The sequence below is a fragment of the Sulfitobacter sp. F26204 genome (assembly GCF_026410305.1).
GTDB lineage: Bacteria > Pseudomonadota > Alphaproteobacteria > Rhodobacterales > Rhodobacteraceae > Sulfitobacter.
This window is the reverse complement of the sequence record NZ_JAPMLQ010000003.1, coordinates 170247-285589: the sequence shown is the minus strand read 5'-3', so window position 1 is coordinate 285589 and position 115343 is coordinate 170247. Positions and strand designations below refer to the sequence as shown.

105 protein-coding genes and 1 pseudogene (2 of these 106 cut by a window edge) are annotated in these 115343 nt (G+C 56.1%); 55 read left to right on the top strand and 51 right to left on the bottom strand.

Translation table 11 applies throughout. The features are described from left to right. A protein-coding gene (locus tag OS190_RS10250; RefSeq protein WP_267158589.1) for a cadherin-like domain-containing protein crosses the window boundary here: on the top strand, window positions 1-4129 show its 3' portion. It extends 2513 nt beyond the left edge of the window; the window shows 4129 of its 6642 coding nt (coding positions 2514-6642); its start codon lies beyond the left edge, outside the window; it ends in the stop codon at window positions 4127-4129. Between the two features lie 387 nt (window positions 4130-4516). Beyond that, window positions 4517-6397, top strand: coding sequence for a Hint domain-containing protein (locus tag OS190_RS10245; protein WP_267158588.1), 1881 nt, complete (start codon window positions 4517-4519; stop codon window positions 6395-6397). A 9-nt stretch (window positions 6398-6406) separates the two neighbouring features. On the opposite strand, the gene OS190_RS10240 is transcribed toward OS190_RS10245, so the two are convergent. Both OS190_RS10240 and OS190_RS10235 read right to left on the bottom strand, forming a co-directional pair. Further along, window positions 6407-7027 carry a nucleotidyltransferase family protein gene (locus OS190_RS10240; RefSeq protein ID WP_267158587.1) on the bottom strand — a complete coding sequence of 207 codons (621 nt, stop codon included), beginning with the start codon at window positions 7025-7027 and terminating at the stop codon, window positions 6407-6409. Between the two features lie 39 nt (window positions 7028-7066). Beyond that, entirely contained in the window at window positions 7067-9484 is a 2418-nt protein-coding gene (locus OS190_RS10235; RefSeq protein WP_267158586.1) for a GcvT family protein, read from the bottom strand. Window positions 9485-9639: 155 nt separating this feature from the next. Here OS190_RS10235 and OS190_RS10230 point away from each other — a divergent pair, with 155 nt between their 5' ends. Then, a complete protein-coding gene (locus OS190_RS10230; RefSeq protein WP_267158585.1) occupies window positions 9640-12063 on the top strand; it encodes a GcvT family protein in 2424 nt (807 codons plus the stop codon). A gap of 59 nt (window positions 12064-12122) precedes the next feature. On the opposite strand, the gene OS190_RS10225 is transcribed toward OS190_RS10230, so the two are convergent. From OS190_RS10225 to OS190_RS10210, 4 genes are all read right to left on the bottom strand, one after another. After that, the gene (locus OS190_RS10225; protein ID WP_267158584.1) at window positions 12123-13451 is read right to left on the bottom strand and encodes an HlyC/CorC family transporter; all 1329 of its coding nucleotides are present in this window, start codon (window positions 13449-13451) and stop codon (window positions 12123-12125) included. 176 nt (window positions 13452-13627) lie between these two features. After that, on the bottom strand, window positions 13628-14623 hold the full coding sequence (locus tag OS190_RS10220; RefSeq protein WP_267158583.1) for a site-specific tyrosine recombinase XerD: 996 nt from the start codon (window positions 14621-14623) through the stop codon (window positions 13628-13630). Between the two features lie 4 nt (window positions 14624-14627). Next, a complete protein-coding gene (locus OS190_RS10215; protein WP_267158582.1) occupies window positions 14628-16187 on the bottom strand; it encodes a hypothetical protein in 1560 nt (519 codons plus the stop codon). Window positions 16188-16190: 3 nt separating this feature from the next. Further along, window positions 16191-16340: a hypothetical protein gene (locus OS190_RS10210; protein ID WP_267158581.1), complete on the bottom strand. Its 150-nt coding sequence runs from the start codon at window positions 16338-16340 to the stop codon at window positions 16191-16193. Window positions 16341-16420: 80 nt separating this feature from the next. On the opposite strand from OS190_RS10210, the gene OS190_RS10205 reads away from it, so the two are divergent. Next, entirely contained in the window at window positions 16421-17017 is a 597-nt protein-coding gene (locus OS190_RS10205; protein ID WP_416237393.1) for a shikimate kinase, read from the top strand. Further along, the gene (gene aroB, locus OS190_RS10200; protein ID WP_267158579.1) at window positions 17010-18122 is read left to right on the top strand and encodes a 3-dehydroquinate synthase; all 1113 of its coding nucleotides are present in this window, start codon (window positions 17010-17012) and stop codon (window positions 18120-18122) included. The genes OS190_RS10205 and aroB overlap by 8 nt, the downstream gene beginning before the upstream one ends. Window positions 18123-18420: 298 nt before the next feature. Here aroB and OS190_RS10195 read toward each other — a convergent pair whose 3' ends face one another. After that, window positions 18421-18933 carry a single-stranded DNA-binding protein gene (locus OS190_RS10195; RefSeq protein ID WP_267158578.1) on the bottom strand — a complete coding sequence of 171 codons (513 nt, stop codon included), beginning with the start codon at window positions 18931-18933 and terminating at the stop codon, window positions 18421-18423. Window positions 18934-19130: 197 nt separating this feature from the next. Between OS190_RS10195 and OS190_RS10190 the strand changes: the two genes are divergently transcribed. Both OS190_RS10190 and OS190_RS10185 read left to right on the top strand, forming a co-directional pair. Next, a complete protein-coding gene (locus tag OS190_RS10190) occupies window positions 19131-19724 on the top strand; it encodes a lytic transglycosylase domain-containing protein (RefSeq protein WP_502212116.1) in 594 nt (197 codons plus the stop codon). Between the two features lie 129 nt (window positions 19725-19853). Further along, entirely contained in the window at window positions 19854-20381 is a 528-nt protein-coding gene (locus OS190_RS10185) for a hypothetical protein (RefSeq protein WP_267158577.1), read from the top strand. Window positions 20382-20442: 61 nt separating this feature from the next. Here the strand turns inward: OS190_RS10185 and OS190_RS10180 are convergent, their stop codons facing one another. The 5 genes from OS190_RS10180 to miaA form a co-directional block, all read right to left on the bottom strand. Beyond that, window positions 20443-22533 carry a dipeptide ABC transporter ATP-binding protein gene (locus OS190_RS10180; protein ID WP_267158576.1) on the bottom strand — a complete coding sequence of 697 codons (2091 nt, stop codon included), beginning with the start codon at window positions 22531-22533 and terminating at the stop codon, window positions 20443-20445. A gap of 93 nt (window positions 22534-22626) precedes the next feature. Further along, entirely contained in the window at window positions 22627-24093 is a 1467-nt protein-coding gene (locus tag OS190_RS10175; RefSeq protein WP_267158575.1) for an ABC transporter permease, read from the bottom strand. A 14-nt stretch (window positions 24094-24107) separates the two neighbouring features. Beyond that, on the bottom strand, window positions 24108-25193 hold the full coding sequence (locus OS190_RS10170) for an ABC transporter permease (RefSeq protein WP_267158574.1): 1086 nt from the start codon (window positions 25191-25193) through the stop codon (window positions 24108-24110). Window positions 25194-25503: 310 nt separating this feature from the next. Continuing rightward, a complete protein-coding gene (locus OS190_RS10165) occupies window positions 25504-26226 on the bottom strand; it encodes a helix-turn-helix transcriptional regulator (protein ID WP_267158573.1) in 723 nt (240 codons plus the stop codon). A 143-nt stretch (window positions 26227-26369) separates the two neighbouring features. After that, window positions 26370-27236, bottom strand: coding sequence for a tRNA (adenosine(37)-N6)-dimethylallyltransferase MiaA (miaA, locus tag OS190_RS10160; RefSeq protein WP_416237392.1), 867 nt, complete (start codon window positions 27234-27236; stop codon window positions 26370-26372). A gap of 114 nt (window positions 27237-27350) precedes the next feature. Here miaA and pyrH point away from each other — a divergent pair, with 114 nt between their 5' ends. The 13 genes from pyrH (at window position 27351) to lpxB (ending at window position 39510) form a co-directional block, all read left to right on the top strand. After that, entirely contained in the window at window positions 27351-28079 is a 729-nt protein-coding gene (pyrH, locus tag OS190_RS10155) for a UMP kinase (RefSeq protein WP_267158571.1), read from the top strand. Window positions 28080-28190: 111 nt separating this feature from the next. Continuing rightward, on the top strand, window positions 28191-28754 hold the full coding sequence (gene frr, locus OS190_RS10150; protein ID WP_267158570.1) for a ribosome recycling factor: 564 nt from the start codon (window positions 28191-28193) through the stop codon (window positions 28752-28754). An 87-nt stretch (window positions 28755-28841) separates the two neighbouring features. Next, a complete protein-coding gene (uppS, locus tag OS190_RS10145) occupies window positions 28842-29600 on the top strand; it encodes an undecaprenyl pyrophosphate synthase (protein ID WP_267158569.1) in 759 nt (252 codons plus the stop codon). A gap of 8 nt (window positions 29601-29608) precedes the next feature. Then, the gene (locus tag OS190_RS10140) at window positions 29609-30403 is read left to right on the top strand and encodes a phosphatidate cytidylyltransferase (protein ID WP_267158568.1); all 795 of its coding nucleotides are present in this window, start codon (window positions 29609-29611) and stop codon (window positions 30401-30403) included. A gap of 3 nt (window positions 30404-30406) precedes the next feature. After that, window positions 30407-31579, top strand: a complete 1173-nt coding sequence (dxr, locus tag OS190_RS10135; protein ID WP_267158567.1) for a 1-deoxy-D-xylulose-5-phosphate reductoisomerase — start codon at window positions 30407-30409, stop codon at window positions 31577-31579. 4 nt (window positions 31580-31583) lie between these two features. Next, window positions 31584-32930, top strand: a complete 1347-nt coding sequence (gene rseP / locus OS190_RS10130) for an RIP metalloprotease RseP (RefSeq protein WP_267158566.1) — start codon at window positions 31584-31586, stop codon at window positions 32928-32930. Window positions 32931-33056: 126 nt separating this feature from the next. Beyond that, window positions 33057-33182 carry a hypothetical protein gene (locus OS190_RS10125; protein ID WP_267158565.1) on the top strand — a complete coding sequence of 42 codons (126 nt, stop codon included), beginning with the start codon at window positions 33057-33059 and terminating at the stop codon, window positions 33180-33182. 141 nt (window positions 33183-33323) lie between these two features. Continuing rightward, window positions 33324-35681, top strand: a complete 2358-nt coding sequence (gene bamA / locus OS190_RS10120) for an outer membrane protein assembly factor BamA (RefSeq protein WP_502212114.1) — start codon at window positions 33324-33326, stop codon at window positions 35679-35681. A 15-nt stretch (window positions 35682-35696) separates the two neighbouring features. After that, complete coding sequence (locus OS190_RS10115) at window positions 35697-36251, top strand: OmpH/Skp family outer membrane protein (RefSeq protein ID WP_267158563.1); 555 nt, start codon at window positions 35697-35699, stop codon at window positions 36249-36251. 70 nt (window positions 36252-36321) lie between these two features. Beyond that, window positions 36322-36786 (top strand): 3-hydroxyacyl-ACP dehydratase FabZ, encoded by a 465-nt coding sequence (gene fabZ, locus OS190_RS10110; RefSeq protein ID WP_267158562.1) that lies wholly within the window; start codon window positions 36322-36324, stop codon window positions 36784-36786. Further along, window positions 36783-37565 (top strand): acyl-ACP--UDP-N-acetylglucosamine O-acyltransferase, encoded by a 783-nt coding sequence (gene lpxA, locus OS190_RS10105; RefSeq protein ID WP_267158561.1) that lies wholly within the window; start codon window positions 36783-36785, stop codon window positions 37563-37565. Before fabZ ends, lpxA begins: the two co-directional genes overlap by 4 nt. After that, window positions 37562-38362 carry an LpxI family protein gene (locus tag OS190_RS10100; RefSeq protein WP_267158560.1) on the top strand — a complete coding sequence of 267 codons (801 nt, stop codon included), beginning with the start codon at window positions 37562-37564 and terminating at the stop codon, window positions 38360-38362. Before lpxA ends, OS190_RS10100 begins: the two co-directional genes overlap by 4 nt. Further along, entirely contained in the window at window positions 38359-39510 is a 1152-nt protein-coding gene (lpxB, locus tag OS190_RS10095; RefSeq protein ID WP_267158559.1) for a lipid-A-disaccharide synthase, read from the top strand. Before OS190_RS10100 ends, lpxB begins: the two co-directional genes overlap by 4 nt. Before the next feature lie 115 nt (window positions 39511-39625). Here the strand turns inward: lpxB and mnmA are convergent, their stop codons facing one another. After that, window positions 39626-40768 carry a tRNA 2-thiouridine(34) synthase MnmA gene (mnmA, locus tag OS190_RS10090; protein WP_267158818.1) on the bottom strand — a complete coding sequence of 381 codons (1143 nt, stop codon included), beginning with the start codon at window positions 40766-40768 and terminating at the stop codon, window positions 39626-39628. Window positions 40769-40894: 126 nt separating this feature from the next. Here mnmA and sciP point away from each other — a divergent pair, with 126 nt between their 5' ends. The 5 genes from sciP to OS190_RS10065 all read left to right on the top strand — a co-directional run bounded on the left by sciP (window position 40895) and on the right by OS190_RS10065 (window position 46501). Further along, window positions 40895-41173 (top strand): CtrA inhibitor SciP, encoded by a 279-nt coding sequence (gene sciP / locus OS190_RS10085; RefSeq protein ID WP_267158817.1) that lies wholly within the window; start codon window positions 40895-40897, stop codon window positions 41171-41173. 96 nt (window positions 41174-41269) lie between these two features. Beyond that, window positions 41270-41977 (top strand): response regulator transcription factor CtrA, encoded by a 708-nt coding sequence (ctrA, locus tag OS190_RS10080; protein WP_267158558.1) that lies wholly within the window; start codon window positions 41270-41272, stop codon window positions 41975-41977. A gap of 89 nt (window positions 41978-42066) precedes the next feature. Then, a complete protein-coding gene (gene ligA / locus OS190_RS10075) occupies window positions 42067-44187 on the top strand; it encodes an NAD-dependent DNA ligase LigA (RefSeq protein WP_267158557.1) in 2121 nt (706 codons plus the stop codon). After that, the gene (recG, locus tag OS190_RS10070; RefSeq protein WP_267158816.1) at window positions 44184-46274 is read left to right on the top strand and encodes an ATP-dependent DNA helicase RecG; all 2091 of its coding nucleotides are present in this window, start codon (window positions 44184-44186) and stop codon (window positions 46272-46274) included. The genes ligA and recG overlap by 4 nt, the downstream gene beginning before the upstream one ends. Window positions 46275-46372: 98 nt before the next feature. Next, window positions 46373-46501, top strand: coding sequence for a hypothetical protein (locus OS190_RS10065; RefSeq protein WP_267158830.1), 129 nt, complete (start codon window positions 46373-46375; stop codon window positions 46499-46501). A gap of 173 nt (window positions 46502-46674) precedes the next feature. On the opposite strand, the gene OS190_RS10060 is transcribed toward OS190_RS10065, so the two are convergent. Beyond that, the gene (locus tag OS190_RS10060) at window positions 46675-47139 is read right to left on the bottom strand and encodes an iron-sulfur cluster assembly scaffold protein (RefSeq protein WP_267158556.1); all 465 of its coding nucleotides are present in this window, start codon (window positions 47137-47139) and stop codon (window positions 46675-46677) included. Between the two features lie 77 nt (window positions 47140-47216). On the opposite strand from OS190_RS10060, the gene hisI reads away from it, so the two are divergent. After that, the gene (hisI, locus tag OS190_RS10055; RefSeq protein ID WP_267158555.1) at window positions 47217-47573 is read left to right on the top strand and encodes a phosphoribosyl-AMP cyclohydrolase; all 357 of its coding nucleotides are present in this window, start codon (window positions 47217-47219) and stop codon (window positions 47571-47573) included. 9 nt (window positions 47574-47582) lie between these two features. Here hisI and gluQRS read toward each other — a convergent pair whose 3' ends face one another. The 4 genes from gluQRS to OS190_RS10035 all read right to left on the bottom strand — a co-directional run bounded on the left by gluQRS (window position 47583) and on the right by OS190_RS10035 (window position 51492). Continuing rightward, window positions 47583-48491 (bottom strand): tRNA glutamyl-Q(34) synthetase GluQRS, encoded by a 909-nt coding sequence (gluQRS, locus tag OS190_RS10050; RefSeq protein WP_267158554.1) that lies wholly within the window; start codon window positions 48489-48491, stop codon window positions 47583-47585. Next, the gene (locus tag OS190_RS10045) at window positions 48488-49096 is read right to left on the bottom strand and encodes a class I SAM-dependent DNA methyltransferase (protein WP_267158553.1); all 609 of its coding nucleotides are present in this window, start codon (window positions 49094-49096) and stop codon (window positions 48488-48490) included. The genes gluQRS and OS190_RS10045 overlap by 4 nt, the downstream gene beginning before the upstream one ends. 9 nt (window positions 49097-49105) lie before the next feature. Continuing rightward, complete coding sequence (gene trmFO, locus OS190_RS10040) at window positions 49106-50458, bottom strand: methylenetetrahydrofolate--tRNA-(uracil(54)-C(5))-methyltransferase (FADH(2)-oxidizing) TrmFO (protein ID WP_267158552.1); 1353 nt, start codon at window positions 50456-50458, stop codon at window positions 49106-49108. A gap of 248 nt (window positions 50459-50706) precedes the next feature. Then, on the bottom strand, window positions 50707-51492 hold the full coding sequence (locus tag OS190_RS10035) for an enoyl-CoA hydratase (RefSeq protein WP_267158551.1): 786 nt from the start codon (window positions 51490-51492) through the stop codon (window positions 50707-50709). A gap of 59 nt (window positions 51493-51551) precedes the next feature. On the opposite strand from OS190_RS10035, the gene OS190_RS10030 reads away from it, so the two are divergent. Further along, entirely contained in the window at window positions 51552-51980 is a 429-nt protein-coding gene (locus tag OS190_RS10030) for a PaaI family thioesterase (RefSeq protein ID WP_267158550.1), read from the top strand. Between the two features lie 67 nt (window positions 51981-52047). Here the strand turns inward: OS190_RS10030 and OS190_RS10025 are convergent, their stop codons facing one another. Beyond that, the gene (locus OS190_RS10025) at window positions 52048-52278 is read right to left on the bottom strand and encodes a DUF1127 domain-containing protein (protein WP_267158549.1); all 231 of its coding nucleotides are present in this window, start codon (window positions 52276-52278) and stop codon (window positions 52048-52050) included. A 107-nt stretch (window positions 52279-52385) separates the two neighbouring features. Between OS190_RS10025 and OS190_RS10020 the strand changes: the two genes are divergently transcribed. The 4 genes from OS190_RS10020 (at window position 52386) to OS190_RS10005 (ending at window position 56080) form a co-directional block, all read left to right on the top strand. Beyond that, the gene (locus tag OS190_RS10020; RefSeq protein WP_267158548.1) at window positions 52386-53816 is read left to right on the top strand and encodes an aminotransferase-like domain-containing protein; all 1431 of its coding nucleotides are present in this window, start codon (window positions 52386-52388) and stop codon (window positions 53814-53816) included. Between the two features lie 156 nt (window positions 53817-53972). After that, window positions 53973-54434 carry a 50S ribosomal protein L13 gene (gene rplM, locus OS190_RS10015; RefSeq protein WP_267158547.1) on the top strand — a complete coding sequence of 154 codons (462 nt, stop codon included), beginning with the start codon at window positions 53973-53975 and terminating at the stop codon, window positions 54432-54434. Window positions 54435-54436: 2 nt separating this feature from the next. Beyond that, window positions 54437-54925 carry a 30S ribosomal protein S9 gene (gene rpsI, locus OS190_RS10010; RefSeq protein WP_267158546.1) on the top strand — a complete coding sequence of 163 codons (489 nt, stop codon included), beginning with the start codon at window positions 54437-54439 and terminating at the stop codon, window positions 54923-54925. Between the two features lie 177 nt (window positions 54926-55102). Continuing rightward, entirely contained in the window at window positions 55103-56080 is a 978-nt protein-coding gene (locus OS190_RS10005) for an LLM class flavin-dependent oxidoreductase (RefSeq protein WP_267158545.1), read from the top strand. Between the two features lie 176 nt (window positions 56081-56256). Here OS190_RS10005 and OS190_RS10000 read toward each other — a convergent pair whose 3' ends face one another. The 9 genes from OS190_RS10000 to guaA form a co-directional block, all read right to left on the bottom strand. Further along, window positions 56257-56874 (bottom strand): TetR/AcrR family transcriptional regulator, encoded by a 618-nt coding sequence (locus OS190_RS10000; RefSeq protein ID WP_267158544.1) that lies wholly within the window; start codon window positions 56872-56874, stop codon window positions 56257-56259. Beyond that, window positions 56867-57736, bottom strand: a complete 870-nt coding sequence (gene ppk2 / locus OS190_RS09995) for a polyphosphate kinase 2 (RefSeq protein ID WP_267158543.1) — start codon at window positions 57734-57736, stop codon at window positions 56867-56869. Before ppk2 ends, OS190_RS10000 begins: the two co-directional genes overlap by 8 nt. Before the next feature lie 47 nt (window positions 57737-57783). Further along, window positions 57784-58755, bottom strand: a complete 972-nt coding sequence (locus tag OS190_RS09990; protein ID WP_267158542.1) for an alpha/beta fold hydrolase — start codon at window positions 58753-58755, stop codon at window positions 57784-57786. Window position 58756: 1 nt separating this feature from the next. After that, a complete protein-coding gene (metA, locus tag OS190_RS09985) occupies window positions 58757-59677 on the bottom strand; it encodes a homoserine O-acetyltransferase MetA (RefSeq protein ID WP_267158541.1) in 921 nt (306 codons plus the stop codon). 90 nt (window positions 59678-59767) lie between these two features. After that, on the bottom strand, window positions 59768-60622 hold the full coding sequence (locus OS190_RS09980; RefSeq protein ID WP_267158540.1) for an ATPase: 855 nt from the start codon (window positions 60620-60622) through the stop codon (window positions 59768-59770). Window positions 60623-60653: 31 nt separating this feature from the next. Further along, the gene (locus OS190_RS09975) at window positions 60654-61568 is read right to left on the bottom strand and encodes a DMT family transporter (protein ID WP_267158539.1); all 915 of its coding nucleotides are present in this window, start codon (window positions 61566-61568) and stop codon (window positions 60654-60656) included. Between the two features lie 40 nt (window positions 61569-61608). After that, entirely contained in the window at window positions 61609-62472 is an 864-nt protein-coding gene (locus OS190_RS09970; protein WP_267158538.1) for a DMT family transporter, read from the bottom strand. Then, window positions 62469-62747 carry a putative quinol monooxygenase gene (locus tag OS190_RS09965; protein ID WP_267158537.1) on the bottom strand — a complete coding sequence of 93 codons (279 nt, stop codon included), beginning with the start codon at window positions 62745-62747 and terminating at the stop codon, window positions 62469-62471. Before OS190_RS09965 ends, OS190_RS09970 begins: the two co-directional genes overlap by 4 nt. After that, entirely contained in the window at window positions 62738-64312 is a 1575-nt protein-coding gene (gene guaA / locus OS190_RS09960; protein ID WP_267158536.1) for a glutamine-hydrolyzing GMP synthase, read from the bottom strand. The genes OS190_RS09965 and guaA overlap by 10 nt, the downstream gene beginning before the upstream one ends. A 249-nt stretch (window positions 64313-64561) precedes the next feature. Between guaA and OS190_RS09955 the strand changes: the two genes are divergently transcribed. Then, the gene (locus OS190_RS09955) at window positions 64562-66094 is read left to right on the top strand and encodes a trimethylamine methyltransferase family protein (protein WP_267158535.1); all 1533 of its coding nucleotides are present in this window, start codon (window positions 64562-64564) and stop codon (window positions 66092-66094) included. 12 nt (window positions 66095-66106) lie between these two features. On the opposite strand, the gene OS190_RS09950 is transcribed toward OS190_RS09955, so the two are convergent. After that, on the bottom strand, window positions 66107-66400 hold the full coding sequence (locus OS190_RS09950) for a DUF6477 family protein (protein ID WP_267158534.1): 294 nt from the start codon (window positions 66398-66400) through the stop codon (window positions 66107-66109). Between the two features lie 278 nt (window positions 66401-66678). Here OS190_RS09950 and OS190_RS09945 point away from each other — a divergent pair, with 278 nt between their 5' ends. Both OS190_RS09945 and lipA read left to right on the top strand, forming a co-directional pair. Beyond that, window positions 66679-67785, top strand: coding sequence for a DUF6456 domain-containing protein (locus OS190_RS09945; RefSeq protein ID WP_267158533.1), 1107 nt, complete (start codon window positions 66679-66681; stop codon window positions 67783-67785). A gap of 97 nt (window positions 67786-67882) precedes the next feature. Next, entirely contained in the window at window positions 67883-68836 is a 954-nt protein-coding gene (gene lipA / locus OS190_RS09940; RefSeq protein ID WP_267158532.1) for a lipoyl synthase, read from the top strand. Between the two features lie 9 nt (window positions 68837-68845). Here lipA and OS190_RS09935 read toward each other — a convergent pair whose 3' ends face one another. The 4 genes from OS190_RS09935 to hpt form a co-directional block, all read right to left on the bottom strand. After that, the gene (locus OS190_RS09935; RefSeq protein ID WP_267158531.1) at window positions 68846-69736 is read right to left on the bottom strand and encodes a cytochrome c; all 891 of its coding nucleotides are present in this window, start codon (window positions 69734-69736) and stop codon (window positions 68846-68848) included. Window positions 69737-69739: 3 nt separating this feature from the next. Further along, a complete protein-coding gene (locus OS190_RS09930) occupies window positions 69740-70210 on the bottom strand; it encodes a c-type cytochrome (RefSeq protein WP_267158530.1) in 471 nt (156 codons plus the stop codon). A 101-nt stretch (window positions 70211-70311) separates the two neighbouring features. Next, window positions 70312-70485, bottom strand: coding sequence for a hypothetical protein (locus tag OS190_RS09925; RefSeq protein ID WP_267158529.1), 174 nt, complete (start codon window positions 70483-70485; stop codon window positions 70312-70314). Then, window positions 70482-71018, bottom strand: a complete 537-nt coding sequence (hpt, locus tag OS190_RS09920; protein ID WP_267158528.1) for a hypoxanthine phosphoribosyltransferase — start codon at window positions 71016-71018, stop codon at window positions 70482-70484. Before hpt ends, OS190_RS09925 begins: the two co-directional genes overlap by 4 nt. Window positions 71019-71098: 80 nt before the next feature. Between hpt and OS190_RS09915 the strand changes: the two genes are divergently transcribed. Further along, complete coding sequence (locus OS190_RS09915; RefSeq protein ID WP_267158527.1) at window positions 71099-71551, top strand: type II toxin-antitoxin system RatA family toxin; 453 nt, start codon at window positions 71099-71101, stop codon at window positions 71549-71551. After that, window positions 71548-72822, top strand: a complete 1275-nt coding sequence (locus OS190_RS09910) for an MmgE/PrpD family protein (protein ID WP_267158526.1) — start codon at window positions 71548-71550, stop codon at window positions 72820-72822. Before OS190_RS09915 ends, OS190_RS09910 begins: the two co-directional genes overlap by 4 nt. Window positions 72823-72894: 72 nt before the next feature. On the opposite strand, the gene OS190_RS09905 is transcribed toward OS190_RS09910, so the two are convergent. The 3 genes and pseudogenes from OS190_RS09905 to ispF all read right to left on the bottom strand — a co-directional run. Next, complete coding sequence (locus OS190_RS09905) at window positions 72895-73371, bottom strand: CinA family protein (RefSeq protein WP_267158525.1); 477 nt, start codon at window positions 73369-73371, stop codon at window positions 72895-72897. Beyond that, window positions 73372-73863, bottom strand: coding sequence for a phosphatidylglycerophosphatase A family protein (locus OS190_RS09900; protein WP_267158524.1), 492 nt, complete (start codon window positions 73861-73863; stop codon window positions 73372-73374). It lies immediately after the preceding gene. Then, a pseudogene (ispF, locus tag OS190_RS09895) lies at window positions 73860-74345 on the bottom strand (2-C-methyl-D-erythritol 2,4-cyclodiphosphate synthase); the annotation flags it as partial. The pseudogene ispF and the gene OS190_RS09900, both read right to left, overlap by 4 nt. Window positions 74346-74517: 172 nt before the next feature. Here ispF and dusB point away from each other — a divergent pair. The 5 genes from dusB (at window position 74518) to ntrX (ending at window position 81745) form a co-directional block, all read left to right on the top strand. Then, window positions 74518-75504: a tRNA dihydrouridine synthase DusB gene (dusB, locus tag OS190_RS09890; RefSeq protein WP_267158523.1), complete on the top strand. Its 987-nt coding sequence runs from the start codon at window positions 74518-74520 to the stop codon at window positions 75502-75504. Then, complete coding sequence (locus tag OS190_RS09885) at window positions 75501-76601, top strand: two-component system sensor histidine kinase NtrB (protein WP_267158522.1); 1101 nt, start codon at window positions 75501-75503, stop codon at window positions 76599-76601. The genes dusB and OS190_RS09885 overlap by 4 nt, the downstream gene beginning before the upstream one ends. Before the next feature lie 3 nt (window positions 76602-76604). Beyond that, window positions 76605-77978 (top strand): response regulator, encoded by a 1374-nt coding sequence (locus tag OS190_RS09880; RefSeq protein WP_267158521.1) that lies wholly within the window; start codon window positions 76605-76607, stop codon window positions 77976-77978. A 112-nt stretch (window positions 77979-78090) separates the two neighbouring features. Beyond that, window positions 78091-80340 (top strand): sensor histidine kinase NtrY-like, encoded by a 2250-nt coding sequence (locus OS190_RS09875; protein WP_416237390.1) that lies wholly within the window; start codon window positions 78091-78093, stop codon window positions 80338-80340. Further along, window positions 80333-81745, top strand: coding sequence for a nitrogen assimilation response regulator NtrX (gene ntrX / locus OS190_RS09870; protein WP_267158520.1), 1413 nt, complete (start codon window positions 80333-80335; stop codon window positions 81743-81745). The genes OS190_RS09875 and ntrX overlap by 8 nt, the downstream gene beginning before the upstream one ends. A 106-nt stretch (window positions 81746-81851) precedes the next feature. Here ntrX and OS190_RS09865 read toward each other — a convergent pair whose 3' ends face one another. Then, window positions 81852-82325, bottom strand: coding sequence for a hypothetical protein (locus OS190_RS09865; protein WP_267158519.1), 474 nt, complete (start codon window positions 82323-82325; stop codon window positions 81852-81854). 157 nt (window positions 82326-82482) lie between these two features. On the opposite strand from OS190_RS09865, the gene trkA reads away from it, so the two are divergent. From trkA to hflX, 4 genes are all read left to right on the top strand, one after another. Further along, the gene (gene trkA, locus OS190_RS09860) at window positions 82483-83859 is read left to right on the top strand and encodes a Trk system potassium transporter TrkA (RefSeq protein ID WP_267158518.1); all 1377 of its coding nucleotides are present in this window, start codon (window positions 82483-82485) and stop codon (window positions 83857-83859) included. Window positions 83860-83892: 33 nt separating this feature from the next. Then, window positions 83893-85413: a TrkH family potassium uptake protein gene (locus tag OS190_RS09855; protein ID WP_267158814.1), complete on the top strand. Its 1521-nt coding sequence runs from the start codon at window positions 83893-83895 to the stop codon at window positions 85411-85413. 168 nt (window positions 85414-85581) lie between these two features. Next, on the top strand, window positions 85582-85821 hold the full coding sequence (gene hfq, locus OS190_RS09850; RefSeq protein ID WP_267158813.1) for an RNA chaperone Hfq: 240 nt from the start codon (window positions 85582-85584) through the stop codon (window positions 85819-85821). Further along, on the top strand, window positions 85818-87116 hold the full coding sequence (hflX, locus tag OS190_RS09845; protein ID WP_267158517.1) for a GTPase HflX: 1299 nt from the start codon (window positions 85818-85820) through the stop codon (window positions 87114-87116). The genes hfq and hflX overlap by 4 nt, the downstream gene beginning before the upstream one ends. 13 nt (window positions 87117-87129) lie before the next feature. On the opposite strand, the gene OS190_RS09840 is transcribed toward hflX, so the two are convergent. Both OS190_RS09840 and OS190_RS09835 read right to left on the bottom strand, forming a co-directional pair. Further along, window positions 87130-87693 (bottom strand): pseudouridine synthase, encoded by a 564-nt coding sequence (locus OS190_RS09840; protein WP_267158516.1) that lies wholly within the window; start codon window positions 87691-87693, stop codon window positions 87130-87132. Then, entirely contained in the window at window positions 87693-90158 is a 2466-nt protein-coding gene (locus OS190_RS09835) for a penicillin acylase family protein (RefSeq protein ID WP_267158515.1), read from the bottom strand. The genes OS190_RS09840 and OS190_RS09835 overlap by 1 nt, the downstream gene beginning before the upstream one ends. Before the next feature lie 108 nt (window positions 90159-90266). Between OS190_RS09835 and OS190_RS09830 the strand changes: the two genes are divergently transcribed. Then, window positions 90267-91139: an NAD(P)-dependent oxidoreductase gene (locus OS190_RS09830; protein WP_267158514.1), complete on the top strand. Its 873-nt coding sequence runs from the start codon at window positions 90267-90269 to the stop codon at window positions 91137-91139. A gap of 171 nt (window positions 91140-91310) precedes the next feature. Here the strand turns inward: OS190_RS09830 and OS190_RS09825 are convergent, their stop codons facing one another. Together OS190_RS09825 and hemB are read right to left on the bottom strand one after the other, a co-directional pair. After that, window positions 91311-91877, bottom strand: a complete 567-nt coding sequence (locus OS190_RS09825) for a lipid-binding SYLF domain-containing protein (RefSeq protein ID WP_267158513.1) — start codon at window positions 91875-91877, stop codon at window positions 91311-91313. Window positions 91878-92190: 313 nt separating this feature from the next. After that, a complete protein-coding gene (hemB, locus tag OS190_RS09820) occupies window positions 92191-93189 on the bottom strand; it encodes a porphobilinogen synthase (protein WP_267158512.1) in 999 nt (332 codons plus the stop codon). Window positions 93190-93307: 118 nt separating this feature from the next. Here hemB and OS190_RS09815 point away from each other — a divergent pair, with 118 nt between their 5' ends. After that, on the top strand, window positions 93308-93835 hold the full coding sequence (locus OS190_RS09815) for a component of SufBCD complex (protein ID WP_267158812.1): 528 nt from the start codon (window positions 93308-93310) through the stop codon (window positions 93833-93835). A gap of 31 nt (window positions 93836-93866) precedes the next feature. Then, complete coding sequence (gene mfd, locus OS190_RS09810; protein ID WP_267158511.1) at window positions 93867-97373, top strand: transcription-repair coupling factor; 3507 nt, start codon at window positions 93867-93869, stop codon at window positions 97371-97373. 8 nt (window positions 97374-97381) lie between these two features. Here mfd and OS190_RS09805 read toward each other — a convergent pair whose 3' ends face one another. The 4 genes from OS190_RS09805 to OS190_RS09790 form a co-directional block, all read right to left on the bottom strand. After that, window positions 97382-98608 carry a multidrug effflux MFS transporter gene (locus OS190_RS09805; RefSeq protein ID WP_267158811.1) on the bottom strand — a complete coding sequence of 409 codons (1227 nt, stop codon included), beginning with the start codon at window positions 98606-98608 and terminating at the stop codon, window positions 97382-97384. 119 nt (window positions 98609-98727) lie between these two features. Further along, on the bottom strand, window positions 98728-99159 hold the full coding sequence (locus OS190_RS09800) for an FAD synthase family protein (RefSeq protein ID WP_267158510.1): 432 nt from the start codon (window positions 99157-99159) through the stop codon (window positions 98728-98730). A 346-nt stretch (window positions 99160-99505) separates the two neighbouring features. Beyond that, entirely contained in the window at window positions 99506-100147 is a 642-nt protein-coding gene (locus tag OS190_RS09795) for a DsbA family oxidoreductase (protein WP_267158509.1), read from the bottom strand. After that, entirely contained in the window at window positions 100144-101643 is a 1500-nt protein-coding gene (locus OS190_RS09790) for a class I adenylate-forming enzyme family protein (protein ID WP_267158508.1), read from the bottom strand. Before OS190_RS09790 ends, OS190_RS09795 begins: the two co-directional genes overlap by 4 nt. Before the next feature lie 64 nt (window positions 101644-101707). Here OS190_RS09790 and OS190_RS09785 point away from each other — a divergent pair, with 64 nt between their 5' ends. After that, complete coding sequence (locus OS190_RS09785) at window positions 101708-102331, top strand: helix-turn-helix domain-containing protein (RefSeq protein ID WP_267158507.1); 624 nt, start codon at window positions 101708-101710, stop codon at window positions 102329-102331. Between the two features lie 144 nt (window positions 102332-102475). Here the strand turns inward: OS190_RS09785 and OS190_RS09780 are convergent, their stop codons facing one another. Beyond that, window positions 102476-104290, bottom strand: coding sequence for an extracellular solute-binding protein (locus tag OS190_RS09780; protein ID WP_416237389.1), 1815 nt, complete (start codon window positions 104288-104290; stop codon window positions 102476-102478). Between the two features lie 292 nt (window positions 104291-104582). Between OS190_RS09780 and OS190_RS09775 the strand changes: the two genes are divergently transcribed. After that, on the top strand, window positions 104583-105368 hold the full coding sequence (locus OS190_RS09775; protein ID WP_323370668.1) for a 3-hydroxybutyrate dehydrogenase: 786 nt from the start codon (window positions 104583-104585) through the stop codon (window positions 105366-105368). Between the two features lie 6 nt (window positions 105369-105374). Further along, window positions 105375-106433 carry a patatin-like phospholipase family protein gene (locus OS190_RS09770; protein WP_267158506.1) on the top strand — a complete coding sequence of 353 codons (1059 nt, stop codon included), beginning with the start codon at window positions 105375-105377 and terminating at the stop codon, window positions 106431-106433. A 2-nt stretch (window positions 106434-106435) separates the two neighbouring features. Here OS190_RS09770 and OS190_RS09765 read toward each other — a convergent pair whose 3' ends face one another. The 4 genes from OS190_RS09765 to OS190_RS09750 form a co-directional block, all read right to left on the bottom strand. Then, entirely contained in the window at window positions 106436-107221 is a 786-nt protein-coding gene (locus OS190_RS09765) for a DUF502 domain-containing protein (protein WP_267158505.1), read from the bottom strand. Between the two features lie 107 nt (window positions 107222-107328). Beyond that, window positions 107329-108249, bottom strand: coding sequence for a pseudouridine-5'-phosphate glycosidase (locus OS190_RS09760; protein WP_267158504.1), 921 nt, complete (start codon window positions 108247-108249; stop codon window positions 107329-107331). Continuing rightward, the gene (locus OS190_RS09755; protein WP_267158503.1) at window positions 108246-109130 is read right to left on the bottom strand and encodes a PfkB family carbohydrate kinase; all 885 of its coding nucleotides are present in this window, start codon (window positions 109128-109130) and stop codon (window positions 108246-108248) included. Before OS190_RS09755 ends, OS190_RS09760 begins: the two co-directional genes overlap by 4 nt. A 49-nt stretch (window positions 109131-109179) precedes the next feature. Continuing rightward, on the bottom strand, window positions 109180-109992 hold the full coding sequence (locus OS190_RS09750) for a DUF4198 domain-containing protein (protein WP_267158502.1): 813 nt from the start codon (window positions 109990-109992) through the stop codon (window positions 109180-109182). Between OS190_RS09750 and OS190_RS09745 the strand changes: the two genes are divergently transcribed. Further along, the gene (locus OS190_RS09745) at window positions 109991-111181 is read left to right on the top strand and encodes a HupE/UreJ family protein (protein ID WP_267158501.1); all 1191 of its coding nucleotides are present in this window, start codon (window positions 109991-109993) and stop codon (window positions 111179-111181) included. The two genes, OS190_RS09750 and OS190_RS09745, sit on opposite strands and share 2 nt — an antisense overlap. 19 nt (window positions 111182-111200) lie before the next feature. Here the strand turns inward: OS190_RS09745 and OS190_RS09740 are convergent, their stop codons facing one another. Continuing rightward, entirely contained in the window at window positions 111201-111821 is a 621-nt protein-coding gene (locus OS190_RS09740) for a thiamine phosphate synthase (RefSeq protein WP_267158500.1), read from the bottom strand. 110 nt (window positions 111822-111931) lie between these two features. Between OS190_RS09740 and OS190_RS09735 the strand changes: the two genes are divergently transcribed. The 3 genes from OS190_RS09735 to OS190_RS09725 all read left to right on the top strand — a co-directional run. Then, entirely contained in the window at window positions 111932-112693 is a 762-nt protein-coding gene (locus OS190_RS09735) for an RNA methyltransferase (protein ID WP_267158499.1), read from the top strand. Window positions 112694-112925: 232 nt separating this feature from the next. Continuing rightward, window positions 112926-114089 (top strand): heme A synthase, encoded by a 1164-nt coding sequence (gene ctaA, locus OS190_RS09730; protein ID WP_267158498.1) that lies wholly within the window; start codon window positions 112926-112928, stop codon window positions 114087-114089. After that, on the top strand, window positions 114076-115343 hold the 5' portion of the coding sequence (locus tag OS190_RS09725; protein ID WP_267158497.1) for a carboxypeptidase M32. The gene runs 208 nt beyond the window's last position; only the first 1268 of its 1476 coding nucleotides appear in the window; its start codon is at window positions 114076-114078; its stop codon lies off the right edge, out of view. The genes ctaA and OS190_RS09725 overlap by 14 nt, the downstream gene beginning before the upstream one ends.

The window sequence follows — 115343 nt, the reverse complement described above, 5'->3', positions numbered from 1 at the left end:
TGACGAAGACACCACAGCCTTCAATACGCCGGTGACCGTTGATCTGCTGGCGAATGATACGGATCCTGAAGGTGACCCGCTGACGGTAACTTCCGCAACAGTACCCGCAGAGCAGGGCACCGTTTCCGCACCGGTTGATGGCACAGTTGTATTTACACCAGCCCCCGGTTTCGAGGGTGAGGCCGTTATCAGCTACAGCATCAGTGACGGTGAAGGTGGAACAGACAGTGCCGTGCATGTGATCACGGTGGGCGATAATTCGGCACCTGTTGCGGTGGACGACGAAGCCACCACGCCGGAAGATACGCCTGTCACCATCGATCTGATCGGCAATGACGAGGACGAAAATGGCGATCCGCTGACACTGGTTGAGGCGACGGTACCGGAAGAACAAGGCACGTTGGTCGACAATGGCGACGGTACCGTGACCTTTACACCGGCACCCGACTTTAACGGTCCGGCAACGATCAGCTACACTGTAACCGACCCCTATGGTGCCACCGACGGTGGCGAAGCCACTGTCGACGTGTTGCCGGTCAATGACGCCCCCGTGGCCGAAGATGACACTGATGTCACCGATTTCAACACAGCGGTGACGGTTGATCTGCTCGCGAATGACTTCGATGTGGATGGCGACGACCTGCTTGTAACCTCGGTCACTGTACCTGCCGAACAGGGCACGGTTGTTGACAACGGCGACGGCACCGCGACCTTCACGCCAGCAGATGGCTTTACTGGCGAGGCAACCCTCAGCTATTCCATCCGTGATGTGGAAGGTCTGACTGACTCGGCCGAGCACGTCATCATTGTCAATTCCGAAGGTGACATGGCACCGACGGCCAACCCTGACACGGCTGAAACACCCGAGGACACGCCGGTCACCATCGACGTTCTGGACAACGACACCGATCCGCAGGACGATCCGCTGACCATCCGCGAGGCATCTGTTCCAGAAGAGCAGGGCACCGTTGAAATCGTGGACAACGAACTGGTGTTTACGCCTGCCGAAGACTTCAACGGGCCGGTCGACATTACCTATATCGTCGAAGATCCCGACGGCAACGCCGACGAAGGAACGGTCAGAGTTGACGTAACGCCCGTGAACGACGCCCCGATTGCGGTGGATGATGTTGCGACCACGGAAGAAGACACACCAGTTGTGCTTGACCTGGTCGACAACGACAGTGATCCGGATGGCGATCCGCTGACGGTGACCGCAGTTTCCGTGCCAGAAGAACAGGGCACCGTGGTCAACAATGGCGACGGCACCGCGACCTTCACACCGGCACAGGACTTTGTCGGTGAGGCGACAGTGACCTACACCATTCAGGACCCTGACGGTGCAGAAGACACGGCGGTACACGTTGTTGACGTAACCCCGATCAATGACGCACCTGTTGCGATGGATGATGCGGATGTGACCGATGAGGACACGCCGATCACTGTTGATCTGCTGGCCAATGATACTGATGTGGACGGCGACGATCTGCGCGTTACTGAAGCAACCGTACCCGAAGAACAGGGTACGCTGGTCGACAATGGCGATGGTACGGTCACCTTCACACCGGCTCCGAACTTCAACGGGACTGCGACGATCAGCTACACCATCTCTGATGGCAATGGTGGCGAAGATTCCGCCGTGCATGTGATCGAAGTCGATCCCGAAATCGAACCGCCGGTTGCCAATGACGACGAAGCGACTACAGCCGAGGACACGCCTGTTGTCATCGATCTGCGTGGCAATGATAGCGATCCGGACAACACATTGGATGAACTGACCATCAGTGATCTTACCGTGGACCCAGAGCAAGGGACGGTGGTCGATAATGGTGATGGGACGGTAACCTTTACGCCGGCACCGGATTTCAATGGTGAGGCAACGATCACCTACACATTGACAGACCCCGACGGGGCCTCTGATGATGCGGTGGCGACAGTCACTGTGACACCGGTGAATGATGCGCCTGTTGCTGTCGACGATGTTGAGGGCACGCCCTATAACACACCGGCAGAGAACATTCCGGTTCTGGCCAACGACACCGATGTGGACGAAGACCCGCTCCGTGTGGTCGAAGCGACAAGCCCGAATGGCGACGTTGTGATAAACCCCGATGGCACGCTGACCTTCACGCCGACCGATGGTTTCACCGGCCCAGCCGAGATCACCTATACGATCTCTGACCGGCCTGCAGGCGATCCCGAAGGTCTGACCGATGAAGGTACGTTGATCGTAAATGTGGCAGAGCCAGGTGAGCGTGACGGAATCGTTGACGGCACCGATGGCGATGACCTGATCGATACAGATTATGCTGGCGATCCCGACGGTGACTTTGTCGATAACGAAGATGCAATCATTCCGGGACAAGCTCCCAATGATGACATCATCCGCGCCGGCGACGGCAATGATACGGTCGAAGCAGGCCTTGGCGATGACAGCGTCACCGGAGGCGCAGGGGATGACAGCATCCTCGGCGAAGACGGCAGCGACACGGTTGACGGCGGCGACGGCGATGACGTTATCGACACCGGCAACGGAGATCTGGCACCGGATCAGGGTTATCCCGATGCGCCGACAGATAGTCTTGGTTTTGAGGGCGACGCAGATCCTGAAAACGACCGCGACTCTGTAAATGGTGGTGACGGCAACGATACCATCAGAACCGGCGACGACCGTGACACCATCTCGGGCGGCAATGGTAACGATGTGATCGACGGTGGCATCGATGACGACATTATTGACGGTGACGACGGTGATGACCGCATCGTCGGTGGCGAAGGCAACGACACGATCAACGGCGGCGACGGCAACGATACGATCTATGCCGGCAATGATCCCGATGGCGTCGGCGATTTGCTCGACATCGAAGACGAATTGACACCGGGTTCACCCTTTTCACCTGATCGCAACCCCGACAACGGGCGTGATGTGGTCAATGGTGGTGCGGGCGACGATCTGATCTTTGGTGCGGATGACCGCGACAGCCTTGTCGGCGGCTCTGGTAATGACACCATCGACGGTGAAATCGATGACGACACCATTCAGGGTGGCTCTGGCGATGATTCACTGCTGGGTGGTCAAGGCAATGACACCATCGACGGCGGCACTGGCGACGACTTCCTTGATGGTGGTGTTGGCGACGACACCCTGCGCGGAAACCGCAACGACGATACCATTTTTGGTGGCGACGGTGACGACGTGCTCGACGGTGGCGGCGAGGATGACCTTCTCGACGGCGGCGACGGCGATGACAACCTCCAAGGTGGTCAGGGCGACGACACCCTGCGCGGTGGCGACGGCGATGACACCATGACAGGTGGTGCAGGCCAAGATGTCTTTGAAGACGTTGGTCCTGGTGACGATATCGACGGCGGTTCTGGCCCTGTTGACTTTGACACGCTCGACCTGCGCGGTTCTGCCCCAGAGGGTGGTCGTCTTGAGGTGACATATACTTCGCCAGACCGGGAAGACGGTTTCGTCAACTACTTTGACGAAGACGGGAATGATGCAGGCCAGCTGGTGTTCGAGGAAATCGAGAACGTCATTCCCTGTTTCACCCCCGGAACCAAGATCGCAACCCCGAAAGGCGAGCGTCTGGTCGAAACGCTGAAGGTGGGCGACCGTGTGATCACCCGTGACAACGGCATTCAGGAAATCCGCTGGGTTGGTGCCCGCGATATGTCCGGTGCCGAACTGGAAAAGGCATCGCATCTCAAGCCGGTGCTGATCCGTCAGGGGGCCTTGGGCAACGATCTGCCCGAGCGTGACATGATGGTTTCACCCAATCACCGTGTTCTGGTGGCCAACGACAAGACGGCGCTCTACTTTGAAGAGCGTGAAGTTCTGGTCGCGGCAAAGCACCTGACAGGTCTGGAAGGCGTGGACATCGTGGATGTGTCACATACGACCTACATCCACGTCATGTTCGACCAGCATGAGGTGATCCTGTCTGATGGGTCTTGGACAGAAAGCTTCCAGCCTGGTGACATGTCACTGGCAGGTATCGGCAACGCCCAGCGTCAGGAAATTCTGGAACTCTTCCCGGAACTGGCAACGCAGGAAGGTATCGACAACTACGCCTCTGCCCGCCGGTCTCTGAAGAAGCATGAGGCGAAACTAATCACCAAATAAGCGACAGGGGCTGTCGCTCAAGTAACATGGCGCGCGGATCATTCCGCGCGTCTGAAATATGCAGCCGTTTTGTCAGGGAGGTATCACCCCGGGCAGACAACCAAGGCGGGGCAGGAAACTGCCCCGCCTTTTTGTGCGTCTCTTAGGATTTGGTTCTGTAGTGCTGCCAGATCGCCATCACGGGATTTGCGCCTTCGGATTATTTGTTGCCAGACGAGAAACAATCGAGCCGAGACATGCTCATTTGTTCATGAGTCCTGCAAGATGCGGATTTTCCGGCGACTTTCCCCCTGTCGTCCGACTGGCATATGCCTAGAATGTGTTTACGCGCATAGCTCTACTGGGAAGAGTCTATGATCAACGCAAGATCAAAGGGGGGCTGCTGCCATGGCCATTATCAACGGAACGTCGAATGACGATACGCTGCAAGGCACGTTTGAAGACGACCAGATTTCGGCCGGTGCCGGTAATGACCTTGTCTCAGGCGAGGGGGCCGATGATGTCATTGATGGTGGCAGCGGCAATGACACCTTGTTTGGTGATGCCGGTGTAGGCACAGCGCCGGGCAACAATGCCTCTCCGGTCACGCTGAACTACGCAAGCCGGACGTCGGATACCGGAAATGATGCCAATGTCGGCGACAGTGCAATCTACCGCGATGTTGCTACCCTGGAAGACGGTAGTTCTATCTGGGGCAGGCTGGTTCTGATCGAAACCTCGAATGACGACATGCCCATCGACCTTACAGGTGGGGACGGTTTTGAAATCCTGCTCAATGGCGGGCGTGGTGCCAGCAGGGGATATGTCGGCGAAACCGCACGTTTCCGGCTTGAGTTCTTTGATCCGGTGACCGGCGATCCGGTGGCGCTGAATTCCATCGCGACCTTTAATGATCTGGATCGAAATCGACCGGGTGACCAGGAATCTGTCACTGTCGATGCTGACAGCTTTACTGCTTTTGCGACTTCCGACGATACATCCCTGAGCGTCATGCAAGGGGGGGGCGTCGTAAATGCGGCTGGTACAGAAGCCAATGATCCCAGCGACCAGGATGCCTGGTTTTCGGCACAGTTCGAAAACCGCGAATTCATTGAATTCGAACTTGAAACACGGTCCACCCAATCTGGGTTTACTCTGTCGGGCGATTTGATTGATGACGCTGTTGTCACGCCGATTGAAGCCGGAAACGATACGATCGTCGGTGGTTCCGGCCAGGATCTGATGTTTGGTCAGGGGGGCGATGACGTGCTGATTGGCGCCAGTGGCGATGATACGCTCGACGGCGGCGAAGGCGACGACACGCTTCTTGGTGGTACAGATCAGGATCTGATCACCGGAGGGGCAGGGAGCGACAGCATCAACGGTGGCGACGGAGATGATCGCATCTTTGCCGGGGACGGTGAGGATACGATTGTTTCAGGCGAGGGATCAGATCATGCCGAAGGCGGGCTGAACAGCGACTTGTTCCTCTTTGATGGACAGGGCAGCCACGAGATTCTAGGCGGCGAGGATCCCGACGACAGTGATATTGACCGAATTGATCTGACTGGCATCGACCGATCGACCTACAGACTTATCCGTGGTGAGCCTGAAGCGGGACGGATCGAATTTCTGGACGATGGTGGCAACGTCATCGGACTTACCAATTATGCTGAAATCGAAGAAGTGATCATTTGTTTTACGCCCGGCACAATGATCGCCACCAAGCGTGGTGAAAAGCCGGTGCAGCAGCTCAAAGTCGGTGACAAGGTTTTTACACGGGACAACGGCCCGCAAGAACTGCGCTGGATCGGTCGGCGCAACCTAAATCGTCAGGAATTGACGCATATGCCGCAGTATTTTCCGGTGTTGATCCGTGCAGGTGCCCTAGGGAACGGGGCACCCCAGCGTGATATGATGGTCAGCCCCAACCACCGGATCTTGATCACTTCGGAATTGGCCGAAATGATGTTCGGCGAAAATGAAGTACTGGTGGCAGCCAAACATCTGATCAGCCTTGAGGGCGTTGAAACCGCGCCGGTCAGTAAGGTCAGCTATATCCATATGATGTTTGACGCACATGAGGTGGTTCTGGCCGATGGCACATGGGCGGAAAGCTTCCTGCCCGGACAGCAGGCGATGGCGGGAATCAAGGCGGATCAAAAAAAGGAAATATTGGACCTGTTTCCAGAACTGGTCGACATGAGAGGCCTGCGCAATTTCGAAGCGGCACGTCGTTTGCTCAAGGCACATGAAGCGCATTTGCTGATGTTGGAAACGAACGGCTAAGGCAACGTGTTATCGCTTATTCTTGTGGCGATCCCTTCGCCACGCTTTCCAGTCTTCAGGCGTGTCGAGATCCCGGCGGGCACGGTCCCCCTCAAGGGGGATCAAAGCGATCCGCCCCTCTGCATGTCTCAGGATGTCCTGACCGCCACGGTCTCCGCATAAATTGGCAAACGCCGGAAACAGGCTGTGATGAAACACAATCGGATGTCCCGGCGCGCCCTGCAGTGTTGCACCGCGCCAGACCAATGTATCATTGCCCAGATCAACGGCATCAGCGATCTTTTCCAGATCTTCGGCGGTTACATCCGGTAAATCCCCCAACAGCAACATGGCACAGGTCGTCTGGGCGGGCAGGGCAGCAAAAGCACTGCGCAAGCTGGCCCCCATACCTTCGGCCGCGTCCTGGACGGGTACGGGTTGCAGCGCCAGATCGTCGATCACGTCATAACGGGCATGTGGCACCGCCGGCAGGGTGACGAGCACCGGCCCCAGCGTCACCGCCTTCGCCTTCAGCGCCTGCCGGCGCAGCAATGGCATACCGTCAATATCCTCTAACAGCTTGTCGCGCCCCCGCATCCGCGAGGAAGCGCCTGCAGCCAGTATGATGATAGGCAAGCTGTGTTTGGTCATCTTTGCATTTTACCCGACTGAAACCTAAAAGGCAGCCTGTTAACCGCGCATGCGGGTGCCATCGGGGTCGAACAAGGGCATTGTAATCAATTTAGCGGTGCGCATTTTTCCCAGAATTTCGATTTCAACCTGCAATCCTTCATGAGCCTGTTCACGCGGTACAAACCCCAAGGCAATCGATTGACGCTGAAAATGGGAATAGCCGCCTGAGGTACAGAATCCTACCACAGACCCATTCAACCAGATCGGTTCATACCCATGAACATCGGCGTCCTCGGCATTAACCCTGAAAGCGACCAATTGCCGGGCCGGGGGAGTGACGCGCTCTGCTTCGGCCGGGCCACGGCCAATGAAATCCGTGTTTTTCTTGAAGTTGATAAAGCGATCCAGCCCGGTTTCGGCTGCTGTATAATCCGGCGAAAACTCTGCCATCCAGGAGCCGAAGAATTTGTCGAGGCGCAGCGACATCATCGCACGCATGCCAAAGGGTGTCATGTCATACGGCTTTCCCGCATCGCGTAGACAATGCCACAGGCTGCGTTGATCCATCGGGTCACAATAGATTTCAAAACCGAGATCACCAGTATAGCTGACACGCTGCAGGATGCAGGCGGTTTGGCCAAGGATGGCCTCGCGGACGTCAAGAAAGCGCAGGTCAGAGATGTCTTGGCGCGTGCAGGCTTGCAGGACATCGCGGGCTTTCGGCCCCGCAATCTGAAAGCCGGTGCGGCGATCAGAGATGTTTTCGACATCAACATCATCTTCCAGGTGATTGACAAACCATCGATAATGAAAGGCCTGAGAGCCATAGGATGCGGTCAGCTGAAACAGTTCCTCACTCAGACAGGAGATGGTGAAATCTCCAATCAGTTTGCCCTTTTCCGACAACATGGGCGAAAGCGACAATCGCCCCTGTTGCGGCACACGACCCGCCATGATCCGATCAAGCCAGCCACGTGCTTTCGGGCCTGTGACAAGGTATTTGCCAAAATTCTGCAGTTCGTTGATGCCCACTCCATGTCGTACTGCATTGACTTCGCGTGCTGTGGCACCAAAGGCGTCGGAACGCCGGAATGAGGGCGTTTCAAAGGTAGGTTCACCCGTGGCAGCGAAATAATTCGGGACTTCGAGCCCGAATTGCTGGCCCCAGACCGCACCGAGGTCACTGAAAATATCATACATGGCCGTGGTGCGGTGGGGACGTGCGGCAGGCAGTTCTTCGTTGGGATAGGACACCGAGAACCGTTTTTGATAGTTCTCGATGACTTTGGGCAAGGTATAGCCGGGCGTGATCCAGTCACCAAAGCGGGCCACGTCCATGGCCATCACATCACGTTCCGGTTCTCCCTCAATCATCCATTGCGCCAAAGTCAGCCCGACACCGCCACCCTGGCTAAATCCCGCCATGACGCCGCAGGCCGACCAATAGTTTCGCATGCCGGGCACCGGTCCAACCAGCGGATTGCCGTCCGGCGCAAAGGTAAACGGTCCGTGGATCACGTTTTTTACACCGGCGCGTTCGAGGTCGGGAAATCGTTTGTAGGCAAAATTGACGCTGTCCTCGATCTTGTCAAAGTCATCGGCAAGCAGGTCCTGACCAAACGACCATGGGGTGCCGTCCACTGACCAGGGGCGGCATTTCTGTTCGTAGAACCCGATGCACAGGCCTTTGCCTTCCTGACGCAGATAGCTTTCGCCGGCGGGGTCCATCACATGAGGATGTTCGTGTCCCTCCGCCAGCATCTCGGCAATCAAAGGGACGTCTTCGGTGACGAGATATTGATGTTCCATCGGATGCAACGGGAAATAGATCCCAGCCATTGCGCCCACTTCCCGTGCCCAAAGACCACCGGCATTGACAATATGTTCCGCGTGAATGTTGCCCTTTTCGGTGACAACATCCCATGTGCCATCGGTACGTTGGTTGGTTTCTTGAACCATGCAATGGGTCTGGATCGTCGCACCACCCATCTTTGCGGCACGGGCATAGGCGTGGGTCGTGCCCGAAGGGTCCAGATGCCCGTCCAACGGATCATAAAGACCGCCGATGATACCCTCGATATTGGTGACGGGGGCAATTTTTCTGATTTCATCAGGGCTGACGATTTCCGTATCCAGCCCCATGAACCGGTGTTTGGCGCGTTCTGCTAAAAGCATGTCAAACCTGTCCTGGTTGTCAGCCAGGGTCACACCACCCACATGATGCAATCCACAGGACATGCCCGTGATGTCCTCCAATTCCTTGTAAAGACGAATGGTATAGCCCTGCAGGGCCGCCATGTTCGTGTCTCCGTTCAAGGTATGAAACCCGCCTGCGGCATGCCAGGTCGAGCCTGAGGTGAGTTCGGAACGTTCGACCAGCATCACATCCGACCAGCCCAGTTTGGTCAGGTGGTACAGAACGGATGCGCCGACGACACCGCCTCCAATGATACAGACGCGGGTTGAAGTTTGCATGGGGGTTCTCCAGGTTTGCCTGGCTCAAACCTGAAAGCTGGTGATTGCAGTCGCATGTAGTTTTCCGACAGAATATGTCGTGAACCGGCAATCGGTGGAAAATGGCTGAGGTCAAATGACATCATAGCCAAAACCCATTGTCAGGACCAAACCCCATGCGCACCCACGCCCAAGCAGTTGTGATCGGAGGCGGCGTTATCGGCTGTTCGATCTTGTACCACCTGACCAAACTGGGCTGGTCCGACGTGGTCTTGCTGGAACGGGATGAATTGACCAGCGGTTCAACATGGCATGCAGCAGCAAATATTCACGGGCTGCATGATAATAACAATATTACCCGTATTCAGAATTATACGATGGATCTGTATAACGCCTTAGAGGCAGAGACCGGCCAATCCTGTGGGGTCTTCCAGCCCGGGTCACTTTATCTGGCACAAACAGAGGCGCGTGAACACCAGTTACGCCTGCAGGCGGCCAAGGCCAAATACTACGACATGCCGTTTCGCGAGGTCAGCCGTGCAGAGGCGGAAGAGTTGCATCCGCTGGTCAATTATGACGGAATCCGCTGCATCATGTTCGAGGAAAATGGTGGAAACGTCGATCCTTCGGGCGTGACCAATGCCTATGCAGCAGGCGCACGCCAGAACGGGGCGGAGATTATCCGCTTCTGTCCGGTCACAGGGACGGAACAGCAGGCGGATGGCAGTTGGATCGTACGCACGCACAAGGGCGATATTGCAACCCGCTGGATTGTGAATGCAGCCGGGCTTTGGGGCCGTGAGGTGGCGGCTCTGGCGGGCTTGAAATTGCCATTACAACCGACCGAGCATCAGTATTTTGTAACTGAAACCATCGCAGAGATAGAAGGGCTGGAGCGGCGCCTGCCGTCGGTCGCTGACCGGGATGGCGAATATTACCTGCGTCAGGAGGGCAAGGGGCTTCTGGTAGGGGCATATGAAAAGAACCTCAGGTTCTGGGCGGAAGATGGCACGCCGCAGGGGTTCGGGCACGAGTTGTTCGCGGATGACCTGGAACGGATCGAGGACAACATGCTGCGTGCGATTGAGCGCGTACCGGCAGTGGGAACAGCAGGCATCAAACGCGTGATCAATGGTCCTATGATCTGGTCTCCCGACAGCAATGTACTATTCGGTCCGGCACCGGAGTTGTCCAACTATTTCTGTTGCAACGGAATTATTCCTGGGTTTTCCCAGTCTGGTGGCATGGGCTTGCTGGCAGCGGATTGGATCGTCACCGGAGAGAGCCGCTATGACATGTTCGCCTGGGACTTGGCACGGTTCGGCGATTGGGCGGATGCGGCCTTTACAAAGGCCAGGGTGGGCGACCAATATGCCAACCGTTTCAAGATCCATTTCCCGAATGAGGAACGCAGTGCGGGCAGGCCGATGCGCAAACGTCCCGCATATGATGCCCAGCGCAGTCTGGGAGCCGTCTTTGGGCTGAACTATGGTTGGGAGCATCCGCTGTATTACAGTCAGGAGGTCGGGACAGAGGATGTGACCGAAGGATTCACGCGTCAAGGCTGGTGGGAACAGGTGGGCCGCGAGTGTCGGATGCTGCGCGAAAAAGCGGGCATTATCGACATTTCAAATTTTGCGAAATACCGATGTGCCGGGGCGGGGGCCGAGATGTGGCTGAATACGCTTTTCGCCAACAACATGCCCAAAACTGTGGGGCGTTCATGTCTGACGCCCTTGATCGGTGTCCGCGGCGGGATTGCAGGGGATTTCACTGTAACCCGTAGCGGAGAAGAAGAGTTCTGGATCATCGGATCGGGGATGGCGGAACGCTATCACCAAAGATTCTTCAAACAACTGCCTCTTCCCGAGGGAACAACCTTTGAAAGCCAAACAGAGGCGATGTGCGGTTTCAACATTGCAGGTCCAAGATCGCGCGAGATGTTGCAGCGCATGACAAATACCTCATTGGCAACGGCGGATTTCGGATTCATGCGCTCGGCATGGGTGGAAATTGCCGGCGTGCACTGTTTGGCCTTGAGGGTGAGCTTTACCGGTGATCTGGGCTGGGAATTGCATTGTGCCGTTGATGATCAAATGCGGCTTTTCTCAGCGCTGATCGCCGAAGGGGCGACGATGGGGGCTGGTCCTGTTGGATCACGGGCGCTGATGTCGTTGCGCATAGAAAAAGGATACGGATCATGGAGCCGCGAATATTCACCGGAATATTGGCCACAAGAGGTCGGTCTCGAACGACTGTGCAAAATGGAAAAGGATTTTCTGAACAAATCGGCTTTGGCCGGCACAATGGCGAAACCTGCGCGCGAACATCTGGTTATGCTGGCGCTGGATGGAGCGCAAACCGAAGCATCAAACGCCGATGCAACGGGTGGCGAGCCAATATTCAAGGCGGGTTCCGGGGTCGGGCGTGTGACGTCGGGGGCCTATGGTTATTCTGTTGGTAAGTCTCTGGCTCTGGCATTCGTGAGGGACGTCGGGGCCGGTGATGTTGTTGACGTGATGCTGCTGGGGCGCCCACACCGTGCCGTAGTGCTCGATGCGCCCCCGTTCGACCCAGAGGGGCGTCGCCTGCGCGTCTGACGATCTTTGGCCGCGGTCAGACCTATGAAATACAAAGCCTAAACAAAAATTGGACAAATTCACAGTGGCCTGATTTTGAGCTGCGTGATCCTGTTGCCATCGCGTGAAGTCACCTCGAACCGGAAACCATGAAAGCTGAAAACCTGGCCCGCAATCGGGATCATCTGTGCTTCGTGAATGACCAGACCGGCCAGTGTATTCGCTTCGTCATCGGGCAGGGACCAATCGGTCGCGCGGTTCAGATCCCGGATCGTCATCGCGCCGTCGACGTAATAATGCCCGTCTTCCCCCGGCGCGAGCTGATGATCGGCGTCAGGGTCAAATTCATCCGTGATTTCGCCGACGATCTCTTCGAGAATGTCCTCAAGCGTGATCAACCCTTGCAATGATCCATATTCATCGACGACAAGCGCAAAATGCGTGCGTCTGCGCAGAAATTGGCGCATCTGTTCGTCCAGTGTCGATGTTTCAGGTACAAAATAGGGTTTCATTGCGACTGAAGAGACATCGAACTTCTTGAGCGCAGAGGCATCGCCTTCAGGGCCGCCAATGAGCTTGTACATCGCCCGCAACAGGTCCTTGGCGTGGATCACGCCGATGATGTTCTCCGGATCATCCCGAAAGACTGGCAGGCGAGTGTGGTTGGACTGCAAACACTGGTCAAGGATATCAGAGGGGTTCGCGTCAGCATCGATCATTTCAATACCGGAACGATGCAACATGATCTCTTCGACGGCACGTTCGCCAAGATCAAGCGCTCCCAGAATTCGGTCGCGGTCTTCCTTTTCGACGACGCCTTCGGAATGGCCCAATTGCAGCGCCCCGACGATTTCCTCGCGCACGGCAAGAATGTTGCTGTCGGGATCGACAGTCACGCCCAATACCCGGAGAATCCCGCGCACGAACAGGCGCACGGCCGCAACCACCGGAGAAAAAATCCGCACAACAATCGAAATCGGTGCCGAGACAAGGGCCGCGGCCCGTTCTGCATTGGTAATGGCGTAGGTTTTGGGAAGGACTTCGGCAAAGATCAACACGAGAAATGTCATTACCAATGTCGCAAGAGGGACACCGTTTTCGCCAAATAGGCCCAGAAACAATGTCGTGGCAAGAGAAGTGGCCAGAATGTTCACCAGGTTGTTGCCCAGCAAGACCGACCCGATCAACCGTTCATTGTCTTCGGTGATCCGCAGAGCGCGGGTTGCGCCCTTGGATCCCTTGTCAGCCTGCGTGCGCAGTTTGCCACGGGACGCGGCCGTCAATGCGGTCTCTGATCCTGAGAAAAAACCGGAAAGGATTAGAAGAAGCAGGATAAGGCCAGCGCTGAGCCAGAGAGAGCTGTCAGCCAGCGCGGGGGCGCTTTCGATCAGCGCGGGGGTAGGTTCCATTTAGTTCAAAATCCATGTGATAGTATCAGTGTTGGTTATGGGCGCCCAAAGCGGGGCGTTCAAGGGGCAGGTTGGTGCCAAGCATGCCAGCTTGGCAATAGACACACAACGCTGCGTCCGGTTCAGGTGTCATGGCCCAATAGGCAGGGTGGAGGCTTGCTTGCGCCGGTCATGCATCAACTGTCCTGATCCGTTGGCATTTTCCCTTTGGGCGTGGTTGTGTCACGCATTCTGTCTTTGCCGCGCTGCGCAAGCGGATGGCGCTCCAGCACAAGTTCAGAAAGCCGTTCTTCCAGGACATGGGTGTAGATTTCAGTCGTTGCAACATCCGCATGACCCAGCATTGTCTGGATCGCACGCAAATCCGCCCCATTGGCCAGAAGATGAGTCGCAAAAGCATGACGCAGGGTGTGCGGCGTAACCTTTGCGGGGTCCACGCCTGCTGCGACAGAAAAATCCTTGATCAAAAGGTAAAACCGATGCCGCGTAAGAAAGCCCGATTTGCCCCGTGAAGGGAACAGAAAGCGGGAAACAGGTTTGCGCTGTACACGGGCCTCTTCGTCCATGACATCCCGCATCTCAAGCCATTCAGCCAAGGCCACCCGCGCCGGAGGCGATAGTGGTACCATACGTTCCTTGCCACCCTTGCCGGTGATCAACAACAGGCGTGGATCGCCGCGTGTGGCGGAAATGGGCAGTCCAACCAATTCCGTGACCCGCATCCCTGTGGCATAGAGAAGTTCCATCAAACATACATTGCGCAGACGTTCGCGGGCATTGCGCCCTGAGCCACGCGCCGCGTCAAGCAGCCTGTCGACCTCATCCACGGTCAGTATTTTTGGCAGACGCTTATCCTGTCCGGGACCGGAAATCTGGATCGCAGGGTTTTCCGGACGCAGACCTTCTTCAAAGGCGAAACGATACAGTTGTTTGATCGCGGACAATCGCCGGGCGCGTGTCGATTTGGCCAGACCTTGCGCATCGCAATAAACCAGATAACTTTCTACATCCGAACGGCTGGCTGTAGCAAAATCAAGTGAATTTCGCGCGAGAAACGCATCAAAATCCTTGAGGTCGCGCCCATAGGCCAATTGGGTGTTGGTTGCGGCGCCCAGTTCGGCGGATTGTGCTTCTAGGAAGGTTGAAATCCAGTGAAATGTTTCGCTTTGCATGTGGCTATCGCTCCAACAACAGGATCTGGAGAGCCGCACGGCGTGCGGTATCTTCCAATCCCAAAGCGCGCAGAGTAGCGAGCGCCGCTGTCAGGGCCTTGTCGTTACCTCTCGTGCCTTTGTGTAACAGGATGAGCACCTCCAGAATGCTTTCGCCCAGACGCCTCTGTTTGACCATTGCGACCAGATCAGCACGGGGGGGCGCTCCCGTAAATGCGTCGTAGATCGCTCCCTGTACGATGTCTGCCGGTCGTCCCTCAGACAATTCACCCGACGCGATCTGGCTCGCCAGATCAGTGTTGCCAAACTCTGCTGCCGCGACCTCGTAACCAGGTGATAACAACAGGACTGTCCGTGCAATCGCGGCCGCGCCTCCTGTAAGGTTCAATCCGGCAAGGCGGTCTGCAAACAATGCCGAGAAGGGGATCTCAAGCTCTGAGCTGCGCATTTCCTGCCAGAGTTCAGGCAAGGTCTTGCTAACGGCTTCGGCGCTGCCGGTATCCAGCGCGGTTTCGAACCGTTGCATGGCCTGAACGCGGTCCCAAATGCCGCCCGAGGCCGCCGCTTTGCGTTCTGAATAGAGGCCAAGCAATTGGTTGTCCGGCAGGGCACCGGCACGGGTCAACCGTTCGGCGGCTTCCAGTTGGGCCTTCCATCCCGCAACATCGCGCAGATCGGCAACAGCATAGGCACGCGGCAGACTGTTGGTCGGGATGCGTTCGCCGATGGATTCAAACAACCGGAAGGTCAGCGGGTCCATGTTGCGGGGCAAAGGCAAGGGCGGGAGGTTTTCATAAGCTTCCGGATCGAGGAAACGCGCCATCAACGCGATCTTTTCCTTTGGCATCAAACCCAGCGCCTGTGCAGAACCGAGCGTCAATGCAGCATCTTCCCAACGGCGTGCACGGGCGTTGCAAAAAATGCGTGTACCATAATCCTGGGTGAGATGGGGTGCTTTGGCGAGCGTATCGCAGGCGCGATCTTCGGTGCCGACCAGCAGACTGTTTTGCATCCACAGGTCGAAATGTGCCGAGGATACTGAAACGCCGGCCTGTTCGATCAACGACAAGGCCGGGTCAATGGCACCACTTTTCATCAATGCTTTGACGCGCGCCAGGGCAAGCGTGTCTCCTGCGGCCGCGAAATTGCTCGGGGCACCGGCCTCGGCCAAAAGCACCGTATAGAGCAAGGATTGCGCAGCAGGCAGATGCAGATCCGGCAGACTGGCAATTCTTGCCGTCAATTTGGTGATGTCGCTGCCCAGCCATAGATCGCTTGGCAGTCCTGTGATCCGCGCAGGCACCAATCCGATTTCACGCGGACCGCCCTGGCCAAGGGGATGAACCGCGACGACTGGTGCAACGGCGCTTTGCGTTACGGGGGGTTCTTCCACTTTGGGCTGCAACTTTGCCGCCGGGCGTGCGACCTCCGAGGTGCTTTGTGTGCCGAGCCAGTCAATGACCGATAGCGGCCCCTGCGTTTGCGCCCCTGGAGGCGTGGCTGCAATCAGGCAAATCAACCCAAGGCTCGCCCCATATTGCGCAGGCCTAAGTGATCTTCGCACCACCTAATCAGTCCCCAAAGTGACGGGTTGACGTGTTTCAACCTGTGCGGGAGCAAACTCCGCTCCGAAAAAAGGTCCGAGATAGGCAAAGCCAATAAGCGCAACGAACCCCACTAGAATGAGGAAAATCAACAGCTTGATTAGTTTACCCATATCATCCGCCTATTATTATGCGTTCTTGTTGTGCAATCTATATATGGCCTTTTTGGCAAGATCACGTCATTCAGATAAAAATGAGCGGAATTGAGCAAAGCATGGCCGATGACGGTAGGGAAACAACTGGTTACAACCTGAAAAAGACCGTTGTGATGGTGGGTATGATGGGGGCGGGGAAGACCGCCGTCGGGCGTGCCGTGGCTGCGAAGCTGAAAGTCCCGTTTCTGGACAGTGACGCCGAGATTGAAACCGCCGCAAACCTCAGCGTTCCCGAGATATTTGCCCGTGATGGAGAGACCTTCTTTCGCAAACGCGAGACCGAAGTCATTGCACGATTGATGAAAACTGCGCAGGGTATTCTGTCGATTGGCGGGGGGGCCTTTCTGGCGCAGGCCAACCGCGATGTGATCAGGTCACAGGGCGTGTCTGTCTGGTTGAACGCCGATCTTGAATTGTTATGGAACCGCGTACGACATAAAGATACGCGGCCGCTGTTGCGTACCAAGGATCCCAAGGCAACGCTCATTGCACTTTATGAAAACCGGGTCCCGTTTTATGAACAGGCCGATATTGCGGTGGACTGCGATCCATCGCTCAGCATTGACGCAATGGCGGATCGGGTGATTGCCGCATTGGCCAGCCGACGCGACGTAATGGAGACAGTGAATGATTGAAACTGTTCGGGTTGACCTTCCAGGCCGTGCCTATGACGTGGTGATCGGTGCAGATTTACTGGCGCAGGCCGGCAGCCTTGTTTCGCCATTGCTGCAACGACCCCGGGTGACGGTGATCACGGATGAAAGTGTCGCTGCCCTGCACCTAAAGGCCTTGCGCGACGGCTTGGCACGCGCTGGCATCACGATGCAATCCCTAAGCCTGCCACCCGGCGAAGCCACGAAAAGCTGGTCGCAGGTGGAACATTGCGTGGACTGGTTGCTCGACCAACAGGTTGAACGCGGCGATGTTGTTGTGGCCTTTGGTGGCGGTGTTATCGGGGATCTGGTGGGATTTGCCGCGGCGATCCTGCGGCGCGGAGTCCGTTTCGTGCAGATACCAACTTCGTTACTTGCCCAGGTTGACAGTTCTGTTGGTGGCAAGACCGGTATCAATGCCCGACAGGGCAAGAACCTGATCGGCGCATTTCATCAACCCAGCCTCGTGTTGGCCGATGTTTCGGTTCTGGGCACCCTGACACCGCGAGATTTTCTGGCTGGCTATGGCGAAGTTGTGAAATATGGCCTGCTGGGCGATTCCGCGTTTTTTGATTGGCTCGAGGTACAGGGCGGGGCCCTTGTCGCGGGCGACATGGCAACGCGTATCGCAGCGGTTCGCCGCTCGGTTGAAATGAAGGCCGAAATTGTCATGCGCGACGAGACAGAGCAGGGGGACCGCGCGCTGTTGAATCTTGGCCATACCTTTGGTCACGCGCTAGAGACTGCGACAGGTTATTCCGACCGCCTTTTGCACGGGGAAGGTGTTGCGATCGGATGTGCTTTGGCGTTTGAATTGTCTGCACGCCTGGGGCTTTGTTCTCAGGAAGACCCAAGCCGCGTGCGTGCGCATCTCAAAGCCATGGGAATGAAGACGGATGTTGCTGATATTGCTGGTGATTTACCTGCGGCGCAAGGGCTTCTTGATCTGATGGGGCAGGATAAAAAGGTTGTCGCCGGGCAGTTGAATTTCATCCTCGCGCGCGGGATTGGTCAAGCCTTTGTAACCGACGACGTGCCGCGCGATGTAGTTCTGACCCTGTTAAAGGATGCTCTGCAGGGTCGATAACGCGCACCGCTCGACAAGATCAACCAGTCCCATTCGCCGCGATTTCATGTCGAAGCAAACCCCGTCACAGCGCGGAAGCCGTCATCCCGTGTCACTGACCTGTCAGCCGCATCGGTAATAGGCCCCCAATTCCAATGGCCGCCTGGATCGCGGTTTCGATCACCAGAGGGCCAAGGCCGCGTCCGGGATATGACATATTCACGGTGGCGCCAGAAGGCTGTCCATGTGCAAATGCATCGCAAAGGATGAGCGCCAGCCTCGTCTTTTTGCGTGACGTGGCGGACCACGCCTGCAATCGTCAGAACGGGATTTCATCATCCAGATCACGGGACGATCCACCACCGCCTTGTCCGCCGCCGTCGTAGCCACCAGAATCGCGGCCGGAATCGTAGCCACCGCCGCCGTAGTCACCGCCACCTGAAGCACCGCCGCCGCCATAATTGCCGCCACCACCGCCATCGCGACCGTCAAGCATTGTCAGCGTGCCGCCAAACCCTTGCAGCACCACTTCTGTCGAATATCTGTCCTGACCAGACTGATCCTGCCATTTGCGGGTCTGCAACTGGCCTTCGACATATACCTTTGAGCCTTTTTTCAAATATTGTTCGGCGATGCGCACCAGCCCCTCGTTAAAGATCGCAACTGAATGCCATTCGGTCTTTTCCCGCCGCTCGCCGGTGTTTTTGTCTTTCCAGGTTTCGGAAGTCGCTATCCGCAAGTTGCAGACCTTGCCACCGTTCTGGAAAGACCGCACTTCCGGGTCACGACCCAAATTGCCGATTAGGATCACCTTGTTTACCGAGCCAGCCATATTTTCCCCCGTCAGATGTTGGCGGCCACGACCGAATCCGGTCCGCAGCATGTTTCGTGGTGTTATAGCTTGACTGAAACTCGGTTAACACAAGGTTTCGGCGAAATTTGCGGTAATCGACCTTGCAATCTAATGCTGGCAGCAATCGCTATATCTGGTATAAGCTGCGCAAAGAAACGGGCAGGGGTGTCTTGAACATGCGGAAATTGGGTATCATGGCGATCATTGCATCGCTTGGTATGGCATGGGCGAACATGCCCGTTCAGGCGGAGGTACTCTCTTCGAAAAGTCGGAAATCAATTTTCAAATCGCAGTCCAGATTGCTGGATAATCGCGCAGCCAAACAATATTCCGCCTCCATTCGGCTGCAACCGCCAACAGTCACGACACCAACCAAATGGGACTCACCCAAGTATCGGGGCGGATACAAAGGCCAGTTTCTTAGCATGGCCAAGGCTGCCGCCCAGCGCCACGGCGTTCCCGTTGATCTGTTTCTGCGGCTTGTTCAACAAGAAAGCAACTGGAACCCCTCTGCGGTTTCACATGCCGGTGCCATCGGCCTGGCCCAATTGATGCCGGGAACGGCGCGGCTGCTCCGCGTCGATCCGAAAGACCCCAAACAGAACCTGGAAGGTGGCGCACGTTACCTATCGCAGCAATATCGCACCTTTGGCACCTGGAAACTGGCATTGGCGGCCTATAACGCGGGTCCAGGCGCGGTGAGAAAACATAGGGGCGTACCCCCCTATCAGGAAACCCGAAACTATGTCCGGATCATTGCGGGACAATAGCTCTGCAACCCCTGGATCTCGGGCACCATCGCATTTTTCTTGGAACCTAAAGTACGTCAACGGTGTTCTACCTTCGAGCCGCAAATGAGGAATGCCCTCTCGTCGGTGAATGAAGAAGGAATACAAGACATGTTGACGATGATGAAAAAATTGACCCTTGCGACATCTGTGAGCCTCATTGCGCTGACCGGCGCTGCAATGGCTGCCGAGGCTACGGACGGCGCTTCCGAGATCACGGTTTCAGCTTCTTATGATTCCGCTCAGGACAGCAACGCTGCCGAACTGTTCCCCGGCATCACGGATGACATCAAGCTGGCGATTGCCAAACTTGTGCCCTCAAGCGACAACGCCGCTGATCCGATAATCCGTGTCGACATCCGCAAGGTTGCCCTGAATGGCGACACCATCCTGCCGGACTCGGCCGAGTTCAACGAGTTGGAAGGCGTTGTTGCGATCGAGACCAATACAGGTGAGGGAGGCAAATCCTTCCCGATCAAGATTGTCGCGGTCACCGACATGAACGCTGTGCCAGAAGGCTATGTCGGAATTGCGCCGTCCCTTGACGATTTTTATCAGGCGATGGTGGACGGCTTTGCGATGAACGTGGCCAAGCAATATGGCGCTCTCAACGATGCAGGTGCCAAGATTTCCGACTGACACCAGCAGTCCTATCAAATGAACAAATCAGGCGCGTCTCCGCAAAGGGACGCGCCTATGTTCATTCAGCGGCCACACCGATTTCGATCACCGGTTCCATCTCGGCCAGTTTCGCCTCGGATAGGTGACACTTGAGTTGATGCCCGTCAGCAACCATGCGTATCGGTGGCACTTCTTTTTCACACAGCCCGCCGGGCACTTCGGACTTCCATCTGCAGCGTGTCTGAAAGGGACATCCCGATGGCGGGTTCATGGCTGACGGGATGTCGCCTTCCAGCACGATGTGCTTCTTCTTGACCCGTGTATCGGCAATCGGCACCGCCGACAGCAGGGCCTCGGTATAGGGGTGATAGGGGGGGGAAAACACCTGATCCGTGCTTCCAAGCTCGACCACATGCCCCAGATACATCACCATCACGCGGTCGCTCAGGTATCGTACGATGCTCAAGTCATGACTGATGAACAACAGGGTGGTTTTTTGCTCGCGCTGAATTTCCATCAAAAGATCTGTAACCGCCGCCTGAACGGAAACATCCAAGGCCGAGACGGGTTCATCCGCCACCACTATCCGGGCATCTCCTGCAAAGGCACGTGCAATACCAACGCGCTGTTTCTGGCCTCCGGACAGTTGGCGTGGCATGCGCGAGGCAAATTCGCGCGGCAGTTTCACCAGATCCAGCAGCTCCAGCATACGCTTCTTGCGTTCACTTTCGTTTCTGCCGACTTTGAAAATTTCCAGAGCCCGGATAATCTGCCGCCCTACGGTCATTGAGGGATTCAGCGTGTCAAAGGGGTTCTGAAACACCATCTGAACATCCGCAACGTTTTTGGTTGTACGCTCTTCGATTGCGACATTGCCGATGTTTTCGCCATCCAGCAGGATTTGCCCCTCTGTTGCCGTTTCGAGGCCCATCAAAACTTTGGCAAAGGTGGATTTGCCGCAACCCGATTCCCCCACGATGGCCAAGGTTTCGCTTTCGCGCGCTTCAAAGGTCAGTTCCTCATTTGCCTTGACCACCTTGGTGCTTGCCCCGCCAAACATCGCATTGGCCGCAACCTCGTAGTACTTCTTGAGCTTGTCGATCTTGAGCACAACATCGCCGACTTCGCCCTTGGTCTTGACGTCAGCCAGATCAAGGGGTGCATCCCAATCGATTTCGTCGAACTTCAGGCATCGTGAATGATGACGGTCATTACCCTTGATCGCGGCCATCGGGATGTCCGTCAGATCACAGCGTCCCTTTTCAAAATAATCGCAGCGCGGGCCAAAGTTGCAACCCGGCGGGCGCTCGTGTGGCAGGGGGAAATTACCCGGTATCGCGATCAAGGGGCGCGCGTTCTTGTCCGCGCCGGGCAGGGGGATCGAGCGGAACAGCGCCTGTGTATAGGGATGGCGCATTTCGTCAAATACATCCTCGATCGATCCGCGTTCCACCGCTTCGCCGGAATACATCACGCAGATCCGGTCGCAGGTTTCCAGTACAAGACCAAGGTTGTGGCTGATAAACAGCATCGACGTACCGTATTTTTTGCCCAGGTCCTTGACCAGCTCAACGACGGCGGCCTCTACCGTGACGTCCAGGGCGGTTGTCGGCTCATCCAGTATCAACAGCGACGGCTCGGACATCAGTGCCATCGCGATCACGATACGTTGCTGCTGCCCCCCCGAAAGCTGATGTGGAAAAGCATTCAGAATACGCTTCGGATCCGGCAGTTTGACATCGGTCACCACTTGCAGCGCACGGTCATAGGCTTCTTTTTCACCCATCCCCGCATGGATCATCGGCACTTCCATCAATTGCTTGCCGATCTTCATTGCAGGGTTCAACGACGCCATGGGCTCCTGATAGATCATCGCAATCTCAGAACCGCGAATGTCGCGCAAGGCCTCGTCCGACATCTCCCCCATGTCACGTCCCTTGAACTTGATCGACCCGCCGACAACACGCCCATTCTTGCCAAGGTCCTGCATCACACCCAGCGCAACCGTGGATTTACCGCAACCGGATTCACCAACCAGCCCCAGGGCCTCGCCTGGCATCACAGAGGCCGAAAAATCCATCACTGCAGGAATTTCCCTGAGCCGCGTGAAAAACGAAATCGAAAGTTTGTCAATTTCCAGGATCGGCCCGTCATATGCTTCTTTGACCATCGTCTTCTCCCTTTCGGCCAGATCGCGACCAATCGCGTTTCATCTTGCCAATAAACTCCGGGGTCCGGGGCAGCGCCCCGGCATACCCCGCCATCAGTCGCGCAGCGATTCCTCGCGCAGGCCATCGGCCAGCAAATTCAATCCCAGAACGAGACTGAGCAATGCCAGGGCCGGTGCAATCGCCGCATGCGGATACAGCGCCAGCAAACGCCGCCCTGCATTGATCGTCGATCCCCAGTCCGGCGATTCCGATTCCAGGCCCAGACCAAAGAAACCCAATGTACCCAGAAGGATCGTGGTATAGCCGATGCGCAGGCAGAAATCGACAATCAAGGGCCCTCGGGCGTTGGGCAGAATTTCCCACAACATGATGTACCAGGGCCCTTCGCCCCGTGTCTGTGCCGCCGCCACATAGTCACGGGTCTTGATGTCAAGCGCGAGGCCGCGCACGATCCGGAATACCGTGGGGGCATTGACAAATACCACAGAGACAAAAACCACCAGAATGCCGCCATCGATGTCAAAACCGTCAAGCGTCACAGGCAGTCCCGGTATGCGATATGTATCGGTCTGCACAATGGCGCCATCGGTCGAAACCAGAGACAGATACAACCAACCGAGAAAACCCAACACCACGATCAGGAGCGGCGTTCGAAACGATGGCTGGGTATAATAGCGAGAGTTCAGCAGGATCGCGAAAAAGATCAAGGGAAAGGCGAACAGGAATACTGCCATATAGTTCGGAATACCCGTCAATACGATCTCCGGTGTCACCAGCAGATAGAACAGGAGGATGACGGGAAACGCGAGGATCAGATTGGCCAGAAAAGACAGCACTGTGTCGAGACGCCCGCCATAATAACCAGCAGGCAAGCCCAGGGTTATGCCAACCATGAAGGCAAAGAGCGTGGCCAAAGGCGCAATCTGCACCACGACCCATGATCCCTTGATGAGCCGAGAAAACACATCGCGCGCCAGGTTGTCCCCCCCCAGAAGGAACCATTGAAAATCGCTCTCCTCTGCGCCTCGCAGGGGGGTGCCGGGCAGTTTGTTTTTCATTCCCGAGGTTTGGCTCAGGCTGTCATGGGTGACCAGCATGTCAAACACCCCCCCCATAATGCCCGTGTATACCCAGAACATCACGATGCCGAAACCGATCATCCCGACGGTGCTGTCGAACAGCTTTCCATACAGCCCCAGCTTACGCTTGTAGAGGATCGAAAGTGCAAAGGTCAGGATCAGGGCAATCCAGACCGGCAGGAATTGCCGAGACATCCCGCCGATAATCCCGGCACTGGTCCCCATCAGGACGCCACCGATAAGGTAGATCAGAACAACGGCAACCGTCGCATAGAACAGATAACCGGTGATCATATTGATAAACCCCGTCGCGCCACTGTCCGCAGCCATCGTGCCGTCGGAACTGACGGCGCGTGAATCTGCTGTTGGTACCATCGAGGCCAGAATGGAAACAACGATCGAGAGGATCAGAAGCCCGATCAAAAGTAGAAAAATAAGGTTGAGCCCCGAAAGCGAGCCCGTCCATGTCAAAGGTTCCATGTGCGTGCCCTCCTTCAAGAGATACGAATACGGGGGTTAAGGTAAACGTAACCGATGTCAGAGATCAGTTGCGTCACCAACACCACCGCGACGGAAACAACCGAAACCGCCAGTAGCAATTCAATATCGTTGTTGCCCGCCGCTTCGACCAAAAGCCATCCGAAACCTTTGTAATTAAACAGGGTTTCAACAATCACGACACCATTCAACAGCCAGGGGATTTGCAGCATGATGACCGTAAACGGTGCAATCAGCGCATTGCGCAAAGCGTGTTTGAGTACAATATCGGAAAACTTGACGCCTTTCAGGCGCGCGGTTCGAATATATTGCGCGGTCATCACCTCGGCCATCGAGGCACGGGTCATTCGCGCAATATAGCCCATGCCATACAACGAAATCGTGAGTACCGGCAAAAAGAAGTTCCAGAAGGTGGCATCCTTCATCGCGGAAGTGGCAGACCCCAGGAACAGGGTCTTGCTGTCGATCAACCCCCATTCGGCCAGGAGCGGTGACAGGCCGAATTTCGACGAAGCCAGTACCGCGATAAAGATTACGCCCGAGACATATTCGGGCGTTGCCGTGGTCGCAATCGAGAAGGTGGAAAGCGACCGGTCCAGTTTCGATCCCTCGCGCATCCCGGCCAGGACACCGACAATCAACGCCGAAGGCACCATTAACAACAACACGCAGAACATCAATTTACCGGTCAGGGCCAACCTGGTGATTACCGTCGGCCCGACTTCGTCCTTGAACCGCGTGGAAAACCCCCAGTCGCCCTGGATCACACCACACCGGACGGGACGTTGATCTTCGGGTGTTCCTTCGCCAAAACAACGGCCAAAAACCGTGCCGTCTTCTTTTTCCGTCACCCAACCGGGCATGACGCCAAGCCATTGGCCGAATTTTACCGGCAAAGGTTGCAGATAGCCGCGATCACCCAGATAGGAGGTGACCGCTTCGTCGCTCATGCGAAAATTGCCTTGGGTTTTGGCGAGTTTTTCAAGATTTGGATAGAGATTGGTCAGCCAGAAGACGATGAACGTCAGGCAGAGCGCCGTCAGCAGCATCACGCCCAGACGACGTAAGATAAAAATTCCCATTTAGCGCCCCTGTTGGTGGCTTGGCAGGGTTTACCCCGCCGGTTTTGTCTGACCATCGGTCAATTGTTGTTCAAAAAGGCACGAAAGACCTCTTTGGTGGATCAAAGGTTGGTGTTTGTTGTCCTCATTTACAAATGTGTGGCGGCACCTTTGCTGGCGCTCATTGGTACAACATCTGTGATCCCCTGCGCCCATGAGGCACAAGTTGCAGGGAAAGGTCAATGTCTGCAACCGTCCGATCACGTCAAATTTGCGACATCTCACCCGCTCAAAAACGACATGACCAATACGGTGGCATTATCGTGGGGCCTCAGGCACTGCTGCGCAGTTTACTCGGGGGGAGGCCGGTATGTTGTTGAATGAAACGGGTAAAATAAGCCGCTGAACCAAATCCAAGATGCTCTGCAATCTGTCGGGCGGGATAACCGGTCTCTGCCAGCAGCAGTCGCGCCTCATGCAGGACGCGTTCGGTCAGCAACTCGGCAGCAGTTTTGCCTGTTGCCGCCTTGACCGCGCGTGTCAGATGAGTGGGGGTGACGTCAAGCGATGCGGCATACTGCGCCATTGGTGCGCCTGTGCGGTAGCGTTGTGAAACCTGCGTCAGGAACGCAGCACTCAACCGCTGGGCGGCGTTCCGTTTGGCGGGTGCGTGGCCCTCTTCCATGATCTGGCGCCGCAGCCAGACAGAAATCAACGCGGCGTGACCTTCCAACGCGTCATGACGCAGGGGACGGGTACCCTGGTCTTCGCGCAAGGCGGTTTCATAGAGATTGGTCAGCTCTGATTGAGCGTGTACTTCACGAATGCGGAGGTGGCGGGGAATTTCAGGCAGACGCATAGGCGTACCGACAGGTATACAGACCACATGCCCAAGACACTGGCGACCAAGTTCAATTGCATAGAGCGATTCCGCAGGGATGAACATGACATTATGGGCACCGACACCGCGCCGCATGCCATCCAGCAACACAAGGCCCTGCCCACGGGTAATCCAGAACAGCAAATGGAAATCATGATCATGTGCCAATTGCATGCGCCAATCCGCAGTATGCGTAAACTGCGCAAGGGTTCGAAAGTGAATTTCGGTCTGGTTGGTTCGCATGAATTTATTGTATAAACACAATTTCGGTCGCGTAAATGCCGGAAATTACCCCTTCTTTGTGGAAAAAAGATAATTCACCCAATTGAGATTTTTTCCCAGTCCGACATCTTGCTGCGCATCCAGGTCCGCTGGCGCTTGGCGAATTGGCGGGTTGCGATCACGGCTTTCTCGATGGCGTCGTCCAATGTCATATCTCCGTTCAGATGTGCCATCAACTCGGGCACGCCAATGGCGCGATGCGCGGGCAGGGACGGGTCGTAGCTTGGATATACCTTTTCGACCTCGGTCAGGGCACCCTGATCAACCATCAGGCCAAAACGCTTTGCAATCCGTGCGTTCAACCAGTCTTTTTGCACATCGAATACGATTGGGTGACAGGCACCGCGTGGTAAAACCGGTGGTCCGGTGTTGTCCTGCCAGGTGGCCAGACCTTTTCCAGTAGCGGTCAAGACCTCCCATGCTCGCTGCACTCTGGCACGGTTTTGCGTGTCAATCCGGTTGCAGGTCGCAGTATCCAGAGCTTCAAGCATTTCCTCGATTGTCAGGCAGTCTGCCTGCTGACGTATGAGCGGCGGTATGGCAGGTATTTCGGCCAAACCCTGCGTGAGCGCGGTAAAATACAAACCTGTCCCACCTGTCACGATGGCACGTTCCCCCCGCGCAAGGATATTCCTGACCTCGCGCAACCAATGACCTGTCGAATAATCCTCCCTTGCGCCGATATGCCCATAAAGGGCGTGTGGTGCTGCAGCTTCTTCCGCAACCGAAGGTCGGGCGGTGATCACACGCCAGCAGTCATAGACCTGGCTTGCGTCAGCATTCACAATCACGCCGCCCTGACGCGTCGCGATTTCAAGGGCCAAAGCCGATTTCCCACTGGCAGTCGGCCCAGCAATCAACACGGGTTTTTCCCTGGGCACCTGAGCCAGGATGCTATTCATAGAGGCGGATATTTGCATTTCTTTACCCACCTCATGTTAGGCGCATTGAACATGTCTTCCATTTGGGACATTTTGCCCCAAATTGAAACACCCCGTCCTGAAAGGTGCTCCTCCATGCCCTCCGATTCTACTGATGTGACCTATGACCGTGTGATGCTCAAGATATCAGGGGAGGCGCTGATGGGAGATCAGGGGTTTGGCCTGCATCCGCCCACGGTGGAACGTATCGCACGCGAAGTCCAAAGTGTGCATGAAATGGGCGTCGAGATCTGCATGGTCATTGGCGGCGGCAATATTTTCCGTGGCTTGCAAGGCAGCGCACAGGGGATGGAGCGTACAACTGCGGATTATATGGGCATGTTGGCCACAGTGATGAATGCCCTGGCCATGCAATCCTCGCTTGAGGGATTGGGGATCCATACACGGGTGATTTCAGCGATTACGATGAATGAAGTTGCCGAACCCTATATTCGCCGTCGCGCCGTGCGCCACCTTGAGAAAAAGCGTGTCTGCATTTTTGCCGCAGGGACGGGTAATCCCTATTTCACCACGGATACGGCTGCGACGCTGCGGGCAAACGAAATGTCCTGTCGCGCAATCTTCAAAGGTACCAAGGTTGACGGCGTCTACGACAAAGACCCGGCCAAATTCGCGGATGCAAAACGCTATGACACGGTAACCTATGATGATGTATTGCAAAAGCGGCTGGGTGTGATGGATGCCTCGGCCATTGCCCTGGCGCGGGACAATAACCTGCCCATCATCGTGTTCTCCTTGGATGAACCGGGTGGATTCCGCGGTATTCTGTCGGGCAAGGGAACCTATACGCGGGTTCAGGATTAATCGATCACCCCTTTCAAAGGCATCTGGTGTTTCCCGCATCGGATGCTCTATACAATTGATCAAGCCTAAATACCGCGTTGATAGACGCATAAGACCACAGGGACAGACCAAATGTCAGACGATTTTATGCTCGATACAGATGACCTTGAACGGCGCATGAAAGGGGCAATCTCTTCATTGCGCACCGAATTTGCGTCGCTGCGAACGGGGCGGGCTTCGGCGTCGATGCTGGAGCCGGTGATGGTGGACGCCTATGGCTCCATGACACCGATCAACCAGGTCGGGACGGTAAACGTGCCCGAACCGCGTATGGTTACGATCAATGTCTGGGACAAGGGGTTGGTCGGCAAGGTTGAAAAAGCGATCCGAGAAAGCGGACTTGGTATCAACCCGCAGCTGAACGGAACAATCATCATGCTGCCGATCCCGGAACTGAACGAAGAACGCCGCACGCAGTTGACCAAGGTGGCGGGAAGCTATGCTGAAAACGCCCGTGTCTCGATGCGCAATATCCGGCGCGATGGGATGGACCAGATCAAAAAGGCCAAGGCCGATGGCATGTCAGAGGATGACCAGAAATTCTGGGAAAACGAGATGCAGGATCTGACCGACAAATTCATCAAGTTGGTCGATGAACAGCTTGAAACCAAACAAGCCGAGATTATGCAGGTTTAAGCAGTTTCCTGAGGCCTTCCTTCCGAGGGTTTCACTGCTTGAAGGGCATGGTGCCGCCCCGGATGGAAACCAAGGAACAAGTTGTCGATGGCGAAATCTGCTAAAGAAACCGGATCAGACGACGCCACTTCCGACAAGGTCGAAGGCTGCCCGCGCCACGTAGCGATCATCATGGACGGCAATGGCCGTTGGGCGACCCAACGGGGGCGACCACGCCTTTTTGGACATCATGCAGGTGCGAAACGGGTGCGGGAAATTGTTGAATCCTGCCCTGATTTCGGGGTCAAGTATTTGACTATATTCGCTTTTTCAACGGAGAATTGGAAACGTACCCAAGTCGAGGTTGCCGGATTGATGAGCCTTTTCCGCCGCTACATCACCAAGGAAACCCGGCATTTGCAAGAACGCGGTGTCCGTGTGCGTTTCATCGGCGACCGGGTGCGTCTGGATAGCAAGCTGACCAAGCTGATGAACGAACTGGAAGAAGCAACCGCCGACAACAGCAAGGTGAACCTCACAATTGCGATCAACTACGGGGGCCGTGACGAGGTGGCCCGTGCCACCCAGCGTTTGGCACAGGATGTGGCGGCTGGTAAGCTCGACCCTGAGAGCGTGGATGAAGAAACCCTTCCAAGATACCTGGATACATACGTTTTGCCAGATCCGGACCTTGTAATCCGCACCAGCGGCGAAGCCCGAATATCGAATTTCTTGCTGTGGCAGTCGGCCTATGCGGAATATGAGTTTATCGACACGCTCTGGCCGGATTTCACGCGGGCAGAGTTTGGCGAATTATGTGCGTCCTACGGCAATCGTGATCGCCGTTTCGGCGGCGTCAAGAGATGAGCTTTGAAATGAAAAATACCGCGCAAAACTGGTCCGATCTCAAAGCACGCGTGGGGGCAGGTGCCGTGATGGTCGCTGTCGGTCTTGTCAGTATCGCATTGGGCGGACATGTGTTTCACCTGCTGGTGTCTTTAATTTGCGCGATCATGGTTTGGGAATTGGTCGGCATGCTGCGACCCGGTGTCAAACATGAGCAATTGCAACTGGGTGCATTGACGGGCGTTGCAGTGTTCGCGGCGATTTATTTGCCCGTGATTGTGGCGTTGGTCCTGTTGTTGGTGCCGGTGCTTGTCGGCCAGTCCCTGCTGACCAACAATCGCCGGATCTACGCGGCATTTACCTTGGTTATCCTGCTTACGGGTTACAGCCTGATGCAGGTCCGTGACGATCTGGGCTTTGGCTGGATGCTATGGTTGGTGTTGGTTGTGGTTGCAACCGACGTCGCAGGCTATTTTGCCGGCCGAATGATTGGCGGGCCAAAGCTCTGGCCGGCGGTATCGCCCAAGAAAACATGGTCCGGCACAGTTGCCGGATGGATCGGGGCCGCGATTGTCGGGCTGCTTTTTTCAATCAATACAGGCATCTGGTTGCAACTGGTCTGCGTCTCGATTGTTCTGTCGATGGCATCGCAGATCGGCGACATTGCCGAATCCGCCCTCAAGCGAAAAATGGGTGTGAAAGACAGTTCCAGCCTGATTCCTGGCCATGGCGGCCTGATGGATCGTTTTGACGGCATGCTTGGTGCAGCCGTGCTATTGCTGGTCATCGGGCAGCTTGTCGGTTTTCCACCGGGCCTCAACTGATCCATGCGACGGGTCAGCATTTTGGGGGCGACGGGCTCCATTGGGCAGAACACGATTGATTTGATTGCACGTGCAGCCGGGGAATATGACGTGGTCGCCTTGACGGGGGCTGGCAATATTGCACAGCTCGCACAGGATGCCATTGCATTGCGCGCCGATATTGCTGTTACCGCACATGATCATCTGTTGGATGACCTGCGCGATGCCTTGCAGGGGTCTGGCATTGACGCGGGCGCAGGCAAGGCCGCAATCATTGAAGCTGCGTCACGCCCTGCTGACTGGATCATGTCGGCGATTGTCGGCGCAGCAGGTCTGGCACCGGGGCTGGCCGCGCTGGAACAGGGCACCACTCTGGCGCTGGCAAACAAGGAATCGCTGGTCTGTGCGGGTAGGCTGGTGCTGGAAACCGCAGGTCGGCATGGCACGAAAATTCTCCCGGTTGATTCAGAACATTCGGCCATTTATCAAGCGTTGATCGGTGAGGATCTGAAGGCGGTCGAGCGCATCATCATCACGGCAAGCGGCGGTGCCTTTCGGGATTGGCCCGTCGACAAACTATGCGAAGCAACATTGGATCAGGCCTCGAACCACCCCAATTGGGATATGGGCCAGCGGATAACGATCGACAGTGCATCCATGTTTAACAAAGCCATGGAAGTAATAGAAACTCATGAGTTTTTTGATGTTTCGCCCGAACAGATCGAGGTTCTGGTTCATCCACAATCCATGATTCATGCACTGGTCGGATTTAACGATGGCGCGCTCATGGCCCATGTCGGTCCCCCTGATATGCGTCATGCGATCGGATTTGCGTTGCACCATCCCGAACGCCGCCAATTGCCGGTCGAACGGCTTGACCTTGCCGCGATTGGCAGCCTTGAGTTTCGCGCCCCGAACGAAGGGCGCTGGCCCGCCCTGCGTCTTGCGCGTGAGACCATGCAGGCGGGTGGCATGATGGGGGCTGTGTTCAATGCAGCCAAGGAAACGGCATTGGACGGATTTATCGCCGGTCGGATCAATTTTCCCCAGATGGCAGAGGTGGTTGAGGACGTTCTGGCCAGAATTGCAGCTTCGGATGGTCATATTGCTGCCACCATGACCCTTGATAACGTGCTGCAAATAGACCATTTGGCACGTCAGGCGGCACAAGACGCCATTCATAAAAGAGCAGGGTAGAGTTTTGGATATTGTTGGGCTGATACCGCAATTTGGCGGTTTGATCTGGACGTTGCTGGCCTTTGTCATCGCGCTTTCGGTGATCGTGGCAGTTCACGAATATGGCCACTATATCGTAGGCCGTTGGTGCGGGATCAAGGCGGATGTGTTTTCGCTGGGGTTCGGCCCGGTTTTGTGGTCGGGCACCGACAAACGCGGCACTGTTTGGCAAATCGCAGCTCTGCCGTTTGGCGGCTATGTCAAATTTGCAGGGGATGCGAATGCCGCTTCTGGCAAGGATGAAGAAGCGATGGCAGCCGTGGCTGATGACCCGGAGGCGGCGCGGCATACGATGCATGGTGCGCCACTCTGGGCGCGCACGTTAACCGTTGCGGCGGGTCCTGCATTCAATTTCGCAATGTCGATCATGATCTTTGTCGCGGTTAGTTTTTCGGTTGGCGTTCCACGGGCACCGCTGACGGTTGGTGAATTGCGAGACCTGCCACAAGGGGGCGCGGAACTACAGGTAGGCGATGAAATCGTGACCGTTCAGGGCAGTGTAATTCCAGAGGAAAATCCGGCCTACGCCGATTTCATAGAGGCTTTGCCCAAAGAACCGCTGATTACCTATGGTGTTCGACGCGATGGTGTCGAAATGTCAGTCGATGGCCCATACTTACTGCCGCCGGTGGTGTTGCAGGTGGTCCCGCAATCCGCTGCGATTGATGCGGGATTGCAACCGGGCGATGTGATAACCGGGATCGACGGCAAGGATGTCTTTGCCTTTGCTGAACTGAAATCTGCCGTCGAAAGCTCTGATGGTGCTCCGCTTTCGTTGCGCGTTTGGCGCGATGGTGAAACCCTTGATTTCACCATGACGCCAAAACAGGTTGATGAACCGCAGGCAGATGGATCGTTCAAGCGGGCTCTGCGCATTGGCATTGCGGGGGGCATGGCCTTTGAAGCGGCCACCGAAAGACCGGATCTGACCGATGCTATTGGTGGCGGGGTTGCGAATACATGGCGTATTATTACCGGTTCCCTATCGGGTCTGCGCGAAATGATTGTGGGCAACATAAGTACCTGTAACCTCAGCGGGCCGGTGGGCATCGCCCAAACCTCAGGGGCGATGGCAAGTCAAGGAGCACAATCATTCATCTATTTCATCGCGGTGCTCAGCACGGCTGTGGGCCTGTTGAACCTGTTCCCTGTGCCAGCACTGGATGGAGGCCACCTGACATTTTACGCCTATGAGGCGGTCACCGGCAAACCACCAAGCGACAAGGCACTGAAGGTTTTGATGACGATTGGTCTGGCGATGGTGCTGTCGCTGATGGTGTTTGCGTTGGGCAACGATCTTTTTTGCCCTTGAGGATCAAGACCCAAGAAAATTCGCAAAAATGGGGGTGACTTTGCAAATGCCCCCATTTTGCCACATTTCGTCCAAATCATGCCCCAATCAGCGGATAGGTTGACTCCAACCCAAAGGATTGACCTCATGCAAACCATTCAAAGTTCTTATCGCGGCCTCAGCCTTTTGATGGATCTCAACTGGGATCGCGTGCTTTATATCTTTACGATTGCTCTTGCCCTGGCCGCTGGGGCGTTTATCGGGGCTCTCTAAGCCTCTCCTTACCCACATGATGATGTTTTTGCGCTGAATTGCACTGCTTTATGTAGTGCTTTTTGCCTGTGAGGGTTTTGACAAAGCCGCATCGCTAACGTACTCAGGGGCATAATGAAGTCTATTGAGTGGGTTGAAACCATGAGACCGAGCACGTGGGGCAAAGCGCCTTTCAAACAGGCCAGAAAAACGTCAATTGCCAAACTTGCACAAAGTGCGTCGGTTTGCGCATTGTTATCAGTGGGTTGGGTGGCTATGCCCATGCCTGTACAAGCCCAGCAATACCAGTTCAATTCGGTCCAGATCAACGGCAACGACCGGATTGGTGATGCTGCGGTTTTGCGCCGCGCTGGAATCAGCCGTGGCCAACCGGTTTCGGGTGGTCAATTGAACGATGCCTATCAAAACCTGCAGAATTCCGGTTTGTTCGAGAGCGTCGAGATTGAACCACGCGGAAACACGCTGGTTATCTCAGTTGTCGAACTGCCTACTTTGAACCGTGTGCGGTTCGAAGGGAACAAGCGGATCAAGGACGAGGTGCTGGAACAACTTATCGGTTCCACCGAACGTAGGGTTTTCAACCCGGCGCAGGCAAAATCCGATGCTGCCGCCATCGCCGAGGCCTATAGCTCGGAAGGGCGTATCGCAGCGCGTGTTCAACCCCGTATTATCCGGCGCGACCAAAACCGCGTCGATCTGGTCTTTGAAATCTTTGAAGGCAATAACGTTGAAATCGAACGGTTGAGCTTTGTCGGCAACCGCAAATATTCCGACCGCCGCCTGCGGCGGGTTCTGGGCACCAAACAGGCGGGAATCTTTCGCCGACTGGTCAAGCGCGATACCTTTCGTGAAGCACAGGTCGAAGTCGACAAACAATTGTTGCGCGATTTTTATCTTTCGCGTGGGTATGTCGATATGCGCACCACCGCCGTCAATGGCGAGTTGACAGAGGAACGGGACGGCTTTTTCGTTTCTTATAATGTGACCGAGGGACAACAATTCAAGTTCGGCGAGGTTTCGGTCGTGTCCGAGATGAACGGCGTCGATCCCGAAACCTACCGAAAAATTGTGAAAATCCGCCCCGGTGTGGTCTATTCCCCCACGCTTGTAGAGGCAGATATTGCACGGCTTGAACGCCAGGCGATCCGTGATGGCGTTGATTTCATGCGCGTTGAGCCGCAGATAAACCGCAATGATCGTGATCTGACTCTGGATGTAACCTATGTCATCAGCCGCGGACCGCGCGTGTTTGTAGAACGCATTGATATTGAGGGGAATACAACAACGCTTGATCGCGTCATCCGCCGGCAGTTCGACAGTGTCGAGGGTGATCCCTTCAATCCACGCGAAATTCGTCAGGCGGCAGAACGTATTCGCGCGTTGAACTATTTTGAAACCGCCGAAGTTAACGCGCGGCAAGGGTCAAGTGGTGAACAGGTTGTCGTCGATGTTGATGTTGTCGAAAAACCCACGGGTTCCTTGAACTTTGGCGGGTCGTTTTCCAACAACGATGGCATTGGGGTCGCGGTCAGCTTTGCCGAAGAGAACTTTCTGGGGCGTGGCCAAAAGCTTTCGCTGTCGATCTCAACTGCCGAAGACGCCACACGTTATGGCATCAATTTCGTCGAACCTGCGCTGTTGGGACGCGATTTGGCCTTTGGTCTGAACATCGACTATGCTGAAACCAATTCCACCTATGCAAGCTACGACACTGAACGGTTGATTTTCCAACCTTCGCTGTCCTTTCCTGTCAGCGAAAACGGGCGTTTGTCGCTGCGCTATACTGCAGAGCAGATTGAGCTTCTGGAACGTGACCCTTCGGAAAACGGTCTGACGATCGGTGGTGACATCGCAGCGGGTGCGCAAGTTTCGTCGTCGATCGGGTATGAATATACCTATGACACGCGGCGCAGCGGGCTGGACCCGAATGCGGGTGTGTTGTTTCAGTTCAGTCAGGATTTTGCCGGCCTCGGTGGTGACAGCAAATTCATCAAGACCGTGGCCAAGGTCGTTGGTGAAAAGCGTGTCTTCAACGAAGACGTGACCCTGCGGGCAACGCTCGAAGGGGGGGCATTGGCTTGGCAGGAGGGCACCAACCGAGTGGTTGACCGGTTCTTGCTTAGCCCGTCGATTATTCGCGGTTTCGAACCCGGTGGCATTGGTCCACGCGATGTAAGCGGGACGACAAATGATCCACTTGGGGGCAACCTATATGTCGCCGCCCGTTTCGAAGCGGAATTCCCCTTGGGGCTGCCCGAAGAATACGGCATTTCCGGCGGCGTTTTCTATGACGTAGCCAATCTTTGGAATTTGGATGACGTCAATCCGAATGGCGGCACGATCCTGGGCGAAACCGGGTCTTTCCGTCATGTGGTCGGGGTTTCCCTTTTCTGGACAACACCGGTTGGTCCTTTGCAGTTCAACTTCTCCAAAGCGCTGAAAAGCGAGGATTTTGACGAAGAACAGTCGTTTGAGATCACGCTCCGCACTCAATTTTAAGTGATGCGGAGTGCGGTGCGCCCAATTCTGGTTGCCTTGGCTCTTTTGGGACAAGTGCAGGCGGGCGGCGCGCAGCAGGGCTTGTCCGTCGCTGACCTAAATCGCGGAAGCGTTGTAAGTCCGATCCTCACAATTGATTCTGAACGGTTGTTTCTGGAAAGCGAGTTTGGCCAGCGCGTTGCCGCCGAAGTCGAAGCCAAAGGCACAGCCTTGGCTGCGGAAAACCGCAAGATCGAAGCGGATCTTGAGGCCGAGGAAAAGCAGCTGACAGAGGTGCGTGCCACCATGGATGCGGAAGAGTTCCGAACGCTTGCCAATGAATTTGATGAAAAAGTACAGCAAATCAGGCAGGTACAGGCAACCAAAGGGCGTGCACTGACCACATTGCTGGATCAGGAACGCGAGGTTTTCCTCGGCGCGGCCGGTCCGGTGCTTGAACGTTTGATGCGCGAAACCGATGCCGCAGTGATCCTTGAATTGCGTTCTGTCTTTGTAAGTTCCTCCGCGATCGAGATCACCGACGACGCAATCGCGCGGATAAATGAAACATTGGGCAGCGGCTCTGATTGAGCGCCGCTTGCCCGCATGTCCAGAAATTGATAGCCATCTCGGTACATTTGAAGACACCAAAGGACACCGCATGACCGGTCAAGACCTCCAGCGCGCTGACATCCAGATGATCCAACGGATCCTGCCACATCGTTACCCGTTCCTGCTGGTCGACAAGGTTGATGAGATCAACGGCACGGAATCCGCGGTTGGGTACAAGAATGTCACCATGAACGAACCCCATTTTCAGGGCCATTTTCCGGGCTCGCCGATCATGCCCGGGGTCACTATCGTCGAAGCAATGGCGCAGACCGCTGGCGTGATGGTGGGGGTCGCCCTTGATCAGATGGACAAGGAAATGCTGATCTATTTCATGTCCATCGACAAATGCAAATTCCGCCGCAAGGTAGTGCCCGGTGACGTGCTGCGCATGGATCTCAAGACGCTGCGTGGCAAGGCCGGTGGAAAGATCTGGAAATTCTCAGGTGTGGCAACGGTCGAAGGTGAAATGGCCGCAGAAGCCGAATTCATGGCCATGCTGGATCTGCCGAAATGAGCAACATCCACCCCTCTGCGCTGATCGAAGAAGGGGCGCAGATCGACCCGTCGGTGGTGATAGGGCCCTTTTGTCTGGTCGGACCCGAGGTAGTGTTGAAAGCCGGCGTTGAATTAAAGTCTCATGTGGTGGTCAAGGGACGCACCGAAGTGGGTGAAGACACTGTAATCTTTTCTTTTGCAGTGATTGGTGAGATTCCACAGGATTTGAAGTTCAAGGGAGAGGCAAGCCGCCTCGTGATCGGCAAACGCAACCGCATTCGTGAACATGTCACGATGAACTGCGGTACCGAAGGGGGCGGCGGGCTGACAAAGATTGGCGATGACGGTTTATTCATGGCCGGTTGCCATATCGCGCATGATGCAATCCTGGGAAATCGCGTCATCGTGGTGAATTCGGCTGCTGTCGCCGGTCACTGCATCCTTGAGGATGATGTGATCATTGGTGGACTTGCCGGTATTCACCAGTTTGTGCGTATCGGGCAGGGCGCCATCATCGGGGCAGTCACAATGGTGACAAACGATGTTATTCCTTACGGTCTGGTACAGGCACCGCGAGGTGAACTCGATGGGTTGAACCTTGTCGGTCTGAAACGGCGCGGCGTCGCCCGAGCCGATATTACGGCGCTCAGGGCGGCTTTTCAGATGTTGGCCCAGGGCGACGGCACGTTTCATGATCGCGCCCGCCGGTTAGGGGAGGAAACAGAAAGCGATTATGTCCGCCAGATCGTAGATTTTGTTCAGGCCGACACCGGTCGCCATTTCCTGACGCCGAAATGACGCTGGCGTTGATCGCAGGCCGTGGACGTTTGCCGATTGAGGTGGCGCGATCGCAAGAGGTAGCCCCCGTCATTTGCGCTTACGAGGGCACCGTGCCCGACGGGCTTGAGGTGGATTTGACCTTCCGGCTTGAAACGCTCGGCACGCTTCTGGTTGACCTCGGGGAACGTGGCGTGACGCAGGTTTGTTTTTGCGGCGTGATCGACAGGCCCGACCTTGATCCAAGCAAACTGGATGCTGAAACACTGCCATTGGTGCCCTTGTTTCAAAAGGCTTTGGCAGCCGGGGACAACGGAGCGTTGCAGATTATCAAAGAGATATTCGAACAGACAGGTTTTACAGTAGTGGGCGCGGATGTGCTGCTGCCCGATTTGGTCGCCGAGCAAGGTGTCCTGTCTGAAAAATGGCCCGATGCACAGATGCGCCGTGATGCTGCGCGGGGTGAAGCGGTTCTTGCCGGTTTGGCCCCTTTGGACATCGGTCAGGCCTGTGTGATCGGTCAGGAACAGGTTCTGGGCATTGAAACCATGGGGGGGACAGATCATCTGCTTGCAACACTGCCACCCAAGACCCCCAAGATGAATGCGATCTTGTGCAAGGGACCAAAGATAGGTCAGATCCGTGAGATCGACCTGCCCACGATCGGACCAGATACGATCAAGGCCGCACATGAGGCCGGACTTGTCGGGGTGATCGTGGATGAAGGGGATGTGATTGTCCTTGATGCGACGCGCTGCACCGCTCTTGCCGATGAATATGGACTTGTGCTTTGGTCGCGCCGTGGAGGCACAGAGTGAAGGTATTTATTCTCGCCGGCGAACCTTCGGGAGACAAATTGGGCGGCGCGCTTATGGCGGGGCTAAAAAGCCTGCGGCCTGATGTGCACTTTGAAGGAATAGGCGGTTCAGCCATGGCGGCCGAGGGGCTCAACAGCCGGTTTGACATGTCGGAGTTGAGTGTGATGGGACTGGCCGAGATCCTGCCCAGGTACCGTGCCCTGAAATTGCGGATCAATCAAACCGCGGCGGCCGTTGTCGACATGCAGCCGGATGTATTGATTACGATCGACAGCCCCGATTTTTCGTTGCGCGTTGCGCGTCAGGTAAAGGCGGTAAGCCAGATCAGATGTGTGCACTATGTTGCGCCCACTGTTTGGGCATGGCGCCCTGGTCGGGCTGAAAAGATGGCGCGCTACATAGATCAGGTTTTGGCCCTTTTGCCTTTTGAACCTCCCTATATGGAAGCGGCGGGCATGCGTTGCGACTTTGTTGGTCATCCAGTGGTCGCGGAACCTGTGGCAAGTGCTGCGCAAGCCGCGGCCTTTCGCGCGAAACATGGGCTTGGCGATGCGCCGTTGCTTCTTGTTTTGCCCGGATCACGCCAAAGCGAAGTGTCACGCCTTGGACCGGTGTTTCAACAGGTCGTCGCACGATTACAGGTCGCCCGTCCCGAAATGCGTGTGGTGATCCCCGCTGCGGCACCTGTGGTCAAGGCCGTGCGCATGCTGGTGCGTAACTGGGGTGTGCAGCCTGTGGTGCTGGATCCGTTGTCGAACCAGGGCGTTGATCCGCTTGCTGAAAAACGCGCTGCCTTCCGTGCCGCAGATGTGGCGCTGGCGGTATCAGGCACTGTATCGCTTGAACTGGCGGCCAGTGAAACGCCGATGGTGATCGCTTATGATATGAACTGGCTGAGCCGTCAGGTCATTGGACGGATGGTCAAGGTTGATACGGTGACCTTGGTGAATCTGGTCTCTGAAACCCGCGCGGTGCCGGAATACATCGGCGCAAATTGCAGACCCGGCCCGATCGCCGAAGGGATTCTGCATATTCTGGATGGGCCGGATACGCAATATCAGGCAATGGCGCTTGCGATGAAGCGCCTGGGGCAGGGTGGAGAGGCACCCGGTTTGCGGGCGGCCAGGGCGGTGCTGGAAGGATTGTAACCTCTGATGGGGCTTTGCCACTTTGAGAGGGGGATCTGATCAAAACCCGGTGACGCTGACGCACCGCATCCACGCCCTCCCAGCTTGGTAACCGTTTGCGCCCTCCGGGGCTGGATCAGCCTTTATGAATCCAACCGCCGCCAAAGATGCGGCTACTCTCGGGGTCGTAAAAGACACAGGCCTGGCCCGGCGAAACACCTTGTTCCGGGGTCAGCAATTCGACCTCTGCTGTTGTGTCGCTGATGGGGCGCAAAATGGCATCACGCGGTGGCCGTGTTGAGCGGACCTTGACCGCAATCGGCCATTCGCTGCGTGACATCATCGGCGCATCACCCAACCAGTTGATTTCACGCACGGGTACGGTGCGGGTTGCCAGCATGGATTTTGGTCCTACGACGACTTCCTTGCGGTCGGCATCGAGTTTTACAACATACAATGGATCCGCCAACCCCCCGATGCCAAGGCCACGGCGTTGCCCGATGGTGTAATGTATGATCCCATCATGTCGGGCCAGAACTGTACCGTTGGCATCAACAATATTGCCGGGGCCTTCTGCTTCGGGGCGCAATTTGCGAATGACGGCAGCGTAATCACCGTTCGGGACAAAGCAAATATCCTGACTGTCCGGTTTCATAGCAACACTCAGACCGTATTTTGCAGCTAATGCCCGCGTATCGTCCTTGGAAGGCAGATGACCCAATGGAAAGCGCAAGAAGTCAAGCTGTTCCGCCGTGGTGGAAAACAGAAAATAGCTCTGGTCTCGGCTGGCATCTGCGGCACTGTGTAATTCCGGACCTTCGGTGCCCATTTTGCGTTGGATGTAGTGTCCGGTCGCCATGCAGTCCGCTTCAAGGTCGCGTGCGGTTTCAAGCAGGTCCTTGAACTTGACCCGTTCGTTGCAGCGGATGCAGGGTACAGGCGTCGCCCCGTTCAGATAGCTGTCTGCAAATTCGTCGATAACGGCATCCTGGAAAATATTTTCATAGTCCAGGACATAATGCGGAAAACCCATTTCCTCGGCGACGCGACGCGCATCGTGAATGTCGATCCCTGCGCAACAGGCACCTTTTTTGGCCAAGGCTGCGCCGTGATCGTACAGTTGAAGCGTGACGCCGATGACGTCATAGCCTTCTTCAGACAGCATCGCGGCCACGACCGAACTGTCGACACCACCCGACATTGCCACCACGACCCGAGTGTCGGCGGGGGCCTTGGCAAAGCCAAGAGAATTCAGCGGTGGGGTCTGATCAAGCGGCATCATGCTCTCCGGGAGTTGTTAGGAGGGAATATAGGAAAATCCTAACTACTCACAAGGGGCTGCTTCATGCGGCGTTAAGGGCAATCTGGTCAATCTGCTTTCTGTACGAAGGATTGGATAGTATTGATGTATCTGAAAAAAGTGGATGGCCTGCGGTCTGTGACGCTGGCCGATGGCAGCATCATGAGCCAGGCCGACCTGCCAAGTACTAAAACAAGGCGGTGGGTTGCTTCACGCAAGGCGGCAGTTGTTCGTGGGGTCGTATACGGCCTGCTGAGCCAGGAGGAAGCGCTTGCGCGCTATCAAATCAGCGAAGAAGAATTTCTTGAGTGGGTACGCGCCGTTACAGAACACGGTGAATCCGCATTGAAGGCAACAATGGTACAAAAGTATAGACAACCTTAAGTTGTTTGTTTAGATTTTGCACATCGGTAACGGGTGGTTAACCTTTTATGTTCACGATCCAGTCCAACCGTGATGAAGACGATTTGGAGAAGATGAATGCGTGTACTGCTTGTCGAAGATGACCCAACAACCTCGCGCAGCATTGAGTTGATGCTGACACATGCCAATTTGAACGTCTACGCTACCGATTTGGGGGAAGAAGGGATAGATTTGGCAAAATTGTATGATTATGATCTTATTCTGCTGGATCTCGAACTCCCCGACATGAATGGCCATGAGGTATTGCGGCAACTGCGGTTGAGCCGGATTGAAACGCCGATCCTGATCCTTTCCGGGTCCGACGATACGGAGAACAAGATCAAGGGGTTCGGATTCGGTGCAGACGATTACCTGACGAAACCGTTTCACCGCGAAGAACTGGTGGCCCGAATCCATGCAATCATCAGGCGGTCCAAGGGGCATTCGCAATCTGTTATCGAGACAGGGCAAATCGCCGTCAATCTTGATGCAAAAACGGTGAGTGTCGACAATCAGACCGTGCATTTGACGGGCAAGGAATATCAGATGCTTGAGCTGCTTTCCCTGCGCAAGGGCACAACCCTGACCAAGGAAATGTTTCTTAACCACCTTTACGGGGGCATGGATGAACCCGAACTGAAGATCATCGATGTATTTATTTGCAAGCTACGCAAGAAGCTGAGCATCGCAACAGGCGGCGAAAATTATATCGAAACGGTATGGGGACGTGGCTATGTCCTGCGAGACCCGGAACCCGGCCAGATGAGCTTGGCCGCAACAGCGTGAACATGAGATAACGCCAAATCGCGCTAGACCTGCTTTGCGCTGCAACCTATCTGTTGGTTAAAGAAACCGACAGGGGCAAAGCATCAGCGATGACAGCACAGATTGACGTAGACATTTTGACGGCTGATCAAGCGGCAATTGAACTGGCGCGGCTGGCCGGTATTCTTGCCGGTGCCAATCACGATTATCATTCAGCGGACGACCCCAGGCTTGATGATGCCACCTATGATGCGCTGAAACAACGCAATGCTGCTATCGAAGCTCGGTTCCCCGAATTGAAACGCGCCGACAGCCCGTCCGAGCAGGTGGGTGCCGCCCCGGCAGAAGGTTTTTCCAAGGTCACACATGCAGTGGCGATGCTGTCGTTGTCGAACGCATTTGACGCCGAGGACGTGACCGAATTTGATGCGCGCATTCGAAAGTTTCTGGGCCTTGGGCCGGATGCCCCGCTTGCCTTCACCGCAGAACCTAAGATTGATGGGCTGTCCTTGTCACTGCGTTATGAGAACGGCGCCTTGGTACAGGCTGCGACGCGCGGGGATGGCGCAGTGGGAGAAAATGTCACCGCAAATGCCCGCACGATTGCCGATATTCCCGAAAAAATAACCGATGCGCCCGCCGTTCTTGAGGTCCGTGGTGAAGTGTATATGAGTCATACGGACTTTGAAGCATTGAACAGTCGTCAGTTGGACGCAGGGGCCAAAGCCTTTGCCAATCCGCGCAATGCTGCCGCAGGATCATTGCGTCAATTGGACAGCAGGATTACGCAGGCGCGTCCGCTGAAGTTCTTTGCCTACGCCTGGGGCGCAGTGTCAGCCCCCTTGGCGGATACACAGAAAAACGCGATTGACCGCTTACAGGCCTTTGGCTTTGCCACCAATCCGTTGACAGCTTTGTGCAACGGGCCGGCTGAATTGCTCACACACTATGAAAAAATAGAAACCCAACGTGCCACGCTGGGATATGACATTGACGGTGTGGTGTACAAGGTGAACGATTTGGCATTGCAGGAACGGCTGGGGTTTCGCTCTACCACTCCGCGTTGGGCCATAGCCCATAAATTCGCGGCAGAACTGGCATGGACATGGCTGACAGGCATCGACATTCAGGTGGGCCGTACTGGTGCATTGTCACCGGTCGCACGGTTGCAGCCGGTGACAGTTGGCGGCGTTGTTGTTTCTAACGCAACCCTGCACAACGAAGACTATATCAAGGGTCTTGATAGCAAAGGGGGCGAAATTCGGGGCGGCAAGGACATTCGCATTGGCGATTGGGTCCAAGTCTATCGCGCCGGTGATGTGATCCCCAAGATTGCGGATGTAGATCTTTCCAGGCGCCCAGAGAACGCCAAAGCCTTTGTTTTTCCCGACACCTGTCCCGAATGCGGGTCCGAAGCCCTGCGCGAACCCGGCGATGCGGTGCGCCGATGCACGGGAGGACTGATCTGTCCGGCGCAGGCGGTGGAAAAGCTCAAGCATTTTGTTTCACGAGCTGCCTTTGACATCGAAGGGTTGGGAGCCAGGCAGGTAGAACAGTTCTACACTGACGGATGGATCGCGGAACCGGCGGATATATTTACACTCAAGGAACGTTATTCCCAGGGGCTGCAACAGCTTAAGAACCGCGAAGGCTGGGGTGAGAAATCCGCGACGAACCTGTTTCATAGCATCGATGAAAAGCGGCGGATCCCGCTGGATCGTTTGATATTTGCCCTCGGGATTCGTCACATGGGCGAAGCGGCATCATCCCTCGTGGCCATGCACTATGGCGATTGGTCGACATTTGAAACGGCGATGAAGAAGGCCGCGCCTTTGGAAGGGGCCGCCTGGGAAGACCTGATCGACATTGATGGTGTGGGCAGCGTCATGGCTGGATCACTGGTCAGTGCCTTTGCGCAGGAACGTGAAAGAGCGTCGATCGACCGGTTGATCGCCCAGTTAGAAGTGCAACCTGTCACACGCCCCGACACTTCGGGAAGTCCGGTTGCAGGCAAGGTCGTTGTCTTTACCGGTACATTGGAACAGATGAGCCGCGCCGAAGCCAAAGCCCGCGCAGAGCGTTTGGGGGCCAAAGTTTCCGGATCGGTCAGCGCAAAAACGGATATTCTGGTTGCGGGGCCAGGGGCGGGCTCCAAGGCAAAGAAAGCGGCTGATCTCGGTGTGGAAACCCTCAGTGAGGGCGAATGGCTCAAGCTGATCGGGGCCTCATGAACCAGCGTCCCGAACCTCTTTTTCCATTGTTTGCCGGCCTTGAGACGCTGGATGGGGTAGGCCCGAAAACGGCGCAACATTTTGTTCAATTGGGGGTACAGACCCCACGTGATCTTTTGTTTACGCTGCCCTATGCCGGTATCGACCGAAGCCTGCGCAACAGTGTAAAAGGTGCGCTCTTGCCCGCGACCCTGACCGTCGCTGTCACCATAGGGGCACATAGGCATGCCCGCACCAAGGGGGGCGCATATCGTATTCATGTAGAAGATTCGGAAACGCATTTTCAATTGGTATATTTTCATGCGCGTGGCGATTATCTGGCGCGGCAGCTGCCGGAGGGATCCCGGCGGATCGTTTCTGGCCGGGTAGAGGTTTTTGACGGGATGGCACAGATGGTGCATCCGGATTTTTCCGTTCCGGAAGAAGATCTTCGTTCGATTCCCGCTTTTGAGCCTATCTACCCGCTGACCGACGGCGTCACCCAGAAATTGATGTTCAAGGCCACGCGGGGCGCATTGGCAAAACTGCCTCAATTGGACGAGTGGATAGATTCTTCACAGAAAACCAGCGCCGGATGGCCAGGATTTAATGAGGCGGTCGCCGCCGCTCATGATCCGCGCAGTCAGGAAGATCTGGTTTCGACTGCGCCGGCACGTGAACGATTGGCGTATGACGAATTATATGCCCATCAGATTACATTGGCACTGGCCCGGCAAACAGAACGCCGAAAGCCGGGTCGCAGCACCCGGGGGGACGGCCGACTTCAGGCGCGTGTCATTGCCGCATTGCCCTATACACCAACGGCGGCACAATCACGGGCAATTTCGGAAATTACGTCGGACATGGGCGCAGCTCAGCGGATGAACCGTTTGCTTCAAGGGGATGTAGGGGCTGGAAAAACGCTGGTCGCTTTCATGGCGCTTCTGGCGGCGGTAGAGGCTGGTGGGCAGGGCGTATTGATGGCCCCGACCGAGATTCTCGCGCGTCAACACATGCAGGCCTTGCACCCGATGGCCGAGAAGGCGGGGATTGTTCTTGAAATTCTGACAGGCCGCGACAAGGGCAGCGAACGTCAGGCGAAGCTGGCAGCGCTGTCGGCTGGGAAAATCCAGATTCTTGTCGGGACCCATGCGGTGTTTCAAACGGATGTGCAGTTTTCGGATTTGCGTTTGGCCGTCGTTGATGAACAGCATCGGTTCGGGGTACGCCAACGGCTGGAACTGGGGAAAAAGGGCAACCGACCGGATGTGTTGGTGATGACTGCCACGCCAATTCCCCGGTCTCTGGCCCTGGCGCAATACGGCGACATGGATGTTTCCGTGCTGGATGAAAAACCTCCCGGCCGCCAACCCATCACCACCGCGCTGGTCAGTACGGATCGGTTGGATGAGGTTGTTGGTCGCCTGCGCGCCGCGGTCGCAAAAGGGCGGCAATGTTATTGGGTATGCCCCTTGGTCGAGGAAAGCGAGGTCAGCGACCTCATCGCGGCGCAAGAACGGTTCAAGCAGCTTCGTGCGGCACTGGGTGAAAGGGTTGTTGGACTGGTTCATGGGCAGATGCCGCCGGCGGAAAAAGACGCTGCAATGCAGGCATTTCAGGAGGGCGTGACCCAGGTTCTGGTTGCCACAACCGTTATCGAAGTCGGTGTGGATGTACCCAATGCGACAATCATGGTCATCGAACGGGCCGAAATTTTTGGCCTTGCGCAATTGCACCAGTTGCGTGGACGCGTCGGGCGCGGGCAGGCGGCCTCGACCTGTTTGCTTCTGTATCAGCACCCGATCGGGGAAACGGGCCGTCAGCGGCTTGAGGTTCTGCGCGAGACAGAGGACGGGTTTGTCATTGCCGAAACCGACCTGCGCATGCGTGGCACTGGTGATTTGATCGGGACTGCCCAATCCGGGATCCCGCGTTTCAAGGTTGCAGATCTTGAGAAACAGGCAGCGTTGATGGCGATTGCGCAGTCAGACGCGCGAAAATTACTGCATGATGACCCGAGATTGCAAAGCAGTCGGGGAATGGCAACGCGAATGTTATTATGGCTCATGCGCCAAGACGAAGCGATCCGTTTGATTTCAGTGGGTTAGATGTAATTACCTTCTTTTGTTCACAAATGTTCGTAAAAAGTTCTTTACAAGCGAACGAGGAAGTGAGAACAAAGGGGCAACAAGAACGGGAGATACTGATGACAACGCTCAAGACACTCAGATCCATCGCCACGCGGTCTCAGGATACGATCTTGCAGGATGCCATCGGTGCGGCAGCACTGGTTGTGATGCTTGTTGTTGGTTTGTATCTACCTGCTTTTGTTTGATTTCTGCCTGCGCTCTCATGCCGATTTGCCCTATGCATTCGTCCCAACTGATGCGGTCGACTGACACTGCCTGTCCTTGGTCGACACGGGGTTTCGGCCCCTTGGGTAAATCGGGTCCCACATGAGGAACGCCTTCCTTACGCCGCCATCCTTCGGGATGTGCGGCGTTTTTTTTAGGCCTGGCTGACGCCCGAAGTGCCAGCGGCGGCCTCTTCCATGGCCTCGACGATGGCTTCCATGCTCAACATTATGGAGGCATGGCGGTTTTTAAAAGCAACAGCCGGGGTCAATACGTCAAAACCGTCAAAGGGAGCGTCGGGGACTTTCCCATGCTCTTTCAACATTGCCCGCAACTGGTCGCGCCCGCGTGTGATGACATCCAGAGTGGCACCAGGTGCTGCTTCACCTGCAACCGCAGCCGCTGCCTGCCCCAGAGCGCAGGCTTTGACGTCTTGGCCCAGATCTGTCAGCCGGCCATCAGTAACCTGTACATCCACCGTCACCGTAGATCCACAGAGCGGCGATCGGCGCTTGACCGTCGCATCCGGCGATTCCAGTCGGCCCAGATGCGGAATCTCAGCAGCCAACGCCAGAATGCGCGCAGAATAGAGTTTGATCAGATCGGTCTCGCCAGCCATGGCTATTTCCTTCACCCGTTAATCCCTACATAACCTTCCCGTCCGCAGATGCAAAATTTTTGAAGGAAGATTGCAACATGATTTTTGATCCGACGCAGCTGACATTTAATGAAGCAGGGTTGATCCCTGCCATTGCGCAAGATGCCACCAGTCACGAAGTTTTGATGCTCGCATGGATGAACGCCCAGAGCATCGCACGCACGCTTGAAACAGGTCAGGTTACCTATTGGAGCCGCTCGCGTCGGGCGTTTTGGGTAAAAGGCGAAACCAGCGGCCACGTTCAAGAACTTGTGGAGATGCGGTTTGATTGCGACCAGGATTGTTTGCTGGTGCTGGTGAACCAGACCGGGGCGGCATGCCACACCGGGCGGCGACATTGTTTTTACCGCGCGATCCATAACGGTGAGGTGCAGGAAATTGCAAGGCCAATCTGACTTAAGGTTTTACTTTAAGTTTAAATTGCAATCATCTAATAATGAATAGATTTCTTTTGGTTCCATACCCTCGGCGCGAAACTGTGAAATGGCCCGTGCGTCATCCCTTTTTGCCAGTCTTTTGTTGTTATTGTCCCTGATCAACCGATGATGATGGTAATGTGGTGTTGGCAGGTTCAGTAGCCTTTGCAACACAACATGGATTTTGGTCGCTTCGAACAAATCAGCACCGCGCACCACATGGCTGATCTTCTGGGCGGCGTCATCGACCACCACGGCGAGGTGATATGAAGTGCCCATGTTGCGACGTGCAATGACAATATCACCAACTGAAGAGATGACATCCTGACCCGTGAACGAGATACAGGCTGTTTCCCCCTTCGGACCTGCCCCGGTCTCGATAAAGCTGAAGACCTGTTCATCAACAGGGGTTTGCGGGCTAATCCGCTCCAGTGCCGCCTGGAAATCAAGCCGCAGAACGACATCAGTTCTGGGGCGTGATGAGCTGCGCAGGTTTTTCGCGGATCGACAGGTGCCCGGATAGATCAAGCCGTCCGGTCCCAAGGTTGCAACGCCTTCCTGAGGGGCGGAAAGCACGGCAGAGATGTCGGAACGCCTACAGCTGCAGGGATACAGACAACCAAGAGACCACAGGGAGTCCAAAACCAAATCATAGGCAGCGCGCCGCTCTGACTGGCGCATTACCGGTTGTGGCCAACTCAACCCGAGCCAGGCGAGATCGTCATAGATCTGTGCCTCCCATTCGGGGCGCGCGCGACCTTGATCAATGTCTTCGATCCGCAGCAGAAATTCACCATCTGCAGCAGCCGCCATATCATAGGCGCGTTTTGCCGAATATGCGTGCCCCAGATGCAGTGGCCCGGTTGGGGATGGCGCAAAACGGGTTCTGAAAGTCACGTTTTTTCAAGTATATAGACATTGGAGTTGATCTTGAGCTTAGGGAAGTGATCCCCGTGCTCACGAAAAATCAGACGGGCGGCACCACAGTCGGTCCATTCGGAAATTCGTCCTTCATAGATGGGGTCGTTGAGGGTGTGGTCATTAAAGGAAAAGACCAACCGACCGTCGCGTGGCAATGCCTTCATCAACATATCCAGAACCGAAACAGGGGCCGCACCAGATCCGATCACGCCGATTGCGGCAATCGCACCATAGGTTTTGGCGGTTGAACCGGCGTCACCTTCGATCCGGGTTAAGTTGCGGTAGACATCCTTTGCTGCTGCATGGCGCAACATTTCCTCGGAAATATCCACACCGTCAATAGTGGTGAACCCGGCGAGTCTTAGCGCCAAACCCGACAGGCCAGTGCCACATCCAAAATCAAGAACCGGTGCCGTCAGGTCAGCAGTGACTTTGGCAAGCGCAGCCGCACAGCGCCCTGGGGTTGCATAGCCGTTTTCGGCCACTTCGGCCTCGTAACTTGTGGCCCAGGCATCATAAAGTGCGCGGGTTTCTTCCTCACCGCGTACCGCATAGACTTTGTTCAGAAAATTTTCTGTCATGGGCCAAGTTTAGGCAGGCACAGCGATCCTGTCCAGCCAGGCACGCCAATCCAGCTTGGCCCGGTCTGTATAGGCCTTGTAGCGGTCCTTGCGGCCGCGACGGCCAGATTTCAATCCCTCGACAGGCGGAAACAGTCCGAAATTCACGTTCATCGGTTGAAAGGTTTTTGCTTCTGCGCCACCTGTGATGTGCGTAATGAGTGCGCCCATTGCGGTCGTGTTTGGCGGTGTCGGGGCGCTGCTACCCTGCATTTCCGCAACGGCCATGCGACCTGCCAGCAGCCCCATTGCGGCGCTTTCAACATAGCCTTCTACACCGGTAATCTGGCCGGCAAAACGGATGTTGGGCCGCGAACGCAGGCGCATCTGGTCATCAAGCAGCGTGGGCGAATTGATGAAAGAGTTGCGATGGATCCCCCCAAGGCGCGCAAAAGAGGCATCTTCGAGGCCGGGAATCATCTTGAAAACATTGGTTTGTGCGCCGTATTTCATCTTTGTCTGAAAGCCGACCATATTATACAATGTACCCAGTTTATTATCGCGGCGCAGCTGCACCACGGCATAGGGTTTGACATCGGGTTGGTGCTGATTGGTCAGACCCACAGGTTTCATCGGGCCAAAACGCAACGTTTCCCGGCCTCTTTCCGCCATCACTTCGATCGGCAGGCAGCCGTCAAAATACCCTGCGGTTTCGCCTTCGCGGAACTCAGTTTTATCAGCTGCAAGCAACGCGTCGATAAAAGCCTCATATTGATCCCTGGTCATTGGGCAATTGAGGTAGGCGGTTCTTTCTTCGTCGGTCTCGCCCTTGTCATAGCGCGACTGCATCCATGCGGTATCCATGTTGATGCTGTCGTGGTGCACAATGGGGGCGATGGCGTCAAAAAAAGCCAGGGCTTCGGCACCCGTTTCGGCGGCAATCGCTGTGGCCAGGGCGCCTGAGGTCAACGGACCGGTTGCGATGATCCACTGTCCATCTTCAGGCAGCTCGGTAATTTCACCATGTTCTACCGTTACATTCGGATGCGCCATCAGGCTGTCCGTCACCGATTGGGCGAAGGGCTCGCGGTCTACAGCCAAAGCACCGCCTGCGGGCAGTTTGTGTTTGTCGGCGGTCGCCATGATCAAGCCATCGGCAGCGCGCATTTCCCAATGTAGCAACCCAACAGCATTCTGTTCGGAATCATCTGATCTGAAGGAATTTGAACACACCATTTCACCCAACAGGCCTGTTTGATGGGCGAAAGTGCCGACTTTGGGGCGCATTTCATGTAAGACCACCTTTACGCCAGCGTTTGCAGCCTGCCAGGCCGCTTCAGATCCGGCCATGCCGCCGCCGATGATGTGCAATATTTTATCCATTTGACGGATTTAGGACAGGGGCGGCGCAGGCGCAATGGCCAGTTGTATTACAGATTTCTATCCGGGGGGATTTTGGGGTCGCCGTTGCAGGTATGGCCGATCAGTGAGAGGCTGATCTGGAGGGACCTTCTGCCGGACGGCGACCCAAAAATAATCAAGCGCTTCTGCGCTATGTCATAAACATGCCCCAATTGTGCCCCAATTGATAGCCCTGATTTCGCAACAATGGCTTAACAGTTGCGAAACAATCACTGATCCCAATTCGGCGCACGTTTTTCCAGAAATGCCTGAATGCCTTCGGAGGTATCACTGCGCATCATGTTTTGGACCATGATGTCGCCTGTGTAGTGATAGGCCTCTGCCGTTCCCATTTCGATTTGGGCATAAAATGCGTCTTTGCCGATTTTCACTGCGGCACCGAGTTTGCTGGCCACTAGGTTTGCAAGTGCTGCGGTTTCCTGCTCCAGATCCTCTTGCGGCACGCAGCGGTTTATCAGCCCCAAGTCCACCGCACGCCCGGCCCCGATGAACTCTCCTGTGGTCAACATCTCAAAGGCTTGTTTGCGCGGGATATTCCGGCTGAGGGCGACCATGGGGGTAGAGCAAAACAGGCCAATATTGACACCGTTTACACCAAATCGCGTGCCTTCCGCAGCAACCGCCATGTCACAGGTCGCCACCAATTGGCACCCGGCAGCAGTGGCAATGCCGTGCACCTGGGCAATGACCGGTTGAGGCAGAGAGCGAATGCGCGCCATAACGGTCGCACAGCGATCAAACAGGTCCTTGAAGGCAGCGGCACCACCATCCTCGGACTGCCGCATGGCGGTCATCTGGCGCAGGTCATGTCCAGCACAAAATGCCTTGCCTGCCCCGGACAGGGTAATAACCCGAGTTGCGGGGTCTTTGGCAAAGCTGTCCAATGTGGTTTGCAAGGCTGCCAACATCTCATCCGAAAGAGCATTCAACCGCTCCGGCGCATTCAACGTCAAATGGGCCACGGGGCCACGTTGCGTCACTTCAAGAATTGCCATCTTGCCACCTCTGCAGTTTCTGGGCCAACTCTAGGCCAAGCATACATGGGAGAACAAGTATGGCCGTGGTGATGAGTGCCGAGCAATTGAACACCTTCCTCGTTGAGGTCTTTGAACAGGTCGCAGATGATTTTCACGTCGACGAAGTTTCGGAGGGCAGGGTTGTGATGCGATTGTTGACTTCGGACAAACATTTGCGCCCCGGTGGCACCATCTCCGGTCCTGCGATGTTCGGGCTTGCAGATGTCGCGGCCTATGTCGTGACATTGGCGCATATCGGGCCCAAGGCCCTGGCGGTGACCACAAACTGTTCGATTGATTTCATGCGCAAGCCCGAAGCGGGTGTACCGCTGATCGCCGAAGCGCGTTTGTTAAAGTTGGGTAAGCAACTATCGGTCAGCGACGTCATGTTGTTTTCGGAAGGGATGAATATGCCGGTTGCCCGGGCCAGCCTGACCTATGCAATTCCGCCCAAATCCATGGGATGAAACGAAAAAGGGGCCGGAAAATTTCCGGCCCAGTTCAGAAGAGGTCTGGCGAACGCTACCGGGGAAGCTAGTCCCGCCAGAACACACGGAAAGACTCAGTCTTTGCCTCATCCGGTGTCAGTCCCACATCGCTTAACTGCCAAGGGGCGAGTTGCGACAATGCCAGCCGTGTACGGCGGCGTGTGGCCCATGTTGTCATGCAGACCGCAAATTTGACCGCCAGCTTGGCCACAATCGGTGCACCGGGCTGGGACAGGATGCCGAAAGCATCAGTCGGAATGGGCCTTGCGTGTGTCATGGGAAATCTCCTTGTCTCGATCTTGATGGTTGTATTGACACAATATAGCAAATTGCTACAATCAACTGATACGAAAAATGATACAAAGCCGCTAGGGGAATATTGTAATGGATACAATTTGGGTTCAAAGCGGCTTGCGTGATACCAAACCCAAGTACAAAGCAGTGGTCGCAATGATCCGTGATCAGATTGCAAGTGGCGGATTGACCGTTGGGGAAAAGTTGCCGCCAGTGCGGGATCTTGCCTGGAGATTGCAGATCACACCGGGTACTGTAGCGCGAGCCTATACGGTGTTGACAGACAGCGGTGTGCTTCATGCCGAAGTCGGGCGCGGTACATTTGTTTCAGACCCGACAACTACCGTGGATAGGGAAGCGGGCGAATTGCCGCTGAACCTCATCGAGATTGACACCATCGCCCACGATAGTCACCATGATTACAATGCGGTAAATCTTTTTTCACCCCATTTGCCAAATGGGGGGCAGGTCGAATTGATTCGTCATTTGCTGGCCGAAATCGCCCAGGAACCGCCTTCGGGGCTGATGCATTATCCATCGCGGCGCAGTGCAAGGCCGGCAAGGCTGGCCATGGCGCAATGGCTGAATGGTGCCCCCATCGGCCAATTCGATGAAAATGATGTTGTGCTGTCCCATGGGGGGCAAAACGCCATTCTACTGGTGTTCCAGACCATCTTGCGCGGCAAGCGGCCGGTGGTCTTTGTCGAGGACCTTGCCTATCCCGGATTTCGGCGTGCTGCAGAGTTGTTGCGCGCTGACATTGTACCAATTCCCTGTGACAGGGACGGCATCATTCCCGAGGCGCTGGCCTTTCAGGCCGAACGGCACCCGGAGGCGCAAGTGCTGTGTACCTCACCGGAAGTGCACAGTCCGACCTGCGGTTTCACACCAATGGAGCGGCGCCATGCGCTGGTTGAGGTGGCGCGTCGCGCTGACTTGCAAATTCTGGAAGACGATTGTTACCGTATGGGCCGCGCCGAGGGAGAGGGGTACCGTCAACTGGCACCAGAACGGGGCTGGTATGTAACGTCGCTGTCTAAATCTGTTACGCCTGCCTTGCGGATCGGATGTGCCATTGGTCCCAGAGGCATGTCAGCCGCGCTGCACCGCTCTGCTGAACATGGGTTCTTTGGGCTGGCCACCCCCATACTGGACCTGACGGCGGCTTTGCTGGCGCATCCGAAACTGCCAAGGATCATGGAGGTCTCGCGCCTGGGTGTTGAACGCTATGTCAAGGTTGCGGTGAATACCTTGGGTGGGTATGATTTGTTGTGGCGACGGGATGTGCCATTCTTCTGGCTTCAACTGCCGCAGGGCTGGCGGGCCACAGCCTTTTGTCAGGCAGCAGAAAAACAGGGTGTGCAGATCAGGGCCGCCGAAGAATTCGCCTGTCGCGATGCCCATAGCCCCCATGCGGTGCGCATGGCAGTGAATGGTGGTGTTTCCCTGAACAGTTTTGAAGCCGCAATGCTGCGGCTGCGCAAGTTGCTGGACAATCCGCCCGAAGAAATAGGTGTTTGAAGTGGGGTAATATATTACCTAATTTATAAGACATTGTTTTTCAATGATTAAATAGATGATATGGCGCTTGACGGTGCAGCCTGTGCGTTTATACCCCAGCCATCACGACTGGACAGGGGCTTAGTCTTCCTGTCACACAACAAACAGGACATTCCGATGAAAACCTTCTCAGCAACACCGGCTGACATCGACAAGAAATGGATCATCATTGACGCCGAAGGCGTCGTGCTGGGCCGTCTTGCGTCAATCGTCGCCACCCGCTTGCGTGGCAAGCACAAGCCCTCTTTCACGCCTCACATGGATTGTGGTGACAATGTCATCATCATCAATGCTGAAAAGGTCCAGATGACCGGCAACAAGCGTGACGAGAAATTCTACTGGCACACCGGCCACCCCGGCGGAATCAAGGAGCGCACCAAAGCGCAGATCCTCGATGGCAAGCATCCAGAGCGTATCGTGACCCAAGCGGTCAAGCGCATGCTGCCGGGCAACCGTTTGAGCCGCCAGATCATGACGAACATGCGTGTCTATGCCGGCGCAGAGCACCCGCATGAGGCGCAAAACCCAGAAGTTCTGGACGTCAAAGCCATGAACCCCAAAAACACGCGGAGTGCATGAACATGTCCGATGAAATCAACACACTCGAAGACCTTGCACAGGTGGCCGGCGTTGAGCCGACACCAGAAGTCGAGATGACACCCCGCGAGCCCGTTCGCGATGCGCTGGGTCGTTCCTATGCCACAGGCAAGCGCAAGGATGCGGTGGCCCGCGTCTGGATCAAGCCCGGTTCCGGCAAGGTTGTCGTAAACGGCAAGCCCCAGAATGAATATTTTGCGCGGCCGGTTCTGCAGATGATCCTCGCGCAGCCGTTCGGCATCACCAACACCGAAGGTCAGTTTGACGTCTTCGCCACTGTCAAGGGTGGCGGGTTGTCCGGACAGGCAGGGGCCGTCAAGCATGGGGTGTCCAAAGCGCTGCAGCTTTATGATCCCTCCCTGCGCGGTGCGCTGAAGGCCGCAGGTTTCCTTACCCGCGACAGCCGTGTAGTGGAACGCAAGAAATACGGTAAGGCCAAAGCGCGCAAGAGCTTCCAGTTCTCCAAGCGTTAAGTCTTGTTGTAACCATTTGGTAAAAGGGCCGTACCGGTGGGTGCGGCCCTTTTTATTTCACGCCACCTTGGGTGTGACCGACTGGGGGCTTGCCCCCAGACCCCCAGAGTTTATTTGCAAGATGAATTCAAACCGAAGAACCGAGATTGTCATGGTTTTTCATCCGGGAGTGAGGCGATGAAATATTCTGTTCTTGATCTGGCACCGGTCCCGGAAGGCCATGACGTGGCACAGGCCCTGCGCAATACGACTGACCTGGCGCAGCAGGCCGAGAAAATGGGGTTTCACCGTTACTGGATGGCGGAACATCACAATATGCCCGGGATAGCGAGTGCAGCCACCTCGGTTTTGATTGCCCATGTGGCAGCACATACATCTGTCATGCGGATCGGTGCCGGTGGAATCATGCTGCCCAATCATGCACCCTTGGCGATTGCGGAACAATTCGGCACCCTGGCCGCCCTCTATGGAGACCGGATTGATCTGGGGCTTGGACGCGCCCCTGGTGGTGATGGTGCCGTGTATCAGGCCCTGCGGCGTTCCGGGAGCGATGATTTTCCTGGCGATGTGGCTGAATTGATCGGCTATCTAGGGGACCCGCGTCCAGATGCACCAGTGCGTGCCCTGCCCGGAGAGGGCAGCCATGTGCCAGTCTGGATATTGGGATCGTCGCTTTATGGGGCGCAGCTTGCGGCGCATTTCGGTCTGCCCTATGCATTTGCCTCTCATTTTGCGCCTGATGCATTGGAAACGGCACGCGATCTGTACCGCAACAGATTTACAGCGTCCACGCATCTGAAGAAGCCACATTTCATGTTGGCGGCGCATGTTTTTGCCGCAGATACCGATGCCGAAGGGGCGTATTTACGCAGTTCCATGCAACAGGCCTTTGCCCGGATGCGTACAGGTACACGCGGTAAACTGCCCCGGCCGGTTGAGGATATTGACGCGGTGATCGGCGCAGAACTGCGCGTTTCAGTTGACCAGATGATGCGGGTGTCGGCGACGGGGAGTGCCAAAACCGTTCGGGTGCAGTTGCAAAAACTGATCGCACGGTATCAGCCGGATGAGATCATCCTGACCAGTCAAATTCATGACCATGCGGCACGGGTCAGATCATTGGGCATCGCGGCCGAGATCATGGGCGGACTCTAGGCGCAGATCTGCTCAGCCGGAGGCGCGGTTTTCCTGGTTGGCGGCGATGATGGGGGGGCATTGGACAGGTGGAACTGCAGGAACGGAGGCCGGCCAGAGCGATGCGCGCTTTTGTGACAGCATTTCAACAAAGGCGGAAGAAACCCACAGGTGCATGCAGTTGGCGCGTCCTGTTCTCAATCGTCGGGCTGAACCAGGCCGAGGCCGCGCAGATAGATGCCAATACCGCTTTCGAGCAGGTCTTCAGGCGGGAAGGGGGAGGCGCGACCAGGCGAATTGCGTGCAAAGAGTTCGACAACGCCATGGCTCATCGCCCATATGTGTGCACTGAACATCGAAGCCGGCGGGCGCCGGTCCTCTGGAATGTGCTGGCTGAGATCGGTGGCAGCCTTTTCCAGCACTGCATTGGCGCGGTTGACTTCCATCGCCAATTCCGGTGTCCGGTTGACGGAAATTCCACTTTCGAACATGGCGATATAGTGCCCTGGATATTTGCGGGCGAATGCGAGATAGGCACGGCCTGTCGCCTCAAAAGCCTTTAACGCCGACGGTTGGCCGGATTGGTAGGCATAATCCATCAGATCCGCAAAAATCTCGTACCCTTGTTGCGCCGCCTCGGCAATGAGCGCCTCGCGCCCGTCAAAATGCCGGTAGACAGCCGCAGGGGTTACGCCGGCCTGTTTGGCCGCTTCGGACAGGGTAAAGCCCATCGGGCCGCGCTGCTCGATCAATTGCAAGGCTGCATCGACCAAGGCCTGGCGCAGATTGCCGTGATGGTAGCCTTTCTTAGCCATCCCAGAGGTCCGGTCCGCCGCAGATGTCCCTGTCGATCTTGCCAATTGCACTGATGTCCTTGCGGTCATAGTCGAAAGTATGCAGCACGCTGCGGATCACGTTCAGACGGGCGCGGCGCTTGTCATCGGAACGCACGATGGTCCAGGGCGCATGGATGCTGTGGCTCTGGGCGAGTGTTTCGCTGATGGCGTTGCTATAGGCCTCCCATTTGCCGAGACCTTTGACATCGATGCTGCTGAGTTTCCATTGTTTGAGCGGATCGGATTCGCGCGCCAGCATCCGGCGCAGCTGCTCGGCGCGGCTGACGTTGAGCCAGAATTTGAAAACATGGATGCCATCATCCACCAACATTTGTTCAAAGGGTGACACCTGAGCAAAGAAATGTTTGCGTTGCTGGGGCGTGCAGAAGCCGAAGACATGTTCGACGACCCCGCGGTTGTACCACGAGCGGTCAAACAGAACGATCTCTCCTGCGGATGGTAAGTGGCTGATATATCGTTGAAAATACCATTCGCTCTGTTCCGCATCTGACGGTTTTGGCAGGGCGATGACATGGGCGGAGCGTGGGTTGAGGTTGGCCCGGAACCGGGCGATGGTACCCCCTTTGCCGGCAGCGTCACGTCCTTCGAAAACGCAGGCAATGCGGGTACCGCTGGAATGTGCCCATGACTGCAGCTTTACCAGTTCGATCTGCAGTTTCTCCATTTGCCGTTCGTATACCTTGCGCGCCAGACGCTCGGAATGCGGGTAATTTGAGGTGAGAATGTCGTCCTTATCCGCCCGCTTGATGGCGGCGCGGATTTCCCTGGGTGCATCGTTTTCGAAAAAGGCGCTGATCGCGCCGTCAAATGGCAGGTCCATGGAGTCTCCTGATCAGGTTGTGACATCTATATGGGATGTTAATCCGATTAACGCAAACCCGCACCTATTGCCGCACGATCAATTGCGGCCTCCACTGCCTCGGGGGCACTATGGTGCGGCATATGTCCCTGACCCTTGAGCACGGTCAGATTTCCCTGCGGCAGGTCATTCATCAATACGCTGGCATGGACCTGCATCGGAACGATCGTATCAAGGTCGCCGTGTACCGCTTCAACCGGCATGTTCAGGAGGTGGTATTCTTTTTGCATGTCGACAACCAATGGGCGCAGGCTGTCCACCTGCTGTGCATTGGCACGGATGCTTTCGCGGCGCAGTGTGAGGCCGGTACCGATATGCGCAGCATAGCCTTCGGGGGCTTCCTGCGGTGCAAAGATTGATGCGATGCTGCTGGCCACGACGGATCGCGGCACAAAAGCGGTGACAAGCGGTACGACAAGCGCACCGCCCAGTTTTGATCCGAAAACGGAATATGTCCAGCCCAGTTCACCTGGCCAGGGTTCCGAAACAGCGGAAACCAGCACAAGTGCCGCTGTATCTTCTGGACGGCTGAGCCCCCATGCAAGCGCGACGATACCTCCGAAGGAATGTCCAAGAACAATAGGGTTTTTCACGCCGAGTTGGTCGGCAGCGCCCTGCAACAGGCGCGCCTGTTCTTGTGGAGTCTCGGCTGCATTATGCCATGCCCCGCCGTGGCCCTTGGGGCGCGCGGTCCAGCCCAGACCGGGGCGGTCAAACAGGATCACACGGTAGCGGTCGGACAGCCGCTGCGCAAATCCCAGGGTGAATTCCCTGAGATTGCCGCTGGCTCCGTGGATCAGGATCAGATCGGGACCTGTGCCCATCACCAGGCTGTGCACGGATACGCCATCAACGGTGAGGATTTTGCCAACAGGTGGTGTCGCTGCGCGCGCGCTGGATTCGCGACCTCTGGCGCATATTTGCGTTAGGGCAATCGCAAGCGTGATCCCAATCAGCAGAACAATCACCACGCCCTTCATGTTATGACTGACCGATAGCAGTCAGATCAAATGGGGTGGTCTGGTATATCTCATTGATCCAGTTCCCATAAAGTAGATGCGCATGGCTGCGCCAGCGGTTGGTTGGTGGGCGCGAAGGATCATCTTCGGGATAATAATTGCAAGGCACATTAATCGGCGTGCCTGTGGCAACATCGCGGTCATATTCCTGTTTCAGCGTGTCACTGTCGTATTCGAAATGGTTAAAGACATAGAGAGCCCGATGTACTGGATCCTGGATCAAGCATGGACCGACTTCGTCACTGCCAAGCAGCGTGACAAGTCCGGGCTGCGCATCGACTTCTGCCTGACGAATTTCCGTCCAGCGCGATACCGGCATCACACATTCATCCGAAAACCCCCGCAGGTAAGGTGAAGACGGATCAAGGTTTCGATGTTTGAAACAGCCGAAGGCCTTTTTTTCCAGAATGTTCTTTGCGATGCCGTGGAAATGGTTGATCATCGCCATGCCGCCCCAGCAGACACCAAAGGTGGAATGCACATTGGTCTGGGTCCAGTTCATGACGCGGGTTAATTCCTGCCAATAATTCACCTCTTGAAACGGCATGTGTTCAATCGGTGCACCGGTAATGATCAATCCGTCAAACTTTTCATCCATCACCTCGGAAACGGGGCGGTAGAAACTCTCCATATGTTCAGCCGCAGTATTGCGCGTCTGATGGTCGGACATGCGCAACAATGTCAGTTCGATTTGCAAGGGCGTTGCGCCGATCAATCTGGCAAACTGGTTCTCGGTCTGGATCTTCTTGGGCATCAGATTGAGCAGCGCAATACGCAGCGGCCGGATGTCCTGTCTGGCGGCCACATCTTCGTCCAGCACCATTACACCTTCGCGCGTAAGCACGTCAAAGGCGGGCAGGGTGGAGGGCAGTTTGATGGGCATGGATTTTCGTCTTTCGTTAGGAGTGGGTTAGATAATGCCAGTGGCAATAGCTGCCAAGGGCGCCGGATTCAAGAAAGCGGCAGGCAGGGGTCATAGATCAAGGCGTGCCGCGATCAGATTGGTAAAATCCGCCTCTGAGTGCAGCGCGCTGATCTGGTCAGGTGTGATGGTGATGCCCCATTCTGACATCGCTTCGTATCGGGGCTGTCGATGCGCCAGGGCTTGGGCATAGGTCCAGCGCACAAAGGTATCAGGATCAACGTCATCCTCTGTGCAGTTGTTTTCGTTGAGGTATTCATGCCAGACTTGCAACAGGAACGCGGGTTGATAGGCCATCGGCTTGGGCGCACGATCAAAGCGGCGGATCAATTCCTGGGTATGGGCCTCATTGCCTTTGATCCAGACCAATAGGCATTCCTCAGCGAGGGTGGTTAACAAAGGATCTTCGGGGTTGTCTGCATCGACCCATTCACAAATCGACCCACCTGTATCGCAAATGAAGTGGTCATAGCCGTAAATCGCCTGTGCGCGGTTTGCGAAATGGGTTGTGTCGTTCAAGGCTGCAATCTCGGCTATGCGAAAGGCCTCCTGACGGCGGGCATATTCAGCCATTGCCATGCCCCCCTTTGCCGGATCACCGGGTTTGCCCAACCATGTGGCCACGGGCGACAGGTTTTCAAATGTGATGTTGGACGCAATGTAGATGCTGTCAGTCAGCAGCAACTCGCGCAGGAATGGCACTTTCATTGCTTCGGATTTTGCGTTGTCCACAATGGCTTCGCCAAGGTAGCGAGTGCCGATCCGATAATCTATCGAGTAGTGAAACCAGTTCCCGGAATCGCGCAGCAGTCCGGACAAATGAGTTTTCCCAAGGCCGGACATGCCAAAAACCAGCACTTTGCGGCGGGGCGCATTGCGCCATTCAGAAGCAGAAGAATACAGCATTGATCAAGGTCCGCACATCAGGGATTTCCCCCTATCTAACCTGCCCGGGGATCAGGCGCCAGATGCGCCCGTCCAGCACCAGCAGACCGAGGGCAAGCAGCGCAAATCCGCCATAGGCCGCGGTGCGCAGAGTTTCTTGCAAGAGGACAGCGCCCAGCACAATCGCAAAGGGTGGGATCAACAGTGTAACCAGCATCAGGTTGCCACTCCCTGCCATGGCCAGCACACGGTAATACAACAGATAGGCAAGACCGGTCGCGACCAGAGAATAATAACCGATCGCCAGCATCGTTTCGCTCTGAAGCCGAAGGGTGAGGGGCCCTTCGACCATCCAGGCCAACGGCAGCATGATCAGAGTTGACCCCGTCACCATTCCCGCGGCCGCCACCTGTGGCGGTTGGCCTCCGAGAAATTTGCGGGCCCAGACGCTGGCAAGCGCATAAGATATTGTACCACCAATAACCGCCAGTTGCGCCAGTGAACGCAGATCGAAATTTCGCAGGTTTTGCAAACCAATCGCTGTAGCGACGCCAGCAAAGCCCAGACAAACGCCGATGGCTTTGGGCCAGGTGACCCGTTCATCGGCAAAGAAAATGGCGGCGACGATGACGCCGAAAATTGCCGTGGCCGCGTTGAGGATGGAGGTCAGGCCGCTTTCGATATGCAATTGTCCCCAGGCCATCAGGCCAAAGGGGATCACGTTGTTGAGCACCCCCATGCCAAGAAAACCGAACCAGACCTTCGGCTCACGCGGCAGGGGCAATCGCATGATCCAAACGATGGTCCATAATGCCAACGCAGCCCAACCAACGCGATGTGCCACAGCGGTCAGCGGACCCACTTCATCCAGTGCGATACGGATCGAAACGAAAGACGCGCCCCAGATTGCGGCAAGCAAAAGCATTTCAGCCCAAGCGCGGGTAGATATGGATTTTTGTATGTTCATGCCACCGAACTAACGATGATGAGCAAACCCACGACCCGTTTCATGCGGATTTGCGTGTCTCGACCCAGATATTAAGGTAATTGCCCGCAAAAATGATCACGGCTCCGACAAAAACCCAGATGTCGATGACCTCGTTATAAAGCAACATTGCAGCGACAGCGACGATAGGCAGACGGGCAAAGTCGATTGGGGCAACCACGGTCGCGGGCGCTATGGTGAGGGCCTTGGTAATGCAGAAATGTGCAAGCAACCCGCAACAGGCCACCAGCGCCAGCCATGGCAGGGCGATCAATGTCGGCAGGGCGATGTCACCATCATACCCGGCTGTAATCACACCGAAGACAAGTTGAAAGAATGTCAGGTAGAACATGATCGCCGTGATCGTTTCCGTCCGTGTTAGACGTTTGGTGAAAACATAGGTCAGTGCAAAGAAGATGGCGCAGGTGGCCGCGGCAGCGATACCGCTATTCATCCCTGCCATATCGGGACGTGCAACAATCAGGATACCGACAAAGCCCATGATCGCTGCGAGGGCACGGATCCGGGTCAGGCGTTCACCCAACAAAAACGGCGACAGGACGATGACCCAGAGCGGCGAAGTGAATTCAAGAGCAAAAACCTGCGCAAGCGGGATCATCGTGACGGCGTAGAACCACAGGTTTTGCCCGGTAAAATGAAAAATGTTGCGAATGAAATGCGTACGCAGCGCGACAGTGGTAATTTGACGGTGGCTGCCAGTGGCAAAGGCCAGCGTCATTACCACAAGCAATCCAAAGGCCGAGCGATACATCATGATTTCGAAGGTGTCGAAACCTGCGCTCAACTCGCGCCCGGCAATGGCCATGGCGGTAAAACTGGACACCGCGCCCAACATCCACAAAGCCGCAACCAAGGTCGTGCTCATGGATAGCCCTTGATTTGGTAGTTACGTTCAATTCCATTGGTTTGCACTGCCCAATCGGACTGCGCTGCGCGGCTTTGATGCAGTTCAAAAGCAGCCTTGTCAGTGAATTCTTCGATGACGTTCCAGATCAAGGGATCATCGGTTGCCGTGACGTCGAACGACACGCAGCCTGCTTCAGCCCGCGTCAGTTGGATATGGCTGTCCAGTGCCGCACGCACGCGGGCGGCTTCGGCTTCGGTTGCACAGCGTAAAACGCCACTCAGCGTCACTCCCATTCGATGGTTCCCGGAGGTTTTGAGGTAATGTCGAGGGTAACGCGGTTAATACCGGGGACTTCGTTGATGATGCGTGTCGCTGTTTCGCCCAGAAATTCATGCGTGAACGGATAATAATCTGCTGTCATGCCATCGACAGAGGTGACAGCCCGCAAGGCGCAAGCAAAGTCATAGGTGCGCCCGTCGCCCATCACGCCAACCGTGCGCACGGGCAGGATGGCAACAAAGGCCTGCCAGATTTCGTCGTACAGCCCGTGCTTGCGGATCTGGTCGATGTAGACGGCATCGGCCTCGCGCAGAATATCGAGCTTCTGACGGGTGATTTCCCCCGGGCAGCGGATGGCAAGGCCGGGTCCGGGAAAGGGATGGCGGCCAATGAAAGACTTGGGCAGGCCGAGTTCGACACCCAAGGCCCTGACCTCGTCCTTGAATAACTCGCGCAGCGGTTCGACAAGTTTCAGGCCCATCTTTTCAGGCAGGCCCCCGACATTATGGTGCGATTTGATCGTCACCGAAGGCCCGCCGGAAAAGCTGACTGATTCGATGACATCGGGATAGAGCGTGCCCTGGGCAAGAAACCTGGCGTCGCCGACTTCGGTTGCATGTTTCTGAAATACGTCGACAAACAGTTTCCCGATGATCTTGCGCTTGGTTTCCGGGTCTGAAACGCCGTCGAGTTCGCCCAGGAACAATTCTTTTTCGTCGGCATGGATCAGGGGCATGTTATAATGGTCGCGGAACATGGTGACGACTTCTTCGGCCTCTCCCTTGCGCAACAAACCGTGATCCACGAAGACGCAGGTAAGCTGATCACCGATCGCTTCATGAATCAGCACCGCCGCGACCGAGGAATCGACTCCGCCGGACAGGCCACAGATCACCTTTTCATCGCCGACCTGTGCGCGAATGGCGGCAATCGCTTCCTCTCGGTAGGCGCTCATCGTCCAGTCGCCTTTAAACCCTGCAAGGCGTACGAAATTCTCGTACAGCTTTGCACCATTGGGCGTGTGGTGCACTTCGGGGTGAAACTGCACAGCATAGAAGTCCCGATCGGTGTCGGCAGTAATCGCAAAGGGCGCATTTGGCGAGGTGCCAAACACCTTGAAGCCGGGGGCGATCTTGCTGACATGGTCACCGTGGCTCATCCAGACCTGTTCGCGATCTGTCGTGAACCAGCCCTGCAGCAGGTCCAGTTTTTCCGCTTCGGGGGTCACAAAGGCGCGACCGAATTCTGCGGTTTTATGTCCGCGTTCGACCTTGCCACCCAGCATTTCCATCATCACCTGTTGGCCGTAGCAGATGCCCAAAACAGGCACATCCAACTCGAAAACCTTTTCCGGCGGGCGTGGCGCACCTTCGGCAAAAACTGACGCGGGTCCACCGGACAGGATCACCGCCTTGGGATTGAAAGCTGCAAGAAATGCCTCATCCACCGCACTGAAGGGATGAATTTCGCAAAAGACATGCAGTTCGCGCAAGCGGCGCGCAATAAGTTGAGTGACCTGGCTGCCAAAGTCGATGATCAGCAGGCGGTCGTGGTCGGTGGGGGCGATTGATATTGTCATGATGACTGATTATGTGGGGTTGGCGCGGGTGGCAAGTGCCCGTTTGGGCTGGCTGGTGAACAAGGTTGCATGGCCAGGCGGTGCGCAGGCATCATCAAAGGATGCAGGCCTGCACTTGCAGGCCGCGCGGCCAATAAAGCGAGCAAGTCAGCTAATGTCGCTTTTCACCCTCACAGGACGGTATCTGCGAAAGGGCGCAGGCGCGAATGCGATAGCCAGAGGTCACATTTTGGGACAAAGGAAAAGACCATGGCGCAGAGACCACGACGTGGCGGCGGCGGCGCTGCAAGACGCGCAGAGCGCAGTGCGGTGTCTTTTGAGACGGCGAAATTCATTGAGCGCAATATCCCCAATTTCGAGGTATTGACCGAAGAAGCTTTGCAAATCATCGAAACCAACGCCGAAATCATCTTGGAAGAGGTCGGTGTCAATTTTCCCGACAATCCTGCGGCGATTGCGCGCTGGCGCGATGCAGGGGCGGATATTGACGGACAGAGGGTACGTATTCCGCGGGGGTTGGCCCGGAAACTATGTGCCACCGCGCCGAAAGAATTTACCCAGCATGCTCGCAATCCCGCCCGGAATGTTGTGGTGGGTGGCAAGAACCTCGTGCTGGCACCGGTTTACGGCCCTCCATTTGTGCGCGATGCAGCCGGCGGGCGGCGCTATGCGACGATGGCGGATTTCAATAAATTCGTGAAATTGGGCTATATGTCCAAGTGGCTGCACCATTCTGGCGGCACCGTATGCGAACCAACCGACATTCCAGTGAACAAGCGTCATCTGGATATGTTGTACGCCCATATGACGCTGAGCGACAAACCCTTCATGGGGTCGGTAACCGAACCCAGCCGAGCGCAAGATTCGGTTGATATGTGCAAGATCCTCTTTGGGGAAGATTTCGTACAGCAGAATACGGTGATGACCTCTCTGATCAACATCAACTCCCCCATGACCTTTGATGATGTAATGATGGGCGCACTGGAAGTTTATGCACAGAACAATCAGGCCTGTATCATTTCCCCCTTTATTGTGGGCGGGGCCATGGCACCGGTATCGGTTGCAGGGACATTGACACAGGTTTTGGCGGAAGGGTTGGCAGGCATCGCCTATTCCCAACTTTGCAATCCCGGTGCTCCGGTCATAATGGGAGCCTTCGTAACTTCGATCGACATGAATTCCGGTGCCCCGACCTTTGGCACGCCAGAAGCAGCACATATTACCTATGGCGCGGGTCAGTTGGCGCGTCGTTTGGGATTGCCCTATCGATCCGCTGGTGCGTTCTGCGGATCGAAATTGCCGGACGCGCAAGCGGCCTATGAATCCTCCAACAGCCTGAACATGGGTTTATTGTCTGGTGTCAACTTCATGTTGCATGCCTGTGGCTGGCTTGAGGGTGGGCTGGTCAGTTCATTCGAAAAGTTTGTGATGGATGCTGATCAGCTGGGAACCTTGCACCACCTGGCCCGGGGGGTTCAAATCGACGAAAACGCCCAGGCAATGGATGCCATCCGCGAAGTCGGGCCGGGCGGTCATTATCTTGGCTGTGCACATACGCAGGAGAACTTCAAATCGGCCTTCTGGAAGTCAGACCTTCTGGATTACAAGCCGTTTGAAACATGGGAAGATGAAGGCGCGCGCGATACCCAGACCTTGGCGAGCATACGTGTCGAAAAGATGTTGGCGGATTATCAAGCCCCGCCGATCGATCCCGCAATCCGCGAAGGCCTTGATGCCTTTGTCGCCCAGAAGAAACTGGCCGAACCGGACAGCTTTATGTGAGGGACAAAGACCTCACGCCGGGGCCTGCGTGGAACGCAACAAGCGGGCCTCGCCAACCATTGCGATCAGTACATCCAGATGTTTGACCAGACTATAGCTCGCATCCGACCCGATCCGCTGCTCCTCTAGGGTCGCTTCGATTTCGATCAGCTTGAGTAGGGCAATGCCGTTTCGCGGCAATGCCCCATATCCCAGAAGCCGGGGCAAATGTGCCGAACGGCGGTACTCCTGTGCGCCAATCCGTGCTGCACGCATCATGAGGCGTGGGCGGTGCAGGGCGTTAAGCATCGTTAATACATCTTGCATGGCAGTGCTCCTTAGCTGTGGATGAAAAGCGGTTACACTTTTCCTTGCCAGCAACATGACACAACCTATTGGGGTGTTGCGTGCCGCCTTACACTACCGTTCGGACCTTTCATAACTGTTTATGATTTAGAAACAATGCTCATAGATGCGCATTATTTTAACGAATGGGTAACAAGTGCAATTTTAGGTTGTGTGGATAACCCCGGGAAAACTTGTTCTGCGCAGTTCAGATTGAAGGAGACATGATGGATCATTTTGTCCAATCAAATGCGTACGGGATGTCGGCTAAATTGCCTCATTGGGTACCGGTCGGGGCACGTCACTACATTGCGCATACTGAAAACGGCGCACCAATTCGTGTTCTTGCGCGGGCTGCCGGGTGCCATGCATCAACAATCCTGCGCCAGATCCGAAAGATCGAACTACGTCGGGACGATCCTTTGGTCGATTCCGTTTTACGCAAACTCGGTGCGGTCAGTACCTGCGCTACCGACCAGAACTCTGATGATACGAATAAGGACGCAACTGGAATGAATGACCTGTCTGATCTTGCCCTTCCTGACGACGCCACATTGGCCCGTGACGCCATGCGGATTCTGCGTCGCTTGTGTGAAACCGGCGCGGTAATGGCTGTTGCCACCGATCTGGACAAGGCCGTAGTCGTTCGTGATACCCCGCAGGGCGGAAGTGCACGTACGGCGGTTGTTGCTGCATCGGTGGCGCAGGCCATGGCCTTGAAAAACTGGATCAGCCCTGCCAATTCCGGCCGCATTATCCGCTATCATATCACGTCTGCCGGGCGCAGCGCACTGAACAGGTTTCTGCACAAGTTTGGCGACAATACGCCGTCATATGGTGGGTGTGCAGAAGCCGCGGAACCGTTTTGTTTCGACAAAACGACCCAATATGGGCCGGATTCGGGGCTGGAGTCCGGACGCGCGCGCTTTGCAATAGGGGAAAGCCCCCTGGCCGCCCTTGCACGGCGACGTGACAAGGAGGGCAAGCCGTTTCTATCGGAGGTTCTGGTGCGTGCCGGCGAACAACTGCGTGAGGATTTCGAACTCGCCCAGATGGACAGCACCATCACGCAAAACTGGGATCATTTCCTGACCGCTGGCACACAGGTCACTGCAAACGGTCATTCACAGGGCACCAGCGGGGCGGCGGCCGCACGTGCACGGGTCAAGGCAGCCCTCGATGAACTGGGGCCGGGACTATCCGATGTCGTTCTGCGGTGTTGTTGTTATCTTGAAGGATTGGAAGCGGCGGAAAAGCGTCTAGGTTGGTCTGCGCGCTCTGGCAAAGTCGTGCTGCGCATCGCGTTGATGCGGCTCAATCGGCACTACAATGCCACCGTGGGGCCGGGGGGACCGATGATCGGCTGAACCGTCATCACGCAGGTGCATGGCGGGAATGTAACGGGCTGGGCTTTTGTTGGCGCATGAATATGTTACATAGAGATCAGCCAACCGGAGCACTGTCATGCGTGATTTGAAAATACCCGAGCAACGCCACCCTGAAAAGGCCGGTAAACCTGACAATGCACAGCCTAAAAAGCCGTCCTGGATTCGGGTCAAGGCACCGGGGGGCACCGGCTATGCCAAAACCGCCAAGATCATGCGCGACAACAAACTGGTGACGGTCTGTGAAGAAGCAGGCTGCCCCAATGTCGGTGAATGCTGGTCCCAGGGTCATGCAACGATGATGATCATGGGAGAAGTGTGCACCCGCGCCTGTACATTCTGCAACATTGCGACGGGCAAGCCACCCGAGGATCTTGATGCGTTTGAACCTGGGCGCGTGGCGGATGCGGTGGCGAAACTGGGCTTGAACCACGTCGTCATAACGTCGGTAGATCGCGACGACATCGCCGATGGCGGGGCCGAACATTTTGCCCAAACCATCCGCGCCATCCGGCATCGCAGCCCCGATACAACCATCGAAATTCTGACGCCGGATTTCATCCGATGTGGTCCTGAAGCGCTCGAATTGGTCGTGGCGGCGCGGCCCGATGTATTCAACCACAATCTGGAAACCGTGCCCGGCCTTTATCCCGAAGTGCGCCCTGGCGCGCGATATTTCCACTCTCTGCGCCTTTTGCAGCGGGTCAAGGAACTGGATCCTTCAATGTTCACGAAATCTGGAATCATGGTTGGTCTGGGCGAAAACCGTCAGGCGGTATTGCAGGTCATGGAAGACATGCGCGCTGCCGACATCGATTTTCTGACCATTGGCCAATATCTGCAACCGACGCCGAAACACCACGCTGTCGACCGATTTGTGCATCCTGATGAATTTGCTGCCTATGAAAAAGCCGCATATGGGAAGGGTTTTCTCATGGTTTCCGCCACACCGTTGACCCGCTCATCCTATCATGCAGGTGATGATTTTGCACGGCTTCGCGCGGCCCGCAACAAGAAACTCGGCGTCGCCTAGGCACCGCAGCTACGGTGCAGCAGGGACCGCTTTCAGATAGGCGGCAATCGCGGCACGATCGCTCTCTGGCAATTGCGCCAGATTGCTGACGACAGCTGCCATCGATCCGCCGACACTGTCATAATCAGGCGTCAATCCGCTTTCGAAATAATAGATCAGGTCTTCTTCGGACCAATCAAGCCCGCCTGAAGTGATATTGGGTATCTCACCCTTACCAGAAGGATTTGGTGCCCCGGCCAGCCATGCCGTGCGGTCCAGACCGCCCAAAGCGTTGCGGGGTGTGTGGCATTCCGCGCAATGGGACAGCGTTTCGACCAAATAGCGCCCGCGCTCCAGTTCGGGCGAAAGCGGCCCGGCCAAAAGGTAATCCGGTTTCATGAACACCAACTTCCAAAGACCCAGTCCCCTGCGAATATTGAAAGGAAACCCGACATCATGACGCTGTGAGGCAGTGTCGGAAGGCGGCAAGGTCTGCATATAGGCAAACAGATCGGCAACGTCCGTTTCATCCATGTGCTGATAGGATGTGTAGGGAAAGGCAGGATAATAATGGCGTCCTTCAGGAGAAACGCCTTTGGTCACGGCGCGCGCAAATTCAGGCAAACTCCAGCCGCCGATACCTTGATCACCGGGTGAAATATTTGGTGCATAAAAGGTGCCAAAGTCGCTGGCAAAAGAATGACCGCCCGCCAGAACCAGCTTGGCGTCGTTGCCTTCGGCATTGGGGGCACTATGGCAGGACGCGCAGCCCGCAGCGGTAAAAATCTGCGCGCCGCGCGTGACATCTGCATCATGTCCCTGTCCGTAAACTGGCAGCAGGGCGGGCGGTGCCGTTAACCACCAAAAGACGGCACCACCGAGCGCGGCGCAGATGGCCGCTAATTTGATCAGGCTCCGCAAGACTTAGTTCTTGGGACCGCGATATGTTTCGTGGCAGGCTTTGCATGCGCCGCCAAGCGAACCCATGCCGGCACCGACAGCCGCCGCATCAGCAGCCCCGACCAGCGCCGTTGCTGCATCGCCCAATGCGCTGAATTTCTCAGCGAACCCGTCCGGATCACTCCAGATTTCTGCCTTGGCACGCGAACCGTCAACAGCACCCTGTTCGGTGCCCTCAATCCACAGTGTCGCACGATCCATGCTGGCCAGAGTGGCAAGATTGGAAGCCGCACCCGAGACCATGGCAGCGTCATATTCCATTTCGCCTTTGGCCACGGCACCCAGGATACCGATGCTATAGCCGATCATCTGCATCTGATGCTGACGCGCTGCAACCGCTGGATTTTCCTTGGCATGTCCATCCGCCAATGCCGCGCTTGCGATGATCGCGGTGCTCATGCCGATGACCAATGTGGCCTTTGTCAAAAAATTCATGTTGTTGTCCTTAAGGGATTGGATTTTGCCAAGTTACCTTGGGTCAGCCTACATCGGCAAGCCAGAAGCAGGAAACATTTTCGTGAACTGGGTAAAGCAAGTCAGAACCGACGCGGAAGTCTTTCGGCCGTGGCCCAGTCCGGCCAGTAACCCAGACGTTCAACCGCATATATGATCGCCGCAAGCGCGATGATCCCGAACACCAGTTTCACGCGTTTGGCCGAGGGGGGCCTGCGCGCCCATCTCGACATCCGCAACAACCAGATCGGGTTCATGTAAAGCGCACCTTGCCGATGAACGGCAGGTTCCGGTTCCGCTGGGCAAAGTCGATACCATAGCCCACGACAAATTCATCAGGAATTTCAAATCCGGTCCAGTCCGCCTTCATATCCACTTCGCGGCGCGTCGGCTTGTCCAGCAGTGCAATGGTTTTCAATCGTGCTGGCTCGCGTGATTTCAGAAGGTTGGTGACGTGATGCAGGGTGTGGCCTGTGTCTACAATGTCTTCGACCAGCAAAACATCGCGCCCTTCGATAGCGCCGCGCAAGTCCTTGAGGATCCGCACTTCCCGGCTACTTTCCATGCCATCGCCATAGCTTGACGCTTCCAGAAAATCGACCTCGATCGGCAGATCCAATTCTCTGACAAGATCCGCGATAAACACGAAACTGCCGCGCAGCAAGCCAACCACAACCAGTTTGTTGGTGCTGTCGAATTCATCGTGAATCTCGCGTGACAATTCCTCGATTCGGGCTGCAATCGACTTGGCCGAAATCATTTCATCAATCACATAGGGTCGATTTGTCATAGGACGCGCCCTTACCATGGCCCTTGATATTGCCCGCATAAACGGTGAAACAGAGCTATCCTGAGCCAGCGCGGAACGCAATGCCAACCCACTCCGAGACCAAAGAGCTGCCCTATACGGCGCAGCAAATGTACGACCTTGTTGCTGATGTGGGGTCATATCCTGAATTCCTGCCTTGGACCGCGGCGGCACGGATCCGCAGCGACGAGGACAAGGGGGATCATCGTGTGATGGAAGCCGACCTTGTGATCAGTTTCAAAGTGTTCCGCGAGAAATTCACAAGCCGCGTCCAGTTGTGGCCCGCACGACGCAAGATTGACACGGAATATCTGGACGGGCCGTTCAAACATATGAAATCAAACTGGGCGTTTGAGGAAAACGGGCCGAACTGCACGGTGCATTTCCACGTCGACTTTGAATTCAAGAATGCGATCCTGCAAGGCATCATCGGTATTGTTTTCAATGAGGCCATGCAACGTGTGGTGCGGGCCTTTGAAGCGCGGGCGAAAACGCTCTATGGTCCGGTATCATGACGATCACCAACCAATTGGTCGACTTCGCCGCGCAGAGGGTGCCCGCAGATGCGGCTGCCATGATGCGGCTCTCCTTGTTTGATTGGGCCGCATGCGGAATTGCAGGTGCACAGGAGTCCGAGTTCGATCGCTTTGTCTCAATACAACTGGCATCCCAACAGGGGGGGCATCTGGTATTGGGCGGGGGCCGAACCAGCGCATCCACAGCAGCCTTGGTGAATGGTGTATTATCTCATGCACTGGATTACGACGATACCCATTTTGACCATATCGGTCACCCGTCAGTGGCGGTTGTGCCTGCGGTGCTGGCACTGTCGGAACAGACTGGTGTCGACCTGGCTGCCTTATGCGACGCGGCGGCGATTGGCGTGGAAGCCTCGATCGCGGTGGGCATATGGCTGGGCCGCGCACATTACCAGATCGGGTATCACCAGACTGCAACAGCCGGTGCATTCGGTGCCACGCTTGGGGCTTGCCGCCTGTTGAACCTCGCTCCACGACAGGTCCGTCATGCACTTGGGCTTTGCGCAAGCATGGCATCAGGGATCAAGGCGCAATTCGGGACCATGGCCAAGCCCCTGAATGCTGGCCTGGCCGCCCGAAGCGGTGTTGAAGCGGCCCTTTGGGCCGAGGCGGGCGTGACGGCGGCGCAAGATGGCCTTGCCGGTCCCTTGGGCTTTGGTCCGACCCACCACGGACAAGGGACAGACATTGGCTTGCCCGTTGCTGACTGGCGCATCAACCGGATCAGTCACAAGTTCCACGCCTGTTGCCACGGGCTACATGCTATGCTCGAAGCCCTGAGAGGGGCGTCGATGCAAATCGACCAAATCGAGGCGATCCAAATCCGCACCCATCCACGTTGGATGTCGGTGTGTAATATTGCCGATCCACAAACCGGCCTGGCAGCCAAGTTCAGCTATGGACAGACCGCGGCAATGGCGCTGACAGGGTATGACACCGCAGCAATCGGCAACTTTACGGATGCGCTGGCCCAAAGCGGGCAGCTCAAATCCTTACGACAGCGCGTCACAGTGAGCGAAGATACCCGACTGAGCGAGACCCAGAGCGAGGTTGCGATCACCTTGACCGATGGCAGGATAAGCCATTTGCGCGCGGATCTCATGGCGCCTATGTCCCTTGCGGAACGTGCGGACAAATTGAAGGGCAAGGCGGCGGCACTGCTGGGTGGCGCAGATGCCGAGGGCCTGTGGCAGGCTGTACAGGGACAAAGCCTCGGTAGATTTACTGATCAACTTGCGAAACCCTGATCCCTGCGTCCTGCAACGTCCAGCAAGGTCAGTTGCCAGGCCCTGCGCTGCTGTTGTGCCCAAGTCAGTGTATCATTCCATTTTGTGTAATGCGTTGCGTAGTAAATTGAGCGCGTGATCGGTCGCGGCTTGGCGTACACCATCCCGCCCCGGTGCGCCAAACTCCTGGGTTTCTGCAATGACGCCCGTTGTCTGTGCAATCGCAAAACACACACGCCCCTCAGGCTTGTGCTCTGATCCGCCGGGTCCAGCGATGCCGGTGATCGACACTGCCAATGCTGCATCCGACCGCTCAAGCGCACCTTGCGCCATTTCCCTGGCGACCTGTATCGAGACTGCGCCATGGGCCGCCAATGTGGCGGGCAGCACCCCCAACATCTGTATTTTGGCCGCGTTGCTATAGGTGATGAAACCGCGATCAAACATGGCAGAGGATCCTGCAAGATCCGTCAAAGCCGCGCCAACCATGCCGCCGGTGCAGCTTTCGGCACAGGTCAGCATTACATTCCTTTGAATCGCAAGCTGAAGGATGTCCCCCACAAGACCCATCTAAAGCACGCCGTGGTAGAGGGCTGCCAGGATCATTACAACAATTGCAGCAAACAGTCCGGCAATCACATCGTCCAGCATCACACCAAGGGATGTATTCATCCGGTCGGCCCAGCCTACCGGCCCCAGTTTGGTGATGTCAAAGAAACGAAACAGTAAAAAAGCCGCAATCCAACCGGGCCACATCGCAAGGATTGAAATCTCCATCTTCCAGGCTGCATAGGAAAGCGGCAAAAGGGCGATCCACTGACCGATGACCTCATCCACGACAATCTCAGACGGGTCATGGTCTGTGCTACCCGCGGTCATCTTGGCCGTTGCCCACCAGCCTTTGAAAAACCCCGCAACGATCGCCAGCACCAACAAAGGTAGGCCCCCCAAAACATGCAGCAACCAGGCCCAGGGCAGGGCGACAAATGACCCCCAGGTGCCTGGCGCAGGCTTGATATAGCCGACACCCATGACGGTACCAATCACCCTCGCCAGGTTCATGGCTTGATCATTGTTGCAGTGGCAAGCGCCGCAATCCCTTCACCACGCCCGGTAAAACCAAGGCGCTCCGAAGTGGTTGCCTTGATCGACACACGGTCCTTGTCCATCCACATGATTGCCGCCATCGCATTGCGCATCGCCTCTGCATGTGGTCCGATTTTGGGATATTCACAGATCAGGGTGCAATCCACATGGGTAAGCGCAAATCCCATGTCCCGGGCCATTTCCACAGCATGACGCAGGAAAACATGGCTTTCTGCGCCTTTCCATTTCGGATCAGATGGCGGAAAATGTTGCCCGATATCTCCGCGAACAAGGGCACCATATATCGCATCCGTGACCGTATGCATGCCCACATCCGCATCCGAATGACCGATAAGTCCCTGATCATGTGGAATGCGTACACCACAAAGCATGACATGATCCCCTGGACCAAAGGCATGTACGTCAAATCCGTTACCGGTGCGGATATCCATGGGTGATCCTTTACAGCTTGTGCTCCTGTCTATGCAAACTGGGCGGCGCGTGCAATCTTCAGCAATGTTCGCCTAAATTTTAGGCAAACGACATTTCCTACCGTCTGTTATTCGCTGGAATGTTGTGGCAAGGGCTTTCAATGGCTAAACAGGCCGCAACTGCACAAGGATTAAGCACTTGAGCGCGATTGCTCTGCCTTTGGGTCTGACACCACCTGTATTACTGGCCCCGATGGCCGGAATCACCGACTTGCCCACCCGTACGCTTGTCGCCGGTTTTGGCGCAGGGCTGGTTGTCTCTGAAATGATTGCAAGCCATGAACTGCTTTGCCGCAGTCCCGGAACACGTGAAAAGGCTGAACTGGGCCTTGGTGTTGCGGGTACTTCGATCCAGATCGCCGGACGCGAGGCGGCACCGATGGCCGAAGCGGCGCGGATGATTGCGGATCAGGGTGCGCGGATCATCGATATCAACATGGGATGTCCGGCCAAAAAGGTGACTCAGGGGGCTTCGGGGTCGGCCTTGATGAAAACTCCCGATCACGCCCTGCGCTTGATCGAAGCAGTGGTAAATGCCGTCGATGTGCCCGTCACGCTCAAGACCCGGCTCGGGTGGGACGACGAAATGCTGAACGCGGCGTTCATTGCCAAACGCGCGGAAGCGGCCGGAATACAAATGATCACGATCCACGGCCGCACCCGATGTCAGTTTTATAAGGGTCATGCAGACTGGCGCGCCATTCGTAGGGTCAAGGACGCAGTGCATATTCCTGTCATAGCCAATGGCGACATCACCTCGACCGCGACGGCGCGTAAGGCCCTGATCCATTCAAGGGCTGATGGGGTGATGGTCGGTCGCGGGGCACAGGGCAAGCCATGGTTGCTGGCCAAGATTGCGCATGAGATTTATGGCACCCCCGCGCCGGTCATTCCGCAAGGCACAGCCTTTGCCGACATGGTGCTTGGCCATTATGATGCCATGCAGCGCTTTTACGGTGCGCCACTCGGTCCGCGAGTCGCGCGCAAGCATCTGGGCTGGTACATGGACACCTGTAATACCCCGGCGGATCTGCGCCGCGCACTCCTGACCTGCAACGAACCGTCGCAAACCCGCGCGCTGATCAGGCAGGCAATGTTCTATACCCCGCAAAGAGCGGCGGCATGAACAGTGACCGACGCATCTGGGCCTCTTTGCCGGTACCTGCGCTTTTGATCTCGCCCGAAGATAGGATCGAAGACATTAACCCTGCCGCTGAGGGGTTTTTCAATGCTTCCGCGAAGGCCGTAACAGGGGTACCTGTCTGGGACATGGTGGCGGTGGATTATCCGTTGGAAGATGCATTTTTGCGGGCGCGCACCGATGAAACTGCATTGTTTGTCAATGATGTCGACGTGGGCAGCGGGCAACGTGCGCCGCAGAAATCAGCGCTGCAGATTGCCCCGATGCAGGGCATGGCCGGACATATGTTGATGATGATTTCACCACGCGAGCTGTCCGGACGAATGACGCAGAACCATTCGGCCAAATCGGCGGCTAAATCCGCCATCGGCATGGCAGAAATGCTGGCACATGAAATCAAGAACCCGCTGGCTGGCATCACGGGCGCGGCACAGCTTTTGTCGATGAACCTGGATGCCGATGAATTGGAACTGACCGATCTGATTGTTGCTGAATCCCGCCGGATTGTGAAACTGTTGGGCACTGTTGAACAATTCGGCAACCTGACAGAGCCACTGCGCGAACCGGTCAATCTGCATGATGTATTGGATCGTGCCCGACGTTCGGCCTTGCTTGGTTTTGGTGCCCAAATGAAAGTCGTGGAGGACTACGATCCTTCACTGCCCAATGCCTTGGCGGACAAGGACCAGTTGCTGCAGGTCATACTGAACCTGCTGAAAAACGCCTCCGAAGCAGCGGGTACAGCGGGGGGCACCATCCGTCTGCGCAGCTATTTTGAACATTCGTTCCGCATGCGCCGTGCTGATGGGTCAGGGCAGTCACTGCCCTTGCAAATCGAGGTGATAGACGACGGCCCCGGTCTCCCAGAGCATATCAAGGGCGATATTTTCGATCCATTTGTGTCGGGGCGCGAAAACGGCACGGGGCTTGGCCTTGCTCTGGTGTCCAAGATCATTTCAGAACATGACGGCTGGATTTCGGTCGATTCCGTTCCGGGCCAGACCGTTTTCAGAATTTCTTTACCCCGAGCCCCCGTCGAAAAAGAAAGCCCGGCAAAACCCAGACAGAAAATGGAGAGTTGAACAATGGATGGCACTGTCCTGGTTGCAGACGATGACCGTACGATCCGTACTGTTTTGACACAGGCACTGACGCGTGCGGGGTGCAAGGTGCATGCGACATCCAGCCTGACTACACTGATGCGCTGGGTGGGTGAAGGGCGGGGCGATGCGGTGATCACGGATGTTGCAATGCCTGACGGCAACGGATTGGAAATGCTGCCCAGGATCGCACAGGATCGTCCCGAACTGCCGGTAATCGTGATCTCTGCGCAGAACACGATCATGACCGCGATCAAGGCCGCCGAAGCCGATGCATTTGATTACCTGCCCAAACCTTTTGACCTGCCCGACCTGATGAAACGCACCGCAAGGGCGCTGGATCGACAGGGCAACGCACCGCGTGCACCGCAGGTGCCCACCGGTGCCGATGGGGATCGCGACGACCTGCCATTGGTGGGGCGTACGCCAGTGATGCAGGCCCTCTATCGTCTGGTTGCGCGGGTAATGAACACCGATCTGCCGGTGTTGATCTGGGGCGAAAACGGCACTGGAAAATCGTTGATCGGCAAGGCGATCCACGACTTTTCGGACCGCCGCAGCTTGCCCTTTGTCACGATCACCGGGGCGGATTTGCAAGACATCGAAGGACCGGCCCGCGTGTTGGCGCGGGTAAGGGGCGGCACCTTGTTGATAGACGAGATTGCCGATATTTCGCTTGATCTTCAGGCGCGGATTGCACGGATGATCGACGCGCCAGGAGAATACAACCCGCGATTTTTGGCAACGAGCCAGTCGGATCTGGCCAAGGAAATGAAAAATGGCAGCCTGCGCCGGGATTTGTACTACCGGCTGTCAGGCGCAACGGTGCTTGCCCCCGCCCTGCGTGATAGGGTGGAGGATATTGAACTGCTGGCGACCCATTTTCTGGGCAAGGATAACCAAACCGGCACCCCGCCCAGGACATTGTCGGAAAGTGCCAGCAGGGTTTTTGCCAATTATTCCTGGCCGGGCAACGTGCGCCAGTTGGAACATGCAATGCGCCAGCTTGCCCTCACCGGTCGAGCGCCGGAAATCAGCCAGGCCGAAGCGGAACAGATATTGGGTGCGCAACCCGCCACCGAACCCGTACATGCACAGGCCAACACAGAACGGCTGGGCGCAAGTGTCGAGCGGCATCTGCGGCGTTACTTTGATCAACACGGCAGCATGTTGCCGCCCCGGGGTCTATATGCACGTATATTGCGTGAAATCGAGCTTCCCTTGATCGAAATCACTTTGGACGCGACTTCTGGCAATCAAGCTAAATGTGCGGATCTCCTGGGCATCAACCGCAATACCTTGCGTAAAAAGATCACTGAACTGGATATAGAGGTGACAAGGGGGCGCAAGATGATGTAAAAGCGCCACATAACCGTGGCCATCCGGTACCAGCCAAGCGCTGAGATCGTTTAGGATCACAGAATATGGCGGTTGGTGCATGCGGGTACCACATCATCGATGAGGAGAGCGGGTGGCAACCCGGTCACATAAATTCAGCTTGGAACGCTTGGGCCGTTTGCGGCGCATGAAGCGTCTGCGCAATCTGTCCACACTGGGCGTGGTGGTGCTGGGCCCGGTTCTGGCAATGGCAACCTACCTTGTGCTTGGCCCCTTGGGGCAGGGCGCGAACACGCTGTCGTTGCGGCTGATCCTGTTGACCGACCTCGTTTATGTTCTGATGGTTGCGGCCCTGGTCTTGTCCCAGGTCGCACGATTGATCGCTGCCAGACGGGCAAAATCAGCCGGATCGCGGTTGCACCTGCGTTTGACGGGCGTATTTGCCCTGATGGCCTTGATCCCAACTGTCACGGTTGCAGTGTTTGCCGGTCTTACCGTGAATGTCGGACTTGAAGGGTGGTTTTCGGATCGGGTACGCGGCGTTGTGGGATCTTCTCTGGCCGCTGCACAAGCTTATGAAGCGGAGCAACGCGAAGATCTGATCGAAGATGCCCGCGCCTTGGCGCGCAGCATAGACAATGCCCGTTCCCAGGGAATCAACCTTAGCGACAGCCAGCTACTGGGTGAAGGACAGCGGCAAATTCAGCGCGGCCTGCGTGAAGCCTATCTTATTGATGGAACTGCGCAAATCCGGGCAAGGGGCGGGCGGTCCTATCTTTTTGACTACGAAGAACCCAGCCCGGCGCAGCTACAGGAAGCACGCGCAGAAGGCCTGTTGGTGATCGAAGACTGGCCCAATAACGAATACCGGGCATTGGTGCCGATGCAGTCCTTTGTCGACCGCTTTCTCTATGTCAGCCGCGATGTTGACGGCAAGATCCTGTCGTTGCTGGATGAGACCACTGAAACGGTCCGGCTTTATCAACAACTGGAATCTGAACGCGGACGGTTGCTGTTTGAATTTGGCCTTCTCTATCTCGGGTTTGCGCTGATCCTGATCCTTGCCGCTGTTTGGCTGGGACTATGGTTTGCCGAACGACTTTCCGGTCCTGTGGGCCGCTTGACCGGCGCAGCGCAACAGGTTGGTGCAGGCAATCTAAACGTGCAGGTACGAGAAGAAGATGGCGACGATGAAATCGCCATGTTGGGTCGCTATTTCAACCAGATGACCAAACAATTGCAAGGCCAGCGTGAGACCTTGCTGGACAACACCCGTCAGATTGAACGGCGGCGTCGCCTGTTTGATTCCGTGCTGAGTTCTGTCACGTCAGGTGTTGTGGGGCTTGACCCGGAAGGGCGGGTGACCTTCGTGAACCGCTCTGCGATGCGTTTGCTCGACTGGTCCGAAGACCAACAATCCGTGGCATTGGCGATGGCGGTACCCGAATTCGGCCCGATGTTCGACCTATTGTCAAAATCACCCACCGAGGTTGCACAGGACGAAGTCAAAGTATCGCGACAGGGTGCAATGGAAAACCTGTTGGTGCGCATGGCCACGCGGCGCACCGACAGCGGTCGGCTGGAAGGCTATGTGGTTGCGTTTGACGATGTTACCGACCTCGTCAGTGCGCAACGGATGGCTGCCTGGGGGGATGTTGCGCAACGGATCGCACATGAAATCAAGAATCCGTTGACACCGATTCAGCTTTCTGCGGAACGGATTAGACGCAAATTCGCACCCAAACTTGGTGACGACAGTGACAGCCTTGAACAAATGACCGGGGTGATCATCCGGCAAACCGGAGATTTGCGGCGTATCGTTGATGAATTCTCCAAATTCGCACGTATGCCGGAACCCGAAACATCCGAACAAAACCTGACCCAACTGGTGCGTGACGCGGTTTTCTTGCAGCAGACGGGCCAGCCGGATGTGAAGATCACGGCTGATTTGGGCGAAATCGACGTGATGGCAGAGATCGACGCCACGATGATTTCTCAGGCGCTTACAAATTTGATCAAGAACGCCGGCGAAGCCATTGAAACATTGAAAAAGTCTGGCGCACCCAAAGATCTGGATCCGCAGATTTTCGTGACCCTGAAGAAGATTGACAATACCGCCAATCTGACGATTGCCGACAATGGCATCGGCTTGCCGGAAGATCGCGCGCGGCTTTTCGAACCCTATGTAACAACTCGTAACGAAGGTACTGGCCTTGGCCTGCCAATCGTTAAAAAAATCATCGAGGAACACGGCGGCACGCTGGTTCTCGACAATGCGCCTGTTTTTCCAGGCCAAGATCATTTTGGTGCGATGGCAATAGTTACACTGCCCGTCGCCCTTTCCCCCAAACAGAAAAAACGAGTGGAGACAGTAAATGAGTGATATTCTGATCGTCGATGATGAACGCGATATTCGCGAATTGATCTCGGATATTCTGGAAGACGAAGGCTTTGCCACCCGTCTTGCAGGAAATTCGGATGATGCGATGGCGGCAATCAACACTGAACCTCCTGCTTTGATGATCCTTGATATTTGGCTCAAGGACAGTCGGATGGATGGGATTGACATCCTGAAAACCGTGAAACGTGACAACCCTGATGTGCCGGTCGTGATTATATCGGGTCATGGCAACATCGAGATCGCGGTGGCGGCAATCCGGCAGGGTGCCTATGACTTTATTGAAAAGCCTTTTAACATCGACCAGTTGTTGGTCGTGATCCGGCGCGCGATGGAAACCTCGCGCCTGCGCCGCGAAAACCAGAGCCTCAAGCGGCGTGAAGTCAGCAGCGCCGAAATGCTGGGCCAGTCGGCGGCCTTTCGCGGTCTGTTGAACCAGCTCGACAAGGTCACGAAATCCAATGGCCGCGTCATGTTGACCGGTCCTGCGGGTGCGGGAAAGGAAGTCGCAGCACGCTATATCCATGCCCATTCCGCCCGCGCCGATGCCCCATTCGTGACGGTAAACTGTGCAGGTGTCGAACCTGAGAACATGGAAGAAGTGCTGTTTGGCCGCGAAAGTGCGGATCGTGGTGTCGAACCCGGTCTGTTGGAGCAAGCACATGGAGGCGTCGTCTATTTCGACGAGGTTGCAGACATGCCTTTGGGCACACAATCCAAGATCCTGCGGGTTTTGGTGGATCAACAATTTACCCGGGTCGGTGGCAACGACAAGGTGCGCGTCGATCTGCGTGTGATCTCTTCGACCAACAAGAACCTCGAAGCGGCAATCGAAGCAGAGACCTTTCGTCAGGAGTTGTTCCACCGGCTGAATGTTGTTCCAATCGCCGTGCCCTCGCTGGAAGAACGACGCGAGGACATACCCTTGCTTGCTGAGCATTTCATCAGTGAATTCAACCAGTCGCAGGGATTGCCGCAACGCTCGCTTAGCGATGATGCGATTGCTTTGATGCAAACCATGGTCTGGCCCGGCAACGTACGCCAGTTGAAAAACCTAGTTGAGCGCGTTTTGATCCTGGGTGATGGTACCGGTCCGATCGAAGCTCGCGAATTGCCCGGCGAAGACGATCGCAACGAGGAGGACGGTCGTGTTGTCCTGTCCTCGGCCTTGGCCACCCTGCCACTGCGTGAAGCCCGAGAAGCCTTTGAAAGGGAATACCTGCTGACACAGATCAACCGCTTTGGTGGTAATATTTCGCGCACTGCGAATTTTGTCGGGATGGAGAGATCGGCCTTGCATCGCAAGCTGAAATCCCTGGGTGTGGTGACAAGCGCCAAATCCGGCGTGCGTGTAGCCCATGTGGACGAAGACGCTGAGGCCCAGGGATAACCGCAATCTGTGTACCCGCGGAACTTGGACGGCAGCGGCTTTTGGCTGCTGTCAGATTGCCCGCCAATCGCGTCAGGTCTGGCCTCAAGCGCCCTCGGGCCGTTATTCAGCCACGGGTTACGATTTGGAAGGTGCCATCTGAATTGCGGATCACGCAAGACTTGCCTGTCAAATTCGGCAGGCGGGAGGTGGCAGCAGTTGGCGCTGCTTTGGCAACGCTGTCAGGGCAGGGCGGGATCGTCACTGGCGCATAGCCTTTGTCGGCCATGCATTGTTTTTCAACGCGGCCTCGCAGCGCGAGGTTCGGATCGTAACTTTCGACACCTCCGGGAATGTAATACCCCTGATAACCGGTACAATTTCCCGCCGCATCACAACTTCGGTTGCCTGGCACAAAGATCGCAGGACGGCGCCGGACCTGGAACGATGCGGGTACATCCTTGAGTGCTTTGACCTCGCAGGCGGTCGTGTCACGGTTGAGCATCGCAACAGATGCGCCGGGCTTGTAATAGGTTTCAAGCGGGGCGCAGCCCAGCACAAACACGGCCAGCAGGGTAGGGTAAAGCCTGAGATGTTTCATGTCGTCATTATTGTCGCTTATTGCGGCTTTGTGCAACGCAATTGACCCTTGCCTTGAATGCGCACATACCCTCTAACCAACGATACCCCCAAGCCCAAGGCCGTAAAACGGTCAATCCGCTTGGACCGCGTACCAAATTCAGCGTAAGGGACCGCGTATGAAAGTAATCATTTGTGGTGCAGGACAGGTCGGTTGGCAGATTGCCCGCCATCTGAGTGGCGAACGTAACGATGTCACGGTTGTGGACAGCAACGCCGATCTTGTGCGCCGCGCCACTGATACGCTTGATGTGCAGGGGATCGCCGGCTTTGCCAGCTATCCGGATGTTCTGGATCGGGCCGGTGCGCGCGACGCCGAAATGATCATCGCGGCGACCCATTCGGATGAGGTCAACATGGTGACCTGCCAGGTCGCTCATTCTGTGTTTGGCATTAATCGCAAGATCGCTCGCCTGCGCAGCCAATCCTATCTGGATGCCATCTATTCTGATCTGTACCGCCGCGATCACATGCCGATCGACGTGGTGATCAGCCCCGAAAAGGAAGTGGCCGCCGCCGCCTTGCAACGACTCTCGGCGCCGCAGTCTTTTGACACAGAGGTTTTTCTGGAAGGGATGGCGCATCTGATGGGGATCACCATCGAGGAACATTGCCCGATCGTGAACACCCCCTTGCGCCAGTTGACCGATCTGTTTTCAACGCTGCGGGCGGTCGTTGTCGGCGTGCGTCGGGATGGCACGTTGTTCACCCCGGAAGCCAAGGACCAATTGTTTGTCGGTGATGATTGCTACATCTTCAGTCATCGTGACGATATTGCCCGCACCCTGGAAATTTTTGGCAAGAAGACCTCCAAACAGGAACGTGTCGTCCTGGTTGGGGGCGGCAATGTAGGCTTGACCGTTGCGCAACATTTGGAAACGGACGCACGGCGTATTCGTACCAAGATGATTGAAAAGAACCGCTATCATGCGGAACGCGCCGCAGAAGGTCTGGAGCGTACCATCGTGTTGCACGGTGACGGGCTCGACGCGGCGCTCCTGGCCGAAGCGGGCATTGCGCGCGCTGATGCAATGCTTGCAATTACCGATGACGACAAAACCAATATGCTGGCCTGTGTCCGGGCCAAGGCGGAGGGGTGTCCTTATGTGATTGCGCTGATCAATGATCCGACGCTGGTGCCGCTGATGACGCCGCTGGGCATCGACGCCTACATCAACCCCCGTGCCACGACGGTCTCATCGATCCTGCGCCACATCCGTCATGGCCGCGTGCGTGCAGTTTATTCGATCGGTGATGCCGAAGCCGAAGTGATCGAGGCGGAAGTATTGTCAACCTCGCCAATCGCAGGCAAGACAGTGGCCGAGGTGGATTTCCCCGAAGGCGTGCTGGTGGGGATGATGCGTAAAGGGGACAAGGTGGTGCGCCCGCTGGGCAATACCCGTATTGAAGAAGGCGACGTCATCGCCGTCTTTGCATTGGCCGAGGATGTGCCGCGGGTTGAGCAGCTTTTGCAAGTCTCGATCGACTTTTTCTAAGAGCGAGGCAACGGGGTGAGCAAACAAAGCTATATGCGCCGCGAACTGTTGCATTTGCCATTTTTTTTGCAACTGTTCGGCATTGCCGCCGCTTCGATGCTGGTGCCTTCGGTATATGGCATTGTTGTCGGTGACCACGAAGGGTCGCGTTCGTTTTTCTATTCCGGGTTGTTGGGATTGATCCTGTTTATCATGCTGGCGGCAGTGATGAATGGCAGGCGCTATCAACCCAGCGCGCTTGGACCGCTTCTTTCCTTGTTCTCCGCCTTTGTATTCTTGCCGGTTTACTTTGCCGTTCCCTTTGTGGAGGCATTGCCCACAACGCGTTTTATCAATGTCTATTTTGAGATGGTCAGCGCCCTGACAACCACTGGCGCGACGATGTTTCAGGACCCTGAACGCCTGAGCAACACCCTGCACCTGTGGCGCGCGCAGGTTGGCTGGATGGGCGGATTGTTGATGTGGGTTGCTGCCTCGGCCATCTTGGCACCGCTGCACCTGGGCGGATTTGAAGTAACTGCACAGGCTGAACCAGGGCAGCGTGAAATGAGCGAAACAAACCGCATGACTCCCATGGCCGCCCGACTGAGAGTGTTACGCGTGACACGCGCACTTTTTCCAATTTACGCAGGCCTGACCCTGTTACTGTGGCTGTTGTTGATGGGCGGCGGCGACAATCCCTTGGTTGCACTCTGTCATGCCATGTCTGTCATGGCGACTTCGGGCATTTCCCCTGTGGGAGGCGTGGAAAACGCCAACATTGGAGTGACGGGCGAAGCGGTGATGATGTTGTTCATGCTCTTTGCCCTGTCGCGCCTGACCTTTTCCAAAGATACCATCACTGCGACTCAGGGTGGATTGCCTACCGATCCCGAATTCCGCATCGGGATATTCGTCGTTCTGGCTGTGCCGCTTTTTCTCTTTGTGCGCCATTTTCTGGGGGCCATCGACGTTGCCGCGATGGAAAACCTGTCTGATGCGGCTTATGCGTTGTGGGGTTCTGCCTTTACCGTGCTGTCGTTTCTGACAACCACTGGCTTTGTGTCGGAGCACTGGATTGATGCACAGGACTGGTCGGGGCTGAATACACCGGGGCTTGTGCTGATGGGACTGGCCTTGACCGGTGGCGGTGTTGCGACCACGGCGGGTGGTGTCAAACTGTTGCGCGTGTTTGCGCTATACGTCAACGGAACCCGCGAGATGGAGCGACTGGTTCACCCCAACTCTGTCAGCGGGGCAGGCGCGGCGCGGCGGCGGTTGCAAAGCAACGGTGCCTTCATTGCGTGGATATTCTTCATGCTGTTTGCCCTGTCACTCGCTGCGATCATGCTGCTTTTGACATTGACAGGGAGCAGTTTTGAACAGGCCCTCGTTCTATCCGTCGCCAGCCTGTCGACAACCGGCCCGCTGACGCAATATGCAGCAGATGCGCCAATCAAACTGATTGAGCTCACCCCCGTGGCCAAGGCCATCCTGAGTTGTGCAATGGTGCTTGGGCGTCTCGAAACACTGGCGATCATCGCGCTTTTGACGCCAGACTTATGGCGGGCGTAATACGGTAGATGTGATCAGGCATGTTGCAAGCCTGACACTGAATGGCGTCGAAAGTAGCTTTATTGTAGACATTGGGGCTGGAAACTCCCGTCGCCCATCGTCATAGTCATGCAAATGGGGGAGCCCGGTCCGCGGGTGCCAGAAAGAAAAAAAGAAGCGAGAACATCAATGGCGTCTGACAGACAGAACCTTCAGGATGCGTTCCTGAACCATGTGCGTAAAACAAAGGTACCGGTAACGATCTTCCTGATCAATGGCGTCAAACTGCAGGGTGTGATCACCTGGTTTGATAATTTTTGCGTATTGCTGCGTCGTGATGGCCAATCCCAGCTTGTTTATAAACATGCCATTTCCACCATCATGCCAAGCCAACCCATAAGTTTATATGAGGGCGAAAACGCTTCTTGAGCAAAGCGGCCTTTCAGATTGACGACAGTGACGGTCCCCGTATTACGCGCGCTTGGGTGCTGCATCCTGACATCCGCAGCAATCCCGACAGACGCGACCCTGTACCTGCCCTGGCGGAGGCGGTCTCTCTCGCTCGGGCTTTACCCGCGATTGAGGTTGTCGGTGCCGACATAGTGCCCTTGCGCAAGGTCGATGCAGGCAAATTGTTTGGCAAGGGCAAGATCAATGAAGTCCATGATCTGCTTGAAGAAAACGAGGTTGAACTGGTTCTGGTCGATGGCCATGTCAGCCCGGTGCAGCAACGCAACCTTGAAAAAGCATGGGGCGTGAAGCTGCTGGACAGAACCGGCTTGATCCTCGAAATTTTCAGCGATCGTGCTGCGACCCGAGAGGGTGTCTTGCAGGTTGAAATGGCTGCGCTCAACTACCAGCGCACGCGTCTGGTTCGGGCCTGGACGCACCTGGAACGCCAGCGCGGGGGGCTTGGTTTTGTCGGCGGTCCCGGCGAAACGCAAATCGAATCTGACCGCCGGGCGATTGATGAACAATTGGTGCGGTTGCGCCGTCAGTTGGACAAGGTTGTAAAAACCCGAAGCCTGCACCGTGCAGCCCGTGCCAAGGTACCCTATCCAATCGTCGCTCTGGTCGGTTATACCAACGCGGGAAAATCTACTCTGTTCAACAGATTGACCGGTGCGGATGTGATGGCCAAGGACATGCTTTTTGCGACGTTGGACCCCACAATGCGCAGCCTTGTCTTGCCCGACGGGCCTGAGATCATCCTGTCTGACACCGTTGGTTTCATCTCGGACCTTCCGACAGAGCTGGTTGCTGCCTTTCGTGCCACCTTGGAAGAGGTTCTGGCCGCTGACATTATCCTGCATGTCCGTGACATAAGCCATGCCGAAACCGAAGAACAAGCCCACGATGTGCGCGAGATCATGACAACGCTGGGTGTGTCCAAGGACACGCCATCCTATGAAATATGGAACAAGATAGACCTGCTGCCGGCAGAGGCGGCGGATGCCATGCGCGCGCGTGCAGAGCGCAACGACGATGTCATGGCGATTTCTGCGATCACTGGCGAAGGCCTGGATCGGTTACAAGCGCTGGTTGCCGAGGCGTTGCAAGGCGCAGTGCGTGAGGCGGAAGTGATACTGACTTTTGCCGAAGGCAAGAAACGGGCCTGGCTGTTTGCACAGGATGTTGTGCTGAAGGAAGCACAAACCGATGACGGGTTTGACCTGACAGTGCGCTGGTCCGCCAAGCAGGAAGCGCAATTTCAACAGCTCTAACAAGGATGGCAGTCTAAGCCCCGGTTTCAGAGGCCCAACGCCAGGCACCCGGTCGCAGATCGTTCAACGACCAACCGGCGATGCTGTACCGGATCAGTCGCAGGGTCGGCAATCCGACATGAGCTGTCATACGGCGAACTTGGCGATTGCGCCCTTCACGGATAGTGATCCTAAGCCAGGCGTCAGGGACAGTCTTGCGAAAACGCACAGGCGGGTCGCGTTCCCATAGGCCGTCCGGCACATCAATACGGGTGATTTCTGCCGGTGCGGTCTTACCATCCTTGAGCACGACTCCTTTGCGCAATGGGTCCAACGCAGCTTCGTCTACTGTGCCTTCCACCTGAACGAGATAGGTCTTTGGTCGTTTGTACTTCGGATGCGCGATCCGCGCCTGTAAAGCACCGTTGTCTGTCAGCAACAACAATCCTTCGCTGTCCTTGTCCAACCGTCCGGCCGGATAAAAGCCGGGCACGTCGATGAAGGTGGACAGAGTCGGGCGGGGGGAACCTTCGGTGCCCTTGTCTGTAAACTGCGACAACACCCCATAGGGTTTGTTAAAGAGGATAACGCGCTCCATCAGTCTGCCGGTCGCAAAGTGGTCACTCCCACGGATGCCGCCCTTGCAAGGTCTGCATCAAGCGACATCGGAATATATTCGCCGCGGCGCCATAGCTGAGCCAAATCATCATAATGGCGCGACAGGAAATGTCCCGATTGGCCTGTCGAGGTCACAAAAACCGACGAATCCGGATCCGCAAAATCGTAGACACCGCGATAGCCGGCACCATGTACATTATAAAACGGGTTTTTTCCGCTGCCTTTGGTGCGGCCCCGCAACAGCGTGTTATCGCCGCCGGAAGTTGACTGATGAATATTCACAAAATACCTTAAAATCGGCACATCGCCCAGTACCTGATGATCATGCGTCGCCTGATGGGCATCCCCCCAACGCAGGCTTTCAAGTTGGGGACCCCAGGTTTCATTGATCCACAACAGGGCATCATCCAATGCCAGACGCGCCATTTCTGCACAATCTTCAACACGTGCCGACTGCCGCACATCGCACCAGACAGACGCTCCGTTTACATCACGAAACACCCGTTCGATGAACAGTGGCTCTACATGGTCGAACTCTTCTGCGAGTGGACCAAGCTCGTCCTGGATCAGACGTTCCTGCAAACTGCGCAGCCATGCCGCATAGATCAGCGGCTCTGGCATATGTTCGTTCATTTCACCAGACCAGCCCGCCAAAAGGATCAGGGCCCGCTGCCTCTGACGTTCCGCGGTGCCCTCGGGGGCGGCTTCTCCTGTGAACCAGAGTTCGGCCCCGATCAACGGCAACAGTGAACGCGCGGTGAAGCTGACGGTATCAAGCTGTGCTTCGATAAAGCTGTCGCGGGTATGGACCTGACGATTTTGCATCAGACGTTGCCAGCGCTGGACGCGCTGAGTGTCGCCCCAGACAAAAGAGACATGATTGGGAAATGGCCGGTCCACAATCTTGTTGTTGGTATTGCCAAGAATGCCCCCTGCAGGGGCAACAAATTCAGGATTGGCGGAATAGGGCAACATTCCCTGCCAGCGGTTGGCTGCGATCCATCCAGGGGAGGGCATGCGCCCCTGGCTTTGGTGACCCGCATCGCGGCGCGGCATCGCCCCGATCATCTTCATTGCGATGTTTTCATGATCTACCAGCGTCAGGTTTTGCGCGGGGGCGATGTAGGTTTCAGTTGCCTTGATACCTTCTTCGACGGATTTGGCCTCCATCAGCGCCATGGCCGCTGACAATGAGGTGTCGTGCGGCGACAGGATCGTCCAGTTCAGAGAGACAACATGACCGGGCGGTGTGATGCTGGCGAGATTGTAATGTGAGCCGGGCAAGACGGGACCATTTTCAGTCCAACGCAGGGTCAATGTCACAGGATCAGCATCCTTGACAGTGATGATTGACGGCCGAGAGATGAAATTTTTGAAACCGTCGAGACTGCGATATTGTTCACCATTATCGGGGTTGATCTCTTCGATATGGACATCTTGATCGTCCAGATAAGCAGAGGTCAGCCCCCATCCCAGCGCGTCACTTCGCCCTGTCAGGATCACCGGCATGCCCGGAATTGTACCACCGATCACATCGCCCGATTTCAGTTGCAATCGTGCGAGGTACCAGATCGCGGGAGCGGTAAACCCAAGATGAGGATCATTGGCCAATAGCGTGCCACCAGAGGCAGAACGGGATGGTGCCGCAGCCCAGGCATTCGACGCTCCTGCAAACGCCAAATCCTTGAACGGTGACAGCGGATGCGGGTTCAGGGGAATATTGGCCGCGTGACGGCGTACCTCGGGGAAAAGCGACGAATATTCTGGAAGGGCCGCGACACCCGCGCCGGGAAAATCAGGTAAAATATCACTTAGGCGGTCCTGATCGTCCAAAGCAAGGGACGTACGGGCACGGATGACCTCGGCCTGTAAATGGCCGGACAATTGCACCCCCATCAACTTGGTAATGGCGACGGAATCCGCAGGCCGCCAGGGGGCCATCGGCGCATTGAACACCAGCATTTCCGGGGCACCCCGGCCCAGGGCCTCGGTGTTGATCTGATCCAGTCTTGCATTCACCCCTGCAGAATAGGCTTCGAGTGCAGCGCGGGTTTTTGCGTCCAGATTCTCTGCCGATTGCACCGACAATGCATAAAGGTCGAGCCGGCGCATCAAACGGTCGATTTCAAGTGTTGACGCGCCGAATATTTCGCTCAGGCGTCCTTGGGCAGTGCGGCGCAGGGTTGTCATTTGCCACATGCGGTCCTGAGCATGGGCATATCCGAGGCCAAAAAACACCTCCGCATCAGATTGGCCAAAAATATGCGGCACATTGGCATTGTCGCGCACGATCTCGACCGGGGCCGATAGCCCGCGCACAGTGACATCATCGGTGTAGTCGGGCAGGGATCGCGACGCGAGCCAGTAGACCAGACCGATCGTTAACACACTCAAAACAACAAGAGTTGCAGCAATACGGATGAGCCAGCGAAAAATCAGGGCCATTGGACGCTCCGGTAGCGGCGCGCGCGGATTGACGGGCGGGCGCAGGGTGGTAGGTAAGACCTCGCATAACGCAACTTAATGATATGTAAAAGCAGATGGGAACGGACGATGGCAAAGCTCGCGTTTTTGGGACTTGGGGTTATGGGCGGGCCGATGGCCGGGCACCTGCAAAAGGCGGGCCATGATGTGACGGTTTACAACCGCACCGCGGCCAAGGCGCAGGCCTGGGTTGCCAAATATGGTGGGAACGAGGCGGCTACGCCGCGAGAGGCGGCGCAAGGGGCGGAATTCGTGATGGCCTGCGTCGGCAATGACGACGACCTGCGATCGGTATGCCAGGGACAGGATGGCGCATTTGCCGGAATGACGGCGGGATCGGTCTTTGTCGATCATACAACTGTATCAGCGGCTGTCACCTCAGAGCTTTACGCAGCGGCCAATGACGCACAGATCAGTTTTGTCGATGCACCTGTTTCCGGTGGTCAGGCAGGTGCCGAAAACGGACAGCTTTCCATCATGTGTGGCGGAGATGAAGGGGCCTTTGTACGCGCCTTGCCCGTCATGGAGGTCTATTCGAAGATTTGCCGCCGTATTGGTGACAGCGGTGCCGGGCAAATGACCAAGATGTGCAACCAGATTGCGATTGCCGGTCTGGTGCAGGGACTTTCCGAAGCCCTGCATTTTGCACAAAAGGCCGGTCTGGACGGCAAGGCGGTGGTCGAGGTGATTTCGCAAGGGGCTGCGGGATCATGGCAAATGGCCAACCGCTATGAGACCATGCTGGAGGATCATTTCGATCACGGCTTTGCCGTGGACTGGATGCGCAAGGATCTGGGCATTTGTCTGGACACCGGCGATGCGATTGGCGCAAGCCTGCCGGTCACCGCGCTGGTGGATCAGTTTTACAAGGATGTGCAGAAGATGGGTGGCGGGCGCTGGGATACGTCGAGCCTGATCCAGCGGTTGCGCAAGATGGGATAAGGCGTTGGGGTTGAACGCTGCGGGAGGCCGTCTGGACGCGAGTGCGGACGGTATATAAGGCCAAAAAGAGAGAGGCGGGATGTGAGGTGGTGCATCCCGTCCGGCGGTCGGTGGTTGGGGTGAAGTTTGAAGCGCTGCGCCGCGACCCCCGGACCACGACGCAGGCGATTTTCAGGGAATGATGCGGGTGTATTTGGTGCCTTCCAGAGTGGCACCGACGCGCAGACCGGCGCGGCCAAAGACCGCTGCGAGCACCGGGGCAAGAGCGGTTGTTGTCGCCGCTTCGACACTGTCGCCCCGGTCCGAGATCACATATTCCAGATCCGCACCTGCCGCCCAACCGGGGGAACGGCGGAACCCAGACAGGGCGTCTTCTGTCATGAAGAACAGCACATGGGCATATTGTTGGGCGCCGATCTGCAAGCCGCCCGAGGCCTTGGCCACAGAATAGTAGTCAACTGTCGTGTCGTTGATCAGCAGGGCACCACGCCCGTAGGCACCGCCGAGGCCAAGCCCTGCTTCGGTCACAAGAGGCATCACCAGCATGCCATTGGCCTTTTGCGCCAGTTGCACGGTGTTCGGGTAACTGCGATACATCTCATTGAGGGTGGCGCGGACGCGGGCATCAATGGTTTGTGACCCTTGTCCGCCGATGCCGTTGCCACATGCTGCGGTGACTGAGACCGCGGCCAAGGCGCCCATGGTAAAGGCGCGCCGCGAAAAAATCGGATTGCTCATCTTGTCTGCCTGTAATTGTTGCCTGATGCCGGTTTGGTCCGACTTACCGGAAATTATAGGCGGTTTCTTGCGACTTGTCATGGGGTTTGGTTACTTGGGCGGATTGGTGCTGTTTTGCACGAATTTTATACCCGAGCTGGCGCAGATTGCCGTTACCCTGGTGAGCAAGACGACGGGCGTCACGATGGTTTTGCGCTGTACCGCAGGCCACTGGCGCAGGGGCGGAACCGATTTGATCAGCCTTTTGCCTGCAAAAGCGGATGGGTGACCAAAAACCAATAGAACCAAACAGAGCGCCGGGAAACAGCAAAGGTTACCCGTTCAACAATTTCGCCGCAGCCGGTGCGAAATAGGTGAGCACCCCGTCACAGCCTGCGCGTTTGAAGGCCATCAGGCTTTCCATCATCACGCGCTCTTCGTCGATCCAGCCGTTTTGCGCCGCTGCCTTGATCATCGCGAATTCGCCGGAGACCTGATAGGCGAAGGTGGGGGCGCCAAAGGTTTCTTTCACGCGGCCGCAGATGTCGAGATAGGGCAGGCCGGGTTTGACCATGACCATATCTGCGCCTTCGGCCAGATCACGCGCGACGAGGCGCAAGGCTTCGTCAGAATTGGCCGGGTCCATCTGGTAGGTTTTCTTGTCCCCCGTCAACGCGCCCGACGCCCCCACTGCATCGCGGAACGGGCCATAAAAGGCCGAGGCATATTTGGCGGCGTAGCTCAGGATCATCACATCGCAATGGCCGCCTGCCTCTAATGCTGATCGGATCGCGGCGATGCGGCCATCCATCATGTCGGAGGGGCCGATGATGTCCACGCCCGCTTCGGCCTGGGCCAGGGACATCTTGACCAACGCCTCGACCGTGCGATCATTGACGATGATGCCATCCTCGACAAAGCCGTCATGCCCGTTGATGTTGTAGGTATCAAGCGCCACGTCGCTCATCACAGCCATATTGGGAAACTTTGACTTGATCGCCGCAATGGCGCGGTTGGCATGGTTATGCGGATCCCATGCGCCCGCGCAATCCTCGGTGCGCTCTTCCAGCCCGGTGTAGGGAAAAATGCACATGGCACCAATGCCAAGCGCATCCGCTTCGGCTGCGGCTTCAACCACCTTGTCTACCGAACGGCGCATGACGCCGGGCATTGATGGCACAGGCTCTTCGATCCCGTCGCCGGAACGCACGAAGACAGGCCAGATAAGATCTCCGACGGCAAGTTCGTTTTCGCGCACCAATGCGCGCACCGCGGCAGTGGCGCGGATCCTGCGCGGACGGGCGGCTGGAAAGGCGGCTTGGATCGGGTTCATGCAAAAATACCTCAGTTTGCTTATCGCAAGTCTTCCCATGAAAAATCTGGGTGCTCAAGGGTAGGAATTGCTTGCAACCTTGGTTATGGCTGGCACAATTCTGCATCCGAGGCATGACGTGGACTGGTATCAGACCCTTTTTGAAGTAATCGACATGCGCTCTTTCTCGAACCTTTGGTTCTGGATCGTGCTTGCCGTTATCTGGTCCACAGCCAGCCATTGGGTGCTGGGTGTGCCCTATGACATGGTCCTTCGAGCCAAACGCCATGGAGATCAAGCGCAGATCGACCTCGAAGACATGGTGCGTATCAATGTCAACCGCCTGCTCTATATCGGGCAGGTGTCGGGGCTGTGGCTTGCGGGTTTTTCCTGTTTCTTTCTGACGATGTTGGTGCTGATGGGATTTGTCTATGGCATGGAATTTGCCCAGGCCGTGTTCCTGCTGGCATTGCCGCTCTCGATGGTTGGTATGCTCAGCCTGTCCACGGCACGCCTGATCCAGGAAGAACAATCAACAGGTGAAGTATTGTACAAACGTTTGAGCCGGCACCGGATTTACACGCAGATGATCGGCATGGTGGCGATTTTTATAACTGCGCTCTGGGGGATGTACCAGAATATGACACTCGGGCCTTTGGGCGGTTGACAGGCAGTTCCTTTGCCTCAATTGAGCATCTATGACCAATCCGAACAATAAACCCAGCAAGATCACCCTTTCGGGCGTGCCCGAAGGTTTTGATGCGCATGCCCTTGTTCAGGAAGTCGCCCGCAGTGGTATTGTGATGCATGTTGCCCGCGACGACAAACGTATGGCAGCGATGCAATCGGCGCTGGCATTCTTTGCCCCTGATCTGCCTGTACTCATCTTTCCGGGGTGGGATTGCCTGCCTTATGACCGTGTATCGCCGAATGCGGATATTTCGGCACAGCGGATGGCTACACTGGCGGCGCTGGTGCATGGCATGCCATCGCGGTTCATTCTGTTGACGACGCTGAATGGTGCAACACAGCGTGTGCCATCGAGATCAGTTCTGAAGGACGCAGCCTTTAGCGCGCGGGTAGGCAACCGGATTGACGAGGCCGCGCTGCGCGACTTTCTGGTGCGTATGGGATTTGTCCAAAGCCCGACTGTCATGGAACCTGGTGATTACGCAGTGCGTGGTGGCATCATCGACATTTACCCACCGGGCGATATGGGGCCGGTTCGACTGGATTTGTTCGGGGATGTTCTGGACGGGGCGCGCCGGTTTGATCCAGTGACCCAGCGCACCACCGAAAAGCTGGAACTGGTGGAACTTGCTCCGGTATCCGAAGTCATTCTCGACGAGGCGGCGATCACGCGATTCCGCCAGAATTACCGGATCGAATTTGGCGCGGCCGGCACCGACGATCCACTTTATGAAGCAATTTCGGCAGGGCGCAAACATCAGGGGGCTGAACACTGGCTCGCGTTTTTCCATGAGCATATGGAAACGCTGTTTGACTATTTGCCCAATGCCGCGATCACGCTGGATGATCAAGTGACAGCCAGCAGATTGGCCAGATGGGACAGTATTGCCGACCAATATGAAACCCGCCGCATCGCCATGGCAAACCGGTCCAAAATGGACAGTGTTTACAAACCTGCCCCCCCCGAAGCCCTGTATCTGACGGATGAGGCATGGCTTTTGGCGACGGCAGATCATCGTGTCATCCAGATGTCGCCGCTGCCGCAGCCGACCGGCCCTGGAGTCCTTGATGCAGGGGCGCGCATCGGTCGCAATTTTGCACCAGAAAGACAACAGGAATCCATCAGCCTTTTCGAATCTTTAGCAGATCATATTAAAGTAAAACTTGAAGATGGACCCGTTGTAATCGCGAGCTATTCAGAAGGTGCGCGCGAACGCCTGTCCGGATTGATCGAGGACGAGGGACTGGGCGAAACGATCCCCATCAACTCGGCCAAGAGATTGGGCAAACGCGGTCTGCATCTGACCGTCTGGGCCCTGGAACACGGGTTCGATGCCCCTTGGGAAGACCATGCCGGCAAGGTCGGCCGTCTGACGGTGATTTCAGAACAGGATGTATTGGGCGACCGTCTTATTCGCGGCCCCAAACGCAAGAAACGCGCCGAAAACTTTTTGACCGAAACCCAAAGTCTGACGCCCGGTGATCTGGTTGTGCATGTAGATCACGGGATCGGGCGTTATCTGGGGATGGAGGTGGTCACGGCGGCAGGTGCGGCACATGAATGCTTGCTGTTGGAATATGCCGAAAATTCCAAACTTTACCTGCCAGTTGAAAACATCGAACTGTTGTCAAAATATGGCCATGATGAAGGGTTGCTGGACAAACTGGGTGGGGGTGCCTGGCAGTCAAAGAAGGCCAAACTCAAGGAACGCATCCGCGAGATGGCGGACAAGCTGATCCGTATCGCCGCCGAACGTGCCTTGCGCCGTGCGCCAGTACTGGAACCGCCGCCGGGCATGTGGGATGCATTTTCAGCGCGTTTTCCATATCAGGAAACCGACGACCAATTGCGCGCCATCACCGATGTGATCGATGATCTGACCAGCGGTAATCCGATGGACCGGCTTGTTTGCGGCGATGTGGGATTTGGCAAAACCGAAGTGGCGATGCGGGCGGCTTTTGTTGCGGCAATGTCAGGTGTGCAGGTTGCGGTGATTGCGCCAACGACCCTTCTGGCCCGGCAACATTTCAAAAGCTTTGCCGAACGGTTCCGGGGCTTTCCGATCGAGGTACGCCAGCTCAGCCGGTTTGTGCCTGCCAAAGAAGCCGCCGCGACCAAAGAGGGCATGGCAAAGGGCACAGTTGATATTGTGATAGGCACCCACGCGCTTCTGGCGAAAAACATCAAATTCCTGAACCTTGGGTTGCTGGTGATCGACGAGGAGCAGCATTTTGGCGTTCAGCACAAGGAACGCCTGAAAGCATTGCGCACGGATATTCATGTGCTGACCCTGACCGCCACGCCGATTCCGCGCACGCTGCAATTGTCCCTAACCGGTGTGCGCGATCTCAGCATCATCGGAACACCGCCGGTAGACCGTCTTGCGATCCGCACCTATGTCAGCGAATTTGATACTGTCACTCTGCGCGAGGCTCTGTTGCGCGAACATTATCGGGGTGGTCAATCCTTTTATGTGGTGCCGCGCATCAAGGATCTTCCTGAAATTGAAGCCTTTCTAAAAGATCAATTGCCCGAACTGAGCTATGTTGTGGCCCATGGGCAAATGGCGGCAGGCGAACTTGATGACCGCATGAACGCCTTTTACGATGGCAAATTCGATATTCTGCTGGCGACAACCATTGTGGAATCCGGCCTTGATATTCCCACGGCTAATACGATGGTAATCCACCGCGCCGATATGTTCGGGCTTGCCCAGCTTTATCAGATCAGAGGGCGCGTGGGCCGTTCCAAAACACGTGCCTATGCATATCTGACCACCAAACCACGTGCCAAGCTGACGCCGCTGGCGGAAAAACGTCTTCGCGTCCTGGGAAGCCTGGACACCTTGGGCGCTGGATTTACTTTGGCCAGCCAGGACCTAGATATTCGCGGTGCTGGCAATCTGCTGGGAGAGGAACAGTCTGGCCAGATGCGCGATGTCGGATTTGAACTTTACCAATCCATGCTGGAAGAAGCGATTGCCAAGATCAAATCCGGCCAGATGGAAGGTCTGTCCGAAGCGGATGAGCAATGGGCACCACAGATCAATCTCGGCGTGCCGGTATTGATCCCTGAAACCTATGTGCCGGACCTTGATGTACGCCTCGGCCTTTACCGTCGCCTGTCGGGCCTTTCGACAAAGGTAGAACTGGAAGGTTTTGCCGCGGAAATGATCGACCGTTTCGGGCCGCTTCCCAAAGAGGTGAATACCCTGATGTTGGTTGTGCGGATCAAAGCCATGTGCAAGCGCGCAGGCATTGCCAAGCTCGACGGAGGTCCCAAGGGGGCGACCATCCAGTTTCATAACGATAAATTCGCCTCGCCCGAAGGGCTGGTGGCCTTCATTCAAGATCAGCGTGGGCTGGCCAAGGTCAAGGACAACAAGATCGTGGTTCGGCGCGATTGGAAATCCGACGCGGACAAGATCAAGGGCAGCTTTGCCATTGCCCGTGATCTTGCCGAACATGTGATTGCCAAGGAAAAGCAGGTCAAGAAAAAGCGCGCAGGCTCCTGACAGATTGGCTATTCCGCAATGACCTGTCGGGTTTCATGACGGGAAAGATACAGCATCAGGACAAACCCGAGCGACGCCATGATAAGCACCGCAGTCACAAGGGGGCGGATCGTGCCGTTGAACATCAACCCAATTGGCGAAGCCATGGCTGCTGCAAGCACGGTCGAGACGGCAGCAATGGCCGAGGCCGCGATGCCAGCAACATGGCCCACAGGTTCCATCGCGATGGCGTTCAGATTGCCCAGGGTCAATCCTGCCTGAAAGAACAGACAGGTCTGAAACACAACAAATGCGGCAAAACCGTAAGGTTCTGCCAAACTGCCAAGACTGAAGGCAAGCATGGTAGACGACAGGACGATCTGAATCCCCAAGGTGATCGTTACCAGCCTGCGCATGCCATATCGCACCACCAGCATCGCATTCAAAAGACTCGCGCTGCCTGCAAAGAGGGCCACCGCACCAAACCAATAGGGAAAGGAGGCTGCGCGGTCATAGACCTCGTAATAGATCGGCTGCACCAGCATCAACATGGTGAACAACATCGCCATTGCCAGGGATTGCACGAGGATCGAGATACGAACCGAAGGATATGAGAAAATCTCGCGCAGGGCAGAAAGAAGAAGCTTTACGCGCAGCGGCCGGCGGTTTTGCTGTGGCAGCGTTTCAGGCATTCGCAGGCCCATCCACAGTACCGAAATGGCAGAGAACAGCATGAAAGCGATGAAGATTCCGCGCCAGCCAAATCCCAGGATGATAAAGGAGCCAAGCATGGGGGCCACCGCAGGCACGATGGTAAAGATCATCATGACAATCGAAACAATCTTTGCCATCCCGCGACCTGCAAAAAGGTCGCGGACAATGGCAACCGATACAATGCGCGGACCTGCTGCGCCAAACCCTTGCATTACGCGGGCAACCAACATGACCTCGATCGTAGAACTCGCCCAGGCAACTGCGGCAGACACAATGTAGATTGTAGCGCCTATGTAAATGATACGTTTTCGTCCCCAGGCATCTGATAACGGCCCGGCGATGAAGGTACCCAGACCCATTCCCAATACAAAGGAAGTCAGAACCAAAGACGCGCGCTCTGGCAACTCTGGTGACAATTCTGCGCTGATTGCGGGCAGGGCGGGCAAGATCGCGTCGACAGAGAAAGCAATGGTGGCAAACATCATCGCAACCAATGCGACAAACTCAGTCCGGTTCACAGGCAAGGCCGGTGATGTGGACATGGATGAGGAAGTGGACGACAACTCTAAGCTCCGCTGTTGGTCGTCACGGCGGGGTGACGCGCTTAGGCGTCAGGGGTAACCGAAGGTTGTGAAACCTACAATAGTTCGCTTAAAAAAAATTAACCGATGGCTATTCTTCTGGTGGAGAAACGCGGTGTAACCCCTTGTTTGCGAGCGGCCAATCGCGGAAGGTAAAGCACTTGAGCCACGTCCTGCAAGCCGTCAAAATGGCCACGTTGGTTTTTGCCCATGACAAGTGCAGATACGTTATAATTAACTATATCCGTGCGTTTTTGGTCAAAACTGGTTTCTGGAATGACCCGTGAAACAAACCGGCAGCTTTGCAGAATTGCACGCCGTTCAGCATAGGACATCTGGCAAGGATAACCGGATCTTCGGGCATGTTCATCCGTCGCGCAACCGACGATCAATTCGTGTCCCATGGCCGATACTTGTCTCAAAAATCGAATGTGATCCTGATGGAACAGGTCGAATCGCCCGTAGGTCAACATGATGCGTGGTGCTGTCGCTTTTCGCAGAGGCCAGCTCATCGGTGCAGGTCCTGTGCTGGCGTACAGGTCGCAACGCCCACTTCATTGCGCCAGATCGCCCTGACCCTGTTCTTGTCACCACCACATGCCAGGTTGGCCACACATCGCAAGGGGCCAGCGCGCCAATCACATATGACTTGAGATACACGAATGTTTGCCACCGATTTCGGTGCCGTCTGATGTTCTGCCATCTGCCTGCTCTGCCCAACTGTCGGGGTCTGATGCCCCTTGTGGTTGGAATCGTAGGTCAGCAGAGCCTGTCTGGTAAAGTAAATGTTGTGAAAACCGCACAGGCTGTGGCGTGTTTGCCATAGTGGTCAAGTCCTGTGGCGCGGCTTGAACCAGTTTAATCAGAGGTCAAAAGCTCGGTAATGACCTGTGACCAAAGTGCCGGGGGCTGGGCACCCGGCACCGCATGTTGTCCACCTACGATAAAGGTCGGTACCGAGGAAATGCCCATCTTCCGGCTGTGGGCGTCCCGGTCGCGAATGGATTGCACATCTTCATCAGTTTGCAACAGGCGCATGACAACTGCCGCATCCATTTCAATGCCATCCGCAATATCCGCCAGAACTTCATCTTCGCCAATGTCACGCGCTTCGACAAAATAGGCCTTGAACAACGCCGAAACCGCAGCGGTCTGGCGCCCCTCAATGCCTGCCCAGTGGATCAGCCGGTGCGCGTTCAATGTGTTTGGCGTCCGCTGCATCTCTTCAAAGTTGATCTGCAGTCCGGCGCTCGCCGCTTGTTCGACCACCGGCGCATAGGCTTTGACCGCGCCCTCCTTGCCGCCAAACTTTGCCTCAAGGTATTCACGCCGTCCCATACCGGCCCTGGGCATCGTTGGGTTCAATTGGAATGGATGCCATTCGATCACAAAGGGATGATCAGGGTGATCGGCCAAAGCCGTGTCCAGATGCGCCTTGCCGATGTAACACCAAGGGCAAATCGGGTCTGACATGATGTCGAGCTTGATGGGAGTAGTCATGATTTTTCGGCCTCGAAGGTGTCGCGCAAGATGCGGCGCTGGATTTTGCCATTGTTGTTGGTCGGCAGGGTATCGACGTGGATGTAAAGACGTGGCTGCTTGTAGCGCGCCAATGTCTCCTTGGCATATTCGGTGAGTTCATATTCATTCAACGCGGTGGCGGCAGTGTAAAAGGCGGCAATGACGCTGGTACCTTTCTTGATCTCGACCTCGGTCACGCCAATGCCGGTAATGCCAGGCGCATTCAACAGGGTTTCTTCTACCTCCAGCGGTGAGACACGAAACCCGCCAGCATTCATCATGTCGTCATTGCGGCCCAGATAGGTGATTTGGCCGTCTTTGTCGATGGCACCCTGGTCGCCAGTCATGAACCAGTCCCCGTCAAATTTGGCCTTGGTCAATTCCGGCTCATTGAGGTAGCCCAACATCAAACCGGGGTCCGAGTTGTGTACCGCGATCGTGCCTGCGCTGTCGGGACGTGCTTCACCCCTGGACGTGCGGATACTGACCCTGCGACCGGGCTGGGCGCAACCGATGGCACCTTCCTTTGCGGGCATGGACGGGCTGCCGGAAATGAACGTCGAACATTCTGACATGCCAAAGGCCTCATACACCGGTGTATCAGTAATTTCATTCCATGCTTCCCGTACTGCGGCCGTCATCTTTTCCCCCGCGCTCAATCCATGGCGCAGGTCTGGCAGGTACAAGGGCGACAAACCACGCAACATCTGGCGATAAACGCCTGGGGCGGCGGCAAAGATTGTCGCTTTGTGATCCGCTATCAAAGCGGGCAGGCGGGCAACATCCGTACCGGGTTCAGGGATCAATGCCGTTGCACCCATGGTCCAAGGATCCATCAAGCCGGTGCCCAAGGTATAGGTCCAGTTAAAGGCACCTGCATGCAACAAGCGATCTTCACGCCGAAGGCCGTACCAACCGTCAAACATCATGCGACGTGCCAGGATGGCGCGATGGGCATGCATCACCGCCGTTGCCTTGCCCGAGGTGCCAGAGGTAAAGATGATATAACCAAGCCGTTCAGGATCACCCATATGATATGCAGCCGGAGGCAGGTCGCGCATGGTCCGCAGGCTGGAAATGTCAATTGTTGACTCGGTCTTTGGGCAGGGCACATCGGGATCATGCAATATTGCGGCCGGATCCAGCGTGGCAATGATCCTGACCACTTCGTCCGCTGTCAGCGCCGCGGCTGTGGGCACAGGCACCAGCCCGGCGGCCAGGGCACCAAGGTAAGCTATGGGAAAATCCGGAGTATTGCCCAGACGCATCAGGACGATGTCCCCGGGTGACAGGTTTTCGCCCAATAACCCTGTTGCCGTTCCGCGGACTGCGGCGATCAAGGCGGCATAGCTCAGATCACTGCAGCCCTCCGTCGACAGGATTGACAAGGCAGTCTTGTCCGGCGTTTCGGTACCTGCCTGCAATACATATGCGGCAAGGTTGAAAGGGTCGGGGATCGGATGCAGGTTGCTCATCCTCCCGCGCTAGACCAATGGCGCTTGCGTTGCAAGGCGGACGGCGGGTCGATATAGCAGGCCTATGACCCAAGACATCTCTGCCAACATGATCCGCATTGCCCGTGAAAGCGGTGAAAGTAGCACGGTTCCTCCGGTTGATCTGGGGGCGCGTGTGCGAGAACTGCGCAAGGCACGGGGTTGGACGCTGGCGCAGGCGGCGGGACAGGCCGGTCTGGCGCGTTCTACCCTGTCCAAAATCGAAAATGGGCAGATGTCGCCAACCTATGAAGCCCTGAAAAAGCTTGCAGTCGGGTTGGAAATCTCGGTGCCGCAATTGTTCACGCCACCTGCAGCCGAAAAGATCAGTGGCCGCATGGCGATCACCAAATCAGGCGAAGGGGCGGCCAAAGCAACCACCACATATGAGCACGAATTGCTTGGGGACGCCCTGAGCAAGAAACAAATGTTACCCTATCGCGCCAGGATCAGGGCCCGGTCAATGGCAGAATTTGACGGATGGGTGCGTCATGACGGCGAAGAGTTTCTCTATGTCCTGACTGGCGTTGTGCAGTTGTTTACCGAATTTTACGAACCAGTTGAGCTGCGTCGCGGCGACAGTGCCTATTACGATGCAACGATGGGGCATAACGTGGTGTCGACAAGCGCTGAGGACGCCACCATCCTTTGGGTCACATCGCTGGTCTGACCCTGGCCGGAACGCCAAGGCGCGTGGCACAGACAATGCGCTTCACCCTCTGTCAGGATAACGAACGAAGGGTTCGTCTAAACCTCTGGCGACTGTGTGGCATGGTCAGAATGCCAAGGCACCCGAGGCCGCACCGAGGCAGTATCATTCTTGCCACCACCAAACTTCAGGCATGTAGTTCGGTCCATCGCCATAAATCGGCAACTTGTCGGGATATTTCATTTCGACGCGGTGGGCGATCAGCCCTTCATTGAACTGCCAGAACGGGATCACATAGCGGCCAGCAGTCAGGACACGATCAAGCGCACGGGTCGCATTTGTAAAGGCTTCTGTGGTTTTCGCCGCCAGCATCGCATCGATCATGGCGTCAACAGCAGGGTCTTGTACCCCCATCAAGTTGCGCGACCCTTGCTGACTGGCGGCTTCGGAGCCCCAATAGAACCGTTGTTCGTTGCCCGGCGAAAGGGACAAGGCCCGACGGAAATGCACGATGTCGAAATCAAAGGCATTGCTGCGTTGGGTCAACTGCGCAGCATCCACCGCCTCGACCACGGCCTGGATTCCCAGACGGGTGAGGGCCTGCACATAAAGCTCCGCAATCTTGGCATGTTCGGCATTGCCTTTGGACAGTAGAATTTCAAATTGCATCGGCTGGCCATCTGGACCGCGCATGATACCCCCCTCAGCGGAATATCCCGCCGCCTGCAACTGCGTCATGGCAGCACGTATTCCTGCCCGGTTGCGGGCAGAACCATCCGATACCGGCAGGGCGTACCCCTCCAGCGTGTCTTGGGGCAATGTTGTCGCAAAGGGAGCAAGCAAGTCTGCGACCTCGGCAGGTGCAGCGCCCGGGCGCATTGCAAGGGTTGATCCAGAAAAATATGAGGTGATGCGCGGCAATGCGCCGCCGGTCAGTGTCTCGTTTATGAACTCGAAGTTGAATGCCTGTATCAGTGCGTCACGCACGCGCCAGTCGTCAAAGGGTGCGCGGCGTGTGTTCATCACAAATCCTGTCATACCCGAGGGTTTTTGATGCGGAAAAGTTGATTTGATCACATCACCGCGTGTGATCGCGGGAAAGTCATATTGCGTCGCCCAGGCCTCGGCGTTGAATTCGCGCACCGCTGAAATTTCACCAGCCTTGAAGGCCTCTTGCAAGACATTTGCATCACCGTAAAAATCGATCTTGATCTGGTCAAAGTTATGCGTGCCGCGCCGGAAAGGCACGTCGGATCCCCAGTAATCGGGATTACGGGTAAGAGTGACCTGACGGCCTGCATCGTAATCGGAAATCACATAGGGCCCCGTTCCCAGCGGAATCTCTGCCAGGGGCGCATTGGCGAAATCGACATCTTCCCATTGTGCCTTGGACAGGATCGGTCGCATACCAGCAAGCAGGGCCAATTCACGATTGTCTGTATTGAAGGTAAAGCGGACGGAACGCGGCCCTGTCGCCTCAATGCTTTTGATCTGGCGGTAAAGGCCGTGATAGCGCGGGTGCCCCTTGCTGCCGAGCAGCTCATAAGAAAAGATCACATCCTCTACCGTCACCGGCGAACCATCGGAAAAGGCGGCTTCTGGGTGGAGAGTAAATTCAACCCAGGCGCGAGAATCGGGCACGTCAACCGAATCAGCCAACAACCCATAGAGCGTAAAAGGCTCATCCCAGGAGCGTCCCATCAAACTTTCGTGGGTAAATTGGTGCAATTGCCAAGGAACATTGCCCTTGCGGACGAAAGGATTGAGGCTGTCGAAACCGCCGGTGTTTCCCAAGGTAATGTTGCCGCCCTTGGGCGCATCCGGATTGGCATAGGGCAAGGCAAGAAAATCAGCCGGCAACGCCGGATCGCCATACATAGCAAGGCCATGCACCGATTCTGCCTGTGCCCCTGTGCTTAACAGAATCAGTGAAGAAACTGCCGCAACGCCCCGCAACTTTTGGAAAAACTCATTCACCATTTTGGCAACAATCCCGCAATGCCCTTGTTTTGTTGGGCCTATGGTTAATGATGCCGCGCGTCCAGTTCAAACTTTATACTTGGCGTCAGGGCGTTGATCTTCTATAAAGGAGTCACTGCTCGATAGGTTTCTTGCCTGTATGAAACCTGCCTCAATAACTTAACCCCAGCTTCGCGCTGGGGTTTTTTTTTGATCTGCGCCAAGCTTCTGCTGGTTGTCGCGTATTTGACGTTTCCTTCTGATGCTGCGCGGGTCATTGTGCAGGCGCAGCAAAACAAGAAGGAATACCGCCATGGCTTTTACCATCGATCTGTCCGGCAAGACTGCCGTTATTACCGGTTCGAACTCCGGCATTGGCCTTGGCATTGCCTGGGAATTTGCCCGCGCCGGTGCGGATGTCGTGCTGAATTCCTTTTCCGACAACGAAGAAGACTACGCACTGGCCGAAAAGATTGCCGCGGAAACCGGTGTGACCGCCCGGTATATTCAAGCTGACATGTCCAAAGGGGATCAGTGCCGCCGTCTGATCACCGAAGCAGGGCGCTGCGATATTCTAATCAACAACGCCGGGATTCAGCATGTGGCGCCGATTCCAGAATTTCCTGAGGCCAAATGGGATGCGATCATCGCGATCAACATGTCCTCGGCCTTTCATACCACCGCAGCTGCATTGCCCAAGATGCGCCAGTTCGGTTGGGGGAGAGTGATCAACATTGCATCTGCACATGGTTTGACGGCCTCTCCTTTCAAATCAGCTTATGTCGCTGCAAAACACGGTGTTGTCGGCTTGACCAAGGTAACCGCGCTGGAAACTGCCAAAGAAGAGATCACCTGTAACGCAATTTGCCCCGGTTATGTCCTGACCCCGATTGTCGAAAACCAGATCCCCGACACGATGAAAGAATATGACATGACCCGCGAAGAGGTTATTGAGAAAGTCATGCTGACACGCCAGCCTTCCAAGGAGTTTGCGACAGTTGAACAACTGGGCGGCACCGCGACCTTCCTGTGCTCGGATGCTGCGGCGCAAATCACCGGGACCACCATCAGCGTTGATGGTGGATGGACTGCGCTGTAACACCTGATGTCCCAGAAGAAGCAACCCGCAACTCAAGGCAAGATCCGCATCAACCTCGCCCTGCAAGGGGGCGGGGCACACGGTGCCTTTACCTGGGGGGCGCTTGACCGGTTACTGCAAGAGGATGACATCGAGATTTGCGCTATTTCCGGTACGTCGGCAGGGGCATTGAACGGCGCTGCGCTGAAGGCCGGAATGGTCGCTGGCGGGGCAGAAGGCGCACGGGAAAACCTGGAGTGGCTGTGGATGCAGGTTGCGGGGGTACCCGATCTGGATGGCACCGGCTGGATGGCTCCCTTTGGTGTCGGGGCGCTCAGTCAAGCGCTTGAGTACAGTTGGCCCGTCGCCATGGCAGATGCGATTTCCAATGTTACATCCCCCTATAGCTACGGGCCGTTCTATCGTAATTCGCTGACCGATATCGTGGCCAAGTTCGACTATGACAAAGTCTGTAATTCCGTCATTCCGTATTTGCACATCTGCGCAACACGCGTGCGTAATGGCAAGATCAAGGTTTTTTCCGGTGCGGAGATCAGCGCAGATGCCATCATGGCCTCAGCCTGTTTGCCGACCCTATTCAAAGCTGTCGAGATTTATGATCCCCAGACCAAGCGTATCGAGGCTTTCTGGGACGGTGGCTATACCGGCAATCCGGCTTTGTTCCCGTTTTTTGACGATCGCTGCCCGGACGACATCGTGATCATCAACATTAACCCGTTGGTGCGCGAGGATTTGCCGATCACGCCGAAACAGATTCAGAACAGAATCAACGAAATCAGCTTTAACTCAAGCCTGTTACGCGAACTTCGGGCCATCGATTTTGTGCAACGCCTGCTGGATGAAGGAGCGGTCGAAGAACACAGGATGAGCCGTGTCCGGGTTCATATGATCGCGGATGATGACTTGATGGAGCAGCTATCCGTAGCAACCAAGACCATTCCAAATGCCGCCGTCATCGCCAAACTCAAGGATGCGGGAACCAGGGCAGCAGAAAGGTTTCTGACAGAACACAAGGACAAGATCGGCAAGAAGAACAGCGTCGACCTACGTGAGATGTTCGCCTGATCCTATTGCTCTGCTTGCGCTACGCGGGCCTTTTCGGCTTTGGCAACTTTTTCGGCAAGCATTAGGACCTCGTCAGGCTCAGCACCCTCTTTGTGGCGCGGCGTGGGATACACCAGACCTGCCGAGATCACCAGTTTGGCCGCATCTTCCACGGTCATGTCCAGTTCGATCACATCATCCTTGGGAAAGATGAGCAGGAAACCCGAAGTGGGATTGGGCGTGGTCGGCAAAAAGACCGAAACCATCTCTTGGTCCTTTTCCCCCGTCTTTTCAGCGATTTCACCTTTGGCACCTGTTGAAATGAACCCGAGGGCCCAAATGCCACGGCGCGGATATTCGATCAGGCAAGCCTTTTCAAAGCTGCGCTCTGATTGGGCAAATATCGTCTCCGAGATCTGTTTGATGCCGGAATAGATCGTGCGGACGACCGGGGTACGCTCAACAAGGCGTTCCGCAAACCGAATGAAGGAACGTCCGATGTATCCTTTGGCGAGCCAGCCGACGAAGATCGTGAAGATCAAGAAAATCACGACCCCAAGGCCGCGTACGTTGATCTGGACCGATGGATCAAGTCCCAGAAAATCCTGCAACATCCGGTCAGGATGATAAGAAGACGGAACCAGCGGCAATACAAACCCGTCGATCCATCCTACCACAGACCAGATCAGCCAGATGGTCAGACCTACAGGCGCGATCACCACGAGACCTGTCAGAAAGGACGCCCGCAGCGAGCCTATGATGGAGCCACGACGCTTGGGCGGTGTTTCGATGTCAAAAGGCGTGTTCATGTGGCGCGTTAATCCAATCTTGGGTCCTTGTCAGTTAAGAGTTTTGATAGGGTGCTACAATGGGTGGCACGGGCCGGAGATGTAAAATCACCACCCGTGCCCTGAATTTAGGCTGTCGCCGCTGTCAAAGCCGCCGCAATCTGCCCGGCGAGCCGCGCATTGTTGCGAACAAGCGCAATATTTGCGGTCAACGAACGACCTTCCGTCAACTCGAAAATGCGCTGCAACAGGTAGGGTGTGACGCCTTTTCCGGTGATTCCATGCAGATCGGCATCTTGCTGGGCTTGAGCAATGACAGGGGCCAGTATTTCAGCAGGAATTTCAGAGGCGGTCGGGATCGGGTTGGCGATCAGTTGCCCCCCGGGGAGGCCCATCGCGGCCCGCATCAGATGCGCCTGCGCGATTGCATCGACGGAATCAAGACGCAAGGGCGCGGCAAGTTCGGATGTCGCAGACCAGAAAGCCGGAAAACTGTCCTGACCAAAAGCGATAACGGGCACGCCCTGTGTTTCGAGCACTTCAAGCGTTTTGGACACATCAAGTATGGCCTTTGCACCTGCTGCCACCACCGTCACCGGGGTCTGGGCAAGTTCCAGCAGATCGGCAGAGATATCAAAGCTGAATTCAGCTCCCTTATGGACTCCGCCAATACCACCCGTCGCAAAAACGGAAATGCCCGCCATATGTGCGGCAATCATTGTGGCCGCAACCGTCGTGGCACCCGTGCCGCCTGTTGCTATGCACACGGCCATGTCTGCGCGGCTCAGTTTTGCGACACCCTTGGCCTGCGCCAGGTTACTGAGGTCCTCTGCTTCGAGACCGATGTGCAGGGTTCCATCCATCACGGCTATGGTTGCGGGGACTGCACCAGCTTCGCGCACATCCGCTTCTACCTGCTGGGCAACTTCAAGGTTTTGTGGATAGGGCATGCCATGGGTGATGATGGTGCTTTCAAGTGCCACGACAGGTTTTTCGTTGTCACGGGCTTGCGCAATTTCAGCGCTGAGTTTCATCGGGATGGATGTCATATTCTGGTCTCTCCTGAGACATAAAGTGCTGCGGCTTCAAGAGCATGTGCAAGGGCGGTGGCGGCGTTCCCCCCTGTTAATTCAACCGCAATATGGGCCGCCATGAAGGTGTCACCGGCACCGGTCACACGCGTGACATGTACAGGTGGCGGAGTCTGGGTGACACAACCGGATGTGGTGCCAACTGTCGCAGGTTTCCCACCATCCGTCACAACGGCGCGCAGGGCACCACGTTCCAGCAGCGCGGTGGCTGCCTCAACGGATGTTTCAAAGGTGGTCTGGCATAGCAGGCCGGCTTCTTCCAGATTGACATAGAATGTACCGCGTCCTGCCTGCAGGAAGGCACTCAGACGTAGGGCTTTGCCAGGTGATGCCGGCGCTATGCGCAAATCGGCTTTGGCGAAAATATCACTTTTGGCAATTTGCCCCAGCAGATCGACAGTAAGATTACCATCGAGCGCAATAGCACCTTCATAGGACGCAGGCAGTGTGCCGTCCGTAAATGGGTGCAGAATTTTATCACCGACGGCTTCCAGAGAATGGGCATCTGCAATGGCAGCAATCAGACCGTTTGCGCCTTCGATTGCCATATATCTGTCCGTGGGCAGATCATCAGAACGGTAAATGAAATCTGTGCGCAGCCCGCGCAGCCTGCAGGCTTGAATCAGGGCGTCGCCTTCGGCGTCACGTCCCACCGCACTCAGCAATGCGGGCTTTAATCCGAAACGTGCCAGTGCCATCCCAATGTTCAATGCGACACCACCAGGCAATTGCGTGATCCTGCCTGGCATATCCGAGCCTTGGCGCATTGTTTTTTCGGACCTCCCGATCACATCCCAAAGGACCGATCCGATGCATAAAATATCTGGTGTTTGATTCATAAAAACGCCTTAACGATCCGATGCAACCAATGGCAAGCTTTGGTTTGCATTATTCCGGCACTGAAAAGGTCAATGCAGCCCAATAGGTTTCCCAGACAATTGCGTTCTTTTCGCTGCTGGCATCGTCCGCCGCGCGCAGCACAACGCCGTCAAAAAGATACTCATGGCCTGGACTGACCGGAATCGTGGCAGTGCCATGTGAATCGGTGCGGTGCAGGGTTATCGTCACCTGCTCATCGGGCGCGCGATCAAAGACCTCAATCTGCGCATCGCTGCGAGGTGCCCCGTCAAACAGCAACGCCACCTTCATGTTATTGTTAAAGTTTGGATCATAAGGATTTGTTATTGCGACAAATTCAGTCTTCATTCCGCTCTCGGAATCTGCCCCTTTGCCGCTGCCAACCGCAAACAAGGTCTTAACGTGGCGAGAATATCTTTCGCGGAATTTCTCCTGCGACCACCCCGCCTTGATATGTTCTGCTGCCGCAGTTTCGAAAGCCTTGTGCGCGGCAAATTTCAGAAATTTGTGCCAGTCATTGTAAGTCAGCAGCGATGTCGATGTTTCATGGACCACGCTCACCAAGCCATCCTCAACCGGCGCCTTTACATCCAGAGCAGGTGAATCACCCGATCGCGGCTGCAATGCAGTCACCTTGCCACCCACAATCATGTCAAACCGGGTCGAGCTACGGTCAAAAAAGGACAGGCTGTTTCCCTGGAATTCCTGTCCGTTTCGAAAATGTGCTTGAAGTTTCTGTCCACCATCTACTTGATATGCCAGAGGCTCTAACCAGAATTCATGCGCCGTGGCGTCGATAGGCAAAGAGCAGAGCAATACTGCAGCAATACGGGGAAGAAACATGAAATGCACCTTTGATAAGACACTTTATAAGCTGGTGGTATGGGGCGTTTTGTCAATGCTTGGTTTTATGACCGCATTCGGTGCCGAGGCGCATGAAGTACAACCGACAATCGGGGATCTGACACTCACAGAGGGGCAGGCGGAACTCGTTCTGCAGATCAACCTTGAAGCTTTCCTGGCCGATATTGATCTGGATTCGGTCACCGATACGAATGACGCGGCAAATGGCGCCGATTATGATGCGCTGCGGGCCATGTCCGGCGCTGAAATCGCTGCTCGTGCGCCCGATCTGTTGGCGCAATGGAATGCCCTGCCACTGGTCACGGTGGATGGCGCGCCCGTGAACCTCAACAGCGAGAATATTTCCATCGCACAGGATGTCGATATTGAATTGCCCCGTGTCTCCCAATGGACGCTGCGCGGTGCCGTCGGAGCCGGTGCACAGGAAGTAACCGTTACATGGCCAGAGGGTGGCGGAGCCCTCGTGCTGCGCCAGCAAGGCGTCGAAAACCCGTTTACGGGTTACCTGGCGGGCGGTGAGATCAGCCCTGCCATCACCATCGGTGGCGGGGATGCACAGACATGGGCACAGGCGCTTTTCGGATATATTCCGGTAGGTTTTGATCACATTCTGCCACAAGGACTGGACCACATCCTGTTTGTGTTGGGGTTGTTTTTGTTGTCGACCCGATGGGGACCTTTGCTGTGGCAGGTTTCTGCCTTTACGCTTGCACATACTGTCACGCTGGCCCTGGGGGCGACAGGGCTCGTGGTTATTCCTGGCGCCGTGGTGGAACCGCTGATTGCGGCGTCGATTGTCTATGTCGCAGTCGAGAATATTTATATGCGCGGTCTTAGCCGTTGGCGTCCGATGGTCGTATTCGGATTTGGATTGCTGCACGGCCTTGGTTTTGCCTCGGTATTGGGTGAATTCGGACTGCCGGAAGGGCAATTTGTTCCCGCCTTGATCGGTTTCAACCTTGGTGTTGAACTGGGTCAACTGACGGTGATCGCCATCGCAGCCCTGCTGCTGTGGCTGGCTGTTCAGACCGCACGCTCTGCGCGTCTTGAAGGTGAGGAAGGGGCGCTTGAGGGCTATCCGGTAATGTTTCGCGCCGTGTCGATTACCGGGTCGCTGATCATTGCGATCATCGGGACATGGTGGGTAATCGAGAGGGTCTTCCTGTAATCCGGCGACTGGCCGCGACCTAACCGGTCGCGGCGATCAGCGCAGCAAGGGCTGCCTTGGGATCTTCCTGCGCCCATATTTCGTCGCCGATACCGAAGAAATCTGTATAGGGTGTCAGGGCGCGGATCATATTGACGTCCAAGGCACCCTCGGCCACGACGGGCACTTCGATCAGTTCGGACCACCATTCAAACACCTCTGCCTCGGCGAAAGAGCCATCGCCGAGGGCTGATGGCTGAACAGGGCCAAAGCTGATGTAATCCGCGCCTGCTTCACCCGCAGCCATGCCGTCGTGTTTGGACGGTCCGCAAAAACAGCCGACAATCGCGTCTTCACCCAGTTCTTTCCGCGTATAACGCACTGAGCGTGCAGCATCCGACAGGTGCACACCATCTAGGCCAAGTCTGTCGACCAAGAGTATATGATCCGTTACCACAAGCGCGACATCGCGAGCATGGGTGATTTCACGCAGGGCATCAGCCGCGCGCGAAACAGTGTCTTCATCCCTGCTGGACAGCGCGAGGCGCACGCAGGCTACGGGATGGGCATCCAGAATGGCGCTCAGGTGCGGCGCAAAACCGGCAACGTCAATCTCGGACGGGGTGATCAGGTAGATCTGAGGTTTGTCAGGCGTGTCCATATCGGCATCCTTTAGGTCTTTGTCGCAGCACTAGCGCAAGCTGTGCAAAAAGAAAACTGGGTCTTCGTGCGCACTTGCAGGTGGCATGGCCCGGGCGTAAGAGACAGGCGATGTCAGTACCCGTTATTCCCCCAGCCATTCCGGCACTTATCCTTGTCCGTCCACAGATGGGCGAAAACATCGGTGCGGCCGCGCGGGCCATGTGGAACTTCGGTCTGGACCATCTGCGCATCGTCGCTCCGCGTGACGGCTGGCCCAATCCGGATGCCACGGCGATGGCATCTGGTGCCGGCCGTCTGCTGGACGAAGCGCAGCTTTGTGCAGATGTGCCGGCTGCCCTGGCGGATTGCGATTTCGTTTTCGCGACGACTGCGCGTGATCGCGATTTGTCCAAACCGGTCTTCAGTCCCGAAGCCGCAATGACCGAGGCACGCAACCGCATTGCGGCAGGTCAGCGGGTTGGAGTGCTGTTCGGGCCAGAGCGGGCAGGGCTGGAAAATGACGACATTGCCCGCGCCAATGCCATTGTCTCGGTTCCGGTACACCCGGCCTTTGCATCGCTGAACCTTGCCCAATGTGTGCTTCTCATGGGGTATGAATGGATTCGCGGGGCCGGTGACGTCGTGCCGCTTGAGCAGGGGCTGGCAGGAAGCACATGGGCAAGCGGGGCCGAGGTTGAACATCTTGCCGCGCATTTTGAGGAGCGGATGACGCAAGCGGGGTTTTTTTATCCCGAGCATAAAGAAACCTCGATGAAGCTGAACTTGCGTAACATGTGGTCGCGTTTCCCCCTGACACGGGCGGATGTACAGATGTTGCACGGCATAATGCGCCAGATGGTACGCTGGAAAGAGCGCGACCGGGATGATTGAGGGCAGTGACCGCGCGGTGCGGGCAAGCCCGCATTCGTCAGTATTATTTTTCCTTTGGAAAAATTGGTACGAGACGCTGTCTCGTGCTCTGCGGTATTTGCGGCCAAAAAGAAAGACGGAGCCCTGGGGGCGGGGTAGAGGCTGCGACATCTGGGGCCCTGGTGCCTCCCCACTCTAGACCTTCGTCGCGTCATGCCCTACCACTTCGCCAAGAGCGGATTAGAGGCGAAACATGGCTGGAAAACGCAAGCTTTTTGAAGAAGTCGATATAGTTGAAACCGCAAGGCCAGTGGTGCAAACCGGTGTGATTGATCGCGGCCGCAGGAGCGCAAGGGGCGCGATCCGCATCTGGCTGGTGATCCTTTTCGCATTGGTGTTCGTGATGATTGCCGTGGGCGGGATGACACGGTTGACCGACAGCGGTCTGTCGATCACTGAATGGCGCCCCCTGACGGGATCGATCCCCCCGTTGACCGAGGTGGATTGGGCATCAGAGTTCGAAAAATATCAGGAAATAGATGAATTCAAGTTGCAAAACTCATGGATGACCCTGTCTGATTTCAAGCTGATCTATTGGTGGGAATGGGGTCATCGGCAATTGGGGCGTGTGATCGGTCTGGTTTGGGCGCTGGGGTTTTTCTGGTTCCTGCTGCGTCGGCAAATCCCGACAGGATGGCGTGGACGGTTGCTATTCCTCGGCGGTTTGGGCGGGCTTCAGGGCGTGATTGGCTGGTGGATGGTGGCCTCTGGTGTGACCTCGGGCGAAGGTATGCTGGATGTAAAAAGCTACCGGCTGGCGACCCATCTGGGACTGGCCTTTGTGATCCTTGGTTTCATCACCTGGTATATCTTGCTGTTGGGCCGCGAAGAACGCGACCTTATGCAGGCGCGGCGGGTCAGGGAGGTAAAATTATTCGGGGTATCCACAGGATTGATGCATTTTGCCCTGGTTCAAATACTGCTTGGCGCTTTGGTCGCTGGCCTGGATGCGGGGCGGTATTTTATCGACTGGCCGTTAATGCAGGGTCAGGTGTTTCCGCCTGATGCCTTCGGTATCGACCCACTTTGGCGGAATTTTTTTGAAAACCCCGGTTTGGTACAATTCATGCACCGGGTCAGCGGCTATCTTCTGGCGGCCTTTGGCGTTGTGGTCTGGCTGCGCGGGCGTGGGTCAAGCCATCGGGCAACACGCAGAGCCTATAACAGCATGATGGCCGTGCTGTGCCTGCAAATTCTCTGGGGCATCTTCACCGTAATACATGCAGCGCCGGTTCATATTGCCCTTGTCCATCAAGCGCTTGCCGTGATTTTGTGGGTCTTGATCCTGCGGGCGCGGTATCTTAGCGCCTATCCCATTTCAGCATCTATCCAAGGAAACCGACATGACAGTCTATGACGAATTGATGGCGCACCAGCGCGAGACACAGGCCCTTGGTCAGGTGATGGGGCGGCTGACCTGGGATCAGGAAACCATGATGCCGCGAGGCGCAGCGCCACAACGTGCCGAAGAATCAGCGGCTCTTGAAGGTGTACTGCATGCCCGGCGCATGGATCCGAAGGTGGGTGAATGGCTGGCCGCAGTTGACGAGGGAGCACTGACCGATGTGGGCCGTGCGCAGATCCGTCTCATTCGGCGCAGCTATGAGCGCGCAAACAAGGTGCCTGCAGCTTTGGCCGCGCGCATTGCCATGGTGACCTCGCGGGCGCAGGGGATCTGGGCCGAGGCGCGTGCTTCGGATGACTTTGCCGCCTTTGCGCCGACCCTGACCGAAGTTCTCGCGCTGAAGCGCGAAGAGGGGCAAGCCTTAGCGGCGGGCGGGGATGTCTATGACGCGATGTTGCAAGATTACGAACCGGGTGCCACGGGAGTAGAACTCGAGACGATGTTCGGGGCCCTGCGACCTGAATTGAGCAGCCTGCGCGCTGCGGTGCGCGAAGCCAAAGCGCCGCCGAAAATGCAAGGTACCTTCGATGAGGGTGCACAGATGAAATTGACCCGGCATCTGGCAAAAACCTTTGGTTACGACATGAGCCATGGGCGCGTCGACAAGGCAGTACACCCTTTTTCATCCGGTTCGGGGCTTGATGTCCGCATCACCACACGCACAAATGGCATCGATCCCTTTAATTGCTTTTATTCCACGATTCATGAGGTTGGCCATGCAGCCTATGAACAGGGGATCAACCGCGATTACCTGCTGACGCCGTTGGGACAGGGTGTGTCAATGGGCGTGCATGAAAGCCAAAGCCGGATCTATGAAAATCAGATCGGGCGCAGCCGCGCTTTTACTGAATATCTGTTCGGACAAATGCAGGACGCCTTCGGTGATTTTGGTGTGGCCGATGCCGAAACCTTTTATAAGATCGTGAACCGTGTTTCTGACGGCTATATCCGTACCGAAGCGGACGAGTTGCAATATAACCTCCACGTATTGATGCGTTTTGATCTGGAACGGGCCCTTGTCAGTCATGATCTGCAAGTCGCCGATCTTGAAGCGGCCTGGAATGACCGTTTCGAAGCGGATTTTGGCTTTGCCGTCGACAAGGCGTCAAACGGCGTGTTGCAAGACGTGCATTGGTCTGTCGGACTGATCGGCTATTTTCCGACCTATAGTTTGGGTAATGTCTATGCAGGCTGTCTGAATGAAGC

Excerpts from the sequence above, each read along its gene's own strand:
- OS190_RS09790 (WP_267158508.1), bottom strand. The coding sequence starts at position 101,643 with ATGAGCAACCTGCATCCGATCCCCGACCCTTTCAACCTTGCCGCATAT.
- hpt (WP_267158528.1), bottom strand. The coding sequence starts at position 71,018 with ATGACAAATCGACCCTATGTGATTGATGAAATGATTTCGGCCAAGTCG.
- OS190_RS10140 (WP_267158568.1), top strand. The coding sequence starts at position 29,609 with ATGAAAAATACCGCGCAAAACTGGTCCGATCTCAAAGCACGCGTGGGG.
- hemB (WP_267158512.1), bottom strand. The coding sequence starts at position 93,189 with ATGAACCCGATCCAAGCCGCCTTTCCAGCCGCCCGTCCGCGCAGGATC.
- OS190_RS09885 (WP_267158522.1), top strand. The coding sequence starts at position 75,501 with ATGAACAGTGACCGACGCATCTGGGCCTCTTTGCCGGTACCTGCGCTT.
- OS190_RS10175 (WP_267158575.1), bottom strand. The coding sequence starts at position 24,093 with ATGGAACCTTTGACATGGACGGGCTCGCTTTCGGGGCTCAACCTTATT.
- OS190_RS09735 (WP_267158499.1), top strand. The coding sequence starts at position 111,932 with ATGTCAGTACCCGTTATTCCCCCAGCCATTCCGGCACTTATCCTTGTC.
- recG (WP_267158816.1), top strand. The coding sequence starts at position 44,184 with ATGAACCAGCGTCCCGAACCTCTTTTTCCATTGTTTGCCGGCCTTGAG.
- OS190_RS09805 (WP_267158811.1), bottom strand. The coding sequence starts at position 98,608 with ATGTCCACATCACCGGCCTTGCCTGTGAACCGGACTGAGTTTGTCGCA.
- OS190_RS09770 (WP_267158506.1), top strand. The coding sequence starts at position 105,375 with ATGTCCCAGAAGAAGCAACCCGCAACTCAAGGCAAGATCCGCATCAAC.
- fabZ (WP_267158562.1), top strand. The coding sequence starts at position 36,322 with ATGACCGGTCAAGACCTCCAGCGCGCTGACATCCAGATGATCCAACGG.
- trkA (WP_267158518.1), top strand. The coding sequence starts at position 82,483 with ATGAAAGTAATCATTTGTGGTGCAGGACAGGTCGGTTGGCAGATTGCC.
- OS190_RS10210 (WP_267158581.1), bottom strand. The coding sequence starts at position 16,340 with ATGGGTAAACTAATCAAGCTGTTGATTTTCCTCATTCTAGTGGGGTTC.
- ctrA (WP_267158558.1), top strand. The coding sequence starts at position 41,270 with ATGCGTGTACTGCTTGTCGAAGATGACCCAACAACCTCGCGCAGCATT.
- OS190_RS09745 (WP_267158501.1), top strand. The coding sequence starts at position 109,991 with ATGAAATGCACCTTTGATAAGACACTTTATAAGCTGGTGGTATGGGGC.
- ppk2 (WP_267158543.1), bottom strand. The coding sequence starts at position 57,736 with ATGGACCTGCCATTTGACGGCGCGATCAGCGCCTTTTTCGAAAACGAT.
- pyrH (WP_267158571.1), top strand. The coding sequence starts at position 27,351 with ATGCCCTCCGATTCTACTGATGTGACCTATGACCGTGTGATGCTCAAG.
- OS190_RS10020 (WP_267158548.1), top strand. The coding sequence starts at position 52,386 with ATGGATACAATTTGGGTTCAAAGCGGCTTGCGTGATACCAAACCCAAG.
- hisI (WP_267158555.1), top strand. The coding sequence starts at position 47,217 with ATGATTTTTGATCCGACGCAGCTGACATTTAATGAAGCAGGGTTGATC.
- OS190_RS09760 (WP_267158504.1), bottom strand. The coding sequence starts at position 108,249 with ATGACATCCATCCCGATGAAACTCAGCGCTGAAATTGCGCAAGCCCGT.
- miaA (WP_416237392.1), bottom strand. The coding sequence starts at position 27,236 with ATGAATAGCATCCTGGCTCAGGTGCCCAGGGAAAAACCCGTGTTGATT.
- guaA (WP_267158536.1), bottom strand. The coding sequence starts at position 64,312 with ATGACAATATCAATCGCCCCCACCGACCACGACCGCCTGCTGATCATC.
- bamA (WP_502212114.1), top strand. The coding sequence starts at position 33,324 with ATGAGACCGAGCACGTGGGGCAAAGCGCCTTTCAAACAGGCCAGAAAA.
- OS190_RS09840 (WP_267158516.1), bottom strand. The coding sequence starts at position 87,693 with ATGGAGCGCGTTATCCTCTTTAACAAACCCTATGGGGTGTTGTCGCAG.
- ntrX (WP_267158520.1), top strand. The coding sequence starts at position 80,333 with ATGAGTGATATTCTGATCGTCGATGATGAACGCGATATTCGCGAATTG.
- OS190_RS09970 (WP_267158538.1), bottom strand. The coding sequence starts at position 62,472 with ATGAGCACGACCTTGGTTGCGGCTTTGTGGATGTTGGGCGCGGTGTCC.
- OS190_RS09925 (WP_267158529.1), bottom strand. The coding sequence starts at position 70,485 with ATGAACCCGATCTGGTTGTTGCGGATGTCGAGATGGGCGCGCAGGCCC.
- OS190_RS10005 (WP_267158545.1), top strand. The coding sequence starts at position 55,103 with ATGAAATATTCTGTTCTTGATCTGGCACCGGTCCCGGAAGGCCATGAC.
- OS190_RS09800 (WP_267158510.1), bottom strand. The coding sequence starts at position 99,159 with ATGAGCTGGCCTCTGCGAAAAGCGACAGCACCACGCATCATGTTGACC.
- OS190_RS09880 (WP_267158521.1), top strand. The coding sequence starts at position 76,605 with ATGGATGGCACTGTCCTGGTTGCAGACGATGACCGTACGATCCGTACT.
- OS190_RS09755 (WP_267158503.1), bottom strand. The coding sequence starts at position 109,130 with ATGAATCAAACACCAGATATTTTATGCATCGGATCGGTCCTTTGGGAT.
- OS190_RS10220 (WP_267158583.1), bottom strand. The coding sequence starts at position 14,623 with ATGCAAAGCGAAACATTTCACTGGATTTCAACCTTCCTAGAAGCACAA.
- ligA (WP_267158557.1), top strand. The coding sequence starts at position 42,067 with ATGACAGCACAGATTGACGTAGACATTTTGACGGCTGATCAAGCGGCA.
- OS190_RS09990 (WP_267158542.1), bottom strand. The coding sequence starts at position 58,755 with ATGAAGGGCGTGGTGATTGTTCTGCTGATTGGGATCACGCTTGCGATT.
- aroB (WP_267158579.1), top strand. The coding sequence starts at position 17,010 with ATGATTGAAACTGTTCGGGTTGACCTTCCAGGCCGTGCCTATGACGTG.
- OS190_RS09750 (WP_267158502.1), bottom strand. The coding sequence starts at position 109,992 with ATGTTTCTTCCCCGTATTGCTGCAGTATTGCTCTGCTCTTTGCCTATC.
- mnmA (WP_267158818.1), bottom strand. The coding sequence starts at position 40,768 with ATGCCGCTTGATCAGACCCCACCGCTGAATTCTCTTGGCTTTGCCAAG.
- OS190_RS10030 (WP_267158550.1), top strand. The coding sequence starts at position 51,552 with ATGGCCGTGGTGATGAGTGCCGAGCAATTGAACACCTTCCTCGTTGAG.
- OS190_RS09780 (WP_416237389.1), bottom strand. The coding sequence starts at position 104,290 with ATGGTGAATGAGTTTTTCCAAAAGTTGCGGGGCGTTGCGGCAGTTTCT.
- hfq (WP_267158813.1), top strand. The coding sequence starts at position 85,582 with ATGGCGTCTGACAGACAGAACCTTCAGGATGCGTTCCTGAACCATGTG.
- OS190_RS09900 (WP_267158524.1), bottom strand. The coding sequence starts at position 73,863 with ATGAACCTGGCGAGGGTGATTGGTACCGTCATGGGTGTCGGCTATATC.
- uppS (WP_267158569.1), top strand. The coding sequence starts at position 28,842 with ATGGCGAAATCTGCTAAAGAAACCGGATCAGACGACGCCACTTCCGAC.
- lipA (WP_267158532.1), top strand. The coding sequence starts at position 67,883 with ATGCGTGATTTGAAAATACCCGAGCAACGCCACCCTGAAAAGGCCGGT.
- OS190_RS09865 (WP_267158519.1), bottom strand. The coding sequence starts at position 82,325 with ATGAAACATCTCAGGCTTTACCCTACCCTGCTGGCCGTGTTTGTGCTG.
- OS190_RS10125 (WP_267158565.1), top strand. The coding sequence starts at position 33,057 with ATGCAAACCATTCAAAGTTCTTATCGCGGCCTCAGCCTTTTGATGGAT.
- OS190_RS09905 (WP_267158525.1), bottom strand. The coding sequence starts at position 73,371 with ATGGGTCTTGTGGGGGACATCCTTCAGCTTGCGATTCAAAGGAATGTA.
- OS190_RS09945 (WP_267158533.1), top strand. The coding sequence starts at position 66,679 with ATGTCGGCTAAATTGCCTCATTGGGTACCGGTCGGGGCACGTCACTAC.
- OS190_RS09930 (WP_267158530.1), bottom strand. The coding sequence starts at position 70,210 with ATGAATTTTTTGACAAAGGCCACATTGGTCATCGGCATGAGCACCGCG.
- OS190_RS09830 (WP_267158514.1), top strand. The coding sequence starts at position 90,267 with ATGGCAAAGCTCGCGTTTTTGGGACTTGGGGTTATGGGCGGGCCGATG.
- OS190_RS10170 (WP_267158574.1), bottom strand. The coding sequence starts at position 25,193 with ATGGGAATTTTTATCTTACGTCGTCTGGGCGTGATGCTGCTGACGGCG.
- OS190_RS10190 (WP_502212116.1), top strand. The coding sequence starts at position 19,131 with ATGCGGAAATTGGGTATCATGGCGATCATTGCATCGCTTGGTATGGCA.
- OS190_RS09910 (WP_267158526.1), top strand. The coding sequence starts at position 71,548 with ATGACGATCACCAACCAATTGGTCGACTTCGCCGCGCAGAGGGTGCCC.
- OS190_RS09825 (WP_267158513.1), bottom strand. The coding sequence starts at position 91,877 with ATGAGCAATCCGATTTTTTCGCGGCGCGCCTTTACCATGGGCGCCTTG.
- OS190_RS10000 (WP_267158544.1), bottom strand. The coding sequence starts at position 56,874 with ATGGCTAAGAAAGGCTACCATCACGGCAATCTGCGCCAGGCCTTGGTC.
- sciP (WP_267158817.1), top strand. The coding sequence starts at position 40,895 with ATGTATCTGAAAAAAGTGGATGGCCTGCGGTCTGTGACGCTGGCCGAT.
- trmFO (WP_267158552.1), bottom strand. The coding sequence starts at position 50,458 with ATGGATAAAATATTGCACATCATCGGCGGCGGCATGGCCGGATCTGAA.
- OS190_RS10235 (WP_267158586.1), bottom strand. The coding sequence starts at position 9,484 with ATGCAAACTTCAACCCGCGTCTGTATCATTGGAGGCGGTGTCGTCGGC.
- OS190_RS10180 (WP_267158576.1), bottom strand. The coding sequence starts at position 22,533 with ATGGTCAAAGAAGCATATGACGGGCCGATCCTGGAAATTGACAAACTT.
- dxr (WP_267158567.1), top strand. The coding sequence starts at position 30,407 with ATGCGACGGGTCAGCATTTTGGGGGCGACGGGCTCCATTGGGCAGAAC.
- OS190_RS09980 (WP_267158540.1), bottom strand. The coding sequence starts at position 60,622 with ATGCTGTATTCTTCTGCTTCTGAATGGCGCAATGCGCCCCGCCGCAAA.
- OS190_RS10045 (WP_267158553.1), bottom strand. The coding sequence starts at position 49,096 with ATGACAGAAAATTTTCTGAACAAAGTCTATGCGGTACGCGGTGAGGAA.
- frr (WP_267158570.1), top strand. The coding sequence starts at position 28,191 with ATGTCAGACGATTTTATGCTCGATACAGATGACCTTGAACGGCGCATG.
- ctaA (WP_267158498.1), top strand. The coding sequence starts at position 112,926 with ATGGCTGGAAAACGCAAGCTTTTTGAAGAAGTCGATATAGTTGAAACC.
- OS190_RS10035 (WP_267158551.1), bottom strand. The coding sequence starts at position 51,492 with ATGGCAATTCTTGAAGTGACGCAACGTGGCCCCGTGGCCCATTTGACG.
- rpsI (WP_267158546.1), top strand. The coding sequence starts at position 54,437 with ATGTCCGATGAAATCAACACACTCGAAGACCTTGCACAGGTGGCCGGC.
- OS190_RS09965 (WP_267158537.1), bottom strand. The coding sequence starts at position 62,747 with ATGGGAGTGACGCTGAGTGGCGTTTTACGCTGTGCAACCGAAGCCGAA.
- mfd (WP_267158511.1), top strand. The coding sequence starts at position 93,867 with ATGACCAATCCGAACAATAAACCCAGCAAGATCACCCTTTCGGGCGTG.
- OS190_RS09950 (WP_267158534.1), bottom strand. The coding sequence starts at position 66,400 with ATGCAAGATGTATTAACGATGCTTAACGCCCTGCACCGCCCACGCCTC.
- OS190_RS10195 (WP_267158578.1), bottom strand. The coding sequence starts at position 18,933 with ATGGCTGGCTCGGTAAACAAGGTGATCCTAATCGGCAATTTGGGTCGT.
- OS190_RS10025 (WP_267158549.1), bottom strand. The coding sequence starts at position 52,278 with ATGACACACGCAAGGCCCATTCCGACTGATGCTTTCGGCATCCTGTCC.
- OS190_RS10205 (WP_416237393.1), top strand. The coding sequence starts at position 16,421 with ATGAGCGGAATTGAGCAAAGCATGGCCGATGACGGTAGGGAAACAACT.
- OS190_RS10225 (WP_267158584.1), bottom strand. The coding sequence starts at position 13,451 with ATGGAACCTACCCCCGCGCTGATCGAAAGCGCCCCCGCGCTGGCTGAC.
- OS190_RS10065 (WP_267158830.1), top strand. The coding sequence starts at position 46,373 with ATGACAACGCTCAAGACACTCAGATCCATCGCCACGCGGTCTCAGGAT.
- OS190_RS10245 (WP_267158588.1), top strand. The coding sequence starts at position 4,517 with ATGGCCATTATCAACGGAACGTCGAATGACGATACGCTGCAAGGCACG.
- OS190_RS09955 (WP_267158535.1), top strand. The coding sequence starts at position 64,562 with ATGGCGCAGAGACCACGACGTGGCGGCGGCGGCGCTGCAAGACGCGCA.
- OS190_RS09795 (WP_267158509.1), bottom strand. The coding sequence starts at position 100,147 with ATGACTACTCCCATCAAGCTCGACATCATGTCAGACCCGATTTGCCCT.
- OS190_RS09785 (WP_267158507.1), top strand. The coding sequence starts at position 101,708 with ATGACCCAAGACATCTCTGCCAACATGATCCGCATTGCCCGTGAAAGC.
- OS190_RS10165 (WP_267158573.1), bottom strand. The coding sequence starts at position 26,226 with ATGCAATTGGCACATGATCATGATTTCCATTTGCTGTTCTGGATTACC.
- OS190_RS09740 (WP_267158500.1), bottom strand. The coding sequence starts at position 111,821 with ATGGACACGCCTGACAAACCTCAGATCTACCTGATCACCCCGTCCGAG.
- OS190_RS09975 (WP_267158539.1), bottom strand. The coding sequence starts at position 61,568 with ATGAACATACAAAAATCCATATCTACCCGCGCTTGGGCTGAAATGCTT.
- OS190_RS09835 (WP_267158515.1), bottom strand. The coding sequence starts at position 90,158 with ATGGCCCTGATTTTTCGCTGGCTCATCCGTATTGCTGCAACTCTTGTT.
- OS190_RS10240 (WP_267158587.1), bottom strand. The coding sequence starts at position 7,027 with ATGACCAAACACAGCTTGCCTATCATCATACTGGCTGCAGGCGCTTCC.
- OS190_RS09765 (WP_267158505.1), bottom strand. The coding sequence starts at position 107,221 with ATGAACACGCCTTTTGACATCGAAACACCGCCCAAGCGTCGTGGCTCC.
- OS190_RS09915 (WP_267158527.1), top strand. The coding sequence starts at position 71,099 with ATGCCAACCCACTCCGAGACCAAAGAGCTGCCCTATACGGCGCAGCAA.
- OS190_RS09855 (WP_267158814.1), top strand. The coding sequence starts at position 83,893 with ATGCGCCGCGAACTGTTGCATTTGCCATTTTTTTTGCAACTGTTCGGC.
- OS190_RS10185 (WP_267158577.1), top strand. The coding sequence starts at position 19,854 with ATGTTGACGATGATGAAAAAATTGACCCTTGCGACATCTGTGAGCCTC.
- lpxA (WP_267158561.1), top strand. The coding sequence starts at position 36,783 with ATGAGCAACATCCACCCCTCTGCGCTGATCGAAGAAGGGGCGCAGATC.
- OS190_RS10060 (WP_267158556.1), bottom strand. The coding sequence starts at position 47,139 with ATGGCTGGCGAGACCGATCTGATCAAACTCTATTCTGCGCGCATTCTG.
- rplM (WP_267158547.1), top strand. The coding sequence starts at position 53,973 with ATGAAAACCTTCTCAGCAACACCGGCTGACATCGACAAGAAATGGATC.
- OS190_RS10100 (WP_267158560.1), top strand. The coding sequence starts at position 37,562 with ATGACGCTGGCGTTGATCGCAGGCCGTGGACGTTTGCCGATTGAGGTG.
- OS190_RS09775 (WP_323370668.1), top strand. The coding sequence starts at position 104,583 with ATGGCTTTTACCATCGATCTGTCCGGCAAGACTGCCGTTATTACCGGT.
- OS190_RS10230 (WP_267158585.1), top strand. The coding sequence starts at position 9,640 with ATGCGCACCCACGCCCAAGCAGTTGTGATCGGAGGCGGCGTTATCGGC.
- metA (WP_267158541.1), bottom strand. The coding sequence starts at position 59,677 with ATGCCCATCAAACTGCCCTCCACCCTGCCCGCCTTTGACGTGCTTACG.